This is a genomic window from Cupriavidus sp. 05N38, from assembly GCF_056397345.1.
Map to the genome: position 1 here is coordinate 1 of NZ_JBFTNF010000006.1, position 105277 is coordinate 105277.

At 65.4% G+C, this 105277-nt stretch carries 133 protein-coding genes, 3 tRNA genes and 2 pseudogenes (1 of these 138 cut by a window edge); 45 read left to right on the plus strand and 93 right to left on the minus strand.

What is annotated here, in order from left to right:
* A partial coding sequence (locus AC1DK4_RS06185) for a hypothetical protein (RefSeq protein ID WP_441649724.1) occupies positions 1 to 279 on the plus strand: 279 nt, incomplete at its 5' end.
* A gap of 961 nt (positions 280 to 1240) precedes the next feature.
* Here AC1DK4_RS06185 and AC1DK4_RS06190 read toward each other — a convergent pair.
* From AC1DK4_RS06190 to AC1DK4_RS06350, 33 genes are all read right to left on the minus strand, one after another.
* Positions 1241 to 1570 (minus strand): hypothetical protein, encoded by a 330-nt coding sequence (locus tag AC1DK4_RS06190; protein WP_441616166.1) that lies wholly within the window; start codon positions 1568 to 1570, stop codon positions 1241 to 1243.
* A 23-nt stretch (positions 1571 to 1593) separates the two neighbouring features.
* Positions 1594 to 2055: a lysozyme gene (locus AC1DK4_RS06195; RefSeq protein ID WP_441616168.1), complete on the minus strand. Its 462-nt coding sequence runs from the start codon at positions 2053 to 2055 to the stop codon at positions 1594 to 1596.
* A 1-nt stretch (position 2056) separates the two neighbouring features.
* Positions 2057 to 2254 carry a hypothetical protein gene (locus AC1DK4_RS06200; RefSeq protein WP_441616170.1) on the minus strand — a complete coding sequence of 66 codons (198 nt, stop codon included), beginning with the start codon at positions 2252 to 2254 and terminating at the stop codon, positions 2057 to 2059.
* 83 nt (positions 2255 to 2337) lie between these two features.
* Positions 2338 to 2547 (minus strand): hypothetical protein, encoded by a 210-nt coding sequence (locus tag AC1DK4_RS06205; RefSeq protein ID WP_441616172.1) that lies wholly within the window; start codon positions 2545 to 2547, stop codon positions 2338 to 2340.
* Between the two features lie 9 nt (positions 2548 to 2556).
* A complete protein-coding gene (locus AC1DK4_RS06210) occupies positions 2557 to 3528 on the minus strand; it encodes a hypothetical protein (protein ID WP_441616173.1) in 972 nt (323 codons plus the stop codon).
* Between the two features lies 1 nt (position 3529).
* Positions 3530 to 4132 carry a YmfQ family protein gene (locus AC1DK4_RS06215; protein WP_441616175.1) on the minus strand — a complete coding sequence of 201 codons (603 nt, stop codon included), beginning with the start codon at positions 4130 to 4132 and terminating at the stop codon, positions 3530 to 3532.
* Positions 4120 to 5169, minus strand: coding sequence for a baseplate J/gp47 family protein (locus AC1DK4_RS06220; RefSeq protein WP_441616177.1), 1050 nt, complete (start codon positions 5167 to 5169; stop codon positions 4120 to 4122). The genes AC1DK4_RS06215 and AC1DK4_RS06220 overlap by 13 nt, the downstream gene beginning before the upstream one ends.
* Positions 5159 to 5554 (minus strand): phage GP46 family protein, encoded by a 396-nt coding sequence (locus AC1DK4_RS06225; RefSeq protein WP_441616179.1) that lies wholly within the window; start codon positions 5552 to 5554, stop codon positions 5159 to 5161. Before AC1DK4_RS06225 ends, AC1DK4_RS06220 begins: the two co-directional genes overlap by 11 nt.
* Complete coding sequence (locus AC1DK4_RS06230; RefSeq protein ID WP_441616181.1) at positions 5551 to 6066, minus strand: phage baseplate assembly protein V; 516 nt, start codon at positions 6064 to 6066, stop codon at positions 5551 to 5553. The genes AC1DK4_RS06225 and AC1DK4_RS06230 overlap by 4 nt, the downstream gene beginning before the upstream one ends.
* Positions 6063 to 7184 carry a phage baseplate assembly protein gene (locus tag AC1DK4_RS06235; protein ID WP_441616183.1) on the minus strand — a complete coding sequence of 374 codons (1122 nt, stop codon included), beginning with the start codon at positions 7182 to 7184 and terminating at the stop codon, positions 6063 to 6065. The genes AC1DK4_RS06230 and AC1DK4_RS06235 overlap by 4 nt, the downstream gene beginning before the upstream one ends.
* A complete protein-coding gene (locus tag AC1DK4_RS06240) occupies positions 7181 to 8422 on the minus strand; it encodes a DNA circularization protein (RefSeq protein WP_441616185.1) in 1242 nt (413 codons plus the stop codon). Before AC1DK4_RS06240 ends, AC1DK4_RS06235 begins: the two co-directional genes overlap by 4 nt.
* A gap of 10 nt (positions 8423 to 8432) precedes the next feature.
* The gene (locus AC1DK4_RS06245; RefSeq protein ID WP_477131441.1) at positions 8433 to 10373 is read right to left on the minus strand and encodes a phage tail tape measure protein; all 1941 of its coding nucleotides are present in this window, start codon (positions 10371 to 10373) and stop codon (positions 8433 to 8435) included.
* Between the two features lie 3 nt (positions 10374 to 10376).
* Positions 10377 to 10571 carry a hypothetical protein gene (locus AC1DK4_RS06250; protein ID WP_441616510.1) on the minus strand — a complete coding sequence of 65 codons (195 nt, stop codon included), beginning with the start codon at positions 10569 to 10571 and terminating at the stop codon, positions 10377 to 10379.
* Positions 10514 to 10813 (minus strand): phage tail assembly protein, encoded by a 300-nt coding sequence (locus AC1DK4_RS06255; RefSeq protein WP_441616189.1) that lies wholly within the window; start codon positions 10811 to 10813, stop codon positions 10514 to 10516. Before AC1DK4_RS06255 ends, AC1DK4_RS06250 begins: the two co-directional genes overlap by 58 nt.
* Entirely contained in the window at positions 10810 to 11157 is a 348-nt protein-coding gene (locus AC1DK4_RS06260) for a phage tail tube protein (RefSeq protein ID WP_441616191.1), read from the minus strand. Before AC1DK4_RS06260 ends, AC1DK4_RS06255 begins: the two co-directional genes overlap by 4 nt.
* A 64-nt stretch (positions 11158 to 11221) precedes the next feature.
* Positions 11222 to 12721, minus strand: coding sequence for a phage tail sheath subtilisin-like domain-containing protein (locus tag AC1DK4_RS06265; protein ID WP_441616193.1), 1500 nt, complete (start codon positions 12719 to 12721; stop codon positions 11222 to 11224).
* On the minus strand, positions 12721 to 12978 hold the full coding sequence (locus AC1DK4_RS06270) for a DUF2635 domain-containing protein (protein ID WP_441616195.1): 258 nt from the start codon (positions 12976 to 12978) through the stop codon (positions 12721 to 12723). Before AC1DK4_RS06270 ends, AC1DK4_RS06265 begins: the two co-directional genes overlap by 1 nt.
* Before the next feature lie 2 nt (positions 12979 to 12980).
* On the minus strand, positions 12981 to 13568 hold the full coding sequence (locus AC1DK4_RS06275; protein ID WP_441616196.1) for a phage tail terminator protein: 588 nt from the start codon (positions 13566 to 13568) through the stop codon (positions 12981 to 12983).
* Between the two features lie 51 nt (positions 13569 to 13619).
* Positions 13620 to 14093: an HK97 gp10 family phage protein gene (locus AC1DK4_RS06280; RefSeq protein ID WP_441616198.1), complete on the minus strand. Its 474-nt coding sequence runs from the start codon at positions 14091 to 14093 to the stop codon at positions 13620 to 13622.
* Positions 14086 to 14439 carry a phage head closure protein gene (locus AC1DK4_RS06285; RefSeq protein WP_441616200.1) on the minus strand — a complete coding sequence of 118 codons (354 nt, stop codon included), beginning with the start codon at positions 14437 to 14439 and terminating at the stop codon, positions 14086 to 14088. The genes AC1DK4_RS06280 and AC1DK4_RS06285 overlap by 8 nt, the downstream gene beginning before the upstream one ends.
* 8 nt (positions 14440 to 14447) lie before the next feature.
* Complete coding sequence (locus tag AC1DK4_RS06290) at positions 14448 to 14996, minus strand: head-tail connector protein (protein ID WP_441616202.1); 549 nt, start codon at positions 14994 to 14996, stop codon at positions 14448 to 14450.
* Positions 14997 to 14998: 2 nt separating this feature from the next.
* On the minus strand, positions 14999 to 15292 hold the full coding sequence (locus tag AC1DK4_RS06295) for a hypothetical protein (RefSeq protein ID WP_441616204.1): 294 nt from the start codon (positions 15290 to 15292) through the stop codon (positions 14999 to 15001).
* 65 nt (positions 15293 to 15357) lie between these two features.
* The gene (locus AC1DK4_RS06300; RefSeq protein ID WP_441616206.1) at positions 15358 to 16590 is read right to left on the minus strand and encodes a phage major capsid protein; all 1233 of its coding nucleotides are present in this window, start codon (positions 16588 to 16590) and stop codon (positions 15358 to 15360) included.
* Between the two features lie 74 nt (positions 16591 to 16664).
* The gene (locus AC1DK4_RS06305) at positions 16665 to 17375 is read right to left on the minus strand and encodes a head maturation protease, ClpP-related (protein WP_441616208.1); all 711 of its coding nucleotides are present in this window, start codon (positions 17373 to 17375) and stop codon (positions 16665 to 16667) included.
* Positions 17350 to 18645 carry a phage portal protein gene (locus tag AC1DK4_RS06310; protein WP_441616210.1) on the minus strand — a complete coding sequence of 432 codons (1296 nt, stop codon included), beginning with the start codon at positions 18643 to 18645 and terminating at the stop codon, positions 17350 to 17352. Before AC1DK4_RS06310 ends, AC1DK4_RS06305 begins: the two co-directional genes overlap by 26 nt.
* Before the next feature lies 1 nt (position 18646).
* Positions 18647 to 20380 (minus strand): terminase large subunit, encoded by a 1734-nt coding sequence (locus AC1DK4_RS06315; protein WP_441616212.1) that lies wholly within the window; start codon positions 20378 to 20380, stop codon positions 18647 to 18649.
* Positions 20337 to 20885: a P27 family phage terminase small subunit gene (locus AC1DK4_RS06320; RefSeq protein WP_441616214.1), complete on the minus strand. Its 549-nt coding sequence runs from the start codon at positions 20883 to 20885 to the stop codon at positions 20337 to 20339. Before AC1DK4_RS06320 ends, AC1DK4_RS06315 begins: the two co-directional genes overlap by 44 nt.
* 135 nt (positions 20886 to 21020) lie before the next feature.
* Positions 21021 to 21335: an HNH endonuclease gene (locus AC1DK4_RS06325; RefSeq protein ID WP_441616216.1), complete on the minus strand. Its 315-nt coding sequence runs from the start codon at positions 21333 to 21335 to the stop codon at positions 21021 to 21023.
* A gap of 230 nt (positions 21336 to 21565) precedes the next feature.
* Positions 21566 to 21979, minus strand: coding sequence for a hypothetical protein (locus AC1DK4_RS06330; protein ID WP_441616218.1), 414 nt, complete (start codon positions 21977 to 21979; stop codon positions 21566 to 21568).
* Positions 21976 to 23040 (minus strand): hypothetical protein, encoded by a 1065-nt coding sequence (locus tag AC1DK4_RS06335; RefSeq protein WP_441616220.1) that lies wholly within the window; start codon positions 23038 to 23040, stop codon positions 21976 to 21978. The genes AC1DK4_RS06330 and AC1DK4_RS06335 overlap by 4 nt, the downstream gene beginning before the upstream one ends.
* Positions 23041 to 23049: 9 nt before the next feature.
* Positions 23050 to 23427: a hypothetical protein gene (locus AC1DK4_RS06340; protein WP_441616222.1), complete on the minus strand. Its 378-nt coding sequence runs from the start codon at positions 23425 to 23427 to the stop codon at positions 23050 to 23052.
* On the minus strand, positions 23424 to 23942 hold the full coding sequence (locus AC1DK4_RS06345; RefSeq protein WP_477115828.1) for a phage regulatory CII family protein: 519 nt from the start codon (positions 23940 to 23942) through the stop codon (positions 23424 to 23426). Before AC1DK4_RS06345 ends, AC1DK4_RS06340 begins: the two co-directional genes overlap by 4 nt.
* A gap of 206 nt (positions 23943 to 24148) precedes the next feature.
* On the minus strand, positions 24149 to 24430 hold the full coding sequence (locus tag AC1DK4_RS06350) for a Cro/Cl family transcriptional regulator (protein ID WP_441616226.1): 282 nt from the start codon (positions 24428 to 24430) through the stop codon (positions 24149 to 24151).
* An 86-nt stretch (positions 24431 to 24516) separates the two neighbouring features.
* Here AC1DK4_RS06350 and AC1DK4_RS06355 point away from each other — a divergent pair, with 86 nt between their 5' ends.
* The 11 genes from AC1DK4_RS06355 to AC1DK4_RS06405 all read left to right on the plus strand — a co-directional run bounded on the left by AC1DK4_RS06355 (position 24517) and on the right by AC1DK4_RS06405 (position 31696).
* Positions 24517 to 25233 carry a LexA family protein gene (locus tag AC1DK4_RS06355; RefSeq protein WP_441616228.1) on the plus strand — a complete coding sequence of 239 codons (717 nt, stop codon included), beginning with the start codon at positions 24517 to 24519 and terminating at the stop codon, positions 25231 to 25233.
* A gap of 422 nt (positions 25234 to 25655) precedes the next feature.
* Positions 25656 to 25880, plus strand: a complete 225-nt coding sequence (locus tag AC1DK4_RS06360; RefSeq protein ID WP_441616230.1) for a hypothetical protein — start codon at positions 25656 to 25658, stop codon at positions 25878 to 25880.
* Between the two features lie 10 nt (positions 25881 to 25890).
* Positions 25891 to 26241 (plus strand): hypothetical protein, encoded by a 351-nt coding sequence (locus AC1DK4_RS06365; protein ID WP_441616232.1) that lies wholly within the window; start codon positions 25891 to 25893, stop codon positions 26239 to 26241.
* Between the two features lie 3 nt (positions 26242 to 26244).
* Positions 26245 to 26673, plus strand: a complete 429-nt coding sequence (locus tag AC1DK4_RS06370; RefSeq protein ID WP_441616234.1) for a hypothetical protein — start codon at positions 26245 to 26247, stop codon at positions 26671 to 26673.
* 23 nt (positions 26674 to 26696) lie between these two features.
* Positions 26697 to 27224, plus strand: coding sequence for a hypothetical protein (locus tag AC1DK4_RS06375; RefSeq protein ID WP_441616236.1), 528 nt, complete (start codon positions 26697 to 26699; stop codon positions 27222 to 27224).
* Complete coding sequence (locus tag AC1DK4_RS06380; protein ID WP_441616238.1) at positions 27221 to 27760, plus strand: hypothetical protein; 540 nt, start codon at positions 27221 to 27223, stop codon at positions 27758 to 27760. Before AC1DK4_RS06375 ends, AC1DK4_RS06380 begins: the two co-directional genes overlap by 4 nt.
* Positions 27757 to 28017: a hypothetical protein gene (locus tag AC1DK4_RS06385; RefSeq protein WP_441616240.1), complete on the plus strand. Its 261-nt coding sequence runs from the start codon at positions 27757 to 27759 to the stop codon at positions 28015 to 28017. Before AC1DK4_RS06380 ends, AC1DK4_RS06385 begins: the two co-directional genes overlap by 4 nt.
* 158 nt (positions 28018 to 28175) lie before the next feature.
* Positions 28176 to 28406, plus strand: coding sequence for a helix-turn-helix transcriptional regulator (locus tag AC1DK4_RS06390; RefSeq protein ID WP_441616244.1), 231 nt, complete (start codon positions 28176 to 28178; stop codon positions 28404 to 28406).
* A gap of 94 nt (positions 28407 to 28500) precedes the next feature.
* Positions 28501 to 29292 carry an exodeoxyribonuclease III gene (gene xth, locus AC1DK4_RS06395; RefSeq protein ID WP_441616246.1) on the plus strand — a complete coding sequence of 264 codons (792 nt, stop codon included), beginning with the start codon at positions 28501 to 28503 and terminating at the stop codon, positions 29290 to 29292.
* 110 nt (positions 29293 to 29402) lie between these two features.
* Positions 29403 to 29852 (plus strand): homoprotocatechuate degradation operon regulator HpaR, encoded by a 450-nt coding sequence (hpaR, locus tag AC1DK4_RS06400; RefSeq protein WP_441616248.1) that lies wholly within the window; start codon positions 29403 to 29405, stop codon positions 29850 to 29852.
* Positions 29849 to 31696: a SulP family inorganic anion transporter gene (locus AC1DK4_RS06405; protein WP_441616250.1), complete on the plus strand. Its 1848-nt coding sequence runs from the start codon at positions 29849 to 29851 to the stop codon at positions 31694 to 31696. Before hpaR ends, AC1DK4_RS06405 begins: the two co-directional genes overlap by 4 nt.
* A gap of 122 nt (positions 31697 to 31818) precedes the next feature.
* Here the strand turns inward: AC1DK4_RS06405 and AC1DK4_RS06410 are convergent, their stop codons facing one another.
* Positions 31819 to 32082, minus strand: coding sequence for a DUF1488 family protein (locus AC1DK4_RS06410; protein ID WP_441616252.1), 264 nt, complete (start codon positions 32080 to 32082; stop codon positions 31819 to 31821).
* A 266-nt stretch (positions 32083 to 32348) separates the two neighbouring features.
* Here AC1DK4_RS06410 and AC1DK4_RS06415 point away from each other — a divergent pair.
* A tRNA-Lys gene (locus AC1DK4_RS06415) sits at positions 32349 to 32424 on the plus strand.
* A 411-nt stretch (positions 32425 to 32835) separates the two neighbouring features.
* On the opposite strand, the gene AC1DK4_RS06420 is transcribed toward AC1DK4_RS06415, so the two are convergent.
* Together AC1DK4_RS06420 and AC1DK4_RS06425 are read right to left on the minus strand one after the other, a co-directional pair.
* The gene (locus AC1DK4_RS06420; RefSeq protein ID WP_441616254.1) at positions 32836 to 34224 is read right to left on the minus strand and encodes an 8-oxoguanine deaminase; all 1389 of its coding nucleotides are present in this window, start codon (positions 34222 to 34224) and stop codon (positions 32836 to 32838) included.
* 150 nt (positions 34225 to 34374) lie between these two features.
* Complete coding sequence (locus AC1DK4_RS06425; RefSeq protein WP_441616256.1) at positions 34375 to 35283, minus strand: LysR substrate-binding domain-containing protein; 909 nt, start codon at positions 35281 to 35283, stop codon at positions 34375 to 34377.
* Positions 35284 to 35584: 301 nt separating this feature from the next.
* On the opposite strand from AC1DK4_RS06425, the gene AC1DK4_RS06430 reads away from it, so the two are divergent.
* From AC1DK4_RS06430 to AC1DK4_RS06450, 5 genes are all read left to right on the plus strand, one after another.
* Entirely contained in the window at positions 35585 to 36916 is a 1332-nt protein-coding gene (locus AC1DK4_RS06430; RefSeq protein ID WP_441616258.1) for a DUF2252 family protein, read from the plus strand.
* Between the two features lie 152 nt (positions 36917 to 37068).
* A tRNA-Lys gene (locus AC1DK4_RS06435) sits at positions 37069 to 37144 on the plus strand.
* A gap of 428 nt (positions 37145 to 37572) precedes the next feature.
* On the plus strand, positions 37573 to 38547 hold the full coding sequence (locus AC1DK4_RS06440; protein ID WP_441616260.1) for a Bug family tripartite tricarboxylate transporter substrate binding protein: 975 nt from the start codon (positions 37573 to 37575) through the stop codon (positions 38545 to 38547).
* Positions 38548 to 38847: 300 nt separating this feature from the next.
* Complete coding sequence (locus AC1DK4_RS06445; protein ID WP_441616262.1) at positions 38848 to 39210, plus strand: hypothetical protein; 363 nt, start codon at positions 38848 to 38850, stop codon at positions 39208 to 39210.
* Positions 39211 to 39377: 167 nt separating this feature from the next.
* Complete coding sequence (locus tag AC1DK4_RS06450) at positions 39378 to 39551, plus strand: hypothetical protein (RefSeq protein ID WP_441616263.1); 174 nt, start codon at positions 39378 to 39380, stop codon at positions 39549 to 39551.
* A gap of 84 nt (positions 39552 to 39635) precedes the next feature.
* Here AC1DK4_RS06450 and AC1DK4_RS06455 read toward each other — a convergent pair whose 3' ends face one another.
* Positions 39636 to 41147, minus strand: a complete 1512-nt coding sequence (locus AC1DK4_RS06455; RefSeq protein WP_441616265.1) for an acetyl-CoA hydrolase/transferase family protein — start codon at positions 41145 to 41147, stop codon at positions 39636 to 39638.
* Positions 41148 to 41519: 372 nt separating this feature from the next.
* Here AC1DK4_RS06455 and AC1DK4_RS06460 point away from each other — a divergent pair, with 372 nt between their 5' ends.
* Positions 41520 to 46415 (plus strand): NAD-glutamate dehydrogenase, encoded by a 4896-nt coding sequence (locus AC1DK4_RS06460; RefSeq protein ID WP_441616508.1) that lies wholly within the window; start codon positions 41520 to 41522, stop codon positions 46413 to 46415.
* Positions 46416 to 46562: 147 nt separating this feature from the next.
* A complete protein-coding gene (locus tag AC1DK4_RS06465) occupies positions 46563 to 47156 on the plus strand; it encodes a DUF2939 domain-containing protein (RefSeq protein ID WP_441616267.1) in 594 nt (197 codons plus the stop codon).
* A 3-nt stretch (positions 47157 to 47159) separates the two neighbouring features.
* Here the strand turns inward: AC1DK4_RS06465 and AC1DK4_RS06470 are convergent, their stop codons facing one another.
* From AC1DK4_RS06470 to AC1DK4_RS06510, 9 genes are all read right to left on the minus strand, one after another.
* Positions 47160 to 47414, minus strand: coding sequence for a hypothetical protein (locus AC1DK4_RS06470; RefSeq protein WP_441616269.1), 255 nt, complete (start codon positions 47412 to 47414; stop codon positions 47160 to 47162).
* 233 nt (positions 47415 to 47647) lie between these two features.
* Positions 47648 to 48016, minus strand: coding sequence for a hypothetical protein (locus AC1DK4_RS06475; protein WP_441616271.1), 369 nt, complete (start codon positions 48014 to 48016; stop codon positions 47648 to 47650).
* Between the two features lie 74 nt (positions 48017 to 48090).
* Positions 48091 to 48342: a hypothetical protein gene (locus AC1DK4_RS06480; RefSeq protein ID WP_441616273.1), complete on the minus strand. Its 252-nt coding sequence runs from the start codon at positions 48340 to 48342 to the stop codon at positions 48091 to 48093.
* 73 nt (positions 48343 to 48415) lie between these two features.
* Complete coding sequence (locus tag AC1DK4_RS06485; protein ID WP_441616275.1) at positions 48416 to 48658, minus strand: hypothetical protein; 243 nt, start codon at positions 48656 to 48658, stop codon at positions 48416 to 48418.
* Positions 48659 to 48690: 32 nt separating this feature from the next.
* Positions 48691 to 48972 (minus strand): hypothetical protein, encoded by a 282-nt coding sequence (locus AC1DK4_RS06490; protein WP_441616277.1) that lies wholly within the window; start codon positions 48970 to 48972, stop codon positions 48691 to 48693.
* Positions 48973 to 49221: 249 nt separating this feature from the next.
* The gene (gene andAa, locus AC1DK4_RS06495; RefSeq protein ID WP_441616279.1) at positions 49222 to 50442 is read right to left on the minus strand and encodes an anthranilate 1,2-dioxygenase system ferredoxin--NAD(+) reductase; all 1221 of its coding nucleotides are present in this window, start codon (positions 50440 to 50442) and stop codon (positions 49222 to 49224) included.
* Positions 50432 to 50743: an anthranilate 1,2-dioxygenase ferredoxin subunit AndAb gene (gene andAb, locus AC1DK4_RS06500; RefSeq protein WP_441616281.1), complete on the minus strand. Its 312-nt coding sequence runs from the start codon at positions 50741 to 50743 to the stop codon at positions 50432 to 50434. The genes andAa and andAb overlap by 11 nt, the downstream gene beginning before the upstream one ends.
* Before the next feature lie 97 nt (positions 50744 to 50840).
* Positions 50841 to 51314, minus strand: coding sequence for an aromatic-ring-hydroxylating dioxygenase subunit beta (locus AC1DK4_RS06505; RefSeq protein ID WP_441616283.1), 474 nt, complete (start codon positions 51312 to 51314; stop codon positions 50841 to 50843).
* Between the two features lie 3 nt (positions 51315 to 51317).
* Positions 51318 to 52574: an aromatic ring-hydroxylating dioxygenase subunit alpha gene (locus tag AC1DK4_RS06510; protein WP_441616285.1), complete on the minus strand. Its 1257-nt coding sequence runs from the start codon at positions 52572 to 52574 to the stop codon at positions 51318 to 51320.
* A 147-nt stretch (positions 52575 to 52721) separates the two neighbouring features.
* Here AC1DK4_RS06510 and AC1DK4_RS06515 point away from each other — a divergent pair, with 147 nt between their 5' ends.
* Positions 52722 to 53624, plus strand: a complete 903-nt coding sequence (locus AC1DK4_RS06515; protein WP_441616287.1) for a LysR family transcriptional regulator — start codon at positions 52722 to 52724, stop codon at positions 53622 to 53624.
* A gap of 31 nt (positions 53625 to 53655) precedes the next feature.
* On the opposite strand, the gene pdxR is transcribed toward AC1DK4_RS06515, so the two are convergent.
* The gene (pdxR, locus tag AC1DK4_RS06520) at positions 53656 to 55182 is read right to left on the minus strand and encodes a MocR-like pyridoxine biosynthesis transcription factor PdxR (RefSeq protein WP_441616289.1); all 1527 of its coding nucleotides are present in this window, start codon (positions 55180 to 55182) and stop codon (positions 53656 to 53658) included.
* Positions 55183 to 55295: 113 nt separating this feature from the next.
* Here pdxR and AC1DK4_RS06525 point away from each other — a divergent pair, with 113 nt between their 5' ends.
* Together AC1DK4_RS06525 and AC1DK4_RS06530 are read left to right on the plus strand one after the other, a co-directional pair.
* A complete protein-coding gene (locus tag AC1DK4_RS06525; RefSeq protein WP_441616291.1) occupies positions 55296 to 56033 on the plus strand; it encodes an NAD-dependent epimerase/dehydratase family protein in 738 nt (245 codons plus the stop codon).
* A 280-nt stretch (positions 56034 to 56313) separates the two neighbouring features.
* Positions 56314 to 56547: a DUF2188 domain-containing protein gene (locus AC1DK4_RS06530; protein WP_441616293.1), complete on the plus strand. Its 234-nt coding sequence runs from the start codon at positions 56314 to 56316 to the stop codon at positions 56545 to 56547.
* A gap of 149 nt (positions 56548 to 56696) precedes the next feature.
* Here AC1DK4_RS06530 and AC1DK4_RS06535 read toward each other — a convergent pair whose 3' ends face one another.
* Positions 56697 to 56981 carry a hypothetical protein gene (locus AC1DK4_RS06535; RefSeq protein ID WP_441616295.1) on the minus strand — a complete coding sequence of 95 codons (285 nt, stop codon included), beginning with the start codon at positions 56979 to 56981 and terminating at the stop codon, positions 56697 to 56699.
* Positions 56982 to 57615: 634 nt separating this feature from the next.
* Here AC1DK4_RS06535 and AC1DK4_RS06540 point away from each other — a divergent pair.
* The 3 genes and pseudogenes from AC1DK4_RS06540 to AC1DK4_RS06550 form a co-directional block, all read left to right on the plus strand.
* A pseudogene (locus tag AC1DK4_RS06540) lies at positions 57616 to 57882 on the plus strand (SOS response-associated peptidase family protein); the annotation flags it as partial.
* A gap of 499 nt (positions 57883 to 58381) precedes the next feature.
* Complete coding sequence (locus tag AC1DK4_RS06545) at positions 58382 to 59017, plus strand: type II TA system antitoxin MqsA family protein (protein WP_441616297.1); 636 nt, start codon at positions 58382 to 58384, stop codon at positions 59015 to 59017.
* Positions 58986 to 59534: a hypothetical protein gene (locus AC1DK4_RS06550; RefSeq protein ID WP_441616299.1), complete on the plus strand. Its 549-nt coding sequence runs from the start codon at positions 58986 to 58988 to the stop codon at positions 59532 to 59534. Before AC1DK4_RS06545 ends, AC1DK4_RS06550 begins: the two co-directional genes overlap by 32 nt.
* Before the next feature lie 86 nt (positions 59535 to 59620).
* On the opposite strand, the gene AC1DK4_RS06555 is transcribed toward AC1DK4_RS06550, so the two are convergent.
* Genes AC1DK4_RS06555 through AC1DK4_RS06565 form a run of 3 tightly spaced genes read right to left on the minus strand, consistent with a single transcriptional unit; the run spans position 59621 to position 61012 of the window.
* Positions 59621 to 60133, minus strand: coding sequence for a DUF2514 family protein (locus AC1DK4_RS06555; RefSeq protein ID WP_441616301.1), 513 nt, complete (start codon positions 60131 to 60133; stop codon positions 59621 to 59623).
* Positions 60130 to 60600: a glycoside hydrolase family 24 protein gene (locus tag AC1DK4_RS06560; RefSeq protein ID WP_441616303.1), complete on the minus strand. Its 471-nt coding sequence runs from the start codon at positions 60598 to 60600 to the stop codon at positions 60130 to 60132. The genes AC1DK4_RS06555 and AC1DK4_RS06560 overlap by 4 nt, the downstream gene beginning before the upstream one ends.
* Before the next feature lies 1 nt (position 60601).
* Complete coding sequence (locus AC1DK4_RS06565; RefSeq protein WP_441616305.1) at positions 60602 to 61012, minus strand: hypothetical protein; 411 nt, start codon at positions 61010 to 61012, stop codon at positions 60602 to 60604.
* 123 nt (positions 61013 to 61135) lie between these two features.
* Between AC1DK4_RS06565 and AC1DK4_RS06570 the strand changes: the two genes are divergently transcribed.
* Positions 61136 to 61753, plus strand: coding sequence for a hypothetical protein (locus tag AC1DK4_RS06570; RefSeq protein WP_441616307.1), 618 nt, complete (start codon positions 61136 to 61138; stop codon positions 61751 to 61753).
* Here AC1DK4_RS06570 and AC1DK4_RS06575 read toward each other — a convergent pair.
* From AC1DK4_RS06575 to AC1DK4_RS06735, 33 genes and pseudogenes are all read right to left on the minus strand, one after another.
* On the minus strand, positions 61713 to 62045 hold the full coding sequence (locus tag AC1DK4_RS06575; protein ID WP_441616309.1) for a hypothetical protein: 333 nt from the start codon (positions 62043 to 62045) through the stop codon (positions 61713 to 61715). The two genes, AC1DK4_RS06570 and AC1DK4_RS06575, sit on opposite strands and share 41 nt — an antisense overlap.
* Before the next feature lies 1 nt (position 62046).
* On the minus strand, positions 62047 to 63390 hold the full coding sequence (locus AC1DK4_RS06580; RefSeq protein WP_441616311.1) for a phage head spike fiber domain-containing protein: 1344 nt from the start codon (positions 63388 to 63390) through the stop codon (positions 62047 to 62049).
* Positions 63391 to 63402: 12 nt separating this feature from the next.
* Complete coding sequence (locus tag AC1DK4_RS06585; protein WP_441616313.1) at positions 63403 to 64002, minus strand: phage tail assembly chaperone; 600 nt, start codon at positions 64000 to 64002, stop codon at positions 63403 to 63405.
* Between the two features lie 7 nt (positions 64003 to 64009).
* Positions 64010 to 64744: a phage tail protein gene (locus AC1DK4_RS06590; RefSeq protein ID WP_441616315.1), complete on the minus strand. Its 735-nt coding sequence runs from the start codon at positions 64742 to 64744 to the stop codon at positions 64010 to 64012.
* Between the two features lie 15 nt (positions 64745 to 64759).
* Positions 64760 to 67933: a phage tail protein gene (locus tag AC1DK4_RS06595; RefSeq protein WP_441616317.1), complete on the minus strand. Its 3174-nt coding sequence runs from the start codon at positions 67931 to 67933 to the stop codon at positions 64760 to 64762.
* A gap of 9 nt (positions 67934 to 67942) precedes the next feature.
* Positions 67943 to 68344 carry a DUF6950 family protein gene (locus tag AC1DK4_RS06600; RefSeq protein WP_441616318.1) on the minus strand — a complete coding sequence of 134 codons (402 nt, stop codon included), beginning with the start codon at positions 68342 to 68344 and terminating at the stop codon, positions 67943 to 67945.
* Positions 68344 to 68895, minus strand: coding sequence for a hypothetical protein (locus AC1DK4_RS06605; protein WP_441616320.1), 552 nt, complete (start codon positions 68893 to 68895; stop codon positions 68344 to 68346). Before AC1DK4_RS06605 ends, AC1DK4_RS06600 begins: the two co-directional genes overlap by 1 nt.
* Complete coding sequence (locus tag AC1DK4_RS06610; RefSeq protein ID WP_441616322.1) at positions 68892 to 69548, minus strand: hypothetical protein; 657 nt, start codon at positions 69546 to 69548, stop codon at positions 68892 to 68894. The genes AC1DK4_RS06605 and AC1DK4_RS06610 overlap by 4 nt, the downstream gene beginning before the upstream one ends.
* 3 nt (positions 69549 to 69551) lie before the next feature.
* On the minus strand, positions 69552 to 72425 hold the full coding sequence (locus tag AC1DK4_RS06615) for a phage tail tape measure protein (protein ID WP_441616324.1): 2874 nt from the start codon (positions 72423 to 72425) through the stop codon (positions 69552 to 69554).
* Positions 72426 to 72429: 4 nt separating this feature from the next.
* Positions 72430 to 72726 (minus strand): phage tail assembly chaperone, encoded by a 297-nt coding sequence (locus AC1DK4_RS06620; RefSeq protein WP_441616326.1) that lies wholly within the window; start codon positions 72724 to 72726, stop codon positions 72430 to 72432.
* A gap of 50 nt (positions 72727 to 72776) precedes the next feature.
* Positions 72777 to 73193 carry a hypothetical protein gene (locus tag AC1DK4_RS06625; RefSeq protein ID WP_441643326.1) on the minus strand — a complete coding sequence of 139 codons (417 nt, stop codon included), beginning with the start codon at positions 73191 to 73193 and terminating at the stop codon, positions 72777 to 72779.
* A gap of 87 nt (positions 73194 to 73280) precedes the next feature.
* Positions 73281 to 74507, minus strand: coding sequence for a phage tail tube protein (locus AC1DK4_RS06630; protein WP_441616330.1), 1227 nt, complete (start codon positions 74505 to 74507; stop codon positions 73281 to 73283).
* 61 nt (positions 74508 to 74568) lie between these two features.
* A complete protein-coding gene (locus AC1DK4_RS06635; protein ID WP_441616332.1) occupies positions 74569 to 75030 on the minus strand; it encodes a phage tail terminator-like protein in 462 nt (153 codons plus the stop codon).
* The gene (locus AC1DK4_RS06640) at positions 75027 to 75434 is read right to left on the minus strand and encodes an HK97 gp10 family phage protein (protein ID WP_441616334.1); all 408 of its coding nucleotides are present in this window, start codon (positions 75432 to 75434) and stop codon (positions 75027 to 75029) included. Before AC1DK4_RS06640 ends, AC1DK4_RS06635 begins: the two co-directional genes overlap by 4 nt.
* A 2-nt stretch (positions 75435 to 75436) precedes the next feature.
* A complete protein-coding gene (locus AC1DK4_RS06645; protein ID WP_441616336.1) occupies positions 75437 to 75808 on the minus strand; it encodes a hypothetical protein in 372 nt (123 codons plus the stop codon).
* A complete protein-coding gene (locus AC1DK4_RS06650) occupies positions 75805 to 76269 on the minus strand; it encodes a DnaT-like ssDNA-binding protein (RefSeq protein WP_441616337.1) in 465 nt (154 codons plus the stop codon). The genes AC1DK4_RS06645 and AC1DK4_RS06650 overlap by 4 nt, the downstream gene beginning before the upstream one ends.
* 65 nt (positions 76270 to 76334) lie before the next feature.
* Complete coding sequence (locus AC1DK4_RS06655; RefSeq protein WP_441616339.1) at positions 76335 to 76556, minus strand: hypothetical protein; 222 nt, start codon at positions 76554 to 76556, stop codon at positions 76335 to 76337.
* 48 nt (positions 76557 to 76604) lie between these two features.
* Positions 76605 to 77576 carry a major capsid protein gene (locus AC1DK4_RS06660; RefSeq protein ID WP_441616341.1) on the minus strand — a complete coding sequence of 324 codons (972 nt, stop codon included), beginning with the start codon at positions 77574 to 77576 and terminating at the stop codon, positions 76605 to 76607.
* A gap of 14 nt (positions 77577 to 77590) precedes the next feature.
* Positions 77591 to 78196 (minus strand): hypothetical protein, encoded by a 606-nt coding sequence (locus tag AC1DK4_RS06665; protein ID WP_441616343.1) that lies wholly within the window; start codon positions 78194 to 78196, stop codon positions 77591 to 77593.
* Positions 78197 to 78271: 75 nt separating this feature from the next.
* The gene (locus AC1DK4_RS06670; RefSeq protein ID WP_441616345.1) at positions 78272 to 79336 is read right to left on the minus strand and encodes a phage minor head protein; all 1065 of its coding nucleotides are present in this window, start codon (positions 79334 to 79336) and stop codon (positions 78272 to 78274) included.
* A 3-nt stretch (positions 79337 to 79339) separates the two neighbouring features.
* On the minus strand, positions 79340 to 80776 hold the full coding sequence (locus AC1DK4_RS06675) for a DUF4055 domain-containing protein (protein WP_441616347.1): 1437 nt from the start codon (positions 80774 to 80776) through the stop codon (positions 79340 to 79342).
* A 1-nt stretch (position 80777) separates the two neighbouring features.
* Positions 80778 to 82054 (minus strand): annotated as a pseudogene (locus tag AC1DK4_RS06680) (terminase large subunit domain-containing protein).
* Positions 82047 to 82496 (minus strand): terminase, encoded by a 450-nt coding sequence (locus tag AC1DK4_RS06685; RefSeq protein WP_441616349.1) that lies wholly within the window; start codon positions 82494 to 82496, stop codon positions 82047 to 82049. Before AC1DK4_RS06685 ends, AC1DK4_RS06680 begins: the two are co-directional and overlap by 8 nt.
* Positions 82497 to 82875: 379 nt before the next feature.
* Complete coding sequence (locus tag AC1DK4_RS06690) at positions 82876 to 83349, minus strand: hypothetical protein (RefSeq protein WP_441616351.1); 474 nt, start codon at positions 83347 to 83349, stop codon at positions 82876 to 82878.
* Between the two features lie 180 nt (positions 83350 to 83529).
* Positions 83530 to 84144 (minus strand): hypothetical protein, encoded by a 615-nt coding sequence (locus tag AC1DK4_RS06695; protein WP_441616353.1) that lies wholly within the window; start codon positions 84142 to 84144, stop codon positions 83530 to 83532.
* On the minus strand, positions 84141 to 84338 hold the full coding sequence (locus tag AC1DK4_RS06700; protein ID WP_441616355.1) for a hypothetical protein: 198 nt from the start codon (positions 84336 to 84338) through the stop codon (positions 84141 to 84143). Before AC1DK4_RS06700 ends, AC1DK4_RS06695 begins: the two co-directional genes overlap by 4 nt.
* On the minus strand, positions 84335 to 84757 hold the full coding sequence (locus AC1DK4_RS06705) for a recombination protein NinB (RefSeq protein ID WP_441616357.1): 423 nt from the start codon (positions 84755 to 84757) through the stop codon (positions 84335 to 84337). Before AC1DK4_RS06705 ends, AC1DK4_RS06700 begins: the two co-directional genes overlap by 4 nt.
* 85 nt (positions 84758 to 84842) lie before the next feature.
* Complete coding sequence (locus AC1DK4_RS06710) at positions 84843 to 85490, minus strand: hypothetical protein (protein WP_441616359.1); 648 nt, start codon at positions 85488 to 85490, stop codon at positions 84843 to 84845.
* The gene (locus AC1DK4_RS06715; RefSeq protein WP_441616361.1) at positions 85490 to 85957 is read right to left on the minus strand and encodes a RusA family crossover junction endodeoxyribonuclease; all 468 of its coding nucleotides are present in this window, start codon (positions 85955 to 85957) and stop codon (positions 85490 to 85492) included. Before AC1DK4_RS06715 ends, AC1DK4_RS06710 begins: the two co-directional genes overlap by 1 nt.
* A 7-nt stretch (positions 85958 to 85964) precedes the next feature.
* Positions 85965 to 87359, minus strand: coding sequence for a replicative DNA helicase (gene dnaB, locus AC1DK4_RS06720; RefSeq protein ID WP_441616363.1), 1395 nt, complete (start codon positions 87357 to 87359; stop codon positions 85965 to 85967).
* Positions 87356 to 88309, minus strand: a complete 954-nt coding sequence (locus AC1DK4_RS06725) for a hypothetical protein (RefSeq protein ID WP_441616365.1) — start codon at positions 88307 to 88309, stop codon at positions 87356 to 87358. The genes dnaB and AC1DK4_RS06725 overlap by 4 nt, the downstream gene beginning before the upstream one ends.
* Positions 88306 to 88536, minus strand: coding sequence for a hypothetical protein (locus AC1DK4_RS06730; RefSeq protein WP_441616367.1), 231 nt, complete (start codon positions 88534 to 88536; stop codon positions 88306 to 88308). The genes AC1DK4_RS06725 and AC1DK4_RS06730 overlap by 4 nt, the downstream gene beginning before the upstream one ends.
* A 68-nt stretch (positions 88537 to 88604) precedes the next feature.
* Positions 88605 to 88952, minus strand: a complete 348-nt coding sequence (locus AC1DK4_RS06735) for an XRE family transcriptional regulator (protein ID WP_441616369.1) — start codon at positions 88950 to 88952, stop codon at positions 88605 to 88607.
* Between the two features lie 124 nt (positions 88953 to 89076).
* Here AC1DK4_RS06735 and AC1DK4_RS06740 point away from each other — a divergent pair, with 124 nt between their 5' ends.
* Positions 89077 to 89274, plus strand: coding sequence for a hypothetical protein (locus AC1DK4_RS06740; RefSeq protein WP_441616371.1), 198 nt, complete (start codon positions 89077 to 89079; stop codon positions 89272 to 89274).
* A gap of 69 nt (positions 89275 to 89343) precedes the next feature.
* Positions 89344 to 89586, plus strand: a complete 243-nt coding sequence (locus AC1DK4_RS06745) for a hypothetical protein (RefSeq protein ID WP_441616373.1) — start codon at positions 89344 to 89346, stop codon at positions 89584 to 89586.
* Positions 89587 to 89630: 44 nt separating this feature from the next.
* Here the strand turns inward: AC1DK4_RS06745 and AC1DK4_RS06750 are convergent, their stop codons facing one another.
* A complete protein-coding gene (locus tag AC1DK4_RS06750; protein ID WP_441616375.1) occupies positions 89631 to 89891 on the minus strand; it encodes a transcriptional regulator in 261 nt (86 codons plus the stop codon).
* An 82-nt stretch (positions 89892 to 89973) separates the two neighbouring features.
* Here AC1DK4_RS06750 and AC1DK4_RS06755 point away from each other — a divergent pair, with 82 nt between their 5' ends.
* The 12 genes from AC1DK4_RS06755 to AC1DK4_RS06810 all read left to right on the plus strand — a co-directional run bounded on the left by AC1DK4_RS06755 (position 89974) and on the right by AC1DK4_RS06810 (position 97080).
* Positions 89974 to 90726, plus strand: coding sequence for a S24 family peptidase (locus AC1DK4_RS06755; protein ID WP_441616377.1), 753 nt, complete (start codon positions 89974 to 89976; stop codon positions 90724 to 90726).
* A gap of 21 nt (positions 90727 to 90747) precedes the next feature.
* Positions 90748 to 91113 (plus strand): hypothetical protein, encoded by a 366-nt coding sequence (locus AC1DK4_RS06760; RefSeq protein WP_441616379.1) that lies wholly within the window; start codon positions 90748 to 90750, stop codon positions 91111 to 91113.
* 198 nt (positions 91114 to 91311) lie between these two features.
* Entirely contained in the window at positions 91312 to 91527 is a 216-nt protein-coding gene (locus tag AC1DK4_RS06765; RefSeq protein WP_441616381.1) for a Maf family protein, read from the plus strand.
* A gap of 9 nt (positions 91528 to 91536) precedes the next feature.
* Complete coding sequence (locus AC1DK4_RS06770; protein WP_441616383.1) at positions 91537 to 91890, plus strand: hypothetical protein; 354 nt, start codon at positions 91537 to 91539, stop codon at positions 91888 to 91890.
* Entirely contained in the window at positions 91887 to 92105 is a 219-nt protein-coding gene (locus tag AC1DK4_RS06775; protein ID WP_441616385.1) for a hypothetical protein, read from the plus strand. The genes AC1DK4_RS06770 and AC1DK4_RS06775 overlap by 4 nt, the downstream gene beginning before the upstream one ends.
* Positions 92106 to 92142: 37 nt before the next feature.
* On the plus strand, positions 92143 to 92454 hold the full coding sequence (locus AC1DK4_RS06780; protein WP_441616387.1) for a hypothetical protein: 312 nt from the start codon (positions 92143 to 92145) through the stop codon (positions 92452 to 92454).
* 100 nt (positions 92455 to 92554) lie between these two features.
* Positions 92555 to 92695, plus strand: coding sequence for a hypothetical protein (locus AC1DK4_RS06785; RefSeq protein WP_441616389.1), 141 nt, complete (start codon positions 92555 to 92557; stop codon positions 92693 to 92695).
* A 92-nt stretch (positions 92696 to 92787) separates the two neighbouring features.
* On the plus strand, positions 92788 to 93687 hold the full coding sequence (locus AC1DK4_RS06790; RefSeq protein ID WP_441616391.1) for an ATP-binding protein: 900 nt from the start codon (positions 92788 to 92790) through the stop codon (positions 93685 to 93687).
* Positions 93688 to 93717: 30 nt separating this feature from the next.
* The gene (locus tag AC1DK4_RS06795) at positions 93718 to 94407 is read left to right on the plus strand and encodes a 3'-5' exonuclease family protein (protein WP_441616393.1); all 690 of its coding nucleotides are present in this window, start codon (positions 93718 to 93720) and stop codon (positions 94405 to 94407) included.
* A 56-nt stretch (positions 94408 to 94463) separates the two neighbouring features.
* Entirely contained in the window at positions 94464 to 94967 is a 504-nt protein-coding gene (locus AC1DK4_RS06800) for a hypothetical protein (RefSeq protein ID WP_441616395.1), read from the plus strand.
* A gap of 2 nt (positions 94968 to 94969) precedes the next feature.
* Positions 94970 to 95293, plus strand: a complete 324-nt coding sequence (locus AC1DK4_RS06805; RefSeq protein ID WP_441616397.1) for a hypothetical protein — start codon at positions 94970 to 94972, stop codon at positions 95291 to 95293.
* The gene (locus AC1DK4_RS06810; protein WP_441616399.1) at positions 95290 to 97080 is read left to right on the plus strand and encodes a DNA cytosine methyltransferase; all 1791 of its coding nucleotides are present in this window, start codon (positions 95290 to 95292) and stop codon (positions 97078 to 97080) included. The genes AC1DK4_RS06805 and AC1DK4_RS06810 overlap by 4 nt, the downstream gene beginning before the upstream one ends.
* A 20-nt stretch (positions 97081 to 97100) precedes the next feature.
* Here AC1DK4_RS06810 and AC1DK4_RS06815 read toward each other — a convergent pair whose 3' ends face one another.
* Positions 97101 to 97781: a hypothetical protein gene (locus tag AC1DK4_RS06815; RefSeq protein WP_441616401.1), complete on the minus strand. Its 681-nt coding sequence runs from the start codon at positions 97779 to 97781 to the stop codon at positions 97101 to 97103.
* 34 nt (positions 97782 to 97815) lie between these two features.
* Between AC1DK4_RS06815 and AC1DK4_RS06820 the strand changes: the two genes are divergently transcribed.
* Positions 97816 to 98676 (plus strand): DNA adenine methylase, encoded by an 861-nt coding sequence (locus AC1DK4_RS06820; RefSeq protein ID WP_441616403.1) that lies wholly within the window; start codon positions 97816 to 97818, stop codon positions 98674 to 98676.
* Between the two features lie 14 nt (positions 98677 to 98690).
* On the opposite strand, the gene AC1DK4_RS06825 is transcribed toward AC1DK4_RS06820, so the two are convergent.
* Positions 98691 to 98912 carry a hypothetical protein gene (locus AC1DK4_RS06825; protein ID WP_441616405.1) on the minus strand — a complete coding sequence of 74 codons (222 nt, stop codon included), beginning with the start codon at positions 98910 to 98912 and terminating at the stop codon, positions 98691 to 98693.
* A 171-nt stretch (positions 98913 to 99083) separates the two neighbouring features.
* Between AC1DK4_RS06825 and AC1DK4_RS06830 the strand changes: the two genes are divergently transcribed.
* Genes AC1DK4_RS06830 through AC1DK4_RS06840 form a run of 3 tightly spaced genes read left to right on the plus strand, consistent with a single transcriptional unit; the run spans position 99084 to position 100410 of the window.
* Entirely contained in the window at positions 99084 to 99311 is a 228-nt protein-coding gene (locus AC1DK4_RS06830; RefSeq protein ID WP_441616407.1) for a DUF4224 domain-containing protein, read from the plus strand.
* Positions 99308 to 99712, plus strand: a complete 405-nt coding sequence (locus AC1DK4_RS06835; RefSeq protein ID WP_441616408.1) for a hypothetical protein — start codon at positions 99308 to 99310, stop codon at positions 99710 to 99712. Before AC1DK4_RS06830 ends, AC1DK4_RS06835 begins: the two co-directional genes overlap by 4 nt.
* The gene (locus tag AC1DK4_RS06840) at positions 99709 to 100410 is read left to right on the plus strand and encodes a tyrosine-type recombinase/integrase (protein ID WP_441616410.1); all 702 of its coding nucleotides are present in this window, start codon (positions 99709 to 99711) and stop codon (positions 100408 to 100410) included. The genes AC1DK4_RS06835 and AC1DK4_RS06840 overlap by 4 nt, the downstream gene beginning before the upstream one ends.
* Positions 100411 to 100413: 3 nt before the next feature.
* Here AC1DK4_RS06840 and AC1DK4_RS06845 read toward each other — a convergent pair whose 3' ends face one another.
* The 6 genes from AC1DK4_RS06845 to pheS all read right to left on the minus strand — a co-directional run.
* Positions 100414 to 101352, minus strand: a complete 939-nt coding sequence (locus AC1DK4_RS06845) for a toll/interleukin-1 receptor domain-containing protein (protein ID WP_441616412.1) — start codon at positions 101350 to 101352, stop codon at positions 100414 to 100416.
* 162 nt (positions 101353 to 101514) lie between these two features.
* Positions 101515 to 101591 (minus strand) — tRNA-Pro (locus AC1DK4_RS06850).
* Between the two features lie 56 nt (positions 101592 to 101647).
* The gene (locus AC1DK4_RS06855; RefSeq protein ID WP_441616414.1) at positions 101648 to 102082 is read right to left on the minus strand and encodes a MerR family transcriptional regulator; all 435 of its coding nucleotides are present in this window, start codon (positions 102080 to 102082) and stop codon (positions 101648 to 101650) included.
* A 136-nt stretch (positions 102083 to 102218) separates the two neighbouring features.
* Positions 102219 to 102632 (minus strand): integration host factor subunit alpha, encoded by a 414-nt coding sequence (locus AC1DK4_RS06860; protein WP_441616416.1) that lies wholly within the window; start codon positions 102630 to 102632, stop codon positions 102219 to 102221.
* A 68-nt stretch (positions 102633 to 102700) separates the two neighbouring features.
* Positions 102701 to 105148, minus strand: coding sequence for a phenylalanine--tRNA ligase subunit beta (gene pheT / locus AC1DK4_RS06865; protein WP_441616418.1), 2448 nt, complete (start codon positions 105146 to 105148; stop codon positions 102701 to 102703).
* Between the two features lie 70 nt (positions 105149 to 105218).
* A protein-coding gene (gene pheS / locus AC1DK4_RS06870; protein ID WP_441616420.1) for a phenylalanine--tRNA ligase subunit alpha crosses the window boundary here: on the minus strand, positions 105219 to 105277 show its 3' portion. 985 nt of this gene lie beyond the right edge of the window; only the last 59 of its 1044 coding nucleotides appear in the window; the start codon falls outside the window, past its right edge — the gene reads right to left on this strand; the stop codon is at positions 105219 to 105221.

Genomic DNA, 105277 nt, shown 5'->3' on the forward strand with positions numbered 1-105277 from the left:
CTCGTGCCGGTTCTTTTCCCCGAAGCTCCGGTGTTGGCATTGCTGGATCCACTGACCTCAGCCGATGACAACGCCATAATGATCCTTGCCAATGGTGGTCGGGTATCAGAAATCTCCAGCGAACACGCCACGTTGGCGGCGCTCCGGGAATCCCTGGCCCGCGTGCTCTCAAAGGTCGGTGAACTCGTCAAGCCCGGGCTTCGAGCACCGTGGAACGTGGATCGCCGAGCGCGAACGACGTCCGGCGTTGCTGAAACAGGAGAGTATCGACAGCCATAGCATCGAGACTACCGGCAGGCCGCCACCGCCGCCTCCAGCCTGATCTCGTACGCCGAGCGCTGCTGCCTCGCCACCAGCGCCGTCCGCCCCTTCGTGGAGGTACGCAGCCGGGGACCTGCTAGCGCCTTCACTTTGCACGGCAAGGCCAGCGGAACGGTCGTCCTGCATCGTGCCCCTCCCCGGCGCCGGCCTTCGCTTGTGATTCAGTACGCCACTGCTAGACTTATTTTCGCCCGGGCTAGAAGGCAAATCATGACAACGTTCCAGCGCGGCAACCTATTTATAGTCACGTCCGTAGAGGAGTTGCCTTCGGGGCGATACCGGGGATTCTTGACCCTATCCGGAGGTGATGAAGCCGATACACGGCACACCTGCGCAAAGTGCCGAGACAACCCGCTTGATGCCCGTAACGATGCGGATGCTGACGTTGAATACGCCTATAGGCAATACCTTTCCGCTCGCATTGGCGGCAGTCCAAGGCCGCACTGAACACTGGCCCCATGCTACGATTTTTCCTCGTTGAAACGGGGGCGCAATGGAGAGCCAGAAACGCGTGGGGTATCACGATCTGACAGCCTATACGCAGCTCCTGTCCTCCGGGAAGCATCAGAGGTTCGTCCTGGTGAAGCACCACACACTCGCTGGCATTGTTCAGACGGTCTTTCGAGCGGGAAGATCGACCACGGAGGAAGCTGAGGCGTTTGCACAAGCGGAAGCCAGAATGGAGCGTCTGATAGGACTTCTCAATGACTAGGCAATCGCCACCAACATCGACTCGCCCCGCCTTTTCGGCTGGTCGTTTCGTTCAGTGCATTAGTCAGGCCACGCTTCCACCGTTTTCCGGTGCCGCACCGCACATTCCCCCAACGCCCCCAGCAAGTCCCCCATAACCCATTCCTGCCAAGCGTCATAGGCGGCCGCCGCCGGCGCGTCCGGTACGACGCAGGGTGCAGCGAGCGCACTATCGAGCGGCGGCGGCTTGTTGGGTCGCGGCAACGGCTTCGGCGAGCTTGCGCACGCGGAAATCATCAGGGCGACAGCCAGCAGGCAAAGGCGATGCATTCTTGAAGTCCTTGCGGATGGCGTCCAGCTTGGCGCCCAGGATGGATTGGATGCCGGCAAACTCGCCGGCCTTTTGATGGATGAGTGCGCCGGCCTCGCGCAGGTCCTGCAGCGCCAGGTTGGCGCTGCCCAGGTCGGCCTGCGCGCGGGCGGCTGTCAGCTCGGCGAGCTGCGCATCCTTGCGCCAGCCGTTGACAACCCAGCCGGCGCCGAAGACCGCCACCAGCACGACGCCGGCAGCAATGGCCCGTCTCACATCAGGCATAGCTCTTTCTCCGTTTGACGCCGGGTCACCAGCCCCGGCAGCACGCGCCCCTTGGCCATGACCCAGCGCGACAGCTCAGCGCAGGCCCCGGCCACGTCGCCGGCATTGAGCTTGCGCAGCAGCGTGCTGCTACGAAACGCGGCCGGCCCGACGTTGTAGACGAACGAGGCCAGCGCCGCGCGCCGTGTGGGCGGCAGGGGCACTGTCACCGCCCCGTCGACCACGGCCAGCGCCTTGCCCAGCTCGCCGCGCATTAGCGCCTCACACTCGGCGTCGCTCTTGCGCTGGCCGAGCTTCACGCCGGCCGTGATGCCGCTGCAGATGGTCGGGATCCCGACGGGATCCAGATAAGCCACGTTGCTGCGGCCCTCATAGAAGCCCACCACCACCGTCGCGATGGCCACCGCGCCGCCGGCGAGCGCCGCCGCAATCCTCTGCTGGATGCCCATCTCAGCCCCTCCGCGTGCGTGCGCGCCACCACGGCCGAATGGCCCTGGCCCACAGCGAATGCGCGATCAACCCCAGTACGTAAAGCAGCGTGGCCGCGCTCGCCCAATCGGCCACCCCATACCCCATGAACGACATCACCGTCACCGGCGCCGCCGGAGCGACCTTCACCACCTCTGATGCCATTTCGGCTTGAATCACTTCTGTTCCCCGGAAAAGAAAAAGCCCGCACGCGGCGGGCTGAACAATGCTTTTTTTGTGAAGGTGGAGCGAACCGCCGAGGCTTACACCTCAGGCAGCAGCGCGGTTGGGTCATGCGCCGCGTACACGGCCTGCACCCCCACCTTTACCGCCTCGGGCGTGTCGTCGAAGAACTCGATGTTGCCGAGCGGCGTCCACGAAAAATGCTCGCCAATCAGCCCGCCATAGGCTTTCAGCTCATCAAAAAAGGTCGGGCCGATCGGCTTCTTTTCGTTGCTTTGGTTTTCAGGCATGACCCCTCCTTAGCCGTGAATCATCACGGTGTTGTTGGCACCACCGAGCAGGGTGGCTTGCGATGTCGACGAGGTGGAGCCGTACAGCGTCGAAGTGTGATTCCCCTCCGCCATCCCGTTCACCAGAGAGCCGCTGATGAACTGCTGACGCAGGAATGTGGTCCCCGAAATGCTGATCTCGGAGGCCGCCCCGGCCAGCGCACCATCGATATACGTGGCCGCCGTGGTGAGCCCGCCCGACGTGTTATTTGACAGGCGCCCCATCGCCTGAAACGTCCCGCCATCGCTGCCACTGAGCAGCTCATTCCAGACCAGGAACTCGACGCGCAGCGCGCTCGTCACCTCGGCCAGCGCGGTGTTCGTGAAAGCGACATCGGTCAGCAGCGTCGCAATGCCTCGCTTAAGCCGCCGGTTGAACCAATTCAGGCAAAACATCTGCAGCGCCGAGTCAACAAAGTTCTTGGCCGCCGTGGTGCGGATCAGGCCGACGAGCGTCCGCGAGGGATCCCCATTCTTGATCTGCACACCATTCGTATCCGTGGCGCGCACCGTCGTCGACGGTTCCAGCGCCATCACACCACCCGCCGTCATGTACGCATACACGTAGTAGTTGGTGCTTGCCGCCAGCCCGGTGTTGTCAATCGATACCCCGGCCGCCGGGATCTGTTGCGGCGCCCCGGCAATGATCAGGCCATTGCCATCGAACGCCGACAGCTTGAGCTGCGTGCCACTCACCACCGATAGGCGACACTGACCATGCCCACCACGCGGCAGCAGCGCCATGATCGCCTGCACCAGCTGGTTGCGCTTCGTTTCATCCGGCGCGATCCCGGCCTGCGCACAGACTGCCAACACCTCGTCGGTGATCGCGTTGCCCCAGCTCGCCGGGATCAGCGAGCCGATCCGGCCAATCGTGGCGTCCTCGTCGACAAACTTGCCGTCGACCAACCCGACGCCCGGGACACTTTTCGGGTAATCCATATCACTCCTCGTAGTTGAACAGGACGATCGTGTGGGCCGGCGCGTAGCGCTTCAGCAGACACTCAATGCCCTCGTTTTGGTTCATACCGAACCGCTCACCCCATTGCGTGACACCCCAGCGCCGCCCGCCCTCAATGCGGCGCCCGAGATTCACTGTCCAGAAAAACTGCTTTCCCCAGGTGCCAAAGCGGTCCCGCCCGAAGCGCGACCGCCCGAAGCGGGGCGCGCGATGCTCGGTGATCGTGGCGTCGAGATAGCCCTGCCCCCACGCGATCGACAGGAAATAGGGAATGCTTTGGCCACCCACCGCGACATGCCGGGCCCGAACCGCCTTGCGCCGATCCTCGAATGAGGGCGTCGCCCCCATGCACGGATCCGGCAGCGCCATGACGCGCTCCCAATCCGGCACCAGCTCGCGCACGGTGAGCGGATCCGCCTCCTCGATCATGTCGCCGGCCCGCGCATCGACGCGCGCAAACTCGGGCGCGAGGCCGGCGAGCAGCGCGTGAATCGCCGCCGCCTGCTCGACTTCCCATGCCGGCCCCGGTGGCAGCAGCGCGCTCAACTGCTGCGCGTATTCCGCGTCGGTCCTTACGGCAGCCATGCAATGCCTCCGAAGGTCGGGATCTCATTGACCGCCAGCACCACGCTGGCCGCCGGCGCGACCAGTTGGTGATCGTTCTCGCCGGGCGACTGACTGATCGCCTCACCCAGGTGCGTGCGGATCACCGTGACCCCGAGATCGCCCTCGCGCTTGAGCAGATCGCGCAGCGACTGCTCGATGGCCGCACGAGTCTGCGTGGTGTCGGGAATCGCCTTGATCTGGAAGGCGATCACCTTGGCCGCCGGCGCGAGCACATACAGCTCGGCCGTGACCGGGCGCGTCGCCTCGATGTGCGCCTTGACCTGGTCGAGCACGGCCTGCACCGGGATCGGGCTCGCATCGTTGTCGCGCACCACGAACAGCCCCACGGTGCCCGGCCCCATGTAGTTGCGAATGCACCAGGCGCGCGTGATGCCGGTGACCTCCAGCGCCCATGTCACGTAGTCGTCCGCTGCGCCGCCTTGCGGCACGATCTGGTAGGAGCGGATCACGCGCGAGCGCAGCGATTCGATCGTTTCCTGATCGGTGCCGCCCACGATCCCGCCCACCCCCACCACACCAGCAGCCGCGACGCCAAGCACGGGCGACACCAGCTCCATCGCCGCCCCCTCGGCCACGTCCCCGCCGCGGCCGGGATCCACCGCCGTCACCGTGACCGTGGCCTGCGCGCCGGCAAATTCGACGGGCGTGACCACCGCGTAGCGCCGGCCGTCCGGCGTCTGCAGGATCGTTCCCGCATCGATGACGGCCGGCGCCTGCCCATTCATGGCGACCGGGCCGGTGGAGGCGATCGCCTCGCCGCGCGGCGTTTTGAGGCGCAGCCTGGCGATGCGCAGCAGCATCTCCTCGTCACAGGTATCCGGCAGGATCTGGTCGGCCGCCCACTTGATATGACCATGCAGGCCGGACGTGGCGCCGGCATGCACGCGGCTGATCACGACCTGGTCGGAGCGGCGCAGCGCATCGACCGCCTTGGCGGTCAGATCCGCATCGGCGCGCTGCACGAGTTGCGGGAGTGTCGGAGTGCTAAACGCCATGCTGTACCTGCCAAATGTCATCGAAGTTGAACGGCGGCAGCGGACCGCCGTCGTCGGATAGCGTCACCACCAGGTTGACGCGCGTGCGGTCGGGCGTGGTCACCTGCACGTCCACCGTGCGCACCAGCTCGTCGTCGATCATCCACTGCAGCGCTTCGCGCGCGTACGCCTCGGCCGCGCGCAGCACCTCGGGCACAACCGTCTTGCGGCGCAGAAGCCAGAGGCGCGAGCCGATCCGGTCGCCGGCCACGGCCGGGAAGGTGTCGCCCCACCAGCCCATACGCTGGTCGTCGTCGAGCTGGTCGTCGGCCCCTGCGCGCCGCCAGGTGAACAGGCTGATCTCGGCCGCGCGATAGAGCAGCGCCTGCTGCGCGGTCGTCGTCATAGCTGCATCTCCCCGGTGATCGCGCCGGTTTCGGGATGCTTGTGGTGCAGCACCGGCTTGCCCGCGATTTCCACGTCAACCGCCGCCTTGACCTTTCCGCCGGCCTCGAAGTCCTTTTGCGTTGTCACCTTGGGCGCATTCAGCTCGATGGCCACCTCGGCGTTGACGCGAAAGGTGCCCGTGGTCAGCTCGGCGATCTTGCCGTTCTTGAGCACCAGCGCCTGCCCCTCGCCGGTGAAGATCGCCACCTCACCGGGCTGCAGGCCCTGCAAGCGCGCCCGGCGATCGGTGACCATGAGGGCGACACCGTGCGAGCGATCGCCGCCCAGGAACGCCACCAGCGCCTCGGCACCCTCTGTCGGGCAACTGGTGAACCCATACGGCTCAAAGTGCTCCACGTTGTCCTTCACCTCGCGCGCGGTGAGGCGCAGCTGCAGCGTCTGCAGCTTGCGGCCGGCGTTGGCCAGCACCACCCCGCCACGCGCGAGCATGCCTGTCACAAACTGGTTCATTTCCTTTTTTCCCAATCGGCCGGCAGCAGGTACTCGAAGTCATCCTTCCCCTTGCCGGTCTTGTCCCGTTTTCGGCGCTTGCTTGGATCCGGCGGCTCAGCCTCGAAACCATCCGGCGGCGCCACCGTGAGCTTTGCCTTAGTGCCGCCCTGGTTGCTCAGGCTGTACTCGATCTCGGTGATCAGGAGATCCCGGTCGAAGCCCACCAGCGGATCGACGACGCGCACGATCTGGTTGTGCCGCCATAGCGCCCCGTTGGACTGCCGCCAGCCTCGCACCTCATAAGTGGCCTGCAGCGCCTTGCTGATCCGGTTCTCGCGCTCCCACGCCACGCGCTGGCGTGCCAGCTCGGGCGTCATCTGCCCACGCTCGTGGAGCACCAGCACGCGCTTGCGCGGGATTCGCGCGTCTGTCGCTCGCGCCTCGACCTCGCTGGCCGCCAGGCCATAGACCTCATCCGTCCCGGCCCGCTGCCCCTTGCTGACGTACTCGGAAAACACATTCGCGAAGTCCAGCGGCGCGTCACCACTGAGCAGATTGACGCCGCGCTCAAGGCGATCGACCGCCCGGCCAGCACTACCCGGCCGGGCGATCACAAGCCGCCCCTGCGCGTCATCGGTGGACAACAGCCGAGACAGGCGCAGCAGCCGATCAATGGACTCGAACGCCGTCTCGCCAGGCTGGATCGTGTGGTCGGCGAGCGCCGCGTTGTCCTGCAGCTCACTGCGCACCGTGATGCCAAACGGTTGCGCGAGCGCCTGCACGATGCGCAGCACGCCCTGATTGCGCCACTGGCCGGGCGCGTTGTCAGCGCCACAGTCCACCAGATCGCCCGTCAGCGACCGGCCAGTCACCGAGGTGGAGATCTCCCGGCTATCCCACCGCACGGGCGTCGCATCGACCCAGCCGGTCAGCATCAGCTCGCCACCGATGCGGACCTCGCAGCGATCGCCCTGCCGGATCATGCGCGGCCGGTCACCGCCGCCCGGCCACTTCCACGTAATGCCGACCGAGAAGTCCCGCGCCTGGCGCTCGATGCCCGCCCCGATCCGCACGTCTTTCCAGCCGCCGTAGTCCATGCCGTTGACGGTCAGCGTTACCTCGCTCGCATCGCTCATTTCATGGCCACCTGCAGAGGCGCCGGCGGCAGAAAGCCGGGATGCGACGCACGGTTACGCACCACGATCTCGTCGGCCCGCGTGGCGTCGCCAAAGCGCGCATACGCGAGAACCAGCGCCGGCACCGGCTGGCCAGGCGTGACGGTCGTCAGCCTCACCGCCGGCCGCGCCACGGCCGCCAGGTGCCGCGACACCTGAATCCGCGCATCGGTCAGCAGCTGGTAGTGCCACTGCGGTGCGGCCTGCGCCTGCCCCCAAATCGCCTCTGTGACCTCTTCGCGCACGTCGAGCACGTCGTCAGCCACCGGGATCTCCGGCCGCTCGATCGGCTGCTGCACCTGCACGTCCACAGACGGGGCTGTCGGCAATGGCGCCGGCGCGGTGGCCACCGGCATCTCGCCCACCTCCTTGACGGTGTCGGCGATCAGCAGATCCTGCGTGAGCTTCACCGTGGCATCGTGGACCGCCGCCGCTGCCTCACCCTGCGGCGGCACGATTGCCGCGAGCGACGATACCGCCGAGGCCTTGCCGAACAGGCTACCCAGCCCACTGCCGAAGCCATCGAACGCATGGAAGGCGCCCGGCAGGTTGGCCATCACGCCGCGAATCGTGCCGGTCAGCTCGCCCGGCGCGTTGAGCACCAGGCTGGCGAGGTTCTGCGCGGTCCCGATCGCCGCGGCCAGCGGCGCGGCGTACTGCTGCAGCGCGCCGAACGTGCCGGCGGCGGCCTTGGACAGTTGCGCGACATTGACCTGCGCCGTGTTGACCGCGGCCATGGCCTGCTCGAAGCGTGTCAGCCCGCCCTCGGCCAGCGCCGCGCCGGCAGCGGAGGCCGCCTTGCCGGTGTTGACCTTGGCGGTCGGGTTGAGCAGCTCGCTCGACTCGGTGAAGGTCAGATCGAAGCGGGCCATGCCGCCCTCGGCGTAAGCGTGGGACATTTCGCCCTCACCCGCCGCGACCTGCATCGTGCCCAGCCACGGATGCACCAGCTCGCCAGGCCCCTCCTGCTCAAGCGCCTTGAGCAGGGCATCGCGCTTGTCCATATAGTCCGCGCCGATGACGAAGGCGGTGACCTTGTACGCCCGCGTTGCCCGCCCCATGTCCTCGACATAGGGCACGTTCTTGCCCGGGTATTCGTGCGTGACCGTGCGTCGCCCCACGGGCACCTTGTCCCCATCCACCTGGAACGGGACGCCGCGGAATGACGCCGGGCGCAACTTGTCGCGCCAGCTGGCCATGCTTTCTCCTTTAGGATGCCCCGGACAGCGACCGGAAGCCGACGCGCGGGGTCATGGTGAGCCCCGGCTGATTGGTATTGCCTGGATCGACACGGGTGCCCGGCGGCGCGTTCTCGAACCGCACCACCATGTCGCCGCGCAGCTGCTGCGCCTGGGCCGTCTGCCCAGACAGGGATGCCGTCCAGTCCCGCAAGCCCTGCGTGCCGGAGCGCACCCCGTTGCCGAGTGCCTCGGTGGCGGCCGGGCGCGAGTCCTGGAACAGCGCGCCGACCTTCTGACCGACCCACTGCGCGCCGCTCATCAGCGGCTCGATGTACGGCCGGACCCGGTCCCACAGGCCGCGGAACCACGCGACGATGGGCTCCCAGTTGGAAATGATCAGACCGAGGGGCGTGAAGTTGTAGAACAGGGCTTTGATGCCCTGCCACGCGACGCCAGTGACCGCTACCACCGCGCCCCAAAGCGCGCCGAAGAACTCCTTGATCGGCTCCCAGTTGCGGATGATCGGCGCCAGCACGGTCCAGTCCAGCGCGACCTTGATCCAGCCCCATGCGACCTCGGCGTAACCCTTGATCGCCGACCAGATGCCCGCGAAGAACGGCGCCACCGTCGACCAGTTGGCGATCAACAGGCCAGCCGCCAGCGCGATGCCGCGCACCACCAGGCCGACCGGAGACAGACTCAGGATGCCGTTAAGCAGCGCCATGGCGCCCGACACCCCCACCACCGCCAGCTTGAGCACCAAGAGGCCCGCAGCAGCGCCCAGGACGCCCTGAATCACGCCCGGGCTGGCATTGGCGAATGCAGCCACGCCATCGACCAGCGGGCCAGCCACCGCGAGGAAGTTATTGAGTGGCGGCAGCAGGATGTTGCCGACCGCGATGCCGACACCGGCGACCCGGTTCTGCATCAACTGCATGTTGTTCGCCGTGGTGTCCGCGCGGGCCGCGTATTCGGCCTGCATCGAGCCGGCGTACTTCGAGGCGTCACCCACCTTCTCGAAGTTGGCCTTGAGCAGATCCATGTTGGTGAGCAGCGGCGCGATCGCCCCGATGGATTCCTTGCCGAACAGCCCGTCGAGCACCGATGCCTGCTTCGACTTGTCCACCTTGCCGATGGCCGTCAGCACGCGCAGCATCGTGCCCTGCGCGTCCTTCTGCATATCTACGGCGAGCCGCTTGGCATCGAGTCGCAGCGCCTTGAACGTCTGCTGCTGCTCTTTCGTCGCACTGGTGCCCGAGGTGAGCGTGAGCATCATGTTCTTGATGCCAGTCGCGGCGATCTCCTCCTGCACCCCCATGCCCGCCAGCGTTGCACCCATGGCGGCGATCTGGCTGGCCGCGAAGCCGGCCACCTCGCCCAGGGGGCCGATCCGCGTCACGATCTCGGAGATCTTGTTCGCCTTGGCCGGCCCCGTGTTGCCGAGGTAGTTGATCTGGTCGGCCAGCGTGACCACCTCGGTCTGCCCCAGCTTGAACGACGTGCGCCAGGTGGCCATCATCTCGCCGGCCGTCGCAGCGCTCTGGTCGAACGCCACGCCCATCTTGACGGCGTCCTCGGAGAACTGCAGCAGCTCCTCGTGAGACTTGGCGAATCCGGCCTGGCCGCCGGCGGCGGTGATGGCCGCGATGTCCTTGGCGGCCATCGGCAGGCGCTTGGACATGTTGACGATGTCCTGCCCCATTTCCTTGAATTCGCCCGGCGTCTCGAAGTTGACCACCTTGCGCACGTCGGCCATCGCCGATTCGAAGTCGATCGCCGCCCTGGTCGCGGCGATCACCGGCGCCGCCAGGACGCCACCCGCCAGCACGTCGCCGAACGAAAGGCTGCCCATGCCATCGGCCTTGAGCCCCTTCCGGAAACCAGCGAGGTTCTTGCGGATGCCTGCCAGCGTGGGCGACAGCTTGTCGACGCCGGTGATCAGCGCCTTGAGTTGAAACTTATCGGCCATCCCCTACTCCGTGTCCGGCACGCTTTGCCGGTTGATGCGCATGGCGTGGTCGTACTGCTCCGCGATGATGCTGACCGGCCGGTCGAGCACCACCTCGGGATCCACCTTCCAGAAGCTGGCAAGGTCGTACGCGACGCGGATCAGGTCGTCGGCGTCGGTGACTTGCCCTTGAAGAAAAAACCGGCGACCGCCCAGCACAGCGCATTGAAATCGGACAGATCGAGTTCGTCGACAGCCGACATCGGAATGCCGCCGCACTTGACCAGGTACTGCGCCGCGGCGGTCGGGTTGAGCTGCACGTTCTCGTCTTTGTCGATCCAGTACGGCATGGCCTTGATGACCCGGGCGTCGGCCGGCTTGGGCTCGCGCAGCACGATCTCGTCGATCGCCTCACCGTGCGCGTTGACGGGCTTGGTGAGCTTGATGGTGGTTGTCGTCATTGCCACTTGCCCTCCACGCCATTGAACTCGAGCGACACCTTGCCGTCATCGCCAGCAGCGGACGGCTCGCCGACCACGTAAGCGCCGGTGAGCACGTAAGTCTTTCCGTTCTTGAACTCGATCGTGACCACCATGTCGATCGCGTCCTGCAGCTTGGTGAGCGGGAAGTCCTTGGTGAACGACATGTCCGCCTTGATGTAGGGGACCAGATCCTCCTCTTTGATCATCCCGGGGCGGATGCTTTCGCGCTTGTACTTCGTGATGGGCGCCTCGCCCGCGCCCTGGCAATCGAACTGCGTACCGTCCGCCTTGACGTAGACGGTACCGGCAATTTTTTGACCCATATCGGTCTCCTAAAATGCAAACGGCCCGCACGATGGCGGGCCGCGAGGTTGAGACAGCCGGTGCTTACGCGGCGGCCTGGTCGGGGTACTGCAGGCGGAACTGGTTGAGCAGCGCGAAGACACGCAGCTGGTTCACATAGTCCGGCGGGAACAGCACGTTGACCCGGTTCGAATTGTTCGCGTCACGTTCCACCACCAGGTACTGCGCGAAGAGATCGGCGTTCTCCACGATGCCGTCACGCTCCAGCCGCATGTACGCGGCGATCAGCTCGTTGCGGATGATGGACGGGGTGACGATGGCCTGCCCTTCCCCGAACCGCGTGCCATCGTTGGCCAGCTTGTGACGCCCGAACTTGCTGGTGACGATTGAGCGCAGGTAGCGCACCACGTAGGCCGTGGTGTGCATCGTCTCGCTGTCGAGATACGAGTCGTCGGCCTGCCCGTAGGCGTTCTTCTGGTACGTCGTGATGGCGCGCTCGATGCGCAGGGTGCCATCGCCCGAGGCAAAGGTGGCGATGCCATTGTTGAGCAGCGCCTGACGCTCCTGCAACAGGAACCGCTCGCCGGCCGGCGCCGCGTCGATGCCAAGCAGCTGGCCGGTTTGCGTGGGGCGAGCCACGTCCGCCGAGATAAACACCGCCTGGCGCGCGACGAACGCCGCCGCCACTTCCCATACGGGCGAGGCCACATTGGCCTCGATGCCGCCCATGGTCATGTGCTGATCATTGCGCACCGAACCGGCCGCAACCAGCGCGCCGACCGCGCCACGAATCGCCGTGTAGACGTGGCCGTAGAGTTGCGCCATCCATGCCCAGCGCCCGGAGATGTCGCTCATCCAGTCCGCGCAGGCATTCAGTGTGGTGGAGTCGGTCCACGGTTGGCAGACGAACTCGAACTCTTCGTCACCCGCCCCCGCCAGCACCGCGTCCATGTCCGGATTGCCGGCACCTGACGCCATCGCCGTCACCGTGACGGTCAGGCCCGCCGGCGTGCGCTCGCCATTGGTCAGGCCGGCGCGGTTCATCTCCAGACGGATGTCGTTGCCGGTGGCACCCTTCCACTTACAGGTGACTGTCACGTCGGCGGTCGCCGCCACTGCCTTGGCGGGCATGTTGAGCGCCGCGTTGATGGCGTTGGCCAGCGCAGTGGCGACGGCCGCTGCTGCCATGCCACTGGCCACCGTCACCTGCAGCCGGCGGCCCGCGACATACACCGACAGGATGCCCGCCTCGGTGGCAGTGCCGGCGATCGCGAACTTGCCCGTCGCGGCCACGCCGGACGCCAGCTTGACCGGGAGCATCCAGATCTGCCCCATCGGATCGCCGAGGCGGAATTTGCGGTACATGGCGGAGAGCATGGAGCCCTCGCCCGTGATCGCATCGACGTCCGCCTGGCGCGTCGCCAGATACAGCTTGCCGGCCACCCCCGTCGCGTCGTCGCTGGCCTGCCCGATCAGCAGGCGCTTCATTGTGGCGGAGCCGCCGCCGGCCTGCGAGTTGTCGACCTCGGCGAAGAACAGCGGGACGCGGAGGTCGTTCGGAATGTTGCTGAATGGCACGGACATTACTTGCCCCCCTTACCCGTCTTGCCGGCCGGGGCCACTTCGGCCTCACTGGCTTGGCCCTGGACTTCGGCCACGCTTTCGACGGCGGCCCCCGGCTCGCCCTCGATCGTCACGTCGCCATCGTTGATGCGACGCACCCAGTAAGGAGTGCGGACCACGGCGCGCCCCTCGGGCGGCAGGTTGTCGCGGTATTGCGGATCCGGCACCACGCGCCCCTCAGCCGGGGTCACGTGGACCGTCTTGCGGTCAGCGTTCATGGTCATCCTTCGTCTAGCTCCACGCGGAGCACGGTTTCGATCCGGCCATCGGGGCCGGGCTTGTTCAGGTTGGGATCCGCCATCGGGTCGATGGCGTCGAGATTGATCGTGATGCCCTCAATAGGAGGCAGGCCCGCCAACTCCAGCTCCTCGAAGGTTTCCGGCGCACTCCCATGGCCCAGGGTCCACTCGCACCGAAACGTGAAGCGGTACAACACCCGGCCACGGTCGATCAGCAGCAGCTGGCCGCCGTCGTACATGACGCGTTCGTAGTCGTCGGACGGCTTCCAGCCGGCCAGCGCGCGCAGCAGCTCGGCGCGGATGTCATGCAGTGGATCGGCGACGGACTGACCACGCTCGTCGCCCGTCTTGAGCGCCACCACCACGTCGAACTCGTCGACGATGGCCTGGCGGATGCCGGTCTGCTCGGCGTTGTCACCGGGATCGTCGGCCGTCATCACGACATAGGCGGCCGGCATCGACAGCAGCGCGCTGTCGCGCACCACTTCGAACTCCAAGCCACCGGCCACGCGGCCGCCAAACGTCGGCGCGTAACGGCGTAGCTGGTCGATTACCGGGGAGAGTTTCATGGCAAGAAAAAGCCCCGCGCGCGGCGGGGCTGGTGAGAGGTTGTGGCGTTGTCACTTCACCCGCAGACCAGCCGCGAGCGCAGCACTCAAGAGATTCCGCACCGGCCCCGCCTGGGCTTCCAAGGCATCCGCCATGTAGTTGGCACGGGGCTGGACGCGGTACGGGCCGCTGGACTGGGCCTTGTGGTCCTTTCGCCTGGTCGCACCCCTGCGGACGCCGTAATACAGATAGGCGAAGTAGGGATCGCTCGCCGGCACGTCCTTGCCGGTCTTTGGCTCGATGCGCACCAGAAAGCCGGATCGGCTGACCTTGGCCCGGATGGACTTGGCCAGGCGCCCCGTCCGCCTGGACGGGTAGCCGCCCCCTTTGGATGCGCCCTGCTTCGTCACGCGGCCACGGGCATCTTTCACGACCAGGGCGCCCGCTTGGCGCATGGCGCGCCGAATCTGCTTCTTGTCGAAGTCGATCGAGCGATCAAATCCCTCGAAGCCTTCGACGTGCACATAAAAGCCGGACTTAGCCATGGCGCAGCTCCTCCACCTCGATCATGGTGAAGCGCTTGGCGCCGTTCATATGGGCCGCGCGCTTGACCCGGTAGACCGCGTCACCGTGTACGACTTCGTGCGCGTCGGTGAGCCCATCGAGGTAGCGGACGATCACGCGATGCGTGACGGCCGAGTCGGTGGCGGCGCTTTCCATGTACGTCGCCGCGCTGACGGGCACGACCTTGGCCCAGCGCGGCATCGTGGCCGGAAAGGTCTGCTCCACGTCGACGACGCCGACCGGCAGATCCAGCCGCCGGCGGATCTGCACCCGCCGATCCAGCTCCCCTGCGCCGGGCTCCCGCAAAATGGTGACTTCACTGAGCATCGCCCCTCCTAGAGCCCAATGCCGCAGCGGTAATCCGCCAGCAGCCAGTCGTACATGTTGAAATCGGACTCGGACAAGGTGGTGGCCGACACCTCGCGCTTGGCATACAGCTCGGCGAACAGCATGAGGATCGCCAGGCAGATGTCCTCGGGCACGGTCGCGAAGCCCACATCGAACTCGATCTGGAAGCCGGATCCCGCCGGCCACGCCTTGACGGGCCGCACCAGCAGCCCGCGCGCGACCTCCTCGGTGCGGTACGCCAGCAGCGGCACGGTCTGCCGCGCGCCGCTGGCGTCGAGATACGAGACCGACGTGACCGTCGCGGGCCCGTAGCCGCGCACCAGGATCTCGCCGAGCTGCTCGTCATCGTCGAGCAGCGCCCGATATTGCTGTGCACGCAGCGGCCGACGCAGGTAGGTTTCGGTCGCCCGCCGAACACCCGCGAGCCGAGCCTGCAGGTTGGGATCAGCGTCGATGCCGTCGATCCTCGCCTGCTCCATGGCCTGCGCCAGCGAGACCGGCTCGTCGGCAGGCTCCGTCACGGTCTCGTAACGCATGGTCAGCCCTGGGCGATCGACTCGGCGTAGGCGACCGCCTCTTTCGCGGTGTCGACCACGCCGGCCTTCTCTGCCGCGAGAGCGACGGCCTTGGGCAGCGTCACCACCTGATTGGGCGCACCGTGCTCGCAGTCCACCAGCACGCGTGCCTTGACGGGCACCGCAGCCCTGTCCGCCTTCTTGGCTGCAGCCTCCGCTGCAGCAGCCTGCTCCGCGGCGATGCGCGCCGCCTCGGCGCCGTTATCCTCGACACCGCCCACGGTACCGCCGTTGTCTTCGTTGGTTAGATCGCTCATTGCGACTCCTAAAGCTGGGTTGGTAGGGACGGCCCAGCCGGGCCATCCAGCGCGATCGCCTCGGCTTAGGTGGCCGAGTTCTGGTAGGCCTTGACGGCCAACAGGTCCATCAGGTTGCCGCCGCTGCGCGCCCAGGCCAGGAAGCCAACTTGACCTTTCGACGCATAGGCAGAATCGGCAAAGCGGAACAGCGTCACCTCGAGCGCGTCGCGGATCATGTACTTGTCGTGCTGGCCGTACGAGATCGATTTCGCGTTCGCCGCCATCGCGGGTACGTGGCTATTGAGGGTCACAGGCTTGCCGAGCAGCTCGTCGGGCGCGCCCTTGGTGATGCCGCCCTCGTAACCGGGCGTCCAGATCGGGCGACCGTTGGCGTCCTTGAGCTTGCGCACCACCTTGCGGGTGCTCTGCGCGAACATCCAGCGGGCGCCGGCCTGGTACGCCTCGTCGACCGACTCCTGCAGGTCAACCAGGTCATCGAAGCCCACCGAGGTGGTGCTGCCCGTGGCGCCGGTCTTGCCCACCGCGGCCGCCGTGATCAGGCCCGTCGGCTCGCCGGTGCCGGTACCCACCGTGAACTTGCGGTTGGCCGCGCGCGAGATGCGGGTGGCCATGCGATTGAACGCCAGCGACTCGATATTCAGCGTGCTGTCCTGCAGCAGCTGGATCGGCACCGTGATGATCTTGGAGCCGAACATGTACACGTTGAGCGGTCGCGTGCCGAAGGAAATGTCGGCCGTGCCCGCCTGGGTGTTCTCGGGGACGATTTCGCCTTCCTCGGTGGTGCCGTCCGTGGTCGGAAAGCCCATCGGGTTGCCGGTAGCCGTGCGGATGGTCTCCGCCACATCGCGCATGCCACCATAAGCCGACATCGCATCGATGAAGCGGGTTGCCACGTCGGTTTGCACGGTGTAGCCACCTTCGGCGGGCGTGGTGGTGGACATGGTGTTGCGCACCAGCTGCCATTCGTCAGACGTCAGCGCGGTCGGACCATTGCGCAGCCACTTGTCGAAGAGCGCACGTGCCTTGGCGGTTTGCGGGTCGACCGCCGCTGCCGGCGGCGCAGCACCGCCACGGCCGGGCTCTTGGCCGGTGATCTCGTTAAAGGCGTTGTCGGCCTCGATGTCCAGCAGCCGCTGGTGGTTCTCGATCTCGGCATTCACGGCCTCGATCTGCGCCAGCAGGTCATCGTATTTCTTCTGGTCATCGGTGGACCATTTGGCGTCGCCCTTGCTGGCCAGGATGTTGCGAGCGTCGCGGGCCAGTGCCGCTTTCTTCTCGCGCAGTGCTTGGATCATGTGTTCTCCAGAGATGGAAATGAAAAAGCCCGCCGTGGTTTCCCAGGGCGGGCGGTTTGGCAACGCGAGAGGCGTTACGCGGCTTCGAGCAACCGAAGTCGCCGCGCGTTGCTGGCGGCGATCTCGGCAAGGTCCGGCTCGTTGGCCGGCGGCGCAGTGAGCGCTGCCGGTGCGTTCTGGTAGGCGGCGAGGTTCCATGCCTTGGCGTCGCCGCCCGACTTCGCCGCGGGCACGACGCGGTCGACGAAGCCATGTTCTTTGGCCTCATCGGCGGTGAACCACGTTTCGGCGGCCATCCACGCGACGATCTGGGCCTCGTCTTTGCCCGTCTTGCGCTTGTAGTCGGCCACGATGGTGCCGTCGACCTTATCGAGCAGCGCAGCCATTTCCGTCATGGACGCCTTGTTGCCGATGGCCACCGCCCAGGCGTTGTGGATCATGAAGAACGCGCCCTCGCTGATCTCGACCTCGCTGGCGGCCAGGGCAACGTAGGTGGCCGCGCTGGCGGCGATCCCGTCGATGTGCGCGATGACCTTGCCCGGATAGTTGGCGATCGCGGTGGCCATGGCGCGCCCGTCCATCACATCGCCGCCGGGCGAATTGATGCGCAGATGCACCACGTCGGCCGTCATGGCGGCCAGCGCCTTGGCGAACCCATCAGCGGGCACGCCCCAGTCGCCGATCACGTCGTACAGATACAGCGTGTCGCCCTCGGCGCGAATGCCTGGGCCGGCTTTGGCTTCGTTACGCAGCAGCTGACTAAGCCGGTTCTTGAGTGCCTTCATTTGGCTTATCTCCGTTGGGTTTCGCCACAGGGGCAAAGAGCTTGTCGCCACCCACGATGGGCGGCATGTTCTCGATCGCGCGGACTTCGTTCGGCACCATCCAGCCTGGTGATTGCGTACCACCGAGCGCGGTCTTAAAGAATTCGGCACGGCTTTTCTGATCGCCACGGCGCAGGCCATCGACATTGAATTCACCGAAGTACTTGCTGGTGCGGAAGAGCTTGCGATTGACTTCCTGCTCGTTCCGATTGGTGTAGGGCTGCAGGGTGTACATGACGAAGCCGATCCCCTGCTGCTCGATCCCACTGCCCCAGTTGGTGGCCCCTTCCGGATCGCCGACCATAAAGGGCGGCACGCCGAACGAGCGGCAGATGTCGGCGTTGGACATCTTCAGCTGCTCGATGAGCTGCGCGTCGGCCATCGACATCTGGATGGTCTTGAGCGTCACGCCCTCGGTGAGCACCATGGGCGCCCCGACGTTCTGGTAGCCGCGATACTTGCGCTCAAACTCGCTGCGCATCATTTCGCGCTTGTCCGGATCCATCTTCTTGTCGGTCTGAAAGAAGAATGGCGTGTGCAGCCCCTGACTCATGAACCGCCCACGGAATTCGTCCGTGGTCAGGTTGAAACCGATTTGCTGCTTGGCCGCGTACTGGATCACCGAGAGACTTCGGCGCCCGTCAAAGCCGAAGCCGGGGAAATGCAGCACGTCGTCCTGGTCGTAGCCGCGGCGCACGCCCAGATCCTGCACGTAGTACGCGAGCCGGTCTCCCTTGCGCTCGACCAGCACATCAGCCGGATGATGCGGCACGACCTGAACCGGCGTGCCGGCGCTGTTGCGCCGCAGGGTGGCGAAGCCGTCCCCGTGGAACAGAATCGACTTGATGATGTACTCCCAGAACGTCGCGGCCGAGAAGCGCGGCGTGGGCTGCTCGTTGAAGAGCCACCACAGCGGCGTCTCCCATCGCTGCCGCCCGCCGCCGGCGGTGCGCTCGTAAAAATGCAGAGGCAGGGACGCCATGGCGCCGGCAATGAGCCGCGTGCAGGCGAACACCATCGCCACGCGCGCGGCCGTGTCTTCGGTCACGGCCTTACCCGCCGCCGAGGGTTGCCCGCCGCCGCCAAAGTACTCCATGAGCGTCGGGTCCGACGATTGAACGATGACCGACTGATTGTGAAAGGTCGGCTCCACCCGCCCCGCCGGCGGCTCGTCGGCCGGCGGGGAATCTGACGCCACGCTGGCGCCGCGCAAAAAGTCAAAGAAGCCCATATCAGTCCAAGGTGGCGTAGCCGCTCTCAATTTCGTTGGATTCCGTCACACCGACGAGTCGGCCGACAGCCATCACGCCGGCCACGATGCCGTCGATGCGCCCGGTCGCGCGCTGCTTTGACAACTTCCGGTTGCCCGCCGGGTCTTCCTCGGTGACCGCATTCGCGGCGTTCCATGTCATCACCGGATTCCCGTCGTGCGCCAGCAGCTGGTCGAGCAGAAGCCGCTCGAACTCGTCGACAGCCGGCCCCATGTCTTTGAAGCCCTGCCCGAACTTGTAGAACGGCGGCAGGCTCAGCCCCTCCTGCTCGATGAGCGCCTCGTAATCCTCGACACGCCACCGATCCGCCGCGATCTCGCGCAGATCGAACATCGCACTGACCTCGGCGAGCCGGCGCAGCACAAACAGCTTGTTGATGGCGCGGCCCGGCACCGCCTCTAGATACCCAGCATCCCGCCAGGCCAGATACGGCACGCGATCGCGCTCGGCCTTTTCGTGGAGACCATCACCCGGAAGCCAGAAGTACGGGATGATCCGCGCGATCGGGTCATCGTCGGTCGGGTCCAGCGCCACGACGAGCGAGGTCAAATCCTGCGTGCTGGAGAGGTCCAGTCCGGCGACGCCGGAGCGACCGTAGAGCGACGCAAGCGTCGGCGGCGGCTTGGGCTGGCAGGCAAACCACAGATCGGCACCAATCCACGGCGAAGCGGCCTCCGTCCATTCACAGAAGCAAAGGCGCCGCACGGTCGCCTCTTTGGACGGCATGCCGCGCGCCTGCGTCACCTGTTCGCGCAGGTACTTCATGCCCGGGATGCCATACGCGAGGCTGGGATTGGCTTTGCCCCAGCACGCCTCATCCTTGAACGGATCGTCGCCCTCATCGAGCGCACAGATGAACGCGAAGAAGCTGTCGTCGGACAACGAGCCGGCACTGACCTTGGCGCCGTAGTCGTGGTAATCCCAGCACACCGTGCGCTTGTCGGTGCCGCTATTGGTGATCATGAAGATCAGCGCCTGGCGCCGACTCTTCGTGCCGGCCCGCAGCATTTCGACGACGTGCGGACCCTTGTGTTCGTGCACCTCGTCGAGCAGCGCGATATGCGGGCGCGGCCCCGACTGGCCATCGTCGGCGCTGACCGGCCGGAAGAATGACGACGTGGGCAGATACGAGAGGTTGAATTCCCGCATGGCGCCGCCGGACTTTTCGATCCGACTGGCCAGGAGCGGCGACTGGTCGACCATGGCCACCGCATCGCGGAACAGGATCTGCGCCTGGTCCTTTTTCGTCGCCGCCGCGTAGATCTCGGCGCGCGATTCACCATCGGAGGTCAGCCCATAGAGCCCGATGCCAGCGGCCAGCGGTGACTTGCCGCTGCCCTTTGCCGTTTCGACGTAGGCGACGCGGAAACGCCGGTAACCATCGGACCCCTTCCAGCCAAACAGCGAGCCGATGATGAACGCTTGCCACGGCTGTACGTCGAACGGCTTGCCTTCGTAATCGCCACCGTTCAGGCAGAGTACATCCTCGAAGAAGCCGATGGCGCGCTGGGCCGCGGCGAGATCCCACACCAGCCCGCGAGCCGGCCCCTCCACCAGGTCGCGCAAATGCCGCGAGCACGCGGCGCGCACATGCGGCCCAGCCAGGATCTCACCGGCCACGACCGCATGCGCGTATGCGGTCGTGCGGTCATCATCCACCGAAGTACTTGCTGGCTTTTTCCCTTTCGTCACCACGGAACAACTCCCCTTGGCCGCCCGCCGGCAGCTGCACGCGCGCACGCGCCGAAGGGTTGAGGCCGAACAACGCGCCGGAGGAGCGCATGCGCTCTTCCGCTCGGTTGGCGATCTGCATCCAGACGCTGATTTGCTTGTAGCCGCTCGGCGTGGACTCGATGTAGCCCGCGTCCCGCTTCGCCGACTTGCCGCGCGCGCTGTTCTTCACCTCTTGGATCATGCCGCGGGCGTGCTTCCAGTCGGCATACGCCTGGCAGTACACGGCCAGCTCGCCCTGGTCGAGCTTGTTGATGAGGCCGAGCATGTAGAGGTCCGGCGCCAGCTCGTCCCACACTTCGCGCGCCGCATCGTCGAGCACCTCGGGACATTCGGGCGCATCCGCCACCAGTTCCCACTGCACGCCGGACTGCGTGATTTCGCTCAGCGGTTTTTTGCTTCGGTTGCCCTGGATCAGATGCACCGTCGCGGGCAACGCCTTGCGCCCGGAGTTTGAATTTCCAGCCATCGCTACCTCCCCTGTTTGCTATACCCCCCTCCCATATTTCCCGGTCGTACAAAGAAAGGGAGGCACGCGGTGTGGAAGGGGCGGCGCCAAAAGTTTTTTACCCCCCCACCCCCTCGGGAGGCACCAAAACGGGGCCTAGCCCCCTCGGTTCCAGTGGTGATTGCCGTCCAGCGGCAGGCCGTCGACACCGCAGCCCCGCAGCGTCCCGCTCTTCTCCAGCTGCTGCTTCGCGCCGTCATGACAGGGCTTGCACAGCGACTGCAGGTTCCGCTCGTCGTAGAACAACTGTTCGTCGCCACGATGCGGCGTCTTGTGGTCGACGATGGTGGCCAACGATCGGCGCCCAACCTGCGCGCAGAACGCACACCACGGGTGATCTTTCAATTGGTGGTGCCGGAGCCGAAACCATTGCTTGGTGCCGTACATGCGGCGCCAGTCTTTACGCTCCATGAACACCCCAAAAAGATTGGGCCGGTCGCAACCATGCACGACCGGCCCAACGAAAAGGCCCGCTTTCGGCGGGCCAAGGAGACACCACGACAACAGTGCGCCTGCGTGCTTACCGTTCGGAGCCCCCACTCGCCCGGAAAGCAAAAAGCCCGACCAGGTAAGAACCGGATCGGGCTTGTTTCGCTGCACGCACTGAAACCACAGCGTAGCCGAAATCTACCTAAGGAATCTCACGATTTCAAGAGCAGGTGCAAGGGTGGGTCCTTAACCCTCGGATTCTTAATGAAAAATTCGAGCGCTTTGAAAACCAGCAAATGCACGCGAAATGCCTTGGCGCGGCTCATGCCGAGTTCTTCCGCAGCGAGCCGCACGGGCATGCGCTCAATGTAGACCTTGCCGGCCAACTGGAACCACTCCAGCGGCATCTTGCGCAGCGCCTCGTGCGTGAGGTCGCACACCGGCTCCGACACCGGCACGTAGGCGCGCACCGGCATGGAACGGATCTCCTCAAGGGTGAGACAGCTTGCGCCATAGCCGTTGCGCTGGCCACCGCTCGACGCCCACTCGCCCCACGACTCCAGCCGCTCCACCACCCATGCCGGTGGCTCGTTGCCCGTACCCGATTCTGCGCGCTTTACCATCATGCCCTGCTCCAGTTTGCTCGCTTGCTCGGCGGCGGCGCGACGAGCGTTGCCAGCCTCCCGCGAGGCAGCGGCAGCGGCGGCACGCTCGCCACCTTGGCCGCGTGCACCGCCTCGTTTGCAGCGTGATTCAACCGCGCCAACTCACGCCTCCTTGCCACCTCCGCTGCGTGGACCGGCTCCCAGCCGTCCAGCTGCGCCTGCGTGATCAGCCAGCTGAGATAGCGCCACGGCGCGCGGATGCCGCCGGTCGCACACTCGCCCCGCCACTCGTCCAAAACAAGCTGGCCGAGCTTCGCGCCTAGCGGGCGCAGCCTTCGTGCAAGGTAGGCCCGCTGCTGGCCCGTCATGTCCACCGGCCACGCCAGATGCGCCTGCCACCGAACGAGGGACCTAGCCCCCTTCTCTGATTTCGGGGCCGCAGGCCCTTTCCCACCGCGCTTTGCCGGCTCGTGGCGTTCCTCTGAGAGCCGCTGCGCTTCTGACCCGGCCTGTGTTTCGCCGCCTTGGGTTTTATCGTCCTCTCGCACCGTAGGTGCGTGAGGGTCGATGGCCTTTCCATCCCTTTCGCGCCGTAGGCGAGAAGGGGTAGGGGAAGAGGCTTTTAATCCGGACTCCGGATGTGGGGCGGCTTTCGCGGTTCGGGCTGTTTTCCCGACAGCCTGTTTTCCCTTGTCCTGACTGGCTTGGCTGGCACCTGCCGGGTATGGCGAACCCTTGGCGGCTTTTTTTTGCGCGCAATTATCCGTGTCAGCGAGGAGGCAACGCAGGACCAGCTCACGATGGCCGCCCTCCTTTCGCACCAGGCCAAGGTTCACCAGCTGGTCCACGAGACGGCGAATCTGATCCCGGCTATACGCGAAGAAACGCACGCCAGGCCGCGCAAGGCGCTCGGTCCATTCCTTGATTGCCTGGTAGGAGATCGCGACAGTACGGCCCACCACACCCGTGCGGTAGTCCATGCGCGGGCGAATCCCCATGACGTAGACATTGACGGCATCCGCGCCGGCGCCGGCGAGAGCCTGCAACTCGGCGATAGTGAGCTTGATTGAAGTAGCAGACATGATGAGGTCTTACTGGCGGACTTGCGCCGCCATGGCATTGTTTGCCGCGGCTAGCGGCTTGTCGAAATCGCACAGGTCGTCCCACACGAGCGCAAGATCTGCGCTGCCGTCGTAGGTGGCGACCCAATGCTGCATGGCCTTGTCGACGCGCAACTGCGCCTCGTAGTCGGCATGCCGGATGCTGATGAGACGAAAGACGCGGCCACGACCATGCTTGATCGCAAAGACGCCGAAAGGCTCGCCACCCTTGAGGATGCGCTTTCTGATGCGCGCAAAGACAGAGAGCAACTCGCGCCGCGTGAGAGGCTTGCGCTTGCGCAACAGCGCACGCTGGCGCCCGGCCTGCGCCGAGGACAGCGAGGCCGGCAACAGATCAACCCGGGTCATTCGTCGCGCGCCCCCGGCTGCTGGACCTGCGCGGCCTCGACAGCCGTTGTCAGTTGCACCACCGCTTGCATGACGTCAAACGCCTCTTTCTTGATGCGCTCGCACTCCTTCGCATCAATGACGCCATCGCTCGCGTCTTCCATGACCACGGCCACCAACTCCGCGAATTCTTTCGAGAGGACGCCGACTTTTCGGATGATGTCCTGCGTTGCCGTAGGCCCTGCGGGAATGTCAACCGCCACCATGCCGTGCCGCAGATTCATCGCTTGCAACGGGGCGAACGGCCGCAGTACGTTGGCCTCCTGGCACAACTCCATGATGAGGCTGAATTCCTCGGCAGTGAGGAAATGAGAATAGATGTTCGGCCGCAGCTTGTTGCGCAGGACCGAAGGATCCACGTGCTTGTCCATGCGCCGACCCAGCGCCACCGCCAATCCCTCGACGCTGCCGGGGTAGCGGCGCGCCAAGTTGTACATCGACTCCAATGGATCGATGTCGGAATACTCGTAAGTCACGGTAACCCCCCGCAAAATTGATCGTGTCGCTTAAGCAGCACAATCGGATACTCTTCGTCAAAGCGCGGCGCTACGACCGCGCGCTCAGGAAGAAAACGTGTTCCAACCCAAGCCCAAATTTCTTCGCCGTTTGAATACCGTCGAGAGGCGGCGGAGTACCCCTCGACGTCATTCGGCGCGCTTCCGCGTCGCGCATGGTGCGGCCCTTAGCTTGCCAATAGCCTCAGCCATTCCTCGACAGGAATGAGCCAGAGCCGCGGCTCGACATAGAAAAGCTCTGGCCAGGCTCGCGGCCAATCGGCCCGTAAATCCTTGCGCGTGACCCGCCCCTCCGCGTGTCGCTCAATCAACACACACAGTTCGCACTTGAATCTCCCGCCCGCGCTAATCGCTTTGCGCAGGTAGCCCTCAGAGGTTCCCAGCGCGTTACAGAAGGCAGCGCGCTGCGCCCTATCGAGGCTGTTCAGGTAGGCCAGTAGCTTGTCCATGACGCCGGATATTACCATATTGTAATTTCCGAACAACACTCTTTGGTGTTTTACCTTAAAGTAATTGGTAGGGATAATTGTGGCCTATGACCATCGTTGACATCCGGCGCCAGCGCCTTCAACTCCTGATCTCGCAGAAGTACGGCACCCAGGCTGAATTCATCCGGCAGACCGGCATGAATCAGGGGGAAATTTCCGGCCTTTCGCGCGGCAGCAAGAGCTTTGGCGAGAAGAAGGCGCGACGTATTGAGGAGTTGGCGCACATCCCTCCCGGCTGGCTCGATCAGGCAACCGGGAGCGGAGACTTGCCGCTTTTTGGAAGTGCGGACTCTCCGGCAGACGCTTACAATTTCCCTTCTCTCGGGAACAACTTCGAAACCGGACCTGACATGAGGTCCCGGGCATACCCCGAGATATCATGGGTACAAGCGGGGATGTGGACAGAAATCGCGGATAACTTTGAACCTGCTACTGCGCAGGCCTATCACTACTGCCATAAGGATCTCGGGCCGCAAGGCTTCGTTTTGAGAGTCAAGGGCTACTCAATGACAGCGCCGGCGGGTCAGTCGCCGTCGTTCCCGGAAGGCATGCTGCTCTTCGTCAATCCGGACGTCGAAGCACAGCCTGGCAAGTTCGTCATCGTGCGCCGGAACGGCAACGAGGCAACGTTCAAAAAGCTGACCCTGGTCGACGGGGAGCTCTTTCTCGAGGCCCTCAATCCGGAGTGGCCCAACCGCTTTTTGCGCCTGCAAAAGGACGATCACATTTGTGGCGTCATCATGACCGCCACACTTGAGCTGTAACTCGCAGGGCACACCGTCCCTTAAGCGGCCCGCATTAGCCGCCCAGTAGAGCCGGCCGCGGAGCACCGCTTTTCACCTCAAAACGGACCTGACCAAGGGAGCTGGCCAATACCGTCTGCGCTTGGAGAATGCCTCCAGGACGTCGCACGGGCGAAAATATTACCAAACGGTGTTGACCTGTAATATTACTACTTGGTAATCTCGCCATCGACGGCACCGGCAGGTGCCCCTCGATGGAGAGTTCATGACCCGAAGGAATCGCCTCAAGACCGTGACCGCCCGCCGCGGCTTTCATGGTGGCCTACATTGGCTTACCCACGCCGCCCTGGCGGTGGCCGTCTACGCAGTCCATGCCTGCGCTCTTGAACACGACGAGCGCGCACCCACAGCCGTCAAGAGCGCTCCCAGCGCGGCTTAGGCACATGCCGCCGCTGCCTTTCTCAAAAGTCGCCCTGCTGAAGGAGTTTCGCCGCCTCAAGTGGAGCGGCGTCCCCGAGGAGGCGCTCGAACACACCCCTACCCGCCTCGCCCTGATCGCGTCTGTGAAGACGCGCCTGCGGGCCGAGGCCACGAAGCGCAGCGCCGCTCGCCGGCGCACGCGACCCGCCGACGACTTCAAGCGCCGCCAGGCCAACGACCTCGATTGAAGGACCCACCATGCTGATCGGACTCACCGGCCGCGGTGCCGGCCGGGCTTTCGCCGCCGACTATCTGGCGCGCACGCACGCCTTTGTCGCCGCCCCCTCTGTAACTGACGCTCTCGTCGACGAACTCAGCGCCCACCACGTCCTGGTGTTGGATCTCGCCGGCCCCGAAGACGCCCAAGAGTTGCGCGTGCGCGGCGGCATCGTCGTGCACCTGGTCGACCCGGCTCTGCCGAACTTCGGCCCTGACAACGGCATTGAGCTGCGACCCATCGACCGCGAAATCAACGCCGCGCTCGACATCTGCCGGGCTTGCGATGCGCTCGACGCGCTGGTCGGCGACGCTGAATTCATGGAGGGCTGAACCATGCGCAAATCCCGCAACAAGCCCTATCGACCTCGCCAGCTCCGCGTGCCGATGACAGCGGAGAACACGGCCAAGCTCGAACTGCAGTGGTACGTCCACCTGGACGGCTTTCTGCGCACGCCAACAGCCGATGGTTACAACACCGTGGTGACCATGGTTGCCACCACGGAACGCGCTGTTCACGCCCAGGGAATCGCCGAGTTTGATCCCTACATCCGCTCAGTCAAGCGCGCGCTTTGCAGCATCGTGGATCGCTGCGCCGATGGGACGGACGTCAACATCACCCAGCAGGAACGCGCCACGCTCGCTGCGGGCGCGTCATTCATCGAGGCAGCCATCAAACGCTGCCGCTACGACACGTTTGTCATGGCCCGCGCCGAGACCGCCGCAGAGCGCAGACGCCTCGGCGTGCATCTCACCACCGCCTGACCCCGCCGCCGCAAGAGGATTCCATGTCCACACACCTTCGCAATATCACCCTGCTGTCGACATTCGGCGCTGCTATTTCCGAGCGCCTTGCCAAGTCCATCGTGCCGCTGCACGACCTGCCCGATCACGAACTGGCGCGCCGCCTGGTGGAGAGCATTGGCCACAGCGACGCCGTCGATGTTGGCTTGTTCGCCATGCTCCTGCACAGCCGCGGGATGGATCGCAAAGCGCTAGCCACGCACGCGGTAGCGCCGCTGCTCAATGTCATCCGAAGCGAGATCGCCCAGCTCGAGCGCGCCGAGCTGGAGGAGCGCATTGCGCAGCCTTACGGCTACTGGCTCGACGGCGAGTGGTACGGCTACCAGCCCGACGAGAAGGAACCGTTGCGCCCCGGAGAAACGCGCACGCTTACCCCGGTCTGGACGCACAACGAAGCCGTAACCTTTGTGGGCGTCCCCGTCGACGGCCGCGATGACGTGGAACCGATGCCAGCCACCACCGAAGATGCCGCCCTGCTTCGCCCCTACCTCAAGGCAGGAGACGCGCAATGAACGCGAAGGCACGCCGCAACGCCGAGAGGTTCGGCACCAGCATTGGCGAGCGCCTTCCGGCCGATCACGGCCTGCGCCTCGCCGCCCCCTCACGCGGCGCTATCCGCTCGATCCGCCCACACACGGATGACCTTGCCGTGGACCAGCTCGCCACCGCCATGAAGGCGAAGCTCGCCGCATGCCGTAGCAAAGGCCGGGCGGGCTGGGACAACCCGCTGGAGTGCTCGGTGGAGCGACTCGCCCAGATGATGGCCGAAGCCGTATGCAAGGGCGACCCCATCGACGTGGCCAACTTCGCCGCGATGCTGCATGCCCGCGCCGCGGCGCACCAGGTCGTTGCCGAGCACGCCGCGCGTGCGCTGCTGCGGGGCAACCGCGAGGCCTGCGCCGAGGATCGCGTCAACGCTTGCCGCTATCAGGCCATCCGCGACCTCGATCACAGCGCCGAGCTGCAGGCCGCACTCCGCATTGGCGGCTCCGCCCTGGACTCCGCCACCGACCAGACCATTACCAACGAAGAGAGCGCACACGCATGACCACGTTTCTGTTTCCCGACGAAGAAGAGAGCCACGCCTACTGGTCGACGCGCGAATTCAAGGCATGGGCCGTGACGCTCACGACCGGCCCGGAGAAGAAGCCCACCGCTCGGCACGTCATGTATGTACGGGCTCGCACAGCTGAGTCAGCCAAGTCCTGCGCGCTCGAAAACAACTTCGCCGTGAAAGGCCGGATTCGCGCGCACGCGCGGCTGGCCACCTGGCGCGAGCTTGGCTGCATGAGGGCCGTCGCATGAACCAAAGGACGCCAAGAGACAGCGGGTGGCGGCATGACCGACCGCTACCAAGCGGATATCCACCCGTATCCGCGATTTACCAATGAAGTGAGTATGGAAGTAACAGCACAACGAATCATCGAATTGACCCCGCCAGGCTTGGCGAATTGGAGCGAAAAGTGAACGTCGTCACCAACATTGAACAAAAGGCAGGCACGGCGCCGGCAGTGGCGCCCAAAACGCAGCGCCTTTACCGCGTCCGCGAGGTGATGGGCCAGCTTAGCATCTCCAAGGCAACGGTCTACCGCATGGTGGCCGCTGGTACACTCCGCCTCGTAAAGATCGGCCCACGCTCGAGCGGCATCACGGCAGAGAGCATCGAGGCGCTCCTGCAGGGGTCGAAAGGCTAGCAGAATGAAGTTGGGTAGCTAGATGGGTAGCCAGAAGACATTTTTCAGAATAATCAACCCGGAAAGCCTTACCCATCATAGAACAAGATAAACCATGAGAATCGCAACCTGGAACGTCAATTCGCTCAAGGTCCGGCTGCCGCAGGTGCTGGACTGGCTGATCGAGCAGGAAAAAGCGGATACCCCCATCGACGCCCTGTGCCTGCAGGAGCTGAAGATGCCGGACGACAAGTATCCGCTGGCCGAACTGGAGAGCGCGGGTTTTCACAGCGTCTTCACCGGCCAGAAGACCTATAACGGCGTGGCGATCCTGGCGCGCAACGTGACCATGGCCACGCCCGCCGACGTGGTGCGCAATATCCCCGGCTTCGAGGACGCCCAGCAGCGCGTGGTGGCCGCGACCTATGGCGACGTGCGCCTGGTGTGCGCGTATTTCCCCAACGGCCAGGCCCCCGACTCCGACAAGTTCACCTACAAGCTGAACTGGCTGCAGGCCATGACCGCATGGCTGCGCGGGGAGATGGCGAAGTACCCGAAGCTTGCGCTGCTGGGCGACTTCAACATCGCGCCCGAGGACCGCGACGTGCACGACCCGGCGAAGTGGGAAGGCCAGAACCTGGTCTCCCCGCCCGAGCGGGAAGCCTTCCGGGCGCTGGAAGCACTCGGCCTGACCGATGCCTTCCGCATGTTCGAGCAGCCGGAAAAGAGCTTTTCCTGGTGGGATTACCGCATGTTCGCCTTCCGCCGCAACGCCGGCTTGCGCATCGACCACATCCTGCTGTCGCCGGCCTTGCGCGAATCGTGCAGCGCCTGCGTGATCGACCGGGTGCCGCGCACCTGGGAGCAGCCGTCCGACCACACGCCGGTGGTGGCCACGCTGGGCTGAGGGGGCAACCCCGGGGCGCCTTTCCGGATAGCGGGGCCGGCGGAAGGATTCAGGCTATCGGGGAAGCCACCGGCTCGCGTGAAGGCGCCCGCGCGGCTACACTTGCGACCATGAAACCGGCCACCTTCCGCCACCGCAATCTTCCCCACCTGCTGCTGCAGGCCCGTGAAACGCTGATGGCGGGCTTCCGGCCCATCCTGCGCCAGCACGGCCTGACCGAGCAGCAATGGCGCGTGGTGCGCACGCTCAACGAGCAAGGCGAGATGGAGCCGAACCAGCTCGCCGATGCCTGCCTCATCCTCAGCCCGAGCCTGACGCGGATGCTGTCGAGCATGGAGGAAGCGGGCCTGATCCTGCGCTCGCGCTCCACCACGGACCAGCGCCGCCAGCAGATCTCGCTGACGGACAAGTGCCGCGCCCTGATCGCCGAGATGGAGCCACTGATCGACCGCCGCTACGAGGAACTCGAACGCATGATCGGCGCCGAGCGGCTGGGCAAGGTCTACGGTGCGATCGACGAACTGCTGGAGAGCTTCAGCGACCAGGACCCGCGCGCATGAGCATCGCGGCCCCGGAGGGAAGGCTGGCACGCCTGCTGCCGGCGTGGCGCCACCGCGTAAGCACCGCCTCCCTGCGCGCCGACCTGGTGGCCGGCCTGCTGGGCGCCGTGCTGGTGCTGCCGCAGGGCGTGGCCTTCGCCACGCTGGCCGGCCTGCCACCGCAGTACGGCATCTACGCGGCGGTCATCCCCTGCATCGTCGCGGCCCTGTTCGGCTCGAGCTGGCACGTGATGTCCGGCCCGACCAACGCCAATTCGCTGGCGCTGTTCGCCATGCTGAGCCCGGTGGCATTTGCCGGCAGCCCGGCGTATATCAATCTCGCCCTGGCCGTGACCATCATGGTTGGCGTCCTGCAGCTGGCCGTGGGCACGCTGCGGCTGGGCACGCTGGCCAACTTCATCTCACCTTCGGTGCTGCTCGGCTTTACCTGCGGCGCGGCGACGCTGATCGGCCTCTATGCACTCAAGGACCTGTTCGGCCTGGCCGTGCCCACGGGCACCAGCGCCTTCGGCGTGGTGCGCTTCCTGTTCGACAACGCCGCCACCATCAACTGGAGCGCGTTCACCGTGGCCATGGTGACGCTGGCCGTCACGGTCGCCGTGAAGCGGGTCTGGCGCCGCCTGCCCTTCATGCTGCTAGGCCTGCTGGCGGGCTACGCGGTCGCGCTGCTGCTCAACATGCCGGACTGGAGCCAGGGCGCGCGCCATGTCAATGTGGTGGGGCCGATCCCGTCGGCAATCCCGTCCTTCCATCTTCCCGGCATCGACTGGCATGCCATCCCCGACCTGCTGGGCATTGCCGCCGCGCTGACCATCGTCGCGCTCGGGCAGTCGATCTCGATCGCCAAGGCGGTGGCACTGCGCTCCGGCCAGCATATCGACGCCAACCGCGAATTCATCGGCCAGGGCTTGTCGAATATCGCCGGCGGCCTGTTCTCCGCCTATATCTCCTGCGGCTCGCTCAACCGCTCGATGCCCAACTACGAGGCCGGCGCCCAAACCCCGCTGGCAGGCGTGTTCTCGGCCTTGCTGCTGGTGGTGCTGGTGAGCGCCAGCGCGCCGCTGCTCGCGCAGATTCCGCTGGCGGCGATCTCCGCCATGCTGCTGCTGGTCGCATGGGGCCTGTTCGATTTCGCCCGCCTGCGGCGCATTGCCAGCCTGAGCCGCGCCGAGTTCGCCATCGCCATCAGTACCTTTGCCGCCACGCTCGCCATCCGCCTGGAAATGGCGGTCCTGCTCGGCACCATCCTGTCGCTGGTGGCCTACCTGTACCGCACCTCGCGGCCCGCCGTGCGCAGCCTGGTGCCTGACGCGGATGATCCCGACCGCCGCTTCACCCCGCTCGACGAACTGCGTCGCCCGCAGCCGGAGTGCCCGCAGCTCAAGCTGCTGCGCATGGAAGGCGCGATCTACTTCGGCGCCGTCCAGTACGTCACCGACAGGTTGCACCATGCGCGCACCGCGCATCCCGGCCAGGTCCACCTGCTGGCCATGACCAAGAGCATGAACTTCATCGACCTTGCTGGCGCCGAGATGTGGGAGAGCGAGCTCACCGAGCGGCGGGCCGCCGGCGGCGACCTGTATTTCCACCGTCCGCGCACGCAGGTGCTACAGACCTGGGACCAGACCGGATTCGCGGCCAAGCTGGGCGAGGAACATATCTTCTCCACCAAGCGGCAGGCCCTGCACACCATCATCGCGCGGCTGGATCCGGCGGTGTGCCGTGAATGCCGCGCGCGCGTCTTCGAAGAATGCGCAAGCCGCCCGGGCGGGTCGCTTACCCAGGGGAGAGCCGGCATGAACCGCGAGGACACACCAGAACCAGCGCGGGAACGCGCAGCTTGACGACGATCGGGGATGGAAAGAGAAACGCCGGAGAGAACCCGGCGCCAGGCGGCTAGAAGCCGCAAACACGTGAAGCGGGCGCCCGGGATCGGACCGATGACCGGCCCGGACTGAAACCCGCTTCAGAGCGGCGCCACATGGGCGCGCTTGACTACCACCGGCTGGGCAGCGCCCTGCTCGATCAGCACCACCGCGGCACGTTCGATGGTCTCGCGCCCGGCGCGGAAAGCCTCTTCCAGCGACAGCACCTGGTCGGCGCTGAAGCCTTCCCACAGCGCCTCGCGCGTCACCACGCAAGTCACCGGTTGGCCATCGACCATGGCGTGAAATAGCAAGCCTTCATTGTTGATATCGTAACGCTCTTGCTCTTGGAATTTGATATCCATCGGTAAAGCCCTCCATTGCAAGTGATAATCCATCCTAACATGGGTCGGCCCGACTCGTCCGCAAAGGCCTACGCTTAGCGCGCCCCCAAGCAAGACTGAAGAGCCCGCGAGGAGTTCCCGTGCCATGCGCGGGCCTCTTTGGCCAGCGTTGCCCGCTCACGTCGCGCCGAATCGATCGCATGAAGGCCGCATGCGGTCCGCACGCAGGAAAAGATCACCAAACATTTGACAAACTCAAAAACGATGATAGAATCTTTTTCTTCGTTGGGGCGTTAGCTCAGTTGGTAGAGCAGCGGACTCTTAATCCGTAGGTCGAGTGTTCGAGTCACTCACGCCCCACCAGCGAATTCAAAAAGCCGGAAGCAGAAATGCTCCCGGCTTTTTTCATTTGTCGATACAACCCGGTGGATCAAACTCGGCGGATACGACTCGGCGGACACCCACCCGGCGGATGCTGCCCGCGTGGTCCGTCCATCCGGTGATGGCCACCCGTATTGATATCGCATCAATGTGACACCTGTCATCGGCACCATCGGCCGCCAGGGCATCCGTGCACGCCATCCTCCCGAAGAGCCATTCCGAAGGGCAAAAAAAAGCCCGCGCATCAGCGCAGGCTCGGGAAGGGTCAGGGGCGTTCGGGGAACGTCCCGGTGACAAGTTTGAATACATTGGAGACATGGCGCTGCCCCACTCGAGTGGGGTCGCGCGCACCCGGCAATCCGGCGTGTGTCGCGCCGCGCCTGCGGCACAGGCTCAGGCCGCCTCGCCCGCGCGCTCGAACAGCGTGCGCGCCAGGCTGCGGTGCCGCGCGAGCACGCGCGGCAACTCGACGCTCAGCAGCTCTCCGCCGCGCACCACGACCCTTCCGTTGATCACACTGGTGGCGACATTGCCGGGCGTGCAGAACACCAGCGCCGCCACCGGATCGTGGCCCGCGCCCGCATAGGCCACCGCATCCATGTCGAAGGACACGAAATCGGCCGACATGCCTGGCGCCAGCGCGCCGATATCGTCGCGGCCCAGTACCCGCGCGCCGCCCAGCGTGGCGATCTCCAGCGCTTCGCGCGCGCCCATGGCCGCCGGCCCGTAGCCTACCCGCTGCAACAGCATCGCCTGGCGCGCCTCGCCCAGCATGTGCGCGCCGTCGTTGGAGGCGCTGCCGTCCACGCCCAGGCCCACCGGCACCCCGGCGTCGCGCATCGCCCGCACCGGGGCAATGCCCGAGGCCAGCCGCATATTGGAGCACGGGCAATGGGCCACGCCGGTGCCGGTCCGCGCGAACAGTGCGATGCCCTCGTCGTCGAGCTTCACGCAGTGCGCGTGCCACACGTCGGCGCCGACCCAGCCGAGCTCCTCGGCGTACTGCGCGGGAGTCAGGCCGAACTTCTCGTGCGAGTAGGCGATGTCGTTGTCGTTCTCGGCCAGATGGGTATGCATCGACACGCCATAGCTGCGCGCCAGCAGCGCCGACTCGCGCATCAGGTCGCGCGAGACGGAAAACGGCGAGCACGGCGCCACCACCACGCGCAGCATGGCGTGGCGCGAGGCATCGTGATATTGCTCGATCAGCCGCCGGCTGTCGGCGAGAATGGCGCGCTCATCCTCCACCACCGAATCGGGCGGCAGGCCACCCTGGCTGCGGCCCACGCTCATCGAGCCGCGCGCGGCATGGAAGCGCATGCCCATCTCGCCCGCGGCGGCGATCGAGTCATCCAGGCGCGCGCCATTGGGGTAGAGGTAGAGATGGTCGCTGGTCGTGGTGCAGCCCGACAGCATCAGCCCGGCCATCGCGGTGCGCGTCGAGACGTCGATCATCTCCGGCGTCAGGTGCGACCAGAGCATGTAGAGATTGCTGAGCCAGGCGAACAGCTCGGCATCCTGCGCCGCCGGTACGGCGCGGGTCAGGCTCTGGTACATGTGGTGGTGCGTGTTGACGAGGCCGGGCGTCACGACGTGGCCACGCATGTCGAGCACCTCGGCGCGCCCCTGGTCGATCAGCTGGCGATACTGCGGCGGCAGGTCCGCGCTGGCGCCCACCCATGCGATCGCCGGGCCTTGCGCCACCAGCGCGCCGTCCGCAATCTCGCGGCGCTGAGCGTCCATGGTGACGAGCACATCGGCGTGGAGCAGGATCAGGGTCATGGCGCAATCTCCGGTTCGGGAACAAGGCAGGCCCGCGCAGTCTACGGCGCGCGCCGCGCCCGGCAAAGCATCGAATTTCGCCCACGCTGTGCGCAAAAAGAGCACAGCGCCGGCCGCGCCCGGGAAGGCACCAGAAAATGCCTGAAGGCGCTAGCGCGCAGCGTCGAACACGGCCGCCAGGCCCGCGCCGATGCAGTCCGCCATCAGGCCGGCTGCCGCGCCGAGCGGATTGCGCGCGCGCGCCACCAGCCGCAAGGTCTGGCGCGGCAGGTTGCCATCGCGCAAGGGCAGCCATGCCAGCGCGCCGCGTGCCCGCTCGTCCAGCACATCGAGCGGGTTGAGCAAGGCGATGCCGGCGCCGAGCATGACCAGGCTGCGCATCAGCGCCGTCGACGTGGTCTCCGTCACCGGCGACACCGCCAGCCCCGCGCGCGCGAAGCCCTCGTCGAGAATGCCGCGCAGCGACATCGACGGCGCCGGCAGGATCACGGGCCAGGCCAGGCATTCGGCCAGTAGCGCCGACGGCTGCGCCGCCAGCGCGTGGCCGGGCTGCACCACCACCCCGATCGGCCAGTCGCTGCCGGCGAGGATGCGGAACGCCGCCACATCCGGCATGTCGTAGCCCAGGCCGAGATCGGCATCGCCACGCTCGACGGCGCCGACGATCTCCGCCACCGGAAGATCGAGCAAGCGCACCAGGATGCCCGGATATTGCTGGCGAAAGCCATGCACCAGCGATGGCATCAGCGAACCGGCCAGGCCCGCCGTGGTGGCAACCGTGACTTCGCCCTGGCGCACGCCCTTGACGGCCTCGATCCGGCTGCGAAGCAGTTCGTGTTCGCGCAGCGTCTGCCTTACGTGCGCCAGCACCATCTCTCCCAGCGGCGTGAGCCGCAGGCGCTTGTTGATGCGTTCGAACAGGGGCGCGCCCAGCTCGGCCTCCAGGTCCAGGATCTGCCGGTTGATCGCGCTTGGCGCCACATGCAGGTGCAGCGCGGCCTGGCGGATCGAGCCGCGGCTCACCACCTCGTCAAGGTAGCGCAGGACTCTGGCGTGCATGCAGGACTCTCCGGTCTGGATCTGGGCGGGAAGGCGGGAACGAGCGCATTGTAGCCGCTGGCCCTCCCGCTCCCCGGCATCGCCGGCAGGGCGCCCCCCCCACTCCGTCGGCGTTGCGCTGACACGTTTGTCGGACAGCGCCCGCATGCCAGGGGCGGCTGCGCACGGGACAATGGCTGCGCATCCCGGCGGCATGGAGTACGCTGCCTTGAAGGATACGGATGCCGGCGCCGGCCGCCGGCGCAAAGGTGCGGCCCGCTCCGCCCGATCGACTCCTGCGGCGCCCGGTGCGCCGACCGCCATGACCGCCAAGACCAGCAAGCCGAAATCCGCCCACGGGGCCGGTGCGAAGCACAACGCAAAGCCGGCTGCCAAGGCGCTGCGCAAGACAGCGCGGAAACCCGCGGCCAAGCCCGCCAAGCCCCGGCCTCCCGCCGCCGACAAGCGCGAAGACGTCTTGCTGCGCTGCCGGAACCTGAAGATGGCGCGCTCCGCCCACGCTTACGTGCGGGGCAACACGCGCAAGTTCTACGAATGGCTGGAAGCCAAGCAGCCGCACACGCTGCCCGAAGGCCCCGCGATCTGGATCTGCGGCGACTGCCACGTCGGCAACCTCGGCCCGGTCGCGGACATCCAGGGCGACGTCGCCATCCAGATCCGCGATCTCGACCAGACCGTGATCGGCAACCCGGCGCACGACCTGATCCGCCTGGCGCTGTCGCTGGCCACCGCCGCGCGCGGCTCCGACCTGCCCGGCGTGATCACCGCGCGCATGCTGGAGAGCCTGGTGGTCGGATACGAGAGCGCCTTCGACAATCCGGACGCCGCGGCCGGATTGGTATCGCGCCGGCCCGCCGCGGTGCGCACCGTGATGCGCCTGGCGCTCGGGCGCAAGTGGAAGCATCTCGCACGCGAGCGCCTGCAGGACACCACGCCGGCCATCCCGCTCGGCAAACGGTTCTGGCCGCTCGCAAAGGACGAGCGCGAAGCGATCCGCGCACTGTTCGAACGGCGCGAGATCGCGCACCTCGCCACGCTGCTGACCTCGCGCGACGAGGGCGCGCGCGTGGAGATGGTAGACGCGGCCTACTGGGTCAAGGGCTGCAGTTCGCTGGGACGCTTGCGCTACGCCGTGCTGCTGTCGGTAGGCAGCCAGGACAGCCCGAGCCCCGAAGTCTGCCTCATCGATATCAAGGAAGCCGTGAAGGCAGCGGCACCGAGCTACCCGAAGGTCAGCATGCCGCGCGGCAACGGCGAGCGCGTGGCCGAAGGCGCGCGACATCTGTCGCCTGCGCTGGGCGACCGCATCGCCTGTTCGACCCTGCTCGACAGATCGGTCTTCATGCGCGAACTGCTGCCGCAGGATCTCAAGCTGGAGATCGACACCCTGCCACAGGAAGAGGCCAGCCGCGTGGCGATGTACCTGGGCGAGGTGGTAGGCAACGCCCACGCGCGGCAGATGGACCTCTCCACCCAGCGCGCCTGGCTGGCCGAACTCGCACGTAACCGCTCGAAGCAACTCGATGCGCCATCATGGTTGTGGACCAGCGTGCTGGATCTGATCGCCAGCCACGAGGTGGGCTACCTCGAGCATTGCCGCATGTTCGCACTCGATCAGGCCACGCGCGCCTGAGCACGCGCGTCGCCGCCGTCGACGAGCCGCGCGCCGGGACACGGCGAGGCCAGGCGGGGCGATCCGCAACTGCGCCTGCAATGAGACCCGAGACAAAAAATCATCGAACGTTTGACAAACTCAAAAACGATGATAGAATCTCTTTCTTCGTTGGGGCGTTAGCTCAGTTGGTAGAGCAGCGGACTCTTAATCCGTAGGTCGAGTGTTCGAGTCACTCACGCCCCACCAGCGAATTCAAAAAGCCGGAAGCAGAAATGCTTCCGGCTTTTTTCATTTCCACCCCTGGCATTGTTTCGAGCCCCTCCCTTCGCTCCTCGCTCGCACATTTCCCCATTCTTCCTTGTTCGCATCGCCCGCCAGGCGCATGCGCCTCGCATGCCGGATGCCCGGATGGCAAGCTGATACCGGGTTGATACCGATTCCGCCGGCCACGCTTTCACGGTTGAATTGCGCCTGAAGCACATCGCGGAACATGGTTCCGCATTACGGAACCATTCCGGTCGCTTCGCAAAACCCGTGGCAGCTTGCGCCCGCTGCCCGGGACCTCGCGGCAAGCCGGCAGGGCAGCAAACAAAAACGACGGGACAGCCGGCGCAGACCGCCACGCCCGCACCCTGGCCGGACCGCAAGCAGACCTAGAATCTTCGGAGCCTCTCTTGAAAGCAGTCTTGAAAGTCAGTAGCGCAGCTTGTCTGGTCCTCGTTGGCCTGTGCCAGGGCGCCTTTGCACAAACCTACCCCACCAAGCCGATCCGCCTGATTGTTCCGTTCGCCGCGGGCGGCACCACCGACATCGTGGCACGCTCGGTAGCCGACGGCATCGGGCGCGAGCTCGGCCAGCCGGTGGTCGTGGAAAACCGTGGCGGCGGCGGTGGCGTGATCGGCGCCGACGCGCTGGCCAAGTCCGCACCGGACGGCTACACGCTGGGCATCGCCACGGTCAGCACCATGGCGACCAACCCGGCCACCAACGCCCGCAACCCCTACGATCCGCTCAAGGACTTCGCGCCGATCACCAACCTGGTCAACGTGCCGAACGTGCTGACGGTCAATCCGAAGGTGCCGGCCAAGACCCTGCAGGAATTCGTCGCGCTGGTGAAGGCCAATCCCGGCAAGTACAGCTACGCCTCGGCAGGCAAGGGCAGCATCTCGCATCTGGACGGCGAGCTGTTCAAGTTCCTGACCAAGACGGACATGGTCCACGTTCCCTATCGTGGATCGGGCCCTGCCCTGAACGATACGCTGGCGGGCCAGGTCAGCGGCCAGTTTGACAACCTGCCGTCCTCGATGCCCCATATCCAGGCTGGCAAGCTGCGTGCCCTGGCGGTGGCCGCGCCCAAGCGCGTGGAAGGCCTGCCTGAAGTGCCGACCTTCGCCGAAGCCGGCATGAAGGACATGAACAATATGGCCTGGTACGGCCTGGTGGCGCCCGCCAACACGCCTGCGGCCATCGTCGCCAAGGTGCATGACGCCGCCGTGAAGACCCTGCAGGATCCCAACGTCAAGCGCCGCCTGGCTGAAAGCGGGGCCTACCCCGACGGCAATACGCCGCAGCAATATGCCGCCCAGATCAAGCGTGAACTGGAACTGCGCAAGAAGATCGCGCACGACCAGAACATCACGCTCGAGTAAGCACCGGGCGAATCCGGCCATCCCCGGCCGGATTCGCTGCATGCCCGCTCTGCGCCCGGGCCCGTGCGGGCCCGCGAGGTGGCCTTTCCGCCGCCTCCGCCGCCCTGCCACGCCCGCCCTCCCTGCCATACCTGTCCGCGCTTGATCTAGCGCACGATTCCTGCCTGTATTCGATGTTTCAATACAGGGGGAAGAAAGATTGACTTCGCAGGGTCCTCCCGAGTCGGTAAAGTAGCCGGGTCAGACAAGCAGTTCTACGGCCATGCCCCCTGCCCGTGGCCAATACTCACGAGGATGAAAATGCGCAACAAGACCGTATCCGCCCTGATCATTGCAGCCATGACCGCCTTTGGCGGCGCGCAACTGGCGCATGCCCAGAAGAACTACACCGATGGCGGCGACCTGTATGGCGGCAGCCATACCAACAAGGTGGACCCCAACAAGAGCGCCGCCAAGTCGGGCAAGTTCGACCCCTATACCGATGGCGCCAAGAAGTCGACCAAGTCCAGCCTGAACGCGGACGGCACCAAGGGCGCCAAGAAGAAGGCCGATCCCTACACCGATGGCGCCAAGTCCGGCAAGTTCGATCCGTACTCGGATGGTGCCAAGTCGGGCAAGCCCGATCCCTACACCGACGGCGCGAACGCCGCGCCCAAGCAGTAAGCCTGCCTGCCCGCCTCCGGCGGGCATTGCCGCGGTTGGTGCGCTAGCGCACCGTCCGCGCGCGCTGCCGGCAGCAGCATCGGTACAGCACACCGCAACTGCAACGCCCGCTTGAAACGCCGCCATGCGGAAGACGCCGCACGGGGAAACGCGGGATATATCCCGGCATGAAACAGATAGCCGCCGACAGCCTCGGGCGCTGCGCGGCTTCATGCTTCCGGTACCGCCTTTCATTGCTTGCCAGTTATTGCACCCATCTCCTTTCGGAGACCATCATGCTAGACGTGCTGATACTCATGGCTTCCTCCCTGGTGCTGGCGGTACTGATCTTCAAGGGATAGGAATACTTCGGGAAATTCCCGGCCCCGCGGGGCCGGCGGCAGATGGGGAAGGCACGGAGGCGGCGCGCGCATCTTCCCGCCGGATCACGCTGCTGCCCGCGTGCCGACGCCACCCATGGTGCCTTCCTCGCGGAAGCGGGCGTGCCATGCCAGCGCTTCTTCGATCAGGTGCGGCGTATGCCCGCCGCGCCGTCCGGCACGCGTCACATAGTCCTGCAGCAAATCGCGGTAGAGCGGATCGGCGCAGTTGGCGATGATCTGCCGGGCCCGTTCGCGCGGCGCCAGGCCGCGCAGGTCGGCAAGGCCGTGCTCGGTCACGATGATGTCGACATCATGCTCGGTGTGGTCGACATGCGAGACCATGGGCACGATGCTCGAGATCGCACCGGCCTTGGCCACGGACTTGGTGACGAACACCGAGATATGCGCGTTGCGCGCAAAATCGCCCGAGCCGCCGATACCGTTCATCATATGCGTGCCACCCACATGGGTGGAATTCACGTTGCCGTAGATGTCGCACTCCAGCGCCGTGTTGATGGTGATCAGGCCGAGCCGGCGCAGCACCTCCGGATGGTTGCTGATCTCCTGCGGGCGCAGGATCACGCGCGCCTTGTAGCGCTCCAGGTCCGCCAGGAAGCGCGCATAGACGGGGCTGCTCAAGGTGACCGACGATGCCGAAGCAAAGCTCAGCCGCCCGGCGTCCAGCAGTTCGATGGTGCTGTCCTGCAGCACTTCCGAATACATCTTCAGGTCGCGGAACGGCGAATCGATCAGGCCGTGCAGCACCGCGTTGGCAATGGTGCCGATGCCGGCCTGCAGCGGCTGCAGCGCCGGCGCCAGCCGGCCCGCGCGAACTTCATGCAGGAGGAAATCGTTCAGGTGCCCCGCGATCTGCCGGGTTTCCTGGTCGGGCGGCAAGGCGTTGGACGGGCTGTCGTCCTTCTGCGTGATCACGATCGCCGCGATCCTGGCCGGGTCCACCGGGATATACGGCAGGCCGATGCGCTGCTCGGCCGCGATCAGCGGGATCGGCTGGCGGTACGGGCGCGGCGTGGGCAGGTAGATGTCGTGTAGGCCTTCCAGCCCGGCCGGCATATTGAGATTGATCTCGACGATGACCTTGCTGGCCAGCATGGCAAAGCTGGCCGAATTGCCCACCGAAGTGGTCGGCACGATGCCGCCGGTTTCGGTGATGGCGACGGCTTCCACCACCGCCACGTCCACCGGCGCGATCTGGCGGCCGCGCAGCTGCTCCACGGTCTCCGACAGATGCTGGTCGATGAACATCACTTCGCCCGCATTGATCTTGCGCCGCAGCGTCGGATCGACCTGGAACGGCAGGCGCCGCGCCAGGACATTGGCCTCGGACAGGATCTTGTCGGTGTCGTTGCCCAGCGAAGCGCCGGTCATCAGCGTGATGCGAAGCGGCTCGGTTTGCGCGCGCCGGGCCAGCGCTTCGGGCACGGCCTTGCAGTCGCCCGCGCGGGTGAAGCCGCTCATGCCGACGGTCATGCCATCGCGGATCATCGCTGCCGCGGCTTGCGCCGGCATGACCTTGCCGAGGAGGCTGTCCAGCCGGATTCGTTCCTTGTACATCTTATGTCTCCATGAAACCTGTCCCGGCAGATTGCGGCGTGGCACTAGCCGCGGCAGGACCTGGCGCCCTGCCCTGCTAGCGTCTCCTACCGGCCGGTAAGGTGCAGATAAGCAGTGTAGCCAGAGCAGACATATTCCATCACCGATATAAAATCATGAAAACCAGTCGCAAAATTCATAGAACCTCCAGCGCCGCCGGACCTTGTCCGATCATCGCGCATGTGCCTCGCACTTGGCGCGCGGCCCGCTTCTTTATGCTCTACAGTAGTTAGCAAGCTCATGCCGCCCCGCAGATGGCGCCGCCAGAATGGCGCCGCGCGGGATACCGCCGGCATGGACCTGCCAAAACTCAAGCCGTCTGGGGGAGACACCATGCTGGCGGAAAGCGAAACGCGACTGGCCCAGTTGCTGGCCGACCTGATGCAATTCGCCCAGGGCCGCCTGCCCGGCGAGATGTTCGTCAAGGTGGAGCCCTTCCTGCGGCACTACTACGACCTGACCGACACCGAAGACCTGCTGCAGCGCGACGTGGCCGATCTCTACGGCGCGGTGATGGCGCACTGGCAGACCGCGCAGCGCTTCGTGCCCGGCAATGCCCGGCTGCGGGTGTACAACCCCAACCTGGAGCAGCACGGCTGGCACTCCGACCACTCGGTGGTCGAAATCGTCAACGACGACATGCCCTTCCTGGTGGACTCGGTCACCATGGAGATCAACCGGCTCGGGCTGGCCCTGCATTCGGCCATCCATCCGGTATTCCTGATCTGGCGCAGCGCCGACGGCACCATTGCCAGGGTCGGCCTCGGCGGCGAAGGCGACGCCGGCGACCTCGCCGCCGGCAACGGCGCCGCCTCCGGCCCGCGCCTGGAATCCTTCATTCATTTCGAGGTAGACCGCTGCGGCGACGCCGCCACGCAGGAAGCCCTGCGCAGCGGCATCGCGCGCGTGCTGGGCGATGTGCGTGCCGCGGTGGAGGACTGGCCCGGCATGGCGGCCACCGCGCGCACCACCGTGGAGATGCTGGCGCAGGGCCCCGAAGGCAGGCAGCCGGAGACGCAGGAGGCATGCGCCTTCCTGCAATGGATGCTGGACGATCACTTCACCTTCCTCGGGCAGCGCGACTACGAACTGATCACCCGGGACGACCGCTTCTACCTGCGCGGCGTGGCCGGCTCCGGCGCCGGCATCCTGCGCGAGAGCCTGCGCCCCGAAGAAGCCGGCGCGCTCACCGAACTGCCCGCGGCCGCCAGCAGCGTGATCGAAGGCAGCTCGCCGATCTTCGTCACCAAGGCCAATTCGCGCGCCACCGTGCACAGGCCCGGCTACCTCGACTACGTCGGCGTCAAGCTCAGCGACGCCAGCGGCAAGATCACCGGCGAGCGCCGCTTCATCGGCCTGTACACCTCCAGCGCCTACATGACCTCCAGCGCGGAGATCCCGCTGGTGCGCCGCAAGTTCGCCAATATCCTGGCGCGCGCGGGCTTCCTGACCAAGGGCCATCTCTACAAGTCGCTGGTGACCATCCTCGAGCAATACCCGCGCGACGAGCTGTTCCAGGCCGACGAAGACGAGCTGTTCGACATCTCCCTGGGCATCCTGCGCCTGCAGGAACACCAGCGCATCCGCCTGTTCGTGCGCCGCGACCGCTTCGACCGCTTCGTCTCCTGCCTGGTGTTCGTGCCGCGCGACAAGTACAACACCGACCTGCGCCAGCGCATCCAGAAGCTGCTGATGACCGCCTTCCACGGCAATAGCTGCGAGTTCACGCCCCAGCTGTCGGAGTCGCCGCTGGCGCGCATCCAGCTGATCGTGCGCGGCGAGCCGGGCACCATGCCCGAGGTCAACCCGGACGAACTGGAGGCGCGCATCGTGCAGGCCGCGCGCCGCTGGCAGGACGACCTCGCCGCGGCCTTGCTGGACAGCAACGGCGAAGAACAGGGCAACCGGCTGCTGCGCCGCTACGGCGACTCGTTCCCGGCCGGCTACCGCGAGGACTACCCAGCCCGCACCGCGGTGCGCGACATCGAACTGATGGAAGCCGCCCAGGCCAGCGGCAGCGTGGCAATGAACCTGTACCGGCCGATCGAGGCCGCGCCCGGCGCGTTCCGCTTCAAGGTCTACCGCGCGCGCGAGCCCATCGCGCTGTCGCTCAGCCTGCCGATGCTCGAACACCTCGGCGTGCGCGTGGACGAAGAGCGCCCCTATCTGGTGGAGCCGAGCGGCGCGTCGCCGGTGTGGGTCCACGACTTCGGGCTCGAGATGGCCGACGGCGTCGCCGCCGGCGTCGACCTGGGCGCGGACATCGCGCGCATCAAGGCGCTGTTCGAGGACGCCTTCGCGCGTGCATGGAGCGGCGAGATCGAGAACGACGATTTCAACCGCCTGGTGCTGCGCGCCGAACTCGCCGCGCGCGACGTGACCATCCTGCGCGCCTATGCGCGTTACCTGCGCCAGGTCGGCTCGACCTTCAGCGACGCCTATATCGAGCGTGCCCTGACCGGCAATCCGGCGATCGCCGCACAACTGGTGGAACTGTTCGTGGCGCGCTTCGACCCCGCCACGGAAACCGGCCGGGCGGCGCGCTGCGAGAAGCTGCTGCACGCCATCGGCGCCGCGCTGGACCAGGTGCCGAACCTGGACGAAGATCGCATCCTGCGGCTGTTCCTCGGCGTGATCAACGCCACGGTGCGCACCAACTACTTCCGCCATGGCGCCGACGGTGGTCCGCGCCCCTGCCTGTCGTTCAAGTTCGACCCGTCCAGGGTGCCAGGCCTGCCGGAGCCGCGCCCGATGTTCGAGATCTGGATCTACTCGCCGCGCGTCGAGGGTGTGCACCTGCGCGGCGGCCCGGTGGCCCGTGGCGGCCTGCGCTGGTCTGACCGGCGCGAGGACTTCCGCACCGAGGTACTGGGCCTGATGAAGGCCCAGATGGTCAAGAACACGGTGATCGTGCCGGTGGGCAGCAAGGGCGGCTTCGTGGTCAAGCGCCCGCCGCTCGCCACCGACCGCGACGCGGTGCTGCAGGAAGGCGTTGCCTGCTACCAGACCTTCCTGCGCGGCCTGCTCGATGTGACCGACAACCGCGTCGCCGGCACGCTGGTGCCGCCGCCCGAAGTGGTGCGCGAGGACGGCGACGATCCCTACCTGGTGGTGGCCGCCGACAAGGGCACCGCGAGCTTCTCCGACTACGCCAACGCCATCTCCGCCGAGTATGGCTTCTGGCTGGGCGATGCGTTCGCCTCGGGCGGCTCGGTCGGCTATGACCACAAGAAGATGGCCATCACCGCGCGCGGCGCCTGGGAATCCGTCAAGCGCCATTTCCGCGAGATGGGCGTCGATATCCAGTCCACCGATTTCACCGTGGCCGGCGTCGGCGACATGTCCGGCGACGTGTTCGGCAACGGCATGCTGTTGTCGCCGCATATCAAGCTGGTGGCGGCGTTCGACCATCGCCATATCTTCCTCGATCCCTCGCCCGACCCGGCCGTCAGCCTGCGCGAGCGCCAGCGCATGTTCGCGCTGCCGCGCTCGAGCTGGGCCGATTACGACATGAGCCTGGTCTCCGCCGGCGGCGGCCTGTTCCCGCGCACGGCAAAGACCATCGCGCTCACGCCCGAGGTCCAGGCCTGCCTCGGCATCAGCGCCACGGCGCTGTCGCCGGCCGAGCTGGTGCACGCGATCCTGCTGGCGCCGGTCGACCTGCTCTACAACGGCGGCATCGGCACCTACGTCAAGTCCAGCCACGAGACCCACCTGCAGGTGGGCGACCGCGCCAACGATCCCGTGCGCGTCAACGGCGCCGAGCTGCGCTGCAAGGTGGTGGGCGAAGGCGGCAACCTCGGCTTCACCCAGCTCGGCCGCATCGAGTTCGCCCTGAACGGCGGGCGCATCAACACCGATGCCATCGACAACTCCGCCGGCGTGGACTGCTCGGACCACGAGGTCAATATCAAGATCCTGCTGGGGCTGGTGGTAGCCGATGGCGAGATGACCGAGAAGCAGCGCAACAAGCTGCTGGCGGAAATGACCGACGAGGTCGGCCTGCTGGTGCTGGAGGACAATTACTACCAGACCCAGGCGCTGTCGGTGGCCGGCCGCTGCGCCGCCGCGCTGCTCGACCAGGAAGCGCGCCTGATCCGCTGGCTCGAACGCGCCGGGCGCCTCAAGCGCGCGCTGGAATTCCTGCCCACGGATGACGAAGTGGTGGAGCGCAAGGCAGCCGGACTGGGGCTGACATCGCCCGAACGCGCCGTGCTGCTGGCTTACAGCAAGATGTGGCTGTACGAGGAACTGCTGGCCTCGGCCCTGCCCGAGGATCCGCTGGTGGCGAGCCTGCTGCCCGCGTATTTCCCGCAGCCGCTGCGCGCGCGGCATGGCGAAGCCATGCTGCGCCACCCGCTGCGGCGCGAGATCCTGTCCACGCACCTGACCAACACCCTGGTCAACCGCATCGGCGCCACCTTCGTGCACCGAATTCTGGAAGAAACCGACGCGCGCCCCGCGGACATCGTGCGTGCCTGCCTCATTGCGCGCGATGTCTTCGGCCTGGATCCGCTGTGGGCCGAGATCGATGCGCTCGACAACCGCGTCGACGATGAGGTGCAGGCGCGCATGTTCGCTGCCGTTGGCCGACTCCTGGAGCTCGCCAGCCTGTGGTTCCTGCGCCACCCGCAAGCCACCCGTGTGGGCGGCGGCGAAAGCGCCGGCTACGCCCAGGCCGCCGCCTGGCTCACGCCGCAATTGCCGGCGCTGCTGGCCGCGCCGGAAGCGGCGGCGCTGGCCGAACGGCGCCAGGGCCTGAGCCAGGCCGGCGTGGACGACGCACTGGCATTGCGCGTGGCCGCCGGAGAAATCTCCGCCGCGGCGCTGGATATTGCGGACGTGGCTGCCACCACGCAACGCGACCTGGCGCTGGTGGCCGCCGTCTATTTCGCGCTCGATACGGAATTCAGTTTCGGCTGGCTGCGCGAGCGCGCCCAGGCCCTGCCAGCCGACAGCCACTGGGACCTGCTGGCGCGCACCACCGCGCTGGAAGACCTGGGCCGCCTCAAGCGCGCGCTGACCGTAAGCGTGCTGGCGCAACCGATCGAACTGGATACCGTGGAGAAGCTGGTCGAAGCATGGCGCAGCGGGCGGCAGGGGCAGATCGAGCGCTTCTCGCGCATGCTGGCGGACCAGCGCGCGTCGGGCGCGGCCGGCTTGTCGATGCTGTCCGTGGCCATACGCGAGATCGGATTGCTCGAGCGCAGCCAGGCTGGCGTCTGCTAGGCGACAGGAGATCACGGCACGCGGTGGCGAGCACGGGGGCTGGATAAGGGAACTGGAGCGATGCGCCGGCGTCCGGGGACCACGGTCGCCATCAGGCCATCAGGGAATCAGGCAATCGCCACCGCGGAGGCGCCAACCGGATACGCGATGAACAGATCCCTCAAGGCGGCGATCGTTGCGGCGATCGCCGTTGCCGCCACCAGCTATGCCAGCCCGTACTGGACGCTCTACCAGATGCGCACCGCCATCGAGACGCGCGACGCCGACAAATTCTCACGTTACGTGGACTATCCTGCCCTGCGCGAGAGCCTGAAGGGGCAGCTGACCGCCTCGCTGCAGCAGAAGCTCGGCAACGCGCCTGTGCTGCGCGATACGCCGCTGGCCGGCATCGGCCAGGCCATCGGCCTTGCCGTCATCAACACCATGATCGACACGATGGTGTCGCCGGCCGGCGTGATGGCGCTGATGGCCGGCGAAAAACCAGCCGCCGCGCCGCCGCGCGCCGCGCCCTCCGCATCCGCGCCCGCTCCGCAACCAGGCGAGACGGGCAAGCAGGAAAAGCCGGATGCCGCCAAGGATGCGCTCAGGTACGCGCTGTCCTACCGCGGCCTGAACGCCGTCGAGGCATCGGCCACCAAGGACAACGGCGAACGCATCGTCATCGGCCTGACGCGCACGGGGCCCTGGACCTGGAAATGGAGCAGCATCGCGCTGCCGGAATTCGCCAAGCCCGGGCCCTAGGCTTCAGCGGCCCCATTTCGCCTCGAGCAATACCGCCGCCTTGATCGCCGCGACGGTGTCTTCCTCGGTCTTGAAATCGCCCAGCAGGCGCTTGGACTTGCCGCTCAGCACGGCCGCCTGCAACGCCTTTCCGGAGGCTCCGGACGTACCCGGGCTCCAGCAATAGCGTGCAGTCCAGGTGCCGTCCTGCAGGCGCTCGGCCACCCAGATGACGCGAAAATCCTCGAACACAACCCCGAAAGGTTCGTCTTCGTCCATCACACATACCTCCACTGCTCGCGATCGCTCCCCTCGGACACCGTGGCCTGCGCATGCGGCCGGTGCCGGCGTCGCCCGGACGGAATCGGCTCCGGCGCGGGCAATGCGTCGCCGTCATGCGGCGAACTGTTCGTGCAGGGCCACAGCGCCCCCGGTTTTCGCGTGATGCTAGCACGCGGCGCGGGCCTTCTGCCACCGCGCCGGCCGCCTGCGGACAACCGTTGCGACGCCTCTCAGGCCGCCGGGATATCGTGCGTGCCGCGTGCCAGGAGATCGTCCGGGCCGTCGCCCAGCACGCGTGGGCGGCGAGGCTGCAGCTCCAGCCCTAGACGGATCAGCAGCTCGAACGCGTCGGCCAGCAGATGCTGCTGGCGCGGCAGGAGGCTGGCATAGGGCATGTCATAGATAGACTGGTGAGCACCGCGCGTGCCCTTCAGGCCGCGGTCGCGCGCCATATCGGACAGGAGCGCGGCAAAGCCGTGCAAGTCTTCGGCGGCCAGGGCTGAATTGAGCACTGCCGCCAGCACGTTGGGCGGCGAAGAACCCCAGCCCATGGCGTCGGAGTTGGCCGCACCGTCTTCGGAAGCATCGAATGAGTTCATACCCGCATTAACGACCGCGAGACGCCGCCATGTAGGCCATGACGCAAAACTTCTGGCGACTGGTGCGCCGGCGCTCAATCCGCCGCATAGGCAACATGGTCCACCGTCGCGTCGATCAGGCGGCATGCGCGCGCCTGGGCCCGGTCCGCCACCTCCAGCAGCCCGCCTTGTTCATGCCCCACCCACGATTGCAGCGGCGAGGGGTTGCGCACCTCGCCCTTGCCCTCGCGCACGATCGAAGCGCTCACAAGGCAATCGCGCTCCTGCTGCTGCACCGAAATCAGGACCACGTAGCCGCGATAGTGCAGCGTTCTCGATTCACTCATGATGTCTCCCCCGTTGCAGCCATCGTAGCATGCCGCAGCGCAGCGACGACACCCCGCACAGGGAGGCTCCGGCTCAGGCACGCTCCTGCGGCCGGTCGTGCGGACGCCGGCCCATGCGCCAGACATTGGGCGGATCGCCATGGGCGGCATTCTGGAACATCCACGCGCCGCACACCGTACAGCGCCAGGGCCGGTCAACCCAGCGCGAATTGATCTCCATGCCCAGCGCGCCCGCGCCGGACGCGGCCAGGTTTTCATGCGGCTGCACGGAGACCGGCGCGCCGACGAGCAGATGGCAGGGATCGCAAGCCTGCATGCATTACTCCAACAAGGCCGTTTCCGGCCGGATCACGAATCGCCGCCAAAGGGATCGGCTTCGGCCCGGGCCGGGAGTTCCGCCAGGTCGAATTCGTCGCGCGCCTTGTCCACCACGGCGCGGATGCCCTTCTCGTACCCCGCGGCGTTGCCGAATCCCTTCATGTCCCAGTTGCGCCCGCGCGCATCGCGCGCGTGCGGCTGCGGCGCGGGCACGCGGATCTTCGCGCCGTCCTCGATGATGTCGTCGATGCGCTGGATGCGCCGGCTCACCTCATCTTGCAAGGCGCGCGCGGCGCGCTCGCGTTTGGCCATTGTCCACTCCTGTCACTGCGCCTGGGAAAAAAATCGGGGAAACGCGGGAAAACGTGGAAAACGTGGAAAACGTAAAAACACGTGGAAAAACGCAAAACCCGCGTAAGCGCCAGGGCACAAACGTCTCATCGACAAGACAATGAAGCGGCCTGGCGCCAGAGTTGATTGTAGAGTCAGCGCCTTGCCACTACAAACCCGATCGGCCCGCATGCGTGGCCGGGCAATGGCGCAGCCCGCCCGCGCACGGCCTCACAACAAGGTACGCAATGGCGTGGCGGCGTCGGCGATGCGGGCCCTGTCCAGCACTTTTCCCGCGGCGATCAGGCGGCGGCAGGCGGCAATATCGCGGCCACCATTCACGCTGGCGACGGCTTCGAGCTTGTCGTCTTCGCCGAACGCCAGGACGCTGAACGACGTGCCGGCCGGGTTACCGCGCACCGTGATGGTTTGGCGAGCGCCGAAGACGCCGAGCGTCTGCAGATTGCAGTCGTATTGATCGGACCATAGCCACGGCGTTTCGGCGTAGCTTGCCTCGCCCCCCAGCATGTTCGCCGCGGCGACGGCCGGCTGGTTTTCCGCGACCTGCCAGGACTCGATGCGAATGTGCCGGCCCAGCAGCGGATTGAAGTGGTTCGTCACCTCGCCCGCCGCAAAGATCGAGGGATCGCTGGTGCGGCATTGCGCGTCGACCAGCACGCCATTGTCGGCGGCAAGCCCCGCGGCCTGCGCCAGTTCCAGGTTCGGCACCACGCCGATGCCGACCACGACCGCATCTGCCTCGATCTCGCCGCGATCGGTTTCGACCATAGCCGTGCCGCGCGCCCCGCACCGGATGCCAAGCGCCTGCGTTGCCACGCGCATCTCCACCCCGCGCGCCGCATGCAGGGCAAGCATGAAGGCGCTCACCTGCGGCGGCATCGAGCGCTGCAGCAAGCGGCCGGCCGGCTCGACCAGCGTTACCTTGCAGCCGCGCGACACGGCCGCCGCGGCCACTTCGAGTCCGATGAAGCCGCCGCCCAGGACGACAATCCGCCGCCCCGCCGCCAGCGCCGCGCGCAATCCGCGCGCGTCCGCAACCGTGCGCACGTAGTGCACCGGCGCATCGCCGGCCACGGGGCCGGAAAAACGCCTGACGCGCGACCCCGTCGCCAGCAGCAGGCGCGCGTAGCCGATCCGCGAGCCGTCGTCGAGCCGCACTTCGCGCGCGGCGCGGTCGATCGCCTGCACACGCACGCCGAGCCGCATTTCGATGCGCTGCTGCACATACCAGTCCGCCGCACGGATGAAGGCCCGCTGCTCGCCAGCGTCGCTGGTCAGCGCATCCTTGGACAACAACGGGCGGTCATACGGCAGTTCCGGCTCGTCGCCGAGCATCAGCACGCGCACGCCGGGCGAGATCTGCCGCAACGACTCCGCCGCGCGCCGCGCCGCGTGCCCGGCGCCCACGATCACCATCGCTTCATTCGACATGGATCTCGACGCTCCCCTCGTTGACGCGCACCGGGTAGGTGCGCACCGCTTCGGTGATCGGCGCGCAGCGCGGCGCACCGGTACGGATGTCGACCAGGCCCTGGTGCAGCGGGCACTCGACGCAATCCCCATCGACGAAGCCCTCCGACAGCCGCGCGTGGCCGTGCGTGCAGAGGTCATGGATGGCGAACAGGCCCTGCGCCAGGCGGAACACGGCGACAGGCTGCTGCCCCGCCACTACGGCAACGGGTTCGCCTTCGACGAAATCGTCGGGAGAGCCGACGGCATACCACTGGGTCATTGAATGTCTCCCTCAGGATGAATACACAGAGTGAATACACGGAGCCCGCATGCAGGCTCCGGGATGGCGGCGGGCCCTCGCTTCCCGGCCCGCCAGCTCAGATCGGATAGATGATCGAGTTGGGGATCATCTCGCTGTCGAACACGCACAGCCGCGATTCGAACTTCAGCCCCGCGCCGGTCAGGCGGATCACATCGATATAGCGGCCTACGTTGAACACCGTCGACAAGCCGTCCGGCTTGGTGCGGAACACCGCATAGTTGGCCTCCGACTCGATCCGCTGCGCGTCAGCCTTGAGGATGCGCGGCATGCCGACGACGTGCCGCTGGTAGTACGGATCATGGAAGATGGTCTCGGTGGCCCCATAGATACGATCCTTGAGCATGCCGCGGCTCTCGAACGACAGCGTGGCCAGCGGCAGGCCTCGCTCGTGGTTCTCGCGCGGCTGGAGCTTGTACACGCAATCCTCGGTAAAGAACTCCGGCCAGGCTTCCCACGTATTGCTGTCGAGGGCCGCGGCGTAGTCCGCATAGAGCGCCAGTACCTTGGCATAGGTTTCGAAGTCGAGCATGGTTCAGGCCTCCATCACGCGGCGCCAGTAGTCGTACATGCCGCGGATCAGCGTTTCGGTCACCATGTGCTCCGTATCTCCGATCTCCCGGCCGCCCAGTTCCGCCAATGTGTGCTGCTGCGGCTTCTGCTCGAAGCCCTCCTGCGAGAACTCGATGACCTCGCCGTCGTCGGCCGACACAAAGCCGGCGGGACCGAACAGGTTGGCTTGCCGCAGGCGGCGGCGCGTCATCTCGGCGTCGTCGTGCTCGAAACCGAAATGGGTCCAGACGAAGTTGAATGCGCCGTGCCCGGCGGGCTGAATATGCCGCGTGGATACCGAGTTGACCTGTTGCTGCACGATCAGGCTGGGAAACAGGGTCATCATGACCGCCGTCGGCGCGCCCCACCATGCTTCATGCACGACGTCGAGGAAGCGGTCGTCGTGCAGGCTCATCTGCTCCTTGAAACTCGACACGCCCGCCGTGACGTCGCTCTTGCCGGCGCTGCCGCGCGTGGAGATCATCGCGGCATGCCGGAAATGCTCGTCCATTTTCAGCTGGGACCGGTTGTCGGCGCGCCAGAGCCCGAACGTGACGAACCACGTGTGCAGCAGCCCGGGGTGGTAGGGATCCTTGATGTTCTCCTGCATCAGCTTCCAGTTGCCCGGAATCCGCTGGCGGCTGTACCCGAGGATGGTCAGCTTGCGGCCATCGAAGACGCGATCGAAGTACGCGAGGATCGTCGGGCCGAGATACGCCTCCAGCGTGGGCATGTCGTGATCGAACGAGGCGAAGATCACCCCGTTGCGGCGCGCCACGCTGAGCCTGGTCAGGCCGTGCTGCTTCGGATCGAAGTCGGGCGGCATGCCACCGTTGACCTTGCCGTCGAGCCGCACCCCGCGCCGGAACGGCACGCCGACCAGGTTGCCCTTCAGATCGTAGTTCCACTGGTGATACGGGCACGTGAAGTCCTTCCGGTTGCCGAACTTCTCGCGACAGAACTGCACGCCGCGATGCGCGCAGACGTTCTCCACCACATGGACTTCGCCGTCCGCGGTGCGGCTCACTATCACCGACCTCTCGCCGATCACCGTGCGCTTGAAGTCGCCCGCCGCCGGGATCTCGGCCTCGAGCCCGACATAGCACCAGTGGCCCGAGTAAAAAAAGCGCTCGAGTTCGCGCTGGTAGATGGCGTCGTCGGTATAGGCCTGGAACGGCACGCGGCTCGAGCCGTCGTCCTGCCATCCCGCCTTGCTGAATACGAGAGGTTGCTCGCTCATCGCTTTGTCTCCATGGTGGGGTCGCGTTGTTTGTGGGTATCTTGCCGCCGCTGGTAATATTAATAAATGGAAGAAAGGTGATATGCGATATCACCTGCAGTGATAAGACTGAAACACACCCACCCACCCACACCCCAACACACACCCATGGACCTGCGGGAAATCGACCTGAACCTGCTGGTGGTCTTCAACGAACTGCTGCAGGCGCGCCGGGTATCGGCGGTGGCGGATTCGCTCGGCACCTCCCAGCCCGCCATCAGCAATGCCCTGAACCGCCTGCGCAAGCTGCTGGGCGACGAACTGTTCCTGCGCACGTCCAGGGGCATGGTGCCCACGCCCTATGCGGAGAGCCTGGCCGGACCGATCAGCGACGCGCTCGCCGCCATCCACCAGACGCTCAATGCAAGGACCACGTTCAATCCCGCCTCGAGCACGCGCGCGTTCACGCTGGCGATGACCGACATCGGCGAGATCTATTTCCTGCCCGAACTGATGAAGACGCTGTCCGCTGTCGCGCCCGGCGTCACCATCAGCACCGTGCGCAATCACACGGTCAATCTGCGCGAGGAAATGGAAAGCGGCCGAGTCGACCTGGCGATCGGCTTCCTGCCGGACCTGAAGGCCGGCTTCTTCCAGCGGCGCCTGTTCCGGCAGCGCTATGTCTGCCTGTTCCGCCGAGGTCATCCGCTCGCGCGCGAAGGCATGTCGCTGCGCGCGTTCAGCCACGCGGAGCACGTGGCCATCGTGGCCGACGGGACCGGCCACGGCGTGGTCGACGAAGTCATCCAGCGCGCGGGGGTGGCGCGCAAGCTGCGCCTGCGCGTACCGCACTTCGTCGCGCTCGGCCATATCCTGCAGACGAGCGATATGGTGGCGGTGGTGCCCGAAGCCTACGCGAACCGCACCTTGCAGCCGTTCGGGCTGGAAACCGCGCCCAGCCCGGTCAAGATCCCGGACATCGTGATCAATGTGCTATGGCATGCGAAGAACAATCGCGAGCCGGGAAACCAGTGGCTGCGGCAACTGATCTTCGACGGGTTCTCGCGATAGCGTGGGGGGGGCGGGCCGTCGCGTCGCGGCACTACGTCCGGCCCGGCTTCATGCGCGCCAGCACCGCCGCAAGCGTGCGCGCGCCGGCGTGGATCTTCGCGGCATCGACCGAGGCGAACCCCAGGACCAGGCCCGGCGGCGCGGGCCGCTCGACCGCGTAGTACGACATCGGACGCACTTCGAGGCCGGCTTCGGCGGCCAGCCGCGCCACCATCGCGTCATCGGTGCCGGGCGGAAGGAACGCGGGCGCATCGAGGCCCGCCAGGATCGCGGGCAGATGCAGCGCGCCATGCAGGTGGCGGTCGGCCGCGATGCGCAGCGCCTGCGCGCGTTCGCCGTACAGCAAGCGCATGCGCCGCATGTGCCGCCCGAAATGCCCGTCCGCGATAAACGCGTGGAGCGTGGCCTGCGGCTCCAAGGGAATATGCCGCGCGGTCAGCGACAGCGCACGCGCAAACGGCGCGACGAGGTGATCGGGCAGCACCGCATAGGCGATGCGCAACGCCGGAAACAGGAGCTTGCTGAAGGTGCCGCAGTAGATCACGGAGCCGGCCTGGTCGAGGCTCTTCAATGCCGCCAGCGGCGGGCCTTCGAAACGGTACTCGCTGTCGTAGTCGTCTTCGATGACGATCGCTCCGGCCGCGCCTGCCCAGGCGAGCAGCGCCAGGCGCCGCTCGAGCGCGAGCGGCGGCCCGAGCGGCGCCTGCCGGCCCGCGGTCACATAGGCCATGCGGGCACCAGGCGCGCTTGCCCGGCCGGCGGCGACATCCAGGCCGCCCGCGTCGACCGGTATGCCGGCCACGGCCGCGCCCGCAGCCTCCAGCACCATGCGCGCGCCGGGATATCCCGGGTCCTCCATCCACACCGCGTCGCCGGGGTCGAGCAGCAGCCGGGCGGCGAGGTCGAGCACCTGCTGGACGCTGCCCACCATCAGGATATTGTCGGCGGTACAGGCAATCCCCCGGGCAACGCGCAGATTGTCGGCGATGGCCTCGCGCAGCGGCCGATAGCCCTGTGCTTCGCCATCGCCCAGCAGCGCACCGTGCCCCTGGCGCGCGCGTTTGGCGGCAATGCGCGCCCAGATCTCGGACGGAAAAGCGCGGAGATCGGGTTGACTCAGCCGGAACGCGGGCGCCTGCAGCGCACGCCCCTCCACGCGAAACGGGCTGCGCGCAAGCCGTTCGCCGCGCATCGACAATGCGGCGGGCAGCGGCGCGGACGATGCCGGCGCACCGGCACCGCCCGAGCGGCGGCGCAGGTCGTCCGCGCGCACGGCCGGCGCCGGGCGCCGCTCGGGCAGCTCGGCCGCAACGAAGCTGCCCCTGCCGACCCGGGCCGACAGATAGCCCTCTGCGGCCAACTGCGCGAACACGCCGATCACCGTGCCGCGCGACACGCCGTAGCGGCTCGCGATGTCACGCGTGGGCGGCAGCCGCGCACCGGGTGCGAGCCTGCCCGCCAGGATCGCGCTGCTGATCTCGGTGTACAGCCAGCGCTGCAGCGACGCACCCTCGGGACGCGCCGCGATTGCCAGCTCGATGTCTTTCGCGTGTCGCAAGAGCTCCCCCCTTGGTTTGAATTGGTACAGTTAAAAATCCCGAGAATGGATCTTTCTCCAGACCAATATCACTCCTATGCTCCTGCAGCAAGACCCATCCCTGGAGCATCTCCATGACCCAAAGCGTATTCCTGGCTGGCGCCACGGGCGTCATCGGCACCGTACTCGCGCCACTGCTGCTCGAAGCCGGATACATCGTCCATGGCAGCACGCGGCGCGCGGACCGCGCCAAGGCACTTGAAGCGGCCGGTGTGATCCCGGTGATCGTCGATGTCTTCGACGCGGCGGCGCTGAGCGCAGCGTTCAAGCGCATCCGCCCCGCCGGCGTGATCCACCAGCTCACCGACCTGCCGCGCGGTCTCGATCCATCGCAGATGGCGCAGGCCGTGGTCAACAACGCGCGCATCCGCGATGAAGGCACCCGCAACCTCGTGGCGGCGGCCAGGGCAGCCGGCAGCAGCAGCCTGGTCGCGCAAAGCATTGCGTGGGCCTACCGGCCCGGCACCCGCCCCTGCGGCGAAGACCATCCGCTCGACACCGACGCGCAAGGCAACCGGCGCATCAGCGTGCGCGGCGTCGCAGCGCTCGAAAAGCACGTGCTGGAGGCGTCCGGCCTCACCGGCACGGTGCTGCGCTACGGCCAGCTCTACGGGCCCGGCACGGGCGCCGGAGAACCATGGGGTACCAGTCCGCTACACGTCGCAGCGGCGGCCAGCGCGGCGCTGCTGGCGCTGCGGCAGTCGCCGGGCGGCATCTTCAACATCACCGAAGACAACCCGGAAGTCAGCAACGACAAGGCCAGGCGCGTGCTGGGCTGGTCCCCCGAACAGTGCGCCCCGTCGAGGCACTGACCGGCACGCTCCGCCGCGGCGAAAGAAGGGTTACACCCGATTCCGCCCACTAGATGCTGCGAAGCACAATGAACTGATGCCGGGTGTCAGCCAATCCCGGCACGCTGTTGACGCCACCGGGCTTGCGAGGGCCCGGCGGCTTTTCTTTTCCGGTGCGCTGGCACGCAGGCGCCCGTTCCAGGCTTGTTAGCCACCTGTGCTGGTGCCGTTGTCGGGTGCGGCCTACTATCGCTCTTGCCAGGTATCGCCTACAACGGCAGTACCGCACTGGGAGACTGCCATGGATTCAAAGCCGCAACGCAACGTACATGTCATCCCGCATGCCGACGGATGGGACGTGGTCCATGAGGGGGCAAAGGGCGAAAGAGCGCACTTCCTCAGCCAGGAAGAAGCCGTGGATGCGGCCACCGAGATCGCAAAGCGAGACAAAGTGGAATTGCTGGTACACGGCCAGGACGGCCAGATCCGCATGCGCAACAGCTACGGCCACGACCCCAGGAGCGTCAGGGGGTGATCCTGTCCCGGCTGCCGGCATTTCACAATCGAGCACGACGATGACGATCGCTTGACGGTCGCCTGACGATCGCCTGACGATCGCCCTATGCGCCGTTGGCCAGCCCGCGGGCGTCCAGCAGCCAGACACAGGCGGCTCCCGGGACGATCTCAGGGATTGCCGGCCTTGACGCTGCCAGCCAGGTCGCCGGCACCGGGATCTGCCCGGCCTTCGTCGATCAGCTTCTCGGCGTAGTCGCGCGCGTGGTGCCACGCTTCGCCTTCGGAGAAGTACTGCCCGGGCACGCGTTCATGCTCGAATATCTTCACCGCGGTGCCATCGGGCGCTTTCGCGCAGATCGTCACTTCGCCCTGCCATGGCCCGCCGATTCCCAGCGACGTCGCGGCCGCGTCATACCAGTGATCCCTGTAGTAAGTGAAGCCTTGGAGATCCATTGCCTTCTCCGGTCGTTCAAGACCATCGTAGCATGTGCAAACGGTATCGGAGACTCGCTTCGGGCAGCCAGCGGCATGAAGCTCCACCCCGCAGATCGCAAGTCCACCAAAGCGGAACGCGTTCGCGCCGCGCCGAGGGCGGGCCACGATCTCTCTGCATCCGGCATACCGAGCCCCAGGGCTGCGCACACTCCATCCAACGCATCCGACGTGCATGCCGGATATTCGCGACCGGACATCGAGCCCTGCAGGTGGCAGGCGCGCATGCCGACCGTGCGACCACCGAGGGCTAATCAAGCAGCGCGACGTCCCGGTTTCCAAGGTCCGCCTTCACCTTCCTGCCGCGTGATATTGGATGTCATCCAAATAAGCCGCTGGAAATCGCTGCCCTGCGCAGAAAAGAAAAAACCCGCTAGACGTTAATCTAGCGGGTTTTTTTGATACTGGTCGGGGCGAGAGGATTTGAACCTCCGACCACCTGCACCCCATTTCTATACGCAAACATTACGGATCAATGGGTTAGGCGATTTCGTCTAACTATCTGCTTAAATTTTTGGCATGACGGCATGCGGCTTTCCGGGTGGAATCCGGGGCAAGTTAGACGGATTTCGCTCGATTTTCGGCAGACGAGCCCGAGTTTGCGATCGCCGGCCTGTGGCGCGACTGGGTCGAAGAAGGCGGCAGCCAGCTGTTCAGCTTCACCATGCTGACCATCTATTCGGACAAGCACCCGCTGATGAACCGCTTCCACGCCCCTGGCAAGGAAAAACGGATGATCGTGATTGTGCCCCGCTCGGAGTGGGATGACTGGCTGACCTGCCGATATCCGGAGCGGGAGCGCAGCTTCATGCGGCCCTACCCGCCGGAGCTGATGGTTGCGGAGGCGGCGCCGCGGGCGTAGCCCCCCAACTTGTAACGTGGTGTAACATTGCGGCACCCCTTGCGCACGCCCATGACAACCACCAAAATACCCCCGCAACTTACCACTGTGGTAAATTACTGGCCAGAGCAACCCACGGTTGCGCCGGTTACCGATGCGCAGCGTGCCCTTGGACACACCCCCATCTACAAGCTCGCGGCCTTACAAGAGTCAATTAAGTCACCTAGAGATCTTGTTTTGGCCACTCGAAAATGCAGAGAGGACGTGGCTGCAGAGCTTTTGTGGACGGTAACAGACGTTCATCGGGAGTTACTTGGACTAGTCTCTGGTGAGTATGTGAACTCCGCCTGGTGTCAGACTGGCTCGAAGTGGTGGTGTCCCTGCGACGCATACGTCGTGAAGCAATGCGAGACTGGAAACGAGGGGCAGTATAAAGACGTTTATCTAAAATTTGGCCTGGGTCCAACCGGTAAACTATTGCTAGTCGTGTCATGTCATCCAGCAATTTATTAGGACAAACATGAAACAGCACGAATGCCCCGCGTGTGGCGAACACGCCCTTCGAGAACTGCGGCAGCACGCGTCGTTTGAGTTTGAGGGCAAGGCGCTCGCATACTGCAGCCTTGCAACTGAGTGCCAAACCTGCGGCCTCGAATTCGTCGATGATGAGCAGTCGAAGACGAATAAGCGAGCGGTGGTTGCCGCACGATCTGCGGCCCTTCGAATTCCGTCGACTCTAGCACTCAGAAATTGGCGGAAAAAATGGGGGCTTAACCAGCGGCAAGCGGGAGAGTTGCTAGGCGTCGGACCGACAGCATTCTCGAAGTACGAGAACGATGATCTTGTTCCCTCCGCCCCAACAGCCCGACTTTTGTATCTTGTCACTCAGAGTGACATTGCTGTACAGAAGTTAGCGGCCCGCTATGAAATTGACTTACCTGTCGAAGGCCTGGAGGCAAGCGCCAGTGTGTCGCACCAGCCGGTTGCTGCTGAGGAAAAGACTAGTGATCGCATCCGCCACCTAGCTCAACCAACAGCGCAGAACCGCGGAGAATCAAGTCAACGCTCTGTGTGGAGCGCACAGTTCCGTAAGCAGCGAGTCTCTGTCACACGTAGGAAATTGTATGAAATTACGCCTGAAGGAATTAGCCTTTGATAAGGTAAGCGTCGAACTTTCTGATGAGTTTGACCGCGAGGCGTATGAGGGCGGACGTCATCGAGCACCTCTCGCCAATGACTTCGAAGGCGCGGACATTCACTTTGGATTCAGCGCGCGCATTCTTGAAATGGAAGATGCGGGGAAGGGTTTCGACGAGCATCATATCCCGATCGATGTCGACTTGCTGATTGAGGGGAAACCGAAAAGCGAGAGTCAGTTCCCATATCAATTTTCAATTCAGGCATCCGGTCTCTTTGTGCTATTTGAAGCGGATGAGACCTCAGAAGACGAGAAGATTCGCTTCGCTCAGGAGCGCGGCGTACGCCCCCTCCTAGCTGCAATCAGAGAAATGCTTGCGAGCATCACATCGCGATCATATTGGGGAAGCATCTTGATTCCGGAGGTCAACCTTTCCATGATGGTCCGGAAAGCGTTTGATCTAGAAAGATCAAACACCGATGGGCATAGAGTCCGAGAGATCGCTGACGACACAACTAGCCGAACCGTTGCCTGATGATGACGATGACCGCCCTCCTGGCAAGCGAAAAAGTGCCGCCACGGCAATCCATCACGGCACCACGCTCTCAAGGGCAACCCAACTTAGTGCGCCAGCTGTAGTGTCGCTCTCAGCGAGTCATAGGCGCGCTCGCAGGCCTGCCCTGCGATCCGGGCGGCGTCAGCGTACCCAGCCAGGATTCCCGCGCGCTGGTCAGCCCGGCTGAGCACGTCGGCAAGCACTCCGAGGGGATAGTCGGCTGCCGAGCCTGCGCCGGCAGCGGCGGAATTGCCGGTGGCGCGACTGGCGGCGAGTAGCTCGGCGACCCGCTGGCGCACGCGGCTAGAAACATCGTTGGCAGCAGCAGCGTCAGCGCGCGCGCTCTCCAGATCCTTCGTCGCAGCATTGGCAATCTCCGTTTGTGCCGCGGTGCGGCGTTGTTCCTCGATGCGCGCGTCGTCCACTGCCTTGACCTGGGCGCGTGCCGCATCAAGACGCACCTCCGCCAGCTCAGCGCGCGCCGTGTCGCGCTCGCCTCTGTAGACCCAGACCGCCCCGCCGGCCAGCGCCAGCGCGATCGCCGCTACGGCACATAGGACTTTCGTTTGCACGCTCATGCCAGCACCCCGCCCGCCTGGACATACACTCCGCGCAGATAGTCGAGCGAGTGCTCGTTCTGGCCATAACCCGCGCCCGGCAGGCTGGCCCAGATGTTCCGCACGCGCGACACTGCCTCGTCGAAGCGGCCGGTAGCGATCAGCTGCAGCGCCAGGCGCTCGCGAATCTGCTGCACGGCGATGCGATCCTGCGACGCCGGGCTGAAGTCCCGCAAGCCTAGCAGCTTCTTGTACGGATCGAAGTACCGCGCCAGCAGCTGGTACCTGCCGGCCGCCGTCGAGGACAGCCCTGGACGGATCTGCACCAGGCGGCGCGGGTGATCCCCGTAGCTGCTGAACAGCATCGGCGCCGCCGGCGTGCTGCCCACCAGCACGTTGTAGCCGTTGTCGGACTTGGCCAGCAGCCTGCGGCCCAGCTCGGACACGGCGAGGGTGTCGAGGAATGGCCTGATGTTCGGAGTGTCCATGTCAGCCATGCTTTCCCCCCGCTACTGCGTCGCGCACGTCATCGACCACCTCGGCCAGATCCTTGTCGCGCCGACGCTCAATGAAGTTGAACAGCCAACGTACCACCGCCCAGCCCGGCAGCCCGCAGCCGAAGACGAGGCCGAACAGCGCCACCAGGCCAATGTAGTCGCCAGTCCAGGCATGCAGGCCAAAGTGCTGGACCACCGCCGCCCCGCCGCCGACGCTCGACACCACGGTCGAGATGAGGGCGACGGCCCATTCCGCCGTGCTGCGCGGGCGCATCATGATCATGACGACGATGGTCGCCAGGCCACTCGCGCCTGCGGCCACGCCGGCGGTGCCACCGATGGCCTTGAATGCGGCGGCGCCCGCCGCGCCCGCTGCGGCACTGCCGCTGATTGGTTCGGACATATGGATCCCCGGAAATGAAAAAAACCGCCCTAACAGCGGAATGAAGAAAGCGATTGAAGGCTAGTTAGAATTGCGATGTAACGGGCCCGGATCAACCGCAGACAAATGGATGGGAGATATGGAGTGAACGAGCACAAAAAATCCACACCGAAGTTGCACTCCGAGAGGATTACGGTAACCAAGGCGGAAGCGGCTGAGCGGCAGCTCGTGATGGCAATCGATTTGTGGTTTCACGATAGAGACATCCTCGCGGTCCACACCCTTGCGTCAGCGGCCTACCACATCCTGCGCAAGCTGAACAAACATCGGCAAACGGGGTTCGTAGGTGCCCGCGACGCGCTGGTGTCACTCGGGAAATCCAAAGCCGAGCAAACCGAAATTGCGGACGTACTGAACCACCCGGCGAATTATCTAAAGCACGCCGACCGTGACGCGGACGAGTTGCTTGACTACAACCCCGACATGACTTTTCTTCTCTTGGTCGAGTGCTCTCAATCCCTTCAGTCATTGAACGGGCGCCATCCGCCTGAATGCAACGCTGTAATGATGTGGCTAGCTATTGCCTATATAAAGGTCTTCAACAAACGCCACCCCATCTTTGTTGCGACTGAGGGCCCCGTTGAGGAACTCACAAGGGACGGCATTCCCCCAAAGCTGGAAATGCTCGAACTGGCCCGAACCGCAGGGCGAAAGGAAGAAGCTACGCCCACACCCGATATGGCGTCCCCGGCACAGGGGTAACAACGAATCCGGCCAGCGCTGCCTGCTCGCCGACGGTCAGTGGCCGCTCCAGCCGCAGATTCACATGCCAGCCGGGCAGCGCCGTCGGCGGCGTGACCACGTTGCCCTCGGCATCCCACTCGCCACCCTCGTAGATCCTGCCGATGGTCGACAGGTTGACGCCCTCGGCCGGGACGCGGCGCGGCTCGTCGTCCTCGTCCTCGATCTCGATCGTCAGGCCAGCTGCCAGCAGCGCGGCTCGCGTGGTGTCGCGGTCGGGGCCGCGCAGGTAGTAGTCGTGGAACATGGGCACCTCAGATGGACAAGGACGGCAGGGCAGCATCGGCCCCCGGCGTTGGCAGGATGGTGAGTCGACGCATACACGAGCCGAGCGCGTCATCAAACTTCCCGAGCACCAACCGGGACAGGCCCGGCACAGGCGTGTAGGCGATCGACGAAGTGGCCGCACCGTTGACGGACATCGCCACATCGGTAGCACTCAGACGCATTGCGACCTTTGCAAACGAGCCGGCTGCAGGGAGCACCGGGAAATAGCTCAGGCCCGGACCATCGACGCCTGCCGTACGCGGCTGGAAAGTCAGGCGACCATTGGTGTTGTTCACGAATAGCCCAGCTCGATTTGCCGAAGTTCCAGCGTCGAACTGGAAGAGCCCCGGCCATTTCCCGCTGACTAGCGGAGGCACGATGAATTCAGCAATGACCGTGCAACTGGCAGGGTTGATGCCGACCGCCGAGAGAACGGTGCTGATCGCACTGTCGGCGGCGCGCGTCGTGGCGACGCCAGCTGTCGCTATCGGGGACCCCACGGACGCGGCCTGCTCCAATAGGAGCAAGCCAATCCTCAGCGTGAAATCAACGGCGAGCCCGCTGGAATATGTGAACACGGTACCATGACGCACGAAGCCAATGTCCGAGCGATTCGTCACGCGCACGGTCCCCTGCCCGGCCTGTCCAACGGTCCCCGTTGTAGGGACGGTGAACAGCGGGCCGTCGACGGTCCCTAGGAACGATCCGCCCGAGTTGTGCTGATAGAGCCCGTACTTGACGCCGATTCCACTGAGAGAGCCCGCGATCAACCGCATGAAGCCGGATACTGCCCAGGACTGGCCGTTGATGGCCGCAGCGTTCGCGTTGTCCGGATAGAACGCGCCGATTGTGTCGCCTGTGGTCCCTTGCCAACGGATGTCGATGCACGCCATACCATCCTCGACAACCGTGCCAAGGATCGTTCGCGTCAGGCCCAACAGGCCAGCAGTGTTCCAGTTGGTCGGCAGCGTTCCGGGCGAGCCAGCCACGGCACCGGCCATGGTGTTATTGCGAATCGCGTTCGTCCGCTGCTCTTCCATCAACAGCCCGCGCGCGGCAAGCGTGATCGGGTCATAGTCGAAGCGCGGGGCGTTGGCGGCCGACTGCACCAGCAAGCCGCCGGCGCTGAAACTCCAGCCGGCCGACGCGCGAGTGAAAGCGACGACATCAGAGAGGGGTGCGTTACCGAGCATGGTGCCGTTCCAGATCTTGTAGAGCTGATTCACGAAGTCGAGGGACATCGAGCCCTCGGCGTTCAACTGTGCGAGCCCCTGTGCCGCGCGACGCTGCATCATCTGCACCGCCGCGCGCTCTCGCTGCGCCTGAGACATCCTCGCCATGGGTCAGGGCTTCACCGGCCAGACGGTGTCGCGCGGGAAGCCGGCCTGCGCCGTCAGCGCGCGCAGGGCCTTGCGGTACTGGCTCAGCGCCTTCAGCAGCGTCTCGTCCGCCGGCTCCAGCTCGCCGAGCACGAAGCCATCCATCAGCGGCGCGATCCGGCCATCCGCCTCGACCAGCAGGGCATCGCGCTGGGCGCGCGCGGCGGCGGCCAGCTGCTCCGTCTCGAGCGCAACGTCGAGAGTCCATTCCTCGTCCACCCACTTGTGCGCGGGCGACGGCGGCGGCCCGTCGGTCAGGAACGGCGGTAGATCGCCCAGGCCGGAATACTCGGCGCCCAGCTGGAACAGCGAGCCGTCGGCCGTGCGATACAGCGGCACGGCGCGATAGTCGGGCGCCAGCGTCCAACTGCCTTCCGGCCAGTTCTGCGGCGCGTGGCCGGCGGCGTCACGGTAGATCGGTACCGCGCGCTCGGTGCGCGCCGGCGGCGGGGTCGGCGTAGCCCAGCCCGACACGATCGGATCGTCTTTGTCGAGAGGGTTCTCGTCGGCCAGGCCGTTGCACAGGAACTCGCCCGTGGCGGGGTGATAGTTGAAGATTTCCATGGGTTCCTCAGTACTTGATGCAGGCCAGCAGGCCAACGTTGCGCGGCCGGATTTCGCTGCCGGCACCCACAAACCCCTGCACGCCGCCGGAGAGCGCCGAGCCAACAGAGCCGGAAGCGGTAGTGCCGACAGCTGCGGTGCGGAACGTCGCGCTGAGCACGGCGGTGCCGTACAGAGGCGACACGCCTGCGCCGCTCGCATACAGCGGGTAGACGCCACTACCGTCCATCGCGAGCGGCAACAGATGGTTGTGGTCGCGCAGCTGCATGTCCTGCCAGCTGCCGAACGTGCGGCCCGAGTCGGCACCGCGGCCATCGTCCCACCCGCGCAGGAACTCGCCCCGCAGCTCGGGGAGGTTGAAGGTGGTCGAGCCGTCCCCGGCGCCGAACGTCGTGCCGATCTCCGCGAACAGGTCCGCGAAGGTGTTGCGCGACACGGCACCACCGTTCGCCTTCAGGAAGCCCGAGGGCGCCGCGCTCTTCGAATGGAAGACGATCGAGCCGGGCAGTAGGTGCCCGAAGTTCTGCACGCCCAACAGCCCGATGGTCACCCAAGCGGTGTTCCCGGCGTTGCGCATGCGCATGAGGCCCGCGCCCGTGTCCGCCCAGAACTGGTAGGGATAGGTCGTTGTGGGCGCCGACGAGCCGGACTGTTGCGACGCCTGCGCTTGTAGCGCGCCATTCAGGTCGGCGCGAAACGACGCCCCGGCCTGGTTGTCGATCACCAGATCGTTTTGAGACATGTGGCCCTCTCGAAGTTAGTAGCCGACGGCATCCCAGTCGAACCGCCGGGAGACTGCCGCGCCTGCGCTGCTGAAGAAGTTGACTGTGAAGCCGCTCGCGCTCTTCCCCGTCACGGTGAAGTAATCGCCCTGCGCCATGTTCTGAGCCGTGATGCCCAGCACCGGGACCACGCGGAAGGGCTTGCTGAAGGTGATGTTCTGCGGCCCGGCCGCCGACATGACATCGCGCCCGGCGTCGCGCCGATCAGGCATGTCCACCGTCACACTGAGCCCGGTCACCACCACGTTGTGCGTGGCAGATCCCGACTCCATCACCACCCGCCACTGGAACGCCCTGGCCTCGTAGTCCCCCAGCGTGAAGCGCTGCCAATCGCTCCAGGCCGGTGTGCCGGCCGGGTCATCGCTTGTGGTGCGCACATAGAGCGTCACGGCGGTGTCGTTGATGCGATCGCCGTCGACGGACTGCCAGGTATCGATCAAATCGACTCGGGCGTCGATCTGGTCGCCGGTGTCGAACGAGACGGCATCGATCGTCGCCGTGAGCCGCGACTTTTCCACGATGCCCAGATCCAGCGAGCCGGCGAAGTCGTAGGTGCCGCTGCTGACCAGGCCGCCCAGCGAATCGATCAGCCCCCAGCCGCCCGAGCCCACCACCGAGTCGATAGGCCCGAGCCCGTCGATGGCCGCTTGGTCGTCCCATTGGCCCGTCGCATCGATCATTCCCTGATCGTCAATCAGGCCTCGCCCAATCAGCTTGATGCCGTTCAGTGCCGGGTCCCGCACGATGCCCGCCTTTGCGCCCGCAAATGCCGGCTGCTCCACGATGGCAGCGACAACGTTGAGATCGACCAGCGAGGGTGCCGTGGTGACGACCTGCGCGGCCAGCGGCGATTCATTGCCACTGGAATCGACCCACTTCGCGAGGTAGACGCCTTCGAGTAGCGGAAGCTGCGCGCTGTTGGCCGCGCCGGAAATGTAGCCGCCGAAATCCACTGCGCTGCCCCACGTGGGCTGTAGCGTGTCCGACGTGTGCCGGACTCGCGCCTGGCCGCCGTTGCGCACGTCCAGGTCCAGGGACGCATCCCACGTCAGGTTGGCGAACCCGTTGAGCACCGACAGCGAGAAGCCCGTCAGGTTGCGCGGCGGCGCCGACTTGCCGATGACCCTGTGCCCGTAGGTATAGGTCCAGTCGGGGCTGCGCACCCCGAGGCTCGACACAAAGCGCGCACGCACGTAGTAGTAACCGCCGTCCTCCACCGGCGTCAGGTAGGTCCGGGTCGTCCCGGCCGACATCGGCTGTAGGCTGGTCCACTCGGCATCCTGCAGTCGCCGGTACTGCACCTCGACCGAACCGCGCTGCAGCAGCGTGCTTTCCGCCGGCGGCGGCCAGGTCACGAGGATGCGGGAGACCACCGTGCCGGTCTGGCTCAGGAGCAGCTGATCCTCGCCCGAGTCCATGCCGATCTGCCCCACCAGCTCCACCTTGAACGGGTTCGGGAGATTGGTGTCGGGGGCTGGGTCGACGAGGGTTGCGTTGCCGTAGTTCCAGTCATAGACCGCAGCAGCTTCCTCGTTGAGCACCAGGTCGATTCCACCGTCGTCGCTCATCTTCCACGACATGACGCGAAAGACCTTCTCGCTCCAGCCGAACTTTGCCAGCGACAGCTTCACCGTGCTGTAGGCCGAGAGTTGGAACGCCGTCAGCTTCGCCGGGAAGTCGACCACGATGCCCTGCCGCGATCGCTCCAGGATGATCTTCGCGAGGCGCTGCGCCATCACCGTGTCGGTGGTGTATGGCAGCTCGATGTCACGTTCGATCACCTCCCCGTCCTGCTGCGCGTAGAGCGTATTTCCTATTGGCGGGAAGTCGCCAGGCTGCCAGTACTTCGCCGGGTCGACAAAGGTGCCCTTCACTACGTTGAATAGATCCTTGCGCGACATGCGCGGCTGGACCTTCACTGGGCCGCGCAGATCTGACTCGGTCAGCGTCACGGTCGGAATGTCGTAGGCTCCTGCGAACACACGAAACACGCCGCCGGAGATCACCACCGCGCCAGCGCCGGCCGTTGTCATCTCCGTGAGGTTGTCGCGCGGTGACTTGTCCGACATGACGATGCCGTTGCACCGGTAACGCCGGTCGTATCGGCCCGGCGCCAGCGCCACGGACTCGTCGGCCACGTTCGCCGCGGCGATGACCGCGCTCAGGTCGATGTCGTCGTCGGTACAGCCGAATCCGCGCTCGTCGCGGAGGTAGTCGTAGACGCAAAGCGCCCAGTTGTCCGACCATACAGTGATGCCATTGCGCGGGTCGTAGACGCGTTTCCCCCTCACCACGGCCTTGATATTGGGCAGGCCGTTCGGAAAAATGTCGGCGTCGTACTCCAGCCGGATATACAGGTAGCACACCCCGCATAGCCGGTGAGCCGGCGTCCAGTAGTCTGGCATCTCGCCGATCAGATCGCCGTCTGCTGCTTGATTGATCGAGCCAAGATGCTTCTTGATCCGCACCAACGGCTTCGACCGCTGCGCCTCGTAGGTGATCTCGATGCTCGTGCAACCCGCAGCGATACCGCGCGCAGTGACCGTATCGCTGCCCGGCGACCATGTGTAGTCGCTCACTGGCTGGTGCGTCGGGCCGAATGTATCGCCCTCGATCGGCGGGATCACCCCGGCGATGGACGTGATGCTGCGAATCGCCTCTCCCACCGAGAACGTCGCAGTGGTCGAGTTGGGAGCGATCGGCACGCTGAACGTCCTGGATACCCCCCACGTCTTCAGGAACTTCCCGCCGGTCGGGTAGCCGGCGCTGAGGTCGCCCACCGGGTCCTCGCCGAGGTACACCTCTTCGATGTCCTCGCACTCATGGTCGGCCAGCGCAATCACCAGGTGCATGAACTGGTTCGTCTTACCATCGCCGTCGGTGCTGCCGGCGAACACCAGCGGGCCCGACGTCATCGCGCGGCCGTACACCATGTTGCGAGGCTGCACGTTGGATCGAACGATCTGCGTGCGTCCCTGTGCCTCCGCCGCAAAGCCGTTGTTGGAGCGCGGCTTGAAGATGGCCCCCATCAGGGCGCCCATGGCAAGCGAGAAGGCCAAGTACACAACCGCGGTGATTGCGTAGTAGGCGACCGTCCCCGCGGCCACGCCGACTGCCGCTGCGATAGCAGGAATGATTGCCGGTGGCATGTGCTCTCCCTATACCTTCCACGCGGCTTTCGCCTCGGACGCCGCAAGAAACTCGATGCCGTTCAGACCTTGTGCCGCGATCAAGCCTCCGAGGCACACGGCGAGGGCTTCCCCGTAGGGTGTATCGATCCGCACCACGTCGCCGCGCCCCGCCAGCGCAGGCGGCTGCGGCGCTCCCAGCACCATGGTTGCGATACCAGTCACACCGCTGTTGTCTCGCAGCACGCGACGCGCCCCCTTCTCACTCGCATAGAGGCCGCGCCACCGCGCGCCGGGGTCGGCGCCGGTCATTGCCTCGATCGCGTCGCACACGAACAGGCAGCAGTCACTGTCGCCCCATGAAAAAGCCCGCGCTTGGCGGGCTTCAATGAATGCAGCGAGGCGCCGCGGCCAGTCTTCCAATCGCACCATCAACGTCCCCACATGAGCTGCTTCTCAACCATCTGCGGCGTGTACTCGAGTCCCCGGTCGCCGGGATACCGGCTCTGCTGGTCCTCGTTGTTGTACCGCCGCACCCGCGCCTTGTCCCAGGACACCATCCTTGACTCCGCCGTCACCGTGATCGTCGCGGTGTCGCCCACCTCGGTTGACATGGTGTCCATACGGCCGCTAAAGATCCGCATGGGCTGATAGGCAATCTGCAAGTCCTCGCCCAATGGCGCGAACCAGACCTGACAGGGCTTACCTTGGTACTGTTCCGCGAGCGAGATAGCAATTACCTCGGTCGGGACACCCGAGATAGTCATCCGCACGCCCGTCGCCTCTAAAGTGGCTTGCTCCTGAATCGGCTCGATGCGTCCCAGCATGCCAGCACCGAGCCACGTGTACCCGTTCCAGTCGACGTTGTAGCCGGCGCTGCAAACGCGCAGCGGCTGCGTGAAATCCATCTGCGCGAAGAACAGGTGCGGAACATGCCCCGCCGTGACCGCGGCCGCGGTCGCGATGTCGAGCGCGCGCGTCATGAGGGAACCTCGATGAAGTCCACGGAGAAGGATTCATGCCGCCAGGCCGGCGTGCTCACGAATTCCCACACGTCGCTGGCGAGCCGCATCAGTGCCTTCGGCTTGTCGAGAGTCACTACCGCCAGGTTGGCCGGCGCCTTGCGGAATGGCGGCGCCACCGGAACCGACGCCAGCCCGGCCGCGTCGCTCGTGACGTCCGCCGTCACCATCTTCAGCTCACCGCCCACTTCGAGGAACTCGCCCGCGCGCAGCACGATGGTGGCGGCCGGCCAGTACTTCGTCGGCAGTAGCCGGAAGTCGGAGAGCGCGCCGTTCACCACCGGGTTGCCGTTGATCTGGTAGGACTGGTTGATGAAGTCCAGGATCATCGTCGCGGCCGGCGGCGTCGCGGCGATGTCCGCCACCGGCGAACCGTGGGGCCAGAGGTAGATCCGGCCCGCCATGCCATTGAGCGCGGCCAGCAGCCCCTTCAGGCGTCGCTGCTGTTGCAGGTTCATCGTGGTGAAGGTCAGGCGCGCCTTCCACAGCGCGCCCGGCCGCTCCACGGTCTGCGTCGCCCGGTTCAGCGGCGACGTGAAGCTCTCGGTGTTGGACTGCAGGCCGAACATGGCACTGGACGGCAGGATGTCGTCTGGAAAGGTCAGGATTGCCATGGGTTACCGTTTGGGCGCGAACTGCCCGCCGCGATTGATGCTGTCCAGAATCTGGGCCTTCGTCTGCTGCTGGCTCTGCTGGATCGCGGCGATCACGTCCGCGCGGTCCGTCCGGCTGTCGATGTTGTAGGTGTTGTGAAACTCGATCGACAACGGCGCGGCGGCTGGCGCAGCCTGCTTTGCAAGCAACTGATTCGGAACGACATTTCCGGAAGATGTAGGTACGACGATCTCCGGGCCTTGCTCGCCCACCAGGTACGGCAGCCCCTCTTGCATGCCGCCGCCACCCGCGCGCGTGCTCGCGCTTGCGACCAGGTTGTCCAGCCCGGCCTGCGTTTCCGGCCCGTAGACGCCGCCGACCGACGTGCCCGTCGCATCGCCATAGGCGCCAAGCACCGAATTGCCCAGCGCGCTCAGACCCATCTGGAACAGCCCCGACAGCGCCGCGCGCGTCTGGATCCGGATCAGGTCCGAGATCACCGACTTGGCGAAATCGCTGAAGTTGAGCTTCCCGGTCATTGCGAAGCTGACCAGTGCGTCTTCCATCGACGAGAACGCACGCGAGAACAGGCTTTCCACCTGGCCGGCCACGTTGGCAGCCGAATCGCGGTAGTTTTCCCACGCGCGCGACGCGCCGATGGTCCAATCCGACTGCATGTCCAGGCGCTGCTGGAAGTAGCCGCGCTCGCGCTCCAGCTGCGCCTGCATGGCCGAATCCAGCTCGGAGAGAGAATCCTTGTACTCCTGCGTATCCAGCAGGCCGGACTTGGACGCGCGCTTTGTCAGGGTCTCGCGCTGGCGACGGAACTCTTCTTCCGTGCGCGCCAGGATCTGGTTCAGCTCGCGCGCGTTATCGCCCAGCCCGAGGCTGCCGAGATCCCGGCTTGCCTCCCGGTCGCGTGACGCGGCGTAGGCCGCCACATTGAGCATCACCTCTTTGCGGGAGTCCTCCAGCTTCTTGTAGACCTCGCTGAGCGCCTTCGCGCGCTCTTTCTCGCTGTTGGCGAGCTTCTCCTCGATCTCTTCGACCTTGGCGGCATAGCGCTCGCGCTCGGCGAGTTGCTTCCGGCCGCCGGCGACGTCGGCCTGCTTCTCGGCGATCACCTTCTCGTCGATCAGCGCGCGCTGCTTGGCGTCGAAGCTCTTCTCGATGTACTCGCGCTCTGACAGCAGGCCCTGGTTGCGCAGCGTCTCCAGGTCGGTCAGCTCCCCCTTCAGGATGGCCTCGCGCTGCCGGGCCCTGCCTTCGAGCTGCGCGATCTCGCCGCCCAGGACATTCTGCTGCGCGCTGGAACTGGCGGACTTGCCCGCCTTGTTGTACTTGTCCCAGATCTCCTGCTTGCGCGCGGCCGCCGCTGCGACGGCTTTGTCGTACAGGTCGCTGCCCTTCTCGATGCCGGCGGTGGCCGTCTTAAAGCCGTCGTCGACTTCCTTCAGGTCCTTGTCGCGGTTCTCGGCCTTCGTGAGGTTCTTCCCGTCGGTCAGGAACTTGCGCGTACGCGCCTCCGCCTCATCCTGCTTGCGCTGGTCGACGCCCAGGCCCATCACGTCGGACAGATTCGGCGTGTTCGTCACTCGCTGCTGTTCAGCGACCGCCTGCGCTTCGGCCAGGCGCTTCTGCAGCTGCTGGAGGTTGTAGCCCTTCTGCCCGCGCTGGAACACGTCCAGGCTGGGATCCTTCAGGTCGGCCATCAGCTGGTCGCGCTGCTGCTGCAACCCCTTCAGCGACTGCGCGTCATAGCCGAACGCGTTGACCGGGTTCAGGAAGCGGCCTACAGCGCCTGTGCCGGCGCCGAGCTGCCCCCAGAAGCCTGCGCCTTCCGTCTTCGCGCGCCGGATCGACGACGTCACGTCGTTCATGGCGTCCGTGAGGATGTTCAGCTGGGCAGCGGCGGCCTGGCCGAGCCCGGAGTCGGCCACCGTGCGCTTCAGGTCCGTCCATGCGCTGTCGATGCGCCCGAGGGAGGCCTGCGTGCTGTTCGCCGCTTCCTCCACCGAGCCGGCCAGCTCCTTGCGCAGCTGGGCGGCAAACTTGGGCAGGAAGTCGGACGAGATCACCTGCCCCTGCTCGAGCATCTTGCTCAGCTCGGCCGTCGTGACGCCCACCGCGCGCGCCGCGGTCTGGAACGCGCCAGGCAAGCGCTCGCCGAGCTGGCCGCGCAACTCTTCGGACTGCACCGTGCCCTTGCTGATCATCTGGCTGATGGCCAGCAGCGCGCCCTCCGACTCAGTGGCCGACAGGTGCATGACCGCCGACGCCTCGCTAATGGCGAGGAAGATGTCCCGCGCGCCCTTCCCTTCGAGCGTCGTCTCGCGCGCAGCGGCGGAGAGCTTCACGAAGGAATTGGCCGCGACGTTCAGGTCCAGGCCGAGCCGGTTGGCCTCGTCCCGCAGGAATGACAGATCGCGCGCGCCGGTCGCCGCGTCGCCGCCGTTCGAGAACTTCAGGCCCACGGTGATCTTGTCGACCTGCGCCTGCAGCTCCGCCATGGCGCGGACGGAATCGAACACGCCTTTCGGGATCTCGGCCAGGCCGTCGATCAGCCCGCGCACCGCCTGGCCGACGGCGTTGAGCGCCGTGGCGCCGATGGCGAAGTCCTTCAGCGAGTCCGTGAACGAGCGGTTCTTCTCCTGCAGGTCGTCCATCGAGCGGCCGGCCTGGCGCGCGGACTGGTCGTATCGGTCCAGCGACACGCGCGCGCCGTCGGCTGCCGCACCGGTGCCGCCGATGCCGTCCGACGCCTTGCTGCCGCTGGTGCCGACCTTGTCCATGGCATCGGCCGTGCGCCCCGCCGTCTGGGTCGCCCGGTTGAGCGCATCTTCCCCGCGCTTCAGCCCGGCGGTATCCATGGCGATGCCGAGGGATGCGATGTCCATTTTTCTATGCCTTGGTGCGTTTTGCTGCGGCGGCCAGCACCACAGCGTCGAGGCGGCGGATCGCCGTGATCTGCCAGCGCGCCGGGTGCTCGCCGATCATGCTGAAGAACGCCTGCATGTCGGGGTAGGTGATGGGGGGCAGCCCCATGCCGGCCTGGCGCGTGTTGTTCAGCTCCATGAACCATTCCCAGACCTGGAATCCAGCCGGGGGGAGCACGGGGCCGTCCAGCCCCTCGGGGCGGCGACCGATCTGGCGCGCCACCGATTCGAGGTTCTGCCTGACGGTCGACCCATCAGGCAAGCGCTCGTCCAGCGCCGCCTGATGCTTCGCGTATTCAACGATCTCGGTCGTCAGGCCTTCAAAAAATTTCCCGACTCTGCCGCGGCGGCGTAGACCTGCGCGCGCGCCTCCGGGTTGACGGTGTGCAGCAGACGCGCGTTCTCGGGCGTGCACGGCTCGTCCAGGCCGCGCCAGCTGATCGTGCGCAGCACGGCGCCCTCGATCGCGCGGGCCTCGTCGTCCTCCACCGGATCGGGCCCGAGGGCCTCGCCCTTCTTGGCCGCCACGAAAGCGCGCTCGCGCCGCTCGTTGATCTGCTTGCGGTTGGCCGCCTTCACCGTGTCGGAGTGGTCACCGCGCACGGTAATGAAGACCCCCAGGCCTTCGCCGCCGGAACTCTTCAGCTCGAACTCGAAGCCTGTTTCGCTCGCCTTGACCAGGTTGAGGGATGCGATCGAGCGCGACGGCGCGGTCGTGTTCTGTTCCATGTTCCATTGCTCCAAAAAGATGCGGGCCAGCACAATTGCCGGCCCGCGAACTGCCCATGGGTGGGAGCTCTGTCCCGACCGCTCGTCTTACGCGAGCGAGTCCTGCACCGAGATGGTGGTCTTCTCGCTGGACGTGCCGGCGCCGCCGTTGATGGCCAGCAGTGCCTGGTAGCTGAAGGTCTGGATCAGCGCCTTCTCGCCGTCGTCCTTGCCTGCGCTGCCCAGCTTCACGCGCGCCATGTTCAGCCCGATGAAGTCGGCGGCGGCCGCGCCGCTGGTGGTCAACACCGCACCGATGGCCATCTCGGTTTCATTCACGAAGGCGTCACGCAGCACGCCATCCTGGAAGTAGGCCGTGAACTGGCCAGTCACCACCACACGCCCCGGGAACAGGTCCGGCAGCGTGTTCTGGCCGACCACCGGGTCGCCGGTCAGGTTCGCATTGATGGACGCACTCAGGCCGGTGACGAGGCCCACCGGCGCACCCGAGGCGAGCAGCACGCCGTTCACCGCCGCGACCGTGCCGGCCGTTGTTTCCACCGCGGGCGCCGTGAAGTAGGCCGAGGTGCCCGCGACCATGTCGAGGCCCTGCACCTGCGCTGCCACCGTGGCCATGCCGGTCGCCGGCAGGTTGATGTCGAGCTGCGCCAGCTTGCAGTCGACGAAGCGCTCGGACTGCGCGATGTCCGCGAACCAGTGTTCGAACGTCAGGTACTTGTCCAGATGCCCACTGGTCGGCACGAAAGTCTTCTTGCCCGGCACGGTGACCGTGGCGCTGGCAATCGGGCCCTCGGCGACGAGCGCCACGCCGTTCAGCGGCATCACAGTCAGCGCCAGCGCGGTCAGCGACAGCACCAGCAGGTTCTTGTTGATGTTGGCCGCGTTGAAGCCGCCAGCGGTCAGGCGCACGACGTCGCCAGCCTTGATCCCATCGGTCAGGTAGGAGCCGGCCGCGCGCGTGACCGTGTAGGTCTGCACGTTGCCCAACACCGAGCCCAGCGCAATGGTGATGCTGGCGCCGGCGATGGCCGTCACAGCGGCGAAATCGCGGCGCAGGATGGCTGCGAGCATGTCGGCGTAGGTGCCGGGCGAGATCTCGCCGTTGACCGTGCCGCCCACGCGGCGCACGCCGTGCCGGAAGTCGGAGATCTGCTGGTCGGACCGGATCTCGTTGGACTGGTAGGTGTCCTTGGTGAGCGACAGGTCCGAGGTGACGCGGCGCAGGATCTGCCCCCCGCTCGTGCCAGCCGCCACGCCCTGCCCGGACTGCACCTTGTAGCGCAGCTGCTTGAACAACCCCTTTGCGTTGGGCATTTTCTTGCTCCAAAAAAGAAATGCCCCGCGCGAGGCGAGGCGTTGATGATGCTGGCCGGCGTCAACCCGAGACGCTGGCGAAGAATGGGATGCTGATCGGCACGCGCCAGCGGTCGCCGTCCTGGTAACCGTCGGCGATGGCCGGCGTGCGCTCGATGATGACGTCGAGGCCCGGATCGAGCTGGTACACCTGGTTCACGAAGTCGAGCACCATCGAGGCGCCGTCCGGGAAGACGTGGATGGTGGTGCCGCGCTTGAACCAGTCACGGACCGCGGCGGCGCGCGCATCTGCGGCGGCCGGCCCAGTGCCTTGCGGATACATCAGCGAGACCTGGAACACGCCCACCTCACGGTAATAGCTGCCGAAGGCTGGATTCTCAGGCGCGCCCCATAGCAGGTGCACCTCTTGATACGGCGTGCCCGGCGGGGGCTTGAACGAGACGTTCTGCCAGGCGGTGGCCAGCGCCGGGGCCATGGCGTTCAGCCGCGTCTCCAGGCCCTTGCGCACCAGTGCATTGCTCATTGCTTCAGATCTCCCACCGCGCGGGTCAGGTACTGGTCGAATTCGGTCAGGGTGATGCGCACCATGCCGGCGGGCGCCTGCTGCGAATGGCCGTACTCCAGCGGCACGGCATACGGCAGATGGTTGATCAGGTAGACCGTCTCGCCGACCTGGAGATGCGAGAGGTCCAGCGCGGCGGCCGAGATCGTCGACGTGCCGGCGCGGTCCACCAGATCGAGCGTCTTGGGTGCCAGCGCGTACTGCACCTGCCAGTTGCCGCGAAAGCGCCCCGTGTCGACTGGCGACTTGAGCACCAGGCTGCTCAGGAGGTCCAGCCCGACCTTGCGCACCACCTGCTGCTGATTGCCTTTGGCGCGCTCCACGAAGGCGGCGAACTTCCGCCGGAACTCGTCGTTCTGGGCCATGGTCAGCGCCTCACGTGCAACTCGTACAGCACCGGGGTGCCGGCCGGGTTCACCGCCTTCACGTTCTGCACCTGCCACGTGTCGGCGCCGTCGATCACCAAGTCGCCAGTGACAGGCAGCGGCACGGCGGCGGGCGACATCAGGCACTGCTTGTCGCCCACCTGGATCACCGTGTCGGCGAGGAACGTCTGGCCGGCGGCCAGCAGCGCATAGTCGAACAGAGCGCCGGTCGCGGGATAGTCGGCGGTTGCCGGCTGGGCCGAGCTCGAGCCCGGGTCATAGGTGCCGGCCGTCACGCGGCGCAGCACCAGCGCCTTGCCGAACTCGCGCAGCAGCTCGTCGGCCATCGCGGCCATTTCATCGTAGATCGTCATACGCGCAGGAGCGGGACATTGCCGCCCGTCACCAGCAGCAGCGGGCGCAGCAGGCCGTCGACCAGCGGATAGCGCACGCGGCCGTCGTTGCGCTGGGCGCCGTATTTCTTGGTGATCGGGCCGACAGTCGTCTCGGTGACCTGGTCGGGCTTGACGTCCGCAGCCAGCGGCCCGGCCAGCGCGCGCAGCGCCAGCTCGCACACTGCGTCCTTCACGCGCTTCGGGATGCCAGTCACGCCAGCGCGCGGCCATTCCAGCGCCTGCGTGGTGCCGGCCGCCTGCCCCTGGAAGCGATACATGCTGTCCGCGTAGGCGGTGGCGTTGATCAGCTTGGCCTCTTTGGCCGTGGCGCTGGCCCAGGCGGTATTACCGCGATCCGCGTGGTAGGCGTCAGCCTCGGCCACGCTCACGTAGCTATTAGCATCGGGCTTGCCGGTGCCGTCTTCGACAACGATTGCCATGTTCGTTCCTTCATCAGCTCACCAGAGCCGCCCCGTCAGAAGCGGCAATGGTCAGCAGACGCTGATCAGGCGGGATCCTTCAGCACCTTGTCGGCCTCGGGCTTGGCCGGTCGGTACTCCGGCTTCAGGGTGACCTTCGGCACCTTGTCGGCCTCGCCGGTGCGGTCGTCGGTCACGTTGGCGTCGATGATGCGCAGGCCAGCGCGGCGCGCCTCGGCCTTCACGTCCTGCTCGTAGCGGAAGAACGGGCCCGCCAGATACCAGATGTCGTTCACTTCTTTTTCCATGGTCGCTCTCGTCAGTGCGATGGCCAGGCCCCGAAGGGCCCGGGGTCATCAGTTCTTGGACTGGTCGCCGATGGCGATCACGCCGGCAACGTCCTTGATACTGGTCACGATCTGGTCCCAATTGGTGCCAGTGGCCAGCGCCGCGTCCGACGGCGACTTGCCGCCGTTGGCCTCGTCCCACGTGAAGCCCTTCAGGCCCAGCGCGAACGAGTAGTCGATCTGCATCGTGGTCTCGATGCGCGTCTGGCCGTTGGTGGTCTGGATGTTCGTGATGACGTCGCTGCCGTCATGCACGATCGCGGCCGAATCCACCAGGCCTAGCACCTTCTGCTTGTTGGGCGTGCCTGCCTGGTACAGCGCCGGCGCATCGGTGACGATGTGCGCGCGGCCCAGGATGTCGATCACCTGCACGCCACCGGCCGCGTACAGATTCTGGGCGTTGGTGAGGTTCTGGCCGATCAGCTTGTGATAGACCTCGCCGGTCATCACGTTGGCCAGGATCAGCGGCGAGCGGTCGCCGAACTTGGCATAGGTGCTGTTCAGCACGCCCTGGCTGATGCCGGCAGTCGCGCTCACGTCGTTGGTGACCGCAGCGACGTTGCTCAGGGCCGCGACCAGCGACGCGATCGCGGTGTTGAGCTGGTCCTGCAGCAGCGCCTCGGCGAAGTTGCGGCTGGCCACCTCGATGCCTTCGGCGCTCGGCTTCTCCAGCCACGTCATCTGCGACGGCTCGTAGCGGATCGGGCCGAAGCCGCCGGCGATCTTCACCGACGAGCGCTTGAGCTGCGTCAGGTCGGTCGCCGTGGCGGCGGCCTGCGCGGCGTAGCGGTTCACGCGGCGGCGGGCCGAGTGGATCGACGCGAAGAACGATTCCTGCAGGAAGTCGCCCTCGAAGCCGTCCGTGGTCAGCCGGATGGTGCCGCGCGATGCGGCGTTGAACTTGTCGACTTCCTGCGCCAGCGTCTCGATGATCGCGGGCATGAAGTACTTGTTGAAGACCTGCATTTGCGACAGGGACATGATTCAAGACCTCGCTATTTCTGAAGTTCGGGATACTTGGCGGCGAGGGCTGCCTTGCGCTCTTCGCGCGTGCCGCCCATGTTGCCCGCCGGGGGATTGTTGTTGCCGTTGCCACCGGGGGCACCGCCCCCACCGTTCGCAGGCGCCGCAACGAAGTGCTTGCCTTGGTCGCTGGCCGCCCACTCCTTGACGTGATCGCCGAGCGCCTTGTCGCCGATCACCGCCGCGCCGTCCTTGATCGTGGCCGCGCCCTTCAGCAGGGCCTTGGCCGCGTCCATGAACTGCGGGGCGACGCCGGACTTCGCCAGCGCGTCGGTCAGGCCGCCGTCGATCAGGTGCTGCGACAGGGCGCCGTCCTTCGTGGCCAGGTCCTGCGTCAGCTTCTCGACCGTCTTGGCGCCGTCCTTCACGGCCTTGTCCAGCTTGGCCGTCAGGTCCTCGATCTGCTGCTGTAGAGCGGCGTGCTCTGCCGGGTCGATCTCGGCGCCTTTGGCCTTCACCTTCAGCGTCTTGACCTCGCCCAGCAGCTCGCGGTTCTTGGCGCTCAGCGCCTCGGTCGCGGCAGCCGTCACTTCCTCGATCAGTGCGATGACCTCGGGGTCTTTGCGGTCCAGTGGCATGGTTTCCCTCAGGGATGGGTTGCGGGGCTCGGCCCCAATGAAAAACGCCCGCGCGGCTCGGCCGGCGGGCGTCGGTTATTCGTACTTGGCGCGCAGCTGCACCAGCGTCAGCGGATTGCCGCGCTGGTCGAGCAGCTGCGCCAGCGTGATCTTTCCAGTGCGCCACATCTCGGCGCGGCCCTTGCCGAGCGCCTCGTCCTGGAACGCCTTGCCCTTGCCGGCGAGGAAGTCCGAGAACGAGAGGTCGGCAGCGACCTGCCCGTCCATGCTGGCGCGCGTGCTGGGCGAGAACTCGTCCGCATCCAGCCCCAGCTCACGGAACGACCGCAGGAGCGGGATGATCGTGCTCCGGCAGTTGAAGTGCCGCGGCGGCCCGCCGTTGTAGGGCAGCACGGTGCCGTTGATTGGCTTGCCTTGCAGGTCCCACGACGCGCCCGAGTAGGCGATGCATATGTCCGACGTGCGGCCGTCCAGCGTGCTGACCTGCTGCTTGCCCTTCACCAGGCTGTCGTTCTCTGCCCACGTCAGCTCGCGCGCACGGTTGCTGACCGTCTGCACCGCCGTGCGCACCAGCGCCTCCGCATTGCGCCGGCTGGTCTCGATGACGCCGGTCAGGCCCTTGCGCGTCGAGCCACCGATGCGCTGCACGATCTTGGCGTTGGTCTCGCCAGCGGCCACGCCCATGCGGATCTCGTTGACGAAGCGGAACGCGGTGTCGCCAGCCTGCCGCGCCAGCCAATCGCCCAGCGGCGCGCCCTGGAACAGGCCGGTATCCACCAGCGCGCGCAGTGTGACCGTGGGCGCGAGCGACTGCATCAGGTCGACGCCAACGGCGCCGTTCGTGCTCGACAGCACCCACTTCGTCTCCTGCTGGCCCAGATCCTTCAGATCGCCGAACAGGTCGCCCTGCATCTGGTCGTAGCTGTCGGACACCAGCCCGCGCACATCGGAGAGCAGGCGATTCAGCCGGTCCTTCTGGAAGTCGGTCAGCGCTCGGGCGCCGATCTTCTTCTCGACGTCGGCGAGCAGGCCTTCCATCACCGTCAGCACGAGGTTGGACTCGTGGCCGATCACACGATTCAGGTCCAGCTGCCGGGAGACAGCTTGCGCAGCCAGGATCTCCGAGAGGTTGCGCGGCATGGGTTACTCCCCGCCAGCCGGGGGCGTGGCCGAGCGCGGCGCCAGCGCAGGCATGCCGGCATCGATCCGCGCCCGCTCGTCGTCCGCCGTGGTGCCGTCGGCCACCACCTCACCGCGCACCAGGTTGTCGAACAGCGATTCCCAGCTGATCGCCCCCTGCATCCACGCAGCCACCAGCGCCGTGATCTCCTGCGCAGTGAGGCCGGTGGGCAGGAAGTCGGTGTTCAGGCGCGCGCCGACGTCACCGCCCTGCCCCATCCAGTCGCGCATCCACTCCAGCGCGCGGGTGATCGCCGCGCTGGCCGCGTTGGCCACCGAGGCCAGCACGCTGTTCTCGCCGGATCGGTGGATCTCGGCTGTCTGCGCGGCCTCGGCTTGCTTCTTCTCCTGCGCCAGCATGCGCGCGCCGAGCGTCACCATCATCTCGATCTTGCCCTGCAGCGCGTCCTTCAGCTGCGTCAGGCCGGCGCCCTGAAACTCGAGGTAGAACGCATTGGCGCCCTGTTCGGGCAGTACCCACACCTCGCCCGAGCCGATGGACCACATCTCATTGCTGACCGTGCCGTCGTCATTCACGCCCTGCGACGAGTGCCCGGTGATGACAGCGGTCGGCAGGCCGGTGAAGTGGAGGCCGTGCTCATAGTCGGCCGTGCCGCGGTAGTGCGACAGGTTGACGTTGACCAGGTCCAGCATCGGCGGCTTGGCCACCACCCAGCTGATGCCGTTCGGGTTGCAGATCACGAACGGGATGAAGCCCATCGGCTTGCCCTGCATCAGCGGGAAGATCTCGCTCACCGGCACGTTCTGTGCGATGTCGGGACGGTACAAGCGCACGCGGTAGACGCCGTCGAGCAGGTCCAGCACGCGGTATTGCGGCTTGGACTCCACCGTGAACTCGTCGGTCCGCACCTCGACCGACTCGACCAGCACCACCTGGGTCAGCACGGTCTGGTTGCCTACACGGCCGGTCGACCAGTTGATGATCGCCTCGGTCGTGTACACCGCCGCGAACGGGCGCAGGCCCATGCTCTCGGCCTGGCCGACGGTGATCGCGCCGTTCTGCTGCGTCGGATAGTCGACCAGCAGGCCGAAGCGGCCCACCTGCAGCAGCTCGTCCACGACGCGCTCGCAGAGCGTCAGCAGCGGCGTGCCGGCGCTGTCGGCGTCGTCTTGCACCGCGGCCATGCCAGCGGGCAGCTCCAGTGTCGGCGGCCGGCGGAACACGAGGCCGGTCAGCGCCTCCAGCGTCCGGCCAGTGGCGTTGTAGAGCATGGCGCGCATCTTGTACGCGCCATACGCGTCGTCGTCCTGGCCCGACAGTTTCGGCAGGTAGACCTCGCCCTTGGCATGCACGGCTTCCTCGCCCTTGACCAGGTCGCGGCACTTCTGCCACTTGGGCAGGGCCGCGGTGTAGTCGGGGTGCTTGGTGTCAACGGGCATGTCAGGCGCCTTGGAGCTTCGTGCGTTGGGCCGTCGGTTTGACGATCGGCCACAGGTTGACCAGCGGATAGCCGCCGGCGTCGTTCGGGTGGTCGTGCCCGGTAGTCTTGTCGGGCTCGCCGTTCTTGTCGTAGGGCTGCTGCTCCAGCGCCTCGGTGTAGACCGGGCACAGGTGCGTGTTGACCAGCAACCGGCGCTCGCCCTGGTCGTTCAGGATCAGGGCATTGACCGACGAGACGCGATCCTTCACCGCCGGGTTGGTCGTGCCCACGCGCACCAGGAAGCCAGCCGCGCGCAGGATGGACAGGTCCGACTCGCTGGCACTCTTGCTGCTGGTGGCGCGGCCGCTGGCGTCCGGGTAGATCACCACGTTGTGGCCCTTGTCCCGGTACCGTTCCTTCAGCAGGCGCGCCATCTCCGGCGTGTCGCGCACGCCAGTCAGCTCGGCCACCGCGCGGGGCCGGCCACCACGGATAACGTAGATGATCGCGGCCATCTTCAGCACGTTGAAGTCGAGGCCCACATGCAGCGGCTCGCCCTCCGCCATCGCCTCGTCGGTGTGGTTCAGCGCCGGTTGAACTCGGCATAGACGCTGCCGGCCGTCAGGTTGACGAACTGTCCCTTCAGGTAGGCCGCGATCAGCTGCGCCGGGTAGGACGAGCGGAGCGACGAGATGTAGTCGTCCGGCAGGTTCTTGGCGTTCTCGTAGGTGCTGGCTTGCACCAGACCGTAGAGCGCGCGCAGCTCGGGCTTCTCCCGCACCGCTTTGACGAACTGCTCGTAGACGAACTTGAAGCCCTCGGGCGTCGTCGTGACGTCGATGCCGTTCAGCAGCCCGGGCGCGACCTGGCGCATCCGCGCGATGATCTTGCGCCACGCCGTCTCTGCCTCGATCTTGCGCATGACGTCGAGCTCGTCGACCAGCGCCTTACCGATCTTGAAGCCGACGATCTTGCCCGGGTCGTCCATCGACCGGCAGATGATCGTGGTGCGGTACCGGCGCCCGCTGTACAGGTGAACCTCCTTGTTGGAGGTGTTCACCTTCGCGATCAGGCCCCAGTCGGCCGCCACTTCCTCGATCGTGGGATAGAAGATGTCCCGGATCTGGCCGTAGGTCGGCGCGAAGTAGCCGGCATTGATGCGCGGGAACTCCCATGCATGCCGGCACAGCCCGGCGCCGCCCACCCACGTCTTGCCCGAGCCGAAGCCCGCCACGAACGCCTTGAACTTGTGCGGCAGCGCCAGGAAGCGCGACTGCGGGACGTTGAGGCTAGGCATTGGGCTCGGGCTTGCTGGCGTCGTGCACGTTGACCGTGACCGATACCGGCGGCGGCACGTCGTCCCCATCCTTCGGGTCCGTCTTGTCGCGCCACTTCGCCGGCTGGCGGTTCTTCAGCCAGATGAACGCCGCCGCGGTGTCAGGCGGGTAGTACTTCCGGATCTTGGTCTTGCGGATCTTGCCGCCCACCACCCGGATGTCGAGATCGTCGTGCTCGAAGCCACATGCGCGCTGGTAGAGCCGCTCCGCCACGTTGGCGTCGGCCAGCGACTTGCCCATTTTTATGGCGAGCAGGAACTCGGGGTAGTCGGCGCTCCACTTCCGCAGGGTGGCGGTGCTCACGCCAAAGAAGTCGGCGAGCTCGTCATTGGTGGCGCCGAGTAGGGTCAGCTTCCGGGCTTGCTCAGCAAACTCCGGCTTGAAACTGGAAGGTCTTGCCATATGCGCGGTCCCTCAGGGAACGACGCCGCCGGCATCGACTCCGCGTGTGTGAGATTGGGGGGGTGCCGCTGCCCGTCGCCAGAAAGCCCCACTGCGGGGGAGGAGACATGGCTTACGCTCACGTCAGCGGCTGCCGGTGTTTTGCCCCACCGCCGGCCGGGGGTGACCTCGACTGTTATCGAGACGGTTGTGCCCGCAGGGACACGAATTCAGGATTGGGGCTCGGTGCTGTCGCCCAGGGGATGCGGTTCTGCCGCGATGGCCGGGCAGCACGCCCGCACCCAGACGCCGAGCCACAAGGCGAATGCAAGAGGTGAGAACATGGCCGCTCCAAAAGAAAAAGCCCGCTAGTACGGGCTTCTATTTGCTTGCGAGTGTCTCAGACTCTGACCTGCTTGAACTTCTTCTCTGCGACTTCAGAAAGGGAAGGGGTCCAACTTAAAGCGGCCCTATTCACAAGAAATGAGATCCGTTGCGCAGTGTGTTCGACTCCACCGTTGGGAACAGCATAACTCTCGCCCGAGCATGTAACCTCGATACCGTACCGAGTCTCTTTTAGGCTCACATCGACCGTCATTTCAACGGTGCCAACGCTCTGAATATAGCATTCGACAAGGATAGCGAAATCGAGTCCGCCATCACCCCTGAACTCGGTAAGTTCGTGCCTCGATTTGACCTTGTGGACGCTGCCGCTCTCGTTGTTTGCCAGGAAGACGAGTTCAGGCGCAACATCGAGAGCCTCAGCTGCTGCCTTCCTCACCTCCTCCGCTTGGCTTCGGAGGTCGTCAATCGTCTTTGCCGCTTTGGTCACGGCGTAGCCTAGGCTAGTTCTTGCTGATTCGAATGTTCCCACCAGGTCTTCTCCTCATTTGTCGGAGGAAAGATTCTAGCGGAACGAACGCGTGCGCCCAGCGAAGTCCAGTCGACCCGCGATAGGACCGCCCAATTGAAAAAGCCCGCTGGGCGAGCCATGCGGGCTTTTGTGACTCTGGTGGCGAGTCTGGACAAATACTATGCCAACTGTCCCAGAAACTCAAGCTGCCTGTAAGGAATCGTCCTCGATCACGCCGTGAGCCCGGAAACTGTCCGTCAGCGTCTCGTCGGCCCGCTGCTCCAGCGCCCGCAGGTGGGCGACCAACACCTTGTTCGCCCGCTCATAGGTGCTCTTGCTTCCGCCGCACTCGGCCGCGATCTGCCGGAACGAGAAATCCTGATCCGCCCTCTCCCGCCCCGCGTACCGACGCCAGACCAGCGCCAGCATGGCCAAGTCGTTGCCCACGCCGATCAGGCCCTGGTAGTAGCCGGCCAGGCCACGCACGCCGGCGGCGCGCTCGAGCTGGTAGGCATACCGCGCCCAGATGACGTTGCGCTCTGGCTCCGGCAACCGGTCGCGCACGGCCGCCGTGATCATGCTGCACTGCGCGCGGATCTCGTCCGGCGACAGCCCGCTGAAGTTGATCGTGCTGCCGCTGGCCACGCCGCGCAGTTGCTGCAGCCATACATCCTGCTGGCGGGTCGGGTGGTCCAGGTCCTCCAGCAGCCGGATCAGCATGTTCCGGAATGGCGCGCCCTGCCGCGGCGGCATGGACAGCACCAGGTAGGCCACATGGAGCGCCTGGCTCGTCGTCTTGAAAATCGCTTCCGTCATCCCCTCTCCCCGTAGAACTGGCAACGCTTGCCGTGGTTCCTTCGTTTGCCGCCCCGCAGCAGCTTCGTGCAGACCGTGTGCGTCGTGCCCATCAGCCGCGCAGTCTTCTCGTAGACGCAGCCCTTGCAGCTGCGCGCCTCGTTGCGCTCGTAGACCTCGGCCGGGTCCCGGAACATGTGGGCCGGCAGGGTCATCCGTGGACCCCGTCAAAGCTGACCCCGAACTCATTCGCCGCATGAGCCTGGACCTTAGTCACGTACTCGCTGAACTCCGCCACCGAGAATTCCGATGTCGACTTGCGGCGCGTGAAGAGCCGGCCGTCGGGCAGCGCGATCTCCACCTTCGGCGCGAACAGGTCGGCGAAGTACTCGTGCCAGGTGGCGCGCTTGAACTGCTGCCCATCGATCCAAGCCTGTTCCTCGACGTCGCGTAGCACCGGCCCGAAGTAGAAGCCGTTCTGCTCCGTGGTGCGCCGACGCTCTTCGGCCGTCACGATGATCCGCAGTGGCTTGCCTTTCTCGGCGAACGCCGCCGCGTTGGCCTTGATGAACGCCAGAACCGTCGGCCAGATGCCCGGGCTCTTCAGCGTGAACTCGCGGTACAGGGTGCTCATCAGCCCTTCCTCCCCCACGACCAGAGCAGCAGCCCGCCCATGAGCACCAGCACCACGACAACCCAGCCCATCATGTAATCGTCCATCAGGACACCTCCATCTCGTCTTCAGGCACATCGATGCGGTGCTGCACACAGGGCAGCGCGATGTCGACCAGCTCGATGCCCCACACGTCGAGCAGCGCGGAGAATCCTGCGCCACCACCCACAAAGCGAACGTGCTTCCCTGGCTCCATCGGCTGGTAGGCCTGCATCGCCTTCTCATCAATGCACGTCCAGACCATGGCCGCATTGCCGCGCCCATTGGGACGCACCATTTCGAACGAGATCATCCCGCGCTGGCTCATCCGCTTGAGTGCATCGCTCGTCCCCTGGCGCGTGTAGCCGCCGCGCTCGGAGAACGTTGAGGCCACCACCTTCTCGCCACGCAGGAAGGCGGCTCGCAGCGCCTGGGAGAGCGGCACGGCCGGCGCGGACTGTGCTGGTGCCGGCCGCGAACGCGGCTTCCAGTTCCGCATTTCCTCCATGCTGATGCAAACCAGCAGTCCGCCGATCCTGGTGCCGTTGGGTTGTTCTTCCCGGAGCAGCCCGGCGAAGTGCTCCCTCAGAGCGTTGCACACCGCCACCCGGGAGACTCCGATGCGCTTGGCGAACTCGGGCGGCGCGATCTTCTCGCCGCGGAGGAAGGCGGCGTGCAGCAGCTCCGCGACAGTGGCTTTCGGTTCGGTGTCCATCACGCTGCCTCCCCGAACAGTCCAGCCTGCGGCGAGTCCGTCATGAGCGGCGTGATCGTAACCACCAGGCGCGCGTCGCCGTCCGGCTCTGCCCGCTCGGCGGAGATCCGGCGCACCTGCCAGCCGTCGTCCTGGATCACCACACCCTTCAGCGCGTCCAGTAGCACCTTCTGCGCGTTGTCCAAGTCGATGCACTGCACGCCGTCGTCCCAATGCAGCGGGTCCTTGGCCATGCGCTTCTGCCAGTCCAGCGGGCGCTTCGGGAACAGCCTGTAGGCGATGGCAACGCGGCAGGCCAGCGGCGCGCGGACGCCGGCGGCCTTGGCCAGCCAGCCCACTTCGGTCTTGTAATCCTTGGCCTCCTGGCTCAGCGTCGTCACCGGCGCCTTGAAGCCCTTGGGCATGTAGGTGCGCCAGTAGCGGTTGGCGCTCACGGGATACGGCAGGGTCAGGATGATCTGGGTCATGGTTTCCTCACAGGTCTGCGGCAATGCCGCGCTTGCGCACGGCCGGGCCCGCCGACAGCATCGGCAGCGGCCCGGTCCATTCTTCGAACTTGGTCACGGCGCCGCGGTAGAGCAACGGCACGTCGCTGAGCGCGCCGTTGCGCTGCTTGCGGATCAGCACCTCGGCGTAGCCCTTCAGCTCGGTGTTGTTCGGCTCGTACATCTCCGGCCGGTGCACGAACATCACCACGTCGGCGTCCTGCTCGATGTCGCCCGAGTCGCGCAGGTCGGACAGGATCGGCTTCCGGTCCGGGCGGTCTTCGTTCTTGCGGCTGAGCTGCGCGAGCGCCACCACCGGCACGTTCAGTTCCTTGGCCAGCGCCTTCAGCCCGCGCGAGTAGGCGCCGATCTGCTGCGTGCGCATCTTTTCCTCGCCGCCAGTCATCAGGCCGAGGTAGTCGACGATCAGCACGTCCAGGCCGTGCTTGCGCTGGTGGGCCTTCGCCTTCATCCGCACCTCGAGCAGCGTCAGCGCAGGCGAGTCGTCGACCGCAAAGTTGAGCCCGTCGATGTGCTGGATCGATGCGGTCAGCTTCTGCCACGAGGTGGTGTCGTTCGGGTTGAGGCGGCCCAACAGGTGCGACAGCGCGATGTCGCCGCGGCTGGCCACCGAGCGCGCGACGATCTCCTGGTCGGACATCTCCATCGACAGGAGCAGCACGCCGTAGTCGGTCGAGATGTTCAGGCCGATGTCGGTGGTCAGCGCCGTCTTGCCCATCGAAGGCCGGCCGGCGACGATCACCAGGTTGCCCCGGCGCAGGCCGCCGTTCAGTGCACGGTCGAGCGAATCCAGCCCGGTCGAGATCGCCGTCTCGCCGCTGCCGTGAGCGCGGGCGTCGACGGCATCGCAGAACTCGGCCATCAGCTCGCGCAGCATCTTGGGCTCGCGGCGCACGCCGATTTGCGCCAGGCCGGACAGCAGTGCCTGTGCGCGATCGAGGATCTCCGCGCCCTTCAATGCGCTCGGGGTCTCGACCATCTCGAGCACCTTGCGCGCTGCGCTGGCGGTCTCGCGCAGCATGGCGCGGTCGCGCACGATCTCGGCATAGCGCGAGATATTCGCGGCGCTGGGCGTGCGATGCGCCAGCTCGGTGAGGTACGGCAGGCCGCCCACGCGCTCGGCCCGCCCTTCCGACTGCAGGCGCTCGAACACGGTCACCACGTCGGCAGGACGGTTCGAAACAACGAGCTGCAGGATGGCCACGAAGACGGCGCGGTGGTCCTCGCGGTAGAAGTGCGCCGGGTCGAGGCCGTTGATGCGGTCGACGGCATTGTTGTCGAGCAGCAGGCCGCCCAGCACCGCCTGCTCGGCTTCCACGCTGAACAGCGCGCGCGCCTGGGGGAAGTCCTCGGGCGTGTTCATGCTGCTGCGTCCTCGTGGTACTGCCCCTCGCGGATCTTGGCGAAGTTCTCAGCCTTGACGATCCAGTCCAAGCTGACCAGGAAGGGCTTTCGGCCATCGCGCGGCGAAACCTTGCCGGTCAGGAATGCAGAGCCGGCGACATAGCCAAAGAACCGGCGCCAGTACTCGAGGTTTTGCCGCTTGGGGTCTTCGTTCCACCGGGTGCGCAGATGGGCAGCTCGAGCAGGCGTCCAGTCACGAACCGCACGGCCCATCGGCAGCAGCTCGTGGTAGAGCCCGATGATTTCCTGATGCGGGCAGTCAGGGCGGGTGGTCTTTGCCCCGCCGGCGATTAGGGTCAAGTCGGCAGCGGACTCGCTGTCGACGAGTAACCCGTCAGGGTTACTTCTTTTATCCTGCTCCTGCTCCTGCTCCTGCTCCTGCTCCTGATTAGCGCATGTCTTACCGTATGGCATAGGCAAAGGCTTCTCGGAAGGCTTACCGAAAGCCTTATCGAAAGCCTTGGCGAAACTCTCTCCAAGCCCGTAAATACTGGCCTTCAGCGCTTCATAGGCTTCCCGCTTGAGGTCGCACTCGGGAATCAGGTCCCACTCTCCGCCCCAGGACAGCACCACGTTGGGGGACTCCGGGCGATTGCACTGGATCGCCTTTGGAATCCACACGACCTTAGCCTTCCAATCAGCTTTCGCCATCCCTTGCTGGAAGACTTCCCCGAAGGCTTCCTCGAAGGCTTCGACGTCCCAGTCGAGTTCCTCCGCCATGGCTGCCCGGCCGGCTCGGAATAGGCCGGGGATCGGCCCGGTATGAGGGCCCGTCAGCAGGAATACCCACAGGCCTTGACCGCAAGGCTGCAAAGGTGACAACGCGCGGAATCGCTCGTCACCCCACATGCGGACCTCGATCTTGCGATAGCGGTTCTTCGGCGCACTCTTTTGCCCGTCCTTGGTCATGCTGTGCTCCGGGACAATGCCAGGTGCTCAGCGATGGCCTGCTTCAGCTCGACGCAGAGCTGCATGCGCACGGCGCGCGAGTCGGCCACGGTCATGCGGTGGCAGAGCTCGTCGATGTGAGACTTCAGGCGATCCGCCGCGGTCAGCGCGGCCGCTGTGATGACGCGGCGCCGGCCGTTGCCGCTGGCGCGCCGCCTGGGCCATTGCTGGCCAGAGAGCTGTTCCATGATTCCCCCGGATGTCCGGTTCAAGTACTGCCGTTACCGCATCCCGGGCGCCTTGAGGCGCTCCAGGCTCAAGCCGCAGCGCGAGCTGCGATCACCTCTTCCATCAGCGTCAACTTCGCCTGATGCATCAGCCACTGCTGGACGCCCCAGTTCCCGACGGCAGCCGCCCACAAGTTCAGCTTCTCGGCAGGTAGGTTGCGGCGGGTGGACCGGTCGTCGGCATGCAGGTAGTCGGAGACGTGGGACGCATAGCACTCGGTCCGCTCGGCGAGCGTGCGCTGGGTCATCGCGTTGATCCGGCGATGCAGCCATGACGCCCGCACCGCCTGGCGATACGAGGCGCACCCGTCGATGATCTCGGCTGGCAGGAACGCCGGCCCGTTGACCACACCGCCCAGCAGCCTGAGTTCGTCCACACAGCCTCCTTAGTGAAAATTCATCGCGTAACCGGTTGAATAACCGGTTGGGCATTGCGTAAAAAGAAAGGCATCAGAGCGATGCCCGCTAAACTTTCCCTACGTCACCACATGGAACCCGGCCATGCCCAAATCCAAGCCCATCGAGATCCCGCACTGCGCGAGCTGCGGAAACCAGACGGACGTCCCCGCCGCTGCCAAGACCTGCCGCTTGTGCAGCGGACCGATCGTCGTTGGCGATCCCTGGATGACGGCGTTCAGAAAAGAGCTGATCGGGACGCAGGCCATGGTTCAGGTCGCCAAAGAGGACCCGGAGAGTTAGGAGGCCCATCCGTCGCCGTGGCTACAATCGAAGCTCTCACACACCGATTGACAGCCTTGGAGGCGACGTATGGACCAAAACACCGTTACCTATTACTCAAACTTCCAGACCGAACTGGAGCCACTGCTCGATTCGGTCAAACTCAGGATCCAATTCACTCCGACCCCTGGCGACGACGATCTGTACGCAACGCCGTGGATTGCGATCCCGCGAGAATTGCTTCCCGCCTTGCTAGAAGACCTTTCCAAACAAGCCGGACAACTTCAGGCGATGGCGAATCTCGCCCCTCAGAATCCGGATCAGCCGAACTGAGCAGGCACGCAACGACCCTCTGGTTTTGCATCGTCGTCTCCCCGTCAGGCAGGATGGGCTGGGACATCTGCCAACTCCGGCCAGATTTCCGCCCAGTCGTCGGGGCAGACCATCTGGCGGGTCACTCGGCCGCCGGTGAGTCGCTCCAGCTTCCGTGCGATCACGGGTCGCTTGTCTTGGGGGATGCCAGACTTCACCCAATTGGAAATGTTTTGCTGGGAGACGCCGAGCTCAGCTGCGAGCTTCGTTTGCGATCCAGCAATTGAAATGGCGATGTCGAGCGGGCCAGAGAGGGCTTCGGTCATGGTGAGTGAGCGCGTTGTCTACAAACGTATTTGTAGCACTCTACAAACCTTTTTGCAAGGCAAGGCTACAAAATGCCTTGTTATGAACACGTACGCCGAACGACTCGCCTGGGCTATGAAATGCGCGGGCCTCGACCCTCACACCGATCAAAGCGAACTCGCACGCCGAGTCGGTCATGGATGCAAGCCTCAGAACATCCAGCACCTGCTGGACCCCAACAAAAACGCCCGGTCCAGCAAGTACACCGTCCGCCTCGCAGAGGTGCTCAATTGCGACGTCAACTGGCTCGCTTACGGCGGCCCGAATAAGCCGAAGGTGAGGAGCACCCCTCCAAAGGCGGGTGACAATCCTGTGACAACCGAGGCTTACAATGAGCCTTCAAGTGCACCCCAGCCGACTCCGCTCAGCTACCCGGCGGACACAGCGAAGTTCAGGCGCGTGTTTGTTGTGGGGAGGGCAACGGGGGGCCTTCCTGATCGTATTTGGACGGATGGTGATTACCCAGTGGGAGCAACAGATCAGTACGCAGAGATTGCAAGTCCGGACCCCCATGCATTCCTGACGCCAGTTGTCGGGACATCGATGGTGCCGCGGTTCAATCCCGGCGAATTTGCACTTGTCGAACCCGGCACCGAGCCAGAGATTGAGGACGATGTGCTCGTGCGTCTGGCTACCGGCGAGACGATGATCAAGCGCCTACTCTCACGCCGCGCCGGCCTTCGCCTGGGCAGTTATAACGACCCCCAAGTTCTGACCTACGACCTGGAAGACGTGACTTGGGTCTATTACATCGCGCACCCCGTTCCCGCGCGAAAGATCAAGACGCGCCTGTAAAGCGCGGACAATGAGACCCACATGCGAGCACTTCTGCTACTTCCCATCGTTGCGGCTGGCGCGGCCGGCTGCATGACCATGCACGACCTGGACAAGCAGACCCCGGTGCGCACCGAAACGCTGCGCGGGGATTACCTAGAGGTCGCGCAATGCATCGAGGCGCGTCAGATCCGTGCGGGCCAGCCGGGCCAGATCAAGCTATCGAACGACAAGGCGCGCAAAGAGGCACTCATCACCTGGAACCATGACCTTGGCACCTTCGCCACGTTCATGTTTTCGGCGACGGGCCCGCAGGCGACAGAGATGAAGGTCTACTCGACCATCGGCTTCAACGAAGCCTGGATGACTACGATTAAGAGCTGCGAGCCAGCCGTGCTTGCGCAGTAACCATCGCGCAATCAAGTCGAGCCCACCCTCTGCGGTGGGCTTTTTTTACACCTCAATTTGCCCCACCACCCGCGCCCTCTTTCGGTGCGCGTCTTTTCGTTTGTAGGACTACATATTTATTTGTAGATTCTCCTTGCGCTAACTACAAACTTATTTGTAGAATGATCTCCATCGACACCCCAACCGATGGAGACGACAGTGACCCGCACCCTCACCCTGCCCCAGATGGCAGACCTGATCCGAGAGCAAGCCGTGGAAGCCACGGCTGAGAAGCTCGGCATGTCGCCTCCGGACGTCGCCTGCGCCCTGCGCGCTCGGAACGAGCAAGTCCTGAACACGTTCTGCGAGTTCGTCACCGCCGGCTCGAAAGCTGCCGAGCGTCTGCACGACCTCGGTCTCCTGGCCATCGCTTAAGGAGCCGCCATGCCGACCCTCAAATCCTTCGCCCGGATCTTTCCAGGCACGCAGCGTACCGATGAAGCACGTGTGATCGTGACGGCCGCCGGCTACGCATGGTCCGTGTCCGGCGAGCTCACCACGCCCGGCTTCGGCCAGACCCCTCGTTTCGCAGCCGCGAGCATCCGCGCGGTCAACGACGACGGCAGCGAGAACGGTGAGCTGCTGGACTACCTCGATTCGAACTTCGTTCAGCACCTCGAACTGCAGGCCGCCGAGTCGCTGGCCGAAGAGCGCGCAGAAGCCCGCGCCTTTATCCGCCAGTCGCACGCCGAGCAGGACCTGTGCGACCGGATCGATGCCGCCCGGAGCGTCGCATGAGCACCGACACCGACAACATCGCCTACGGCACACAGGCCGAGCGCGCATATCTCGATGGGCTGGCGAAGAAGCCGGAAGCCGCTCGCCTGCTGCGCAACTACATCGCCGCATCGGCCAAGCGTGTCGTCTGGAACTCGATCGACAAGGCCGAAGTTCTTGGCCACGCGTACCAGCTGCTGAGCGCCATCGAAGGCCGAGACCGCCTCGCCGCGTAACCCTACCCGCCCGCGCGACGCGGGCCAGGAGACCTCCATGACCACCCAGACCATCGAAGTGCAGGGCTTCATCCTCGGACAAAAGAACTCGTGGAGCGACAAGATCGACTACACGTGGTCGACCGTCGAAATGATCGAACACGGCTACATGACGATCGGTCGCCACACGCTGACGTTCGATCTGCCGGACGGCTTTGACGTCATCACCGAGCAGATCCGGATGCTCGAGCGCCAGCGCGACAAGATCCGCGCGCAACTGGCGAAGCGCATCAAGGAAATCAACGAGCAGATCCAGTCGCTGCAGGCCATCGAGTACACGCCGGCCGAGTCCGTCGCGAGCCCGCTCTGATGGATCGCGCCCGCATCGACCGCAACAACCGCGCGCTGGCCGTGGCCTTCTGGCTTGCCGTCGGTTACGCCACGGTGATGGCCGCGAAGGAGCTGCTGGCGTGATCTACGACCCTCGCTCAAACGCACTGCTGGCGGTCGCGAAGTGCTCGAGCGGCAAGCAATGGGCCGGTGCCATCGGCTTCGGCCTGGCCGCCGGCATCGTGTGGTGGCTCACCGTCGCGCTCGCTGCAGGAGGCTGACATGGACGACGGCGGCATCCAGTACTGGCAGTCCCTCGGCCAGCAAGAAGAGGCAGAGGCAGCTCCCACCCAATCCAACCAGGAGACCAATCATGGCATTCACGAAAGCAGTGCGGAAGAAGGCGAAGCTTCGCCTGGCACTGACCGGCCCCTCGGGCTCGGGTAAGACGCTCGGCGCGCTGATGATCGCGCGTGGCCTGGGCGGACGCGTCGCATGCATCGACACCGAGAACGGTAGCGCGTCGCTCTACAGCCACGTCGCCGACTTCGATGTGATGGAACTCGCACCGCCGTTCACCCCGGAGCGCTACATCGCCGCCATCCGCGAAGCCGAGAAAGCAGGATATGACGTGCTGATCGTCGACTCCACCACACACGAGTGGAGCGGTTCCGGCGGCATCTTGGAGCTGGTCGATCAGGTCGCATCGGCAAAGTTCCGCGGCAACTCGTGGAGCGCCTGGAACGAGCTGACGCCCCGCCACCGCGCTTTCATCGACGCCATGCTGCAGTCCCGCATGCACATCATCGCGACAGGCCGCAGCAAGACCGAGACCGCGCAGGTGGAAGAGAACGGCCGCAAGAAGGTGGCGAAGCTCGGGATGAAGACCGAGCAGCGCGACGGCTTCGAATACGAGTTCACCGTGGTCCTCGACATCGTGCACGACGGTCACTACGCCAATGCATCCAAGGACCGAACGGGCCTGTTCCGCGGCGACGCCAAGCCTATCAGCGAGGAAACAGGGAAGGTGCTCGTTGAGTGGCTGGAAAGCGGTGTCGAGCTGCCGGAGCCGTCCGCAGATGCCGCGCTGCCCCAGGACACCGTCGACCTCGATGACGCACTCCTGACGTTGCGTGAGTGCGCCAACCTGGACGAATTGAAGACCGTCTTCGGCACGCTCTGGCCCAAGGCTACTGCAGTCCAGCGCAACGACATCAAAGCGTCCTACGACAAGCGCAAGGCCGAACTCGAACCCCACGCCGAAGCGGCGTAACCCTTCCCCTCAAGTCAGCGGATTAGAACCATGATCATCACCATCGACATCGAGACCATCCCCGCGCAGCACCCCGCCGTGCGCGCAGCCATTGCCAAGGACATCACGCCGCCCGGCAACTATAAGAGCGCGGAGACCATCGCCAAGTGGGAAGCCGAAAGCAAGCCGGCTGCCGTCGAAGAAGCCTGGCGCAAGACGTCGTTCGATGGCGCCCTCGGCCACCTGGCTGTGATCAGCGTCGCGTTCGACGATTACCCGCCCGCCACGTTCCATGCGTCGGAGCCGACCGTCGACGCCGTGGTGGCGCAAGAGAGGACCGTGCTGCAGGCGTTCTTCAAGTACCTGAACGAGAACTACGATCCGAGCCGCAATCGTCCGCCGTGCTTCGTCGGGCACTACGTGACTGAGTTCGATCTGCGCTTCATCTTCCAGCGCGCGGTGGTCTTCGGCGAGCGCCCGCCAGCGTTCATTCCCTTCCACGCGAAGCCGTGGGATGAGACCGTGTTCGACACGATGACGCGCTGGGCCGGCGCGCGCGGCACGGTGAAGCTGGACAAGCTGTGCCAGGTCTTCGGCTTCTCAGGCAAGGGCGACATCGACGGCTCCAAGGTCTGGGACTACGTCAAGGCCGGCCGTCTGCCCGAGGTGGTTGAGTACTGCGCCGACGACGTCGCGCGCGCTCGCTCCGTCTACAAGCGGCTCACGTTCCAAGCAGCCTAAACGCCCCCTTTGGCCGGCGCGTTCCCGGCCCTTCCCTCCCACCACCGGAGCCCAGCATGCTCGAACTCGAAAACCAACTCACCAAGATCCTGCACATCAACACGCGCAACGAGAAGCACGGCGACGACAACGTGCTGGGCGTGGACCTGAAGCTCCAGGCGCGCGTATCGAACGACCTGCTCGCGCAGTTCTCGCCCACGCTGAAGGCCTCGTTCTATCACAAGGAAGAGTCGGTGCAGGGCAGCCTGGTGACCGATGCCGGCTACCTGCCGAACCTGAAGAATCCGGCGCTGGGCACGGTGAAGTGGGACGGCAACTGGGAGCACCAGAAGCTGACCATCCTGAGCGGCGTGCGCGCTGAGGATGACATCGAACTCGACGACGCCAAGGTCAACAAGCTGTCGTTCGACTTCCAAGAGGGCGGCACCGTCTTCATCAACTTCCGCGTGCAGGCACACCCCGACGAGACGACCACCGCGCGCATTCTCCAGCTGCTCGGCCAAGAGGTGCACATGAGCCTCTCCTACGACGAGCCCGAAGAGCTGAAGGAAGCGGCGTAACCATGAACTGGCCCCTACGCACCCCGGTCCGCGCGGCCGACCGACTGAACGGCGACGTCGTCGATCTCGCGCGCGACTCGTCCGACCTGAAGCGCCAGAACGCCGAGCTGCGTCAGCAGCTGGCCGAGACGCGATCGCTGCTCGACGTGGCGCGCGAACGCAACCTGGTGCTGAGCACTCGCATGCAGCAGATCGAGCGCCTGGCGCACTCGCTGAAGGCCGGCGCGGCCAAGAACCCGATGCAGGCGCTCTCGCGCTGGGTGAAGCACGGCCCGGAGTCGGAGCTGCTGGCAACGCTCACAACGAACAACAAGGACAAGGCATGATCCGCCGCGAGTACAAGACATTCGGTTTCTGCTGCGGCCTCGGCGGCGGCGCCAAGGGTTTCAAGAAGGCCGCTTCGCAGGTCGGCAACATGGTCGCCACCTGGAAGTGCATCGGCGGCATCGATGTCGACCCGGCAGCTGCCCGCGACTTCGAGAAGCTAGTGGGCGTGCCGTGCACGGTGATGGACCTTTTCACGCGCGAGATGTTCACCGCCTTCCACGGCAAAGAGCCGCCGGCGGGCTGGCGTGAGGCGACGCCGAATGACATCAAGCGCGCAGCGGGACACGAGCGCCCGAACTGCGTGTTCATCTCGTCGCCGTGCAAAGGCGCGTCCGGCCTGCTGTCGGAAGCGCTGAGCCGCACGCCGAAGTACCAGGCGCTCAACGAGCTGACGCTGCGCTGCGTCTGGCTGATGTGCGAGGCATGGAAGGATGATCCGGTCGAGCTGATCGTGTTCGAGAACGTGCCGCGGCTGGCGACGCGTGGCCGGCATCTGCTCGACCAGATCAACCAGATCCTGCGCCACTACGGCTATGCCGTGAACGAGACCACGCACGACTGTGGCCAGTTGGCCGGTCTGGCGCAGAGCCGCAAGCGGTTCTTGCTGGTCGCGCGGCACATGGAGAAGGTCCCGGCATTCCTGTACGAGCCCCCGCTGAAGCGCCTGCAGGGTGTCGGTACGGTGCTCGGCCGCATGCCGATGCCTGGCGCGCAGCCTGGTGGCCCGATGCATCGCGTTCCGTCGCTGCAGTGGAAGACCTGGGTGCGATTGGCATTCGTGGAGGCCGGTAGCGACTGGCGCAGTCTGAACAAGCTGGAGGTGCAAGACGGCCACCTGCGCGACTACCTGATCATGCCGGAGCGCCGCAACGGCGCGCTGGGTGTGCTTGGCTGGCAAGAGCACGCCGGCGCGGTGGCGGGCGAATCGCTGCCCAGCAATGGGACGTTCTCGATCGCGGATCCGCGCGGCCCGGCGAACGCTGCGCAATACCAGCAGTACGGCGTGCTGCGCTGGGCAGAAGCATCCGGCGCCATCACTGCCGGCACGAACCCTGGCCAGGGCACGTTCAGCGTCGCCGATCCTCGCCACGCAGGCCCGGCCAAGCACAACAACGAGTTCCGCATCGTGCCGTGGGCTGACGCTGCCGGCGCGGTCACCAGCGCGCACGGCACCGGCCAGTGCGTGCAGGATCCGCGCGCGTCGACGGGCTTCGAAGGCAAGGGCAAGTACCGGATCACAGGCTTCGACGAGCCGGCCGGCACGGTCATCGCGCGCAGCGACACCGGCCAGGGCGCATATGCCGTGGCCGACCCGCGCCCAGGCATGCGCCGCGAGTCGGGCGACCACTACCTGACCGGCGGGCACTACGGCGTTGTGGCGTGGGAACAGCCGAGCGGTGCAGTGTCAGCAGCTGCCGGCCACGACAACGGCCGCTGGTCGGTGGCGGATCCGCGCATCCCCGCGGTGAACGACAAGCTGGTGGCGATCATCCGCGCGCTGGATGGCACGTGGCACCGCCCGTTCACCACGCTGGAGCTCGCTGCGCTGCAGTCGCTGATCGAGCCCGAGGAATATCTCGAGTTGGATGGTCTGAGCGATCAGGCCTGGCGCGAGCGCATCGGCAACGCCGTGCCGCCGGACGCCGCGCAGGCGATCGCCGAGGTGATGGGCACCACTCTGCTGCTGGCAGAGACGGGCGAGACGTTCATGCTGTCGGCCACGCCGGTGTGGGTGCGCTCGGTGGCTGTGGCGCTGTCGGTGTCGCAGCAATCGGAGGTTGTATGAAGATGCATGCCGCATTCGGTTCAATCAAGATCTCCCCAGACCTCCTGACCATCCGGCATAGGGGCACTCAGTTCCGAAGCCGCCTCACATTCTCGGTTTGCCACCGCCAGCAAATTCCCAGCATCATGTGCCGCATTTGCCCAATGCTCAATGCGGTCAACCCGGCCGCTCGGACTCTGCGCAAGCGCGTGCGCGGAACGGTCGAAGAGCCACGCGTTTCGCCCCATGTCTCGCTCGACATATCGCAACAGAGCCCCCGCCCGTGCAATCCTGTGAGCGCAGCGATTTGGAAGCGCAACCAGGGCTGCGAGATCGCTGTGGGTGAGATCAATATGGGCCAACTGGATGTGTTCTTTGATGACGTCGTAGGTATTGCTGTACTTGTCCTTGGGATCGTCATAGAAGTCCAGAAGTGCAGTCGCGAAGGAAATCTCTCGAATAGCAACCGAGATGCTCACACTGGCACGCGCAGCAACCAGATTGGCCTGATCGGCCGCTGCTCGGCGCCTCCGCTTCCCATCAAGAAGGGATATAGCGAGGGCTGTGAACACAGCGCCAATAGTGCCCAATGCCGTGAGGATGTCCCAAGCATCCTTCTCCGGCTTGAAAGTGAACTTCCATGCGGTGGCAATAGCGATGCCGCCAAAGAGGCCACCCAGAAGGCAGCCGATGATCACACGGCTATCGTCACGCAGGTTCACGATCACCCCTCCATTTTTTGGAGGGCATCGTAGCATGACGGTAACCCGCCCCGTCCTCCGGTATCACGGCAGCAAGTTCCGCCTGGCGCCGTGGGTGATGAGCTTCTTCCCGGCGCACAGTTGCTATGTTGAGCCGTACGGTGGTGGCGCCGGCATCCTGCTGCAGAAAGAGCGCGTGCCGGCCGAGTGCTACAACGATCTCGACGGCTTAGTGGTGAATGTGTTCCGCGTGCTACGCGACCAGGACAAGGCGCTCGAGCTGCAGCGACGGGTGTCGCTTACACCTTTCTCGCGCGAGGAATTCGACTGGTCCTATGAGCCGGCCGTCGACGACATCGACAGCGCGCACAAGTTGATCGTCCGCTCGTTCTTCGGCCACGGCTCCGACAGCGCCACGCGCGGGTGCCGCACCGGTTTTCGGTCGAAACTAACCGACGGCCGCGGCCTGCCGTCGGCAGAGTGGATGCGCTGGCCCGATGCCATCCCGACCTTCACGCGGCGCCTGCAGGGAGTACTGCTGGAGAACCGAGACGCGATCGAGGTGGTCGCCCGCATGGACAACCCTGGCACGCTGATCTACGCGGACCCGCCCTATGCGCACACCACCAGGTCGGCAATCCAGGGCAGATCGGCGAAGACGCACGGGTACCGGCACGAAATGACCGACGACGACCATCGCCGACTGGCCGCAGTACTCCGCCGCTCGAGCGCGATGGTAGTGCTGTCCGGCTACCCCAGCAGCCTCTACGACGACGAGTTGTTTCCCGACTGGGAGCGCCACGAGCGCCGGCATATGGCCGACGGCGGCCGCGCGCGCACCGAAGTGGTCTGGCTCAACCCGGCATGCTCGTCCGCGATCGAGCGGCAGCGTGCGCAGATGGAATTGATCGCATGACGCGCGCTACTCATTCAAGGCCGCTTGTCTTCACCAGGTGCGGGCGGAAGGTACGAGAGCATCTCCGTCAGGAACGCTTCCTCGACATCATCGTACTCAGGCGTGCCACGCACGCAGTCCTCTGGGTTCTTCAACCCCTTCGCCTTGCGGATCGCGCGAACGGAGTCTTCGAAGTTGCGGGCCTCTTCCCGAAGGGGATGGTCGTAGGGGAGTTCATGGAGCGGCTTGGAAGTCATGCATCCGTTGACGGCCGCATTCCCGAATACTTGAGATGTAGTAAGCGCCATTTATCCCGAATTATTCAAAATCGATAATTAGCAACCACATGCGTATCTGCCAATGAAGTGAGTATGGAAGCAGCAGCGCGCTCTATTATCGAAACAACCCGGCAGGACTGGGAGAAGCGGATGGAATCACTGACCCTAAGCAAAGAAGAGATCATCGAGGCCACCGGCTACCGGCGCGCCGCCGAGCAGCTGGAGGCGCTCAACAAGGCCGGTATCCCGGCGGACCGCCGTCCCGATGGCAGCGTGCGCGTCTGGCGCCACCACATCATGGGTGTCGGCAGCCAGCCGGCGCAGAAGCAACAACGCCGCCGCGGCCCCGAACTCGCGTCGGATAGGAAGGCAGCATGATCGGTCGCCGGAAAAAGGCCTCGCCGCTTCCCTCGCGCGTCTATGAGAAGCACGGATCTTGGTGGTTCGTGGACATCAAGCGGAAGTGGCACAAACTGTGCCGTGTCGAGGAGGGGCTAACCAAGCTCTACACGGAGCTGGCGCGGTTCAGCCGGGAGGCCGATGCCAAGCCGACGAACAACATGCCGGCGCTCATCGATGAATGGCTGGTGCAGAAACTGCCGAAATATGCTCTGGGCACGCGCGAGGAATATCGGCGCATGGCCACCTTCCTCAAGGCCGAATTCGACCGAGAGTGGATGCCTGAGGACGTGAAGCCGCGGCATGTGGCGCGATTCCTCGATAAGCACTTTTCCACCAAGCCGAACGCCAGCAACAGTACCGCGCCCTGCTCTCGGTGATCTTCACCTATGCCGTGCGCAAGGGGCTGTGCGATCGAAACCCGGTTCGGGAGGTGGCCGGAGCCAGCGAAGGCAAGCGGGATCGCTATATCACGGACGCCGAGCTGGACGCTGTCCGGGCCGCGGCGCAGATTGGCAAGGACGGGAAGTCGACGCCATCCGGCCTGGCCATCATGGCGCTGATCGACCTGGCATATCAAACGGCCCAGCGCATCGGGGATTTGCTCGAGCTGAAGTGGTCAGACGTGAGCGACGAAGGCATCCTATTCCACCCGGCCAAGACGGTGAATAGCAGCGGCGTGCGGATGCTCGTAGAGATGACTCCCGAGTTACAAGCCACGCTGAACATGGCCAAGGGCGGCAAGGTGAAGGCGATCGGCCCCGTGATCAGCACCCAGACGGGCGGCAAATTCACCTATAGCGGCGCCCAGACGGCCTGGAAGCGAGCATGCCAGCGGGCGCTGGAGAGCTATGAGGCTAGCTGCAAGAATGTGGGGAAAGAGCCTGATGCATTACACCTGACGGGTATGCATTTCCATGACCTGCGGGCCAAGGCACTAACTGACAAGGGAAGAACGGAGGGTGCCGCAGCGGCCCAAGCACTCGGTGGGCACACTACGGCTGAGATGACGGCGCACTACACGAAGGCTCGGACACTAGAGCGAGTCACGCCGGTATCGAGAACTCGAATGAACTAGGGCTCAACGACCTGCCTTCCAGGCTACACGTTCCATCTTTATAGGAATGGCTCGCAGGATCTCGTTGATGATCTGGTGGTACTGAACATCTTTATGGAGGTACTGCTCCATCATTTCGATCACTGCCCCCTTCTTCCCGTCTTCAGTTTGCATCAACAATGGAACTATGGCGAAGCGATCACCCTTTTTTCGCTTCTCGGCCATTGCATGGTCAACCTCCGTCGCCAACCAATCTTTATCTTGGAAATGCGGAGTCACGAAAAACACTGCAGCACATGAAGACACCATACCCTCTTTGATTGCGCGCTCGAGATTCGCTCCGGCGGGCATCATGTCCTCATCAAGCCAGGGGTCTAGTCCAATCTCCCTAAGCGTCTTCGCTACGTCCCGGACGATCCCCTTGTCGATAGACTTATGGCTAAGAAAGATCCGCTTCGGACGATCCTGCTCAACTTCTGCCACGTATCTCTCCTTTTCTGCTTCGAACAAGATTGCAGCAGCCTCTTGAACCACACGGACCGCCCGTCCATCGCCTTGCACTGAAAACTCGATGCCCGGCAAAGCGATGACCTTAGGTACGATGAATGAGATTTGCTGCATGACCCGCAGGAAATCCTCGGGCAGTTCCCCTACTCCGAGCAGCGTAGCAGCGTCATCTACCACACCCAGACACGCATCGGCTAGGCCGATCTCTGCCAGCGGACCGGCAATATGCGTCGGAATATGACGTGATGAACCGCCCGAAACGACGAGGAGAGAACCTTGATCACCAAAACAAAAGATCAGATCCCGTTTATGGAGGGGAATGTAGCCTCGCGCTATATCCGGGTGACCACCCAGCATTTGATCCAGATGGCGTTCGATTTCGGCGAGGGTGTCCGAGTAGGGACGAAAGACAACGGTACCAAAGACTTTCGCGTGCGTGTAGTCGGTCCAAGACATCGAGTACCCCTGCTATATGCAGTACATAACAGATCGCCGCAAACCAACCCATACGTCAGCCAACCGGACGGCCGGGATGGCTCGTTGGCAGCCAAGTTAGACAACGCTGCTCAAGTTAGACAAAAGGCCTAGCGAGTAAAACCCGCTAGGCCTTCTTAATACTGGTCGGGGCGAGAGGATTTGAACCTCCGACCACCTGCACCCCATGCAGGTACGCTACCAGGCTGCGCTACGCCCCGAAAGAAAAAGATTATAGCAGAAGCAATTCTCAGCTGGCTAGACCTTAATGCACTTTTTATTCGTGCCGCGCGATCTGCCTGAGTTGCGCGAGCAGGTGCTGGACTTCCACCAGCTCATTGCGCAGGTTGTTGATGTCGAGCGAGAAGACCGGTGCCTCGTCGGCCGGCACCGCTGCGACCACTTCCTGCTCGTCTTCGGCGGGCGCATGGCTTTGCTGGCGGCCTTCGTCGAGGCGATTGCGCGCGCCGTTGATGGTGAAGCCCTGCTCGTACAGCAGATCGCGGATGCGACGGATCAGCAGGACTTCGTGATGCTGGTAGTAGCGCCGGTTGCCGCGCCGCTTGACGGGCTTGAGCTGCGTGAACTCCTGCTCCCAATAGCGCAGCACATGCGGCTTGACAGCGCAAAGCTCGCTGACTTCGCCGATGGTGAAGTAGCGCTTGGCGGGAATCGGCGGCAACGAAATGCGTTCGCTGGGTCTTTCCGACATACGGTGAATGGGCGGGCTTCAGGCCGTGCCGGCAGTGGTTGTGGTGTCCGCGCAGGCAGGCACGCGGACGTGCGAGCCGATGCGGATCGGCAGATAGCTGGACAGGATAGCGACTGGCCGTGCTGCTGGCAAACGATCAGCCCGGCACCGCCAGGCCGGCGCGCTCTTCCACCAGGCCCTTGAGCTTCTGGCTGGCGTGGAAGGTCACCACGCGCCGTGCGGTGATGGGAATGATCTCGCCGGTCTTGGGATTGCGCCCGGGGCGTTGCGGCTTGTCTCGCAACTGGAAGTTGCCGAAGCCGGACAGCTTGACGCTGTCGCCATGTTCCAGCGCTTCGCGAATCACGTCGAAGAAGGCCTCGACCATGTCCTTGGATTCGCGCTTGTTGAGACCGACCTGGTCGAACAGCATTTCGGCGAGTTCGGCCTTGGTGAGCGTGGGTACCTCGGCTGCGCGGGCGTCGGAGGCCTCGTCATCGAGAGATGCTGCCTGCCGGTCGCCTGCCTCACCCATTGCTGCGGCCATGAGATGCGCGTGTCGATCGTTCATTGTCATTCAGTGTGCGATCCGCCCGGATGCGGAGGTCCGGGCGCTCCATTGTCATGTCAGCTGGTGGATCAGCCGCGCAGCCGCGCCTGGAATGCGGCGCCTGCGGCTTCGACCATGCAACGCACCGCGCTGTCGACGGTTTCGTCCTGGAGGGTCGCCCCAGTATCTTGCAAGGTCAGGCGGAACGCAAGGCTTTTCTCGTCCGCGCCGATGGCCGCCGAAGCCGCCTTCGGGCGGAATTCGTCGAACAGCACGAGGCTCTGGCAGTAGCGGCCGTAGCCTTGTTTTTCCAGGGCATCGCGCATGGCGTCGAGCAGGTCCTGCACGCGCACGGGCTGCTTCACCACCAGCGCCAGGTCGCGCACGGCGGCCGGGAACTTGGAGATTTCGGTGTAGCCCGGCAGCCCTGCTTCGCGCAGCGCCTGCAGGTCCAGCTCGAACACCACCGGCGCCTGGCTGAGCTCATACTCCTGCAGCCAGCGCGGATGCAGTTCGCCGATCACGCCGGCCACCTTGCCGTCGATCACCACTTGCGCGGCCCGGCCCGGATGCAGCGCGGGATGCGAGACCGGCTCGAAGCGCGCCACGCGCGGATGCAGCAGCGCCTCGACATCGCCCTTGACGTCGAAGAAGTCCACCGGGCGCGTTGCCACGCCCCATTGCTCTTCAGAGGCCGGGCCATAGGCGATGCCACCTGCCACCATCGGCTGACGATAGCCGGCCACGGTCAGTCCGCCGTCCGCCACCGATGCATCGCGATGGAACACGCGGCCCACCTCGAACATGCGCACGCGCGCGGCCTTGCGGTTGAGGTTGTAGCGCACCTTGTCGAGCAGGCCGCCGATCAGCGTCGAGCGCATCACCGCAAGCTGGCTGGCGATCGGGTTGAGCAGGCGGATCGGATTGTCGTTGCTGGCGAAGTCGCGTTCCCACTTCTCTTCGACGAAGGCGAAGTTGATCACTTCCTGGTAGTCGCGCGCGGCGATCGCGTGGCGCACCACGTGGGTGGAGCGGCGCGCCTCGTCGGTCGGGCGCATCTCGCTCTCGGCCACCGGAGGACGTGCCGGGATGCGCTCGAAGCCGTAGATGCGGGCCACTTCCTCGATCAGGTCTTCCTCGATCTCGATGTCGAAGCGGTAGCTCGGCGGCGTCACCACGAACACCTCGCCATCCGCGCCCTGCTCGCGCGTGAAGGAGAGCTGCAGGCGCTGGAACACGTCGGCGATTTCCGCCGGCGACAGTTCGATGCCGAGCACGCGCTCGGCGCGCGCCACGCGCAGATGCACCGGCTTGCGCTGCGGCAGGTTGACGACCTGGTCGTCGACCGGGCCGGCCTGGCCGCCGCAGATGTCGAGGATGAGCGCGCTGATGCGCTCGATGTGCTCGACCGTGGTGGCGTAGTCCACGCCGCGCTCGAAGCGGTGTCCGGCATCGGTCGCGAAATTGAAGCGGCGCGAGCGGCCCTGGATCGCTTCCGGCCACCAGAAGGCGGCTTCGAGGTAGATGTTGGTGGTGTCGAGCGTGACCGCGGTGCTGTCGCCGCCCATGATGCCGGCCAGGCTCTCGATTTCCTTGTCGTCGGCGATCACGCCGACCTGCTCGTCGAGTTCCACGGTATTGCCGTTGAGCAGCTTGAGCTGTTCACCCTTGCGGGCCCAGCGCACGTCCAGCCCGCCGTGGATCTTGTCCAGGTCGAACACGTGCGACGGGCGGCCCAGTTCGAGCATCACGTAGTTGGAGATGTCCACCAGCGCCGAGATGCTGCGCTGGCCGGCGCGCTCGAGGCGCTGGACCATCCATGCCGGCGTGGCCGCGCGTGCGTTCACGCCGCGGATCACGCGGCCGGAGAAACGGCCGCACAGGTCGGGCGCCGACACCTTGACCGGCAGCTTGTCGGCCAGCGTCACTGCGACCGGCTTCATCTCCGGCAGCGTCAGCGCCGCGCCGGTGAGCGCGGCGACTTCGCGCGCCACGCCGTGGATCGACAGGCAGTCCGCCTTGTTGGGCGTGAGCTTGATGACGAAGACCTGGTCATCCAGGTCCAGGTACTGGCGGATGTCCTGGCCGATCTTTGCATCCTCGGGCAGGATCATCAGGCCGCCGTGGTCTTCCGACAGCTTGAGCTCGCGCGCGGAGCACAGCATGCCGAAGCTGTCTACGCCGCGCAGCTTGCCCACCTTGATCTCGAACGGCTTGCCGCCCGCCTCGGACGGCGGCAGCACCGCGCCGACCAGCGCGCACGGCACCAGGATGCCGGGCGCCACGTTGGGCGCGCCGCACACGATCTGCAGCGTCTCGCCGGTGCCGGCATCGACCTGGCAGACATTGAGGCGGTCGGCGTTGGGATGGCGTTCGGTGGAGAGCACGCGGGCCACCACCACCTTGTCGAACGGCGGCGCGACCGGACCGACCTCTTCCACTTCGAGCCCGGCCATGGTCAGGCTGTGCGAGAGCGCATCGGTGGAGATCTTGTCGGGATTGACGAAACTGCGAAGCCAGGATTCCGAGAATTGCATGGCGCTTCTGATCCGGTAAGTATTCTGTTCTGTTGAGTCGGTGACGTAATGCTCGGACGCGTGCGCGGCCTCAGGCGAACTGGCGCAGGAAACGCGCGTCGCCTTCGAAGAACAGGCGCAGGTCGTTGA

What these genes read in the sequence shown, in the direction of transcription:
- AC1DK4_RS06195 (WP_441616168.1), bottom strand. Translation starts at nt 2,055, where the DNA reads ATGGGCATCCAGCAGAGGATTGCGGCGGCGCTCGCCGGCGGCGCGGTG.
- AC1DK4_RS06205 (WP_441616172.1), bottom strand. Translation starts at nt 2,547, where the DNA reads ATGCCTGAAAACCAAAGCAACGAAAAGAAGCCGATCGGCCCGACCTTT.
- AC1DK4_RS06210 (WP_441616173.1), bottom strand. Translation starts at nt 3,528, where the DNA reads ATGGATTACCCGAAAAGTGTCCCGGGCGTCGGGTTGGTCGACGGCAAG.
- AC1DK4_RS06215 (WP_441616175.1), bottom strand. Translation starts at nt 4,132, where the DNA reads ATGGCTGCCGTAAGGACCGACGCGGAATACGCGCAGCAGTTGAGCGCG.
- AC1DK4_RS06220 (WP_441616177.1), bottom strand. Translation starts at nt 5,169, where the DNA reads ATGGCGTTTAGCACTCCGACACTCCCGCAACTCGTGCAGCGCGCCGAT.
- AC1DK4_RS06225 (WP_441616179.1), bottom strand. Translation starts at nt 5,554, where the DNA reads ATGACGACGACCGCGCAGCAGGCGCTGCTCTATCGCGCGGCCGAGATC.
- AC1DK4_RS06230 (WP_441616181.1), bottom strand. Translation starts at nt 6,066, where the DNA reads ATGAACCAGTTTGTGACAGGCATGCTCGCGCGTGGCGGGGTGGTGCTG.
- AC1DK4_RS06235 (WP_441616183.1), bottom strand. Translation starts at nt 7,184, where the DNA reads ATGAGCGATGCGAGCGAGGTAACGCTGACCGTCAACGGCATGGACTAC.
- AC1DK4_RS06240 (WP_441616185.1), bottom strand. Translation starts at nt 8,422, where the DNA reads ATGGCCAGCTGGCGCGACAAGTTGCGCCCGGCGTCATTCCGCGGCGTC.
- AC1DK4_RS06245 (WP_477131441.1), bottom strand. Translation starts at nt 10,373, where the DNA reads ATGGCCGATAAGTTTCAACTCAAGGCGCTGATCACCGGCGTCGACAAG.
- AC1DK4_RS06255 (WP_441616189.1), bottom strand. Translation starts at nt 10,813, where the DNA reads ATGACGACAACCACCATCAAGCTCACCAAGCCCGTCAACGCGCACGGT.
- AC1DK4_RS06260 (WP_441616191.1), bottom strand. Translation starts at nt 11,157, where the DNA reads ATGGGTCAAAAAATTGCCGGTACCGTCTACGTCAAGGCGGACGGTACG.
- AC1DK4_RS06265 (WP_441616193.1), bottom strand. Translation starts at nt 12,721, where the DNA reads ATGTCCGTGCCATTCAGCAACATTCCGAACGACCTCCGCGTCCCGCTG.
- AC1DK4_RS06270 (WP_441616195.1), bottom strand. Translation starts at nt 12,978, where the DNA reads ATGAACGCTGACCGCAAGACGGTCCACGTGACCCCGGCTGAGGGGCGC.
- AC1DK4_RS06275 (WP_441616196.1), bottom strand. Translation starts at nt 13,568, where the DNA reads ATGAAACTCTCCCCGGTAATCGACCAGCTACGCCGTTACGCGCCGACG.
- AC1DK4_RS06280 (WP_441616198.1), bottom strand. Translation starts at nt 14,093, where the DNA reads ATGGCTAAGTCCGGCTTTTATGTGCACGTCGAAGGCTTCGAGGGATTT.
- AC1DK4_RS06285 (WP_441616200.1), bottom strand. Translation starts at nt 14,439, where the DNA reads ATGCTCAGTGAAGTCACCATTTTGCGGGAGCCCGGCGCAGGGGAGCTG.
- AC1DK4_RS06290 (WP_441616202.1), bottom strand. Translation starts at nt 14,996, where the DNA reads ATGCGTTACGAGACCGTGACGGAGCCTGCCGACGAGCCGGTCTCGCTG.
- AC1DK4_RS06295 (WP_441616204.1), bottom strand. Translation starts at nt 15,292, where the DNA reads ATGAGCGATCTAACCAACGAAGACAACGGCGGTACCGTGGGCGGTGTC.
- AC1DK4_RS06300 (WP_441616206.1), bottom strand. Translation starts at nt 16,590, where the DNA reads ATGATCCAAGCACTGCGCGAGAAGAAAGCGGCACTGGCCCGCGACGCT.
- AC1DK4_RS06305 (WP_441616208.1), bottom strand. Translation starts at nt 17,375, where the DNA reads ATGAAGGCACTCAAGAACCGGCTTAGTCAGCTGCTGCGTAACGAAGCC.
- AC1DK4_RS06310 (WP_441616210.1), bottom strand. Translation starts at nt 18,645, where the DNA reads ATGGGCTTCTTTGACTTTTTGCGCGGCGCCAGCGTGGCGTCAGATTCC.
- AC1DK4_RS06320 (WP_441616214.1), bottom strand. Translation starts at nt 20,885, where the DNA reads ATGGCTGGAAATTCAAACTCCGGGCGCAAGGCGTTGCCCGCGACGGTG.
- AC1DK4_RS06325 (WP_441616216.1), bottom strand. Translation starts at nt 21,335, where the DNA reads ATGGAGCGTAAAGACTGGCGCCGCATGTACGGCACCAAGCAATGGTTT.
- AC1DK4_RS06330 (WP_441616218.1), bottom strand. Translation starts at nt 21,979, where the DNA reads ATGATGGTAAAGCGCGCAGAATCGGGTACGGGCAACGAGCCACCGGCA.
- AC1DK4_RS06335 (WP_441616220.1), bottom strand. Translation starts at nt 23,040, where the DNA reads ATGTCTGCTACTTCAATCAAGCTCACTATCGCCGAGTTGCAGGCTCTC.
- AC1DK4_RS06340 (WP_441616222.1), bottom strand. Translation starts at nt 23,427, where the DNA reads ATGACCCGGGTTGATCTGTTGCCGGCCTCGCTGTCCTCGGCGCAGGCC.
- AC1DK4_RS06350 (WP_441616226.1), bottom strand. Translation starts at nt 24,430, where the DNA reads ATGGACAAGCTACTGGCCTACCTGAACAGCCTCGATAGGGCGCAGCGC.
- AC1DK4_RS06355 (WP_441616228.1), top strand. Translation starts at nt 24,517, where the DNA reads ATGACCATCGTTGACATCCGGCGCCAGCGCCTTCAACTCCTGATCTCG.
- AC1DK4_RS06360 (WP_441616230.1), top strand. Translation starts at nt 25,656, where the DNA reads ATGCCGCCGCTGCCTTTCTCAAAAGTCGCCCTGCTGAAGGAGTTTCGC.
- AC1DK4_RS06365 (WP_441616232.1), top strand. Translation starts at nt 25,891, where the DNA reads ATGCTGATCGGACTCACCGGCCGCGGTGCCGGCCGGGCTTTCGCCGCC.
- AC1DK4_RS06370 (WP_441616234.1), top strand. Translation starts at nt 26,245, where the DNA reads ATGCGCAAATCCCGCAACAAGCCCTATCGACCTCGCCAGCTCCGCGTG.
- AC1DK4_RS06375 (WP_441616236.1), top strand. Translation starts at nt 26,697, where the DNA reads ATGTCCACACACCTTCGCAATATCACCCTGCTGTCGACATTCGGCGCT.
- AC1DK4_RS06380 (WP_441616238.1), top strand. Translation starts at nt 27,221, where the DNA reads ATGAACGCGAAGGCACGCCGCAACGCCGAGAGGTTCGGCACCAGCATT.
- AC1DK4_RS06385 (WP_441616240.1), top strand. Translation starts at nt 27,757, where the DNA reads ATGACCACGTTTCTGTTTCCCGACGAAGAAGAGAGCCACGCCTACTGG.
- xth (WP_441616246.1), top strand. Translation starts at nt 28,501, where the DNA reads ATGAGAATCGCAACCTGGAACGTCAATTCGCTCAAGGTCCGGCTGCCG.
- hpaR (WP_441616248.1), top strand. Translation starts at nt 29,403, where the DNA reads ATGAAACCGGCCACCTTCCGCCACCGCAATCTTCCCCACCTGCTGCTG.
- AC1DK4_RS06405 (WP_441616250.1), top strand. Translation starts at nt 29,849, where the DNA reads ATGAGCATCGCGGCCCCGGAGGGAAGGCTGGCACGCCTGCTGCCGGCG.
- AC1DK4_RS06410 (WP_441616252.1), bottom strand. Translation starts at nt 32,082, where the DNA reads ATGGATATCAAATTCCAAGAGCAAGAGCGTTACGATATCAACAATGAA.
- AC1DK4_RS06420 (WP_441616254.1), bottom strand. Translation starts at nt 34,224, where the DNA reads ATGACCCTGATCCTGCTCCACGCCGATGTGCTCGTCACCATGGACGCT.
- AC1DK4_RS06425 (WP_441616256.1), bottom strand. Translation starts at nt 35,283, where the DNA reads ATGCACGCCAGAGTCCTGCGCTACCTTGACGAGGTGGTGAGCCGCGGC.
- AC1DK4_RS06430 (WP_441616258.1), top strand. Translation starts at nt 35,585, where the DNA reads ATGACCGCCAAGACCAGCAAGCCGAAATCCGCCCACGGGGCCGGTGCG.
- AC1DK4_RS06445 (WP_441616262.1), top strand. Translation starts at nt 38,848, where the DNA reads ATGCGCAACAAGACCGTATCCGCCCTGATCATTGCAGCCATGACCGCC.
- AC1DK4_RS06450 (WP_441616263.1), top strand. Translation starts at nt 39,378, where the DNA reads ATGAAACAGATAGCCGCCGACAGCCTCGGGCGCTGCGCGGCTTCATGC.
- AC1DK4_RS06455 (WP_441616265.1), bottom strand. Translation starts at nt 41,147, where the DNA reads ATGTACAAGGAACGAATCCGGCTGGACAGCCTCCTCGGCAAGGTCATG.
- AC1DK4_RS06460 (WP_441616508.1), top strand. Translation starts at nt 41,520, where the DNA reads ATGCTGGCGGAAAGCGAAACGCGACTGGCCCAGTTGCTGGCCGACCTG.
- AC1DK4_RS06465 (WP_441616267.1), top strand. Translation starts at nt 46,563, where the DNA reads ATGAACAGATCCCTCAAGGCGGCGATCGTTGCGGCGATCGCCGTTGCC.
- AC1DK4_RS06470 (WP_441616269.1), bottom strand. Translation starts at nt 47,414, where the DNA reads ATGGACGAAGACGAACCTTTCGGGGTTGTGTTCGAGGATTTTCGCGTC.
- AC1DK4_RS06475 (WP_441616271.1), bottom strand. Translation starts at nt 48,016, where the DNA reads ATGAACTCATTCGATGCTTCCGAAGACGGTGCGGCCAACTCCGACGCC.
- AC1DK4_RS06480 (WP_441616273.1), bottom strand. Translation starts at nt 48,342, where the DNA reads ATGAGTGAATCGAGAACGCTGCACTATCGCGGCTACGTGGTCCTGATT.
- AC1DK4_RS06485 (WP_441616275.1), bottom strand. Translation starts at nt 48,658, where the DNA reads ATGCAGGCTTGCGATCCCTGCCATCTGCTCGTCGGCGCGCCGGTCTCC.
- AC1DK4_RS06490 (WP_441616277.1), bottom strand. Translation starts at nt 48,972, where the DNA reads ATGGCCAAACGCGAGCGCGCCGCGCGCGCCTTGCAAGATGAGGTGAGC.
- andAa (WP_441616279.1), bottom strand. Translation starts at nt 50,442, where the DNA reads ATGTCGAATGAAGCGATGGTGATCGTGGGCGCCGGGCACGCGGCGCGG.
- andAb (WP_441616281.1), bottom strand. Translation starts at nt 50,743, where the DNA reads ATGACCCAGTGGTATGCCGTCGGCTCTCCCGACGATTTCGTCGAAGGC.
- AC1DK4_RS06505 (WP_441616283.1), bottom strand. Translation starts at nt 51,314, where the DNA reads ATGCTCGACTTCGAAACCTATGCCAAGGTACTGGCGCTCTATGCGGAC.
- AC1DK4_RS06510 (WP_441616285.1), bottom strand. Translation starts at nt 52,574, where the DNA reads ATGAGCGAGCAACCTCTCGTATTCAGCAAGGCGGGATGGCAGGACGAC.
- AC1DK4_RS06515 (WP_441616287.1), top strand. Translation starts at nt 52,722, where the DNA reads ATGGACCTGCGGGAAATCGACCTGAACCTGCTGGTGGTCTTCAACGAA.
- AC1DK4_RS06525 (WP_441616291.1), top strand. Translation starts at nt 55,296, where the DNA reads ATGACCCAAAGCGTATTCCTGGCTGGCGCCACGGGCGTCATCGGCACC.
- AC1DK4_RS06530 (WP_441616293.1), top strand. Translation starts at nt 56,314, where the DNA reads ATGGATTCAAAGCCGCAACGCAACGTACATGTCATCCCGCATGCCGAC.
- AC1DK4_RS06535 (WP_441616295.1), bottom strand. Translation starts at nt 56,981, where the DNA reads ATGGATCTCCAAGGCTTCACTTACTACAGGGATCACTGGTATGACGCG.
- AC1DK4_RS06545 (WP_441616297.1), top strand. Translation starts at nt 58,382, where the DNA reads ATGAAACAGCACGAATGCCCCGCGTGTGGCGAACACGCCCTTCGAGAA.
- AC1DK4_RS06550 (WP_441616299.1), top strand. Translation starts at nt 58,986, where the DNA reads ATGAAATTACGCCTGAAGGAATTAGCCTTTGATAAGGTAAGCGTCGAA.
- AC1DK4_RS06555 (WP_441616301.1), bottom strand. Translation starts at nt 60,133, where the DNA reads ATGAGCGTGCAAACGAAAGTCCTATGTGCCGTAGCGGCGATCGCGCTG.
- AC1DK4_RS06560 (WP_441616303.1), bottom strand. Translation starts at nt 60,600, where the DNA reads ATGGACACTCCGAACATCAGGCCATTCCTCGACACCCTCGCCGTGTCC.
- AC1DK4_RS06565 (WP_441616305.1), bottom strand. Translation starts at nt 61,012, where the DNA reads ATGTCCGAACCAATCAGCGGCAGTGCCGCAGCGGGCGCGGCGGGCGCC.
- AC1DK4_RS06580 (WP_441616311.1), bottom strand. Translation starts at nt 63,390, where the DNA reads ATGTCTCAGGCGCAGCGAGAGCGCGCGGCGGTGCAGATGATGCAGCGT.
- AC1DK4_RS06585 (WP_441616313.1), bottom strand. Translation starts at nt 64,002, where the DNA reads ATGGAAATCTTCAACTATCACCCCGCCACGGGCGAGTTCCTGTGCAAC.
- AC1DK4_RS06590 (WP_441616315.1), bottom strand. Translation starts at nt 64,744, where the DNA reads ATGTCTCAAAACGATCTGGTGATCGACAACCAGGCCGGGGCGTCGTTT.
- AC1DK4_RS06595 (WP_441616317.1), bottom strand. Translation starts at nt 67,933, where the DNA reads ATGCCACCGGCAATCATTCCTGCTATCGCAGCGGCAGTCGGCGTGGCC.
- AC1DK4_RS06600 (WP_441616318.1), bottom strand. Translation starts at nt 68,344, where the DNA reads ATGGTGCGATTGGAAGACTGGCCGCGGCGCCTCGCTGCATTCATTGAA.
- AC1DK4_RS06605 (WP_441616320.1), bottom strand. Translation starts at nt 68,895, where the DNA reads ATGACGCGCGCGCTCGACATCGCGACCGCGGCCGCGGTCACGGCGGGG.
- AC1DK4_RS06610 (WP_441616322.1), bottom strand. Translation starts at nt 69,548, where the DNA reads ATGGCAATCCTGACCTTTCCAGACGACATCCTGCCGTCCAGTGCCATG.
- AC1DK4_RS06615 (WP_441616324.1), bottom strand. Translation starts at nt 72,425, where the DNA reads ATGGACATCGCATCCCTCGGCATCGCCATGGATACCGCCGGGCTGAAG.
- AC1DK4_RS06625 (WP_441643326.1), bottom strand. Translation starts at nt 73,193, where the DNA reads ATGGAACAGAACACGACCGCGCCGTCGCGCTCGATCGCATCCCTCAAC.
- AC1DK4_RS06630 (WP_441616330.1), bottom strand. Translation starts at nt 74,507, where the DNA reads ATGCCCAACGCAAAGGGGTTGTTCAAGCAGCTGCGCTACAAGGTGCAG.
- AC1DK4_RS06635 (WP_441616332.1), bottom strand. Translation starts at nt 75,030, where the DNA reads ATGAGCAATGCACTGGTGCGCAAGGGCCTGGAGACGCGGCTGAACGCC.
- AC1DK4_RS06640 (WP_441616334.1), bottom strand. Translation starts at nt 75,434, where the DNA reads ATGGCCCAGAACGACGAGTTCCGGCGGAAGTTCGCCGCCTTCGTGGAG.
- AC1DK4_RS06645 (WP_441616336.1), bottom strand. Translation starts at nt 75,808, where the DNA reads ATGACGATCTACGATGAAATGGCCGCGATGGCCGACGAGCTGCTGCGC.
- AC1DK4_RS06650 (WP_441616337.1), bottom strand. Translation starts at nt 76,269, where the DNA reads ATGGCAATCGTTGTCGAAGACGGCACCGGCAAGCCCGATGCTAATAGC.
- AC1DK4_RS06655 (WP_441616339.1), bottom strand. Translation starts at nt 76,556, where the DNA reads ATGGAAAAAGAAGTGAACGACATCTGGTATCTGGCGGGCCCGTTCTTC.
- AC1DK4_RS06660 (WP_441616341.1), bottom strand. Translation starts at nt 77,576, where the DNA reads ATGTCCCTGTCGCAAATGCAGGTCTTCAACAAGTACTTCATGCCCGCG.
- AC1DK4_RS06665 (WP_441616343.1), bottom strand. Translation starts at nt 78,196, where the DNA reads ATGCCACTGGACCGCAAAGACCCCGAGGTCATCGCACTGATCGAGGAA.
- AC1DK4_RS06670 (WP_441616345.1), bottom strand. Translation starts at nt 79,336, where the DNA reads ATGCCGCGCAACCTCTCGGAGATCCTGGCTGCGCAAGCTGTCTCCCGG.
- AC1DK4_RS06675 (WP_441616347.1), bottom strand. Translation starts at nt 80,776, where the DNA reads ATGCCCGTTGACACCAAGCACCCCGACTACACCGCGGCCCTGCCCAAG.
- AC1DK4_RS06685 (WP_441616349.1), bottom strand. Translation starts at nt 82,496, where the DNA reads ATGGCAAGACCTTCCAGTTTCAAGCCGGAGTTTGCTGAGCAAGCCCGG.
- AC1DK4_RS06695 (WP_441616353.1), bottom strand. Translation starts at nt 84,144, where the DNA reads ATGACGGAAGCGATTTTCAAGACGACGAGCCAGGCGCTCCATGTGGCC.
- AC1DK4_RS06700 (WP_441616355.1), bottom strand. Translation starts at nt 84,338, where the DNA reads ATGACCCTGCCGGCCCACATGTTCCGGGACCCGGCCGAGGTCTACGAG.
- AC1DK4_RS06705 (WP_441616357.1), bottom strand. Translation starts at nt 84,757, where the DNA reads ATGAGCACCCTGTACCGCGAGTTCACGCTGAAGAGCCCGGGCATCTGG.
- AC1DK4_RS06710 (WP_441616359.1), bottom strand. Translation starts at nt 85,490, where the DNA reads ATGGACACCGAACCGAAAGCCACTGTCGCGGAGCTGCTGCACGCCGCC.
- AC1DK4_RS06715 (WP_441616361.1), bottom strand. Translation starts at nt 85,957, where the DNA reads ATGACCCAGATCATCCTGACCCTGCCGTATCCCGTGAGCGCCAACCGC.
- dnaB (WP_441616363.1), bottom strand. Translation starts at nt 87,359, where the DNA reads ATGAACACGCCCGAGGACTTCCCCCAGGCGCGCGCGCTGTTCAGCGTG.
- AC1DK4_RS06725 (WP_441616365.1), bottom strand. Translation starts at nt 88,309, where the DNA reads ATGACCAAGGACGGGCAAAAGAGTGCGCCGAAGAACCGCTATCGCAAG.
- AC1DK4_RS06730 (WP_441616367.1), bottom strand. Translation starts at nt 88,536, where the DNA reads ATGGAACAGCTCTCTGGCCAGCAATGGCCCAGGCGGCGCGCCAGCGGC.
- AC1DK4_RS06740 (WP_441616371.1), top strand. Translation starts at nt 89,077, where the DNA reads ATGCCCAAATCCAAGCCCATCGAGATCCCGCACTGCGCGAGCTGCGGA.
- AC1DK4_RS06745 (WP_441616373.1), top strand. Translation starts at nt 89,344, where the DNA reads ATGGACCAAAACACCGTTACCTATTACTCAAACTTCCAGACCGAACTG.
- AC1DK4_RS06750 (WP_441616375.1), bottom strand. Translation starts at nt 89,891, where the DNA reads ATGACCGAAGCCCTCTCTGGCCCGCTCGACATCGCCATTTCAATTGCT.
- AC1DK4_RS06755 (WP_441616377.1), top strand. Translation starts at nt 89,974, where the DNA reads ATGAACACGTACGCCGAACGACTCGCCTGGGCTATGAAATGCGCGGGC.
- AC1DK4_RS06760 (WP_441616379.1), top strand. Translation starts at nt 90,748, where the DNA reads ATGCGAGCACTTCTGCTACTTCCCATCGTTGCGGCTGGCGCGGCCGGC.
- AC1DK4_RS06770 (WP_441616383.1), top strand. Translation starts at nt 91,537, where the DNA reads ATGCCGACCCTCAAATCCTTCGCCCGGATCTTTCCAGGCACGCAGCGT.
- AC1DK4_RS06775 (WP_441616385.1), top strand. Translation starts at nt 91,887, where the DNA reads ATGAGCACCGACACCGACAACATCGCCTACGGCACACAGGCCGAGCGC.
- AC1DK4_RS06780 (WP_441616387.1), top strand. Translation starts at nt 92,143, where the DNA reads ATGACCACCCAGACCATCGAAGTGCAGGGCTTCATCCTCGGACAAAAG.
- AC1DK4_RS06790 (WP_441616391.1), top strand. Translation starts at nt 92,788, where the DNA reads ATGGCATTCACGAAAGCAGTGCGGAAGAAGGCGAAGCTTCGCCTGGCA.
- AC1DK4_RS06795 (WP_441616393.1), top strand. Translation starts at nt 93,718, where the DNA reads ATGATCATCACCATCGACATCGAGACCATCCCCGCGCAGCACCCCGCC.
- AC1DK4_RS06800 (WP_441616395.1), top strand. Translation starts at nt 94,464, where the DNA reads ATGCTCGAACTCGAAAACCAACTCACCAAGATCCTGCACATCAACACG.
- AC1DK4_RS06805 (WP_441616397.1), top strand. Translation starts at nt 94,970, where the DNA reads ATGAACTGGCCCCTACGCACCCCGGTCCGCGCGGCCGACCGACTGAAC.
- AC1DK4_RS06810 (WP_441616399.1), top strand. Translation starts at nt 95,290, where the DNA reads ATGATCCGCCGCGAGTACAAGACATTCGGTTTCTGCTGCGGCCTCGGC.
- AC1DK4_RS06820 (WP_441616403.1), top strand. Translation starts at nt 97,816, where the DNA reads ATGACGGTAACCCGCCCCGTCCTCCGGTATCACGGCAGCAAGTTCCGC.
- AC1DK4_RS06825 (WP_441616405.1), bottom strand. Translation starts at nt 98,912, where the DNA reads ATGACTTCCAAGCCGCTCCATGAACTCCCCTACGACCATCCCCTTCGG.
- AC1DK4_RS06830 (WP_441616407.1), top strand. Translation starts at nt 99,084, where the DNA reads ATGGAATCACTGACCCTAAGCAAAGAAGAGATCATCGAGGCCACCGGC.
- AC1DK4_RS06835 (WP_441616408.1), top strand. Translation starts at nt 99,308, where the DNA reads ATGATCGGTCGCCGGAAAAAGGCCTCGCCGCTTCCCTCGCGCGTCTAT.
- AC1DK4_RS06845 (WP_441616412.1), bottom strand. Translation starts at nt 101,352, where the DNA reads ATGTCTTGGACCGACTACACGCACGCGAAAGTCTTTGGTACCGTTGTC.
- AC1DK4_RS06855 (WP_441616414.1), bottom strand. Translation starts at nt 102,082, where the DNA reads ATGTCGGAAAGACCCAGCGAACGCATTTCGTTGCCGCCGATTCCCGCC.
- AC1DK4_RS06860 (WP_441616416.1), bottom strand. Translation starts at nt 102,632, where the DNA reads ATGAACGATCGACACGCGCATCTCATGGCCGCAGCAATGGGTGAGGCA.
- pheT (WP_441616418.1), bottom strand. Translation starts at nt 105,148, where the DNA reads ATGCAATTCTCGGAATCCTGGCTTCGCAGTTTCGTCAATCCCGACAAG.